The sequence below is a fragment of the Streptomyces sp. AM 2-1-1 genome, from assembly GCF_029167645.1.
GTDB lineage: Bacteria > Actinomycetota > Actinomycetes > Streptomycetales > Streptomycetaceae > Streptomyces.
The window spans coordinates 5,866,683-5,980,564 of sequence record NZ_CP119147.1; the positions used below are offsets into that span (position 1 = coordinate 5,866,683).

Below are 113,882 nucleotides of genomic sequence, written 5' to 3' on the forward strand. Positions count from 1 at the left end.
GTGCATTAACCTTTGACGCGCCGCGTGCGAATCGATGCCGGAAGAGAGTAAAGTCGTCACGCCGGGCTGCATCGCCGCAGGCGGCGTTCAACTGACTGTACGTCACCAAGCCCTCAAGGATGGCCGTGAAGATCAACGCCACAACCCCTTCCTTCGCTGCTGCGAAGAAGCCTCGTACGCCTCTCGTCGAGATCGACGCGCGAGGTGCCGAGGCGTCCAGGAAGCTCGATCGGGTATTCGGTTTTTCCGCAGGGCGGGCCACACGGACTTCGACTTTCAGTTCGGCGCTCTGAGTATTCCCGCAGGCTCTCGGCCGCCCCTGCGGGGTGGCTAAACTGACGGAATGACAGGACCCCTGGTCCCCTTCCGTGAGATCGTTCTGAAGATCCACAGCAGGTGCGATCTCGCATGCGATCACTGCTACATCTATGAACACGCCGACCAGAGCTGGCGCACGAGGCCGAAGACAATCTCTGACGAGGCCGTTTCATGGACTGCCCGACGCTTGGCCGAGCATGCCGCCACGCATGGTCTCCCCTCTGTCTCAGTGATCCTGCACGGGGGGGAGCCGCTCCTGGCGGGGCCCGCGCGTCTGCGCACGATCTGCGAGGAGCTCGGATCCGCCCTGAAGGGCATCGCCGCGCTGGATCTGCGGATCCACACCAACGGCGTCCAGCTCAGTCCCCGGTACCTCGACCTCTTCGACGAGTTCCACGTCAGGGTCGGCATCTCGCTCGACGGTGACCGTACGGCGAACGACCGACACCGTCGGTACGCCGACGGGCGTACGAGCCACCCCCTGGTGCTCAAGGCCGTCGAGCTCCTCCGGCAGGACCGGTACCGCCACCTCGACCTCGGGCTGCTCTGCACCGTGGACGTGCGCAACGACCCCGAGGCCGTCTTCGACGCCCTCGCGGAACTCGAACCGCCCATGATCGACTTCTTGCTGCCGCACGCCACCTGGGACACGCCCCCGCCGAGACCGGACGGTTCGGCGACCGCGTACGCCGACTGGCTTCTGGCGGTCTTCGACCGCTGGCAGGACCGGGGGCGGGCGGTGCCGGTCCGGTTCTTCTCCTCCATCCTCTCCAGCCTCGGTGGCGGACCCAGCCTGACGGAATCGCTCGGGCTCGCTCCCACGGACCTCGTCGTCGTCGAGACGGACGGGAAGCTGGAGCAGGTCGATTCGCTCAAGAGCGCGTACGAGGGGGCGGCGGCCACGGGGTTCGACGTCTTCACCCACTCCTTCGACGAGGTGGCGGCCCATCCGGGGGTCCGGGCGCGTCAGCTCGGCCTGGCCGGCGTCAGCGAGGAGTGCCGCGGATGTCCCGTGGTGCGTTCGTGCGGCGGAGGCCTCTACACGCACCGTTACCGCTCCTCCAACGAGTTCGACAATCCGTCCGTGTACTGTGCCGACCTCGAAGCGCTGGTGCGCGGCATCGAGGAGCGCGCCGCGCCGGCCCTGGTCTCTCCCGCGCTGTCGGGCCCGGCCGGGCTGGTGGCCGAGCAGCACGAGCTGACACGGACCCTGCTGGCCGGCCTCCACACCCTGCTCGACGGCCGCGCGGGCGAACCGTGGCTGCGGGCCTGGGAGGCGGTGGGTGCCCTGGAAGCCTCCGAGGAAGGGGCCGCGGGCCTCGATCACGTCCTCGCCCACCCCTATGCCCGCGCTTGGCTCCAGAGGACCGCGGAGGGTTTTCGCCACGACCCGGACCGGGCCGCCTCGGACGCGCTGCTGCTCACGTCGTACGTGGCCGCCGGGACGCTGCGGGCCGGTCTCCCGGACGCGGTGCCGGTGCGGTACCGGAACGGCAGGCTGTTCCTGCCCACGCTCGGTGAACTCACGGTCGACGGGGCGGGGGAGCACGGGACGGTGGTGGTACGGGGCGTTCCGGAGGGCTTCGCGGTGGAGCACGAGGACGGACGGGTGCTGCGCGTGGACCTCCAGGATCCGGACACCGCGAGCTGGCGCGGGGTGCGCCGTCTGACGGCGGACGGAGTGCCCGGCTGGGCCGTCGACGATCTCGATCCGTACCGGGACTGCCACGCGTCTCCCGCGGCGGAGCGGCTGGAGCCGGAGGCGGCCGAGGACTTCGGCCGCGCGCTCGCTCGCGCCTGGCGTCTGGTCGAGGCCATGGCGCCCGAGGTGGCCGGGGCCATGGCGACCGCGGTGACCACCGTCACTCCCCTCGCCGCCGGCTCGGCCTCCGAGCGGCCGCGCGGCCTCGGCGCCCTGGGAATTCCGGTGACCGCCACCGACCGGGAACGGGCGGTCGAGTTGGTGCGGACATTCCGCAGGAGTGAAGTGCGGGGCCTGTGTGATGTCACGGACCTGTACGCGGCGGACGGGGAATGGGAGTATCTGTCGCCCTGGGACGGAGAGGCTGTTCCGTTCTCCCGCCTGCTGGCTGAAACTCATGAGCGAGTGGGTCTCGGAGTGTTCGATCCGGAACTCCTCTCCGGGGTACGGGAGGCGCTCGGCATGATGGAGGGATCGGCCGAGCCGACCGTTCACGGGAAACGCCTGCTGGACGTAGTCCGGAAGGAGTTCAGTGGTGCTCAGGGGGCAGCTATGCGCGCCAGTTCCCCGGGCCCGGGAAAAGATGACTGAAAAATGGTGGTGAATGACCGAAGAGCACGGGGATGGAGTGGCTGCAGCTCAGGAATGATGAATTCGCTCGCATTCACTCCGCAGCATCGGATGTGGGTGCTCACACAGGACGGGGGTCGTGTGCACGCATGATGCAACAGCGAGCGTCGGACCATCGGCCGTACTTCTTCCTCAGTTACGCGCACACACCGGGGTACGGCGGTGGAACGGACCCCGATATGTGGGTCGAGCGCCTTTTCCAGGATCTCTGCGGCCACGTGATGGCCCTGACCGATCTCCCCGCGGGCACACCCGCCGGGTTCATGGACCGTGAGATACGCTCCGGCGAGGGCTGGTCGGAACGGCTCGGCGGAGTGCTCGCCACCTGCCGGGTCTTCGTACCGCTGTTCTCGCCGCGCTACTTCGCCAGCGAGATGTGCGGGAAGGAGTGGTACGCCTTCGAGCAGCGGGCGATCCACCACCGCGCCCGCTCCAACCAACCCGCCGAGGCGATCGTCCCGGCGCTCTGGGTGCCGGTGCCGCCCAGCCAGTTACCGGGATCCGCCGAACGACTCCAGTTCAACCACCGGGACTTCGGGGAACGGTACGTCAGTGACGGGCTCTACGGCCTGATCAAGCTCCGGCTCTTCGCCCAGGAATACGAACGGGCCGTCTACGAACTGGCCAAGCGCATCGTCAGCGTCGCCGACACCGTGGCGATCGACACCGGACGCCCCGTCGACTACCGCCTCGCCCCCAGTGCCTTCGGGTCCCGCAGCAGCGGCGCGGGGGCGCCGAAACCGATGCGGATCACCGTCGCCGCGCCCACCCGCCACGATCTCCCGCACGGGCGCGACAGGGCCTACTACGGCGACAACCCGCAGGACTGGAACCCCTACCATCCGGCGGCAGCCCGCCCCCTGGCCTACGTGGCCGAGGAGCTCGTCCGCTCGCTCAACTACCAGGCCGTGATCAGCTCGTTCGACGAGGAGCCCGGGCAGGCCGGGGAGAAGGGAACGCCCCTCACGCCGGAGATCCTCATCCTCGACCGATGGGCGCTCCAGGACGAGGACCGCCGTCGAAGACTCGCCGCCTTCGACACGCAGAACAGGCCCTGGGTGACGCTGGTCGTGCCGTGGAACCGGGACGACCCCGAGAGCACGGCCGCCGAGGCGGAGCTCACCGCGATCCTCGAACAGACCATGCCCGTCAAGATGAGCCAGGGGCGCGCCTTCTGCCGCGTCGCCGCCAAAGGAGTGCCCAGCATGGAGGCGTTCGGCCAGATCCTGCCGCAGGTCGTCGAAGTGGCCGCGCAGCAATACCTGCGCAACGCGACCGCCTACCCGCCCGGCACGGGCGGCGGACACAGTGAACGCACCCGACTGATGGGGCCCATGGGCAACACGCAGTTCATACCCGACACGCTCGACCCCGGGACGCAAGCGGAGGACGTATGACAGCCGGTCGTGACGGGCGGATCGTCACTTTCTACTCGTACAAGGGGGGCACGGGGCGCACCATGGCCCTGGCCAACACCGCCTGGATCCTGGCCGCCAACGGCAAGCGGGTGCTGGCCGTCGACTGGGACCTGGAGGCACCGGGCCTGCACCGGTTCTTCCACCCCTTCCTCGACCCCTCGACCCTCGGCGCCACCACCGGTGTCATCGACCTCATCACCGACTACGCCTGGGCCGCCACCAACCCCGTGCAGCGCCCCGACGACTGGCACCGCGACTACGCGCGCATCCAGCAGCACGCCGTCTCCCTGACACCGGAGACGCTCGGCTGGGAGTTCCCCCGGGGAGGCACCCTCGACTTCGTCTCCGCCGGGCGCCAGAACCGTGAGTACTCCGCAGCCGTCTCCACGTTCGACTGGGACAACTTCTACGACCGGCTCGGTGGCGGGAACTTCTTCGACGCCCTGCGCGACGACATGAAGGCCAACTACGACTACGTCCTCATCGACAGCCGTACCGGCCTCAGTGACATCGCCGACATCTGCACCGTCCACCTCCCCGACGTGCTGGTGGACTGCTTCACCCTCAGCGACCAGTCCATCGACGGTGCCGCCTCGGTGGCCCGCCAGATAGCCGAGCGCTACACCGGCCGGCCGATCGCCATCTACCCCGTGCCGATGCGCATCGACGAGGGGGAGAAGGAGAAGGCCGACGCGGGACGGGCGCTCGCCCGCTTCAAGTTCGACCGGTTGCCGCGCAACCTGTCCGGTGACGAACTCACCGCCTACTGGGGCGCGGTGGAGATTCCGTACCGGCCCTACTACGCGTACGAGGAGACACTCGCGACCTTCGGCGACGAGGCCGGCCTCTCCAACTCGCTGCTCTCCGCCTTCGAACGGCTCGTGACGGTCGTCACCGAGCAGGAGGTCACCGCCATGCCGCCGGTCGCGGAGGACGTCCGGTTGCGCATCCGCGACGCCTTCACCCGGCGCAGGCCCGCTCTCCCCGCCGACATCTTCCTCAACTACGTCGCCGAGAACCGGATGTGGGCGGACTGGATCGAGTCCGTCCTCACCCGGGCCGGCTTCCGCGTCGTGCCGCGCGACGTCTCCACCGAGCGCGAGGACCGGGAACCGGCCGCCACCCTGCCGGAGACCGCCGCCCGCACCGTGGTGCTGCTCTCCAGCGCCTACCTCAAATCCCAGCGCGCCACCGACCTGTGGCAGCGGGCCACCACCGAGGACCAGGGCGGCGGCCGGCGCCAGATCCTGTTCCGCGTCGGAGACGTCCGGCTCTCCTCCTCCTACATCGACCGCAACCCGGTGGACCTCTTCCGGCTCGACGAGGTCCACGCCGTGGCCGCCCTGCTGCGCGCGCTGGACCGCCCGGCGCAGCTCGTGGACGGGACGGCCCCCGGCCCGCGCTTCCCCGGTACGGTCCCGAAGATCTGGAACGCGCCCCCGCGCAACTCCGGCTTCACCGGCCGGTCCCTGGTGCTGGAGCGCATGCGCGACCAACTCGGCGGCGGACTGGCCGTGGTGCTGCCCCAGCCGCAGACCCTCTACGGCCTCGGCGGCGTCGGCAAGACCCAGGTGGCGCTGGAGTACGTGCACCGCTTCATGGCCGACTACGACCTGGTGTGGTGGATCTCCGCCGAGCAGACCGACGACGTGGTCGCCGGTCTCGCGGAGCTCGCCGCCCGGCTCGGCGCGCAGGGCGGTGACGACATGGCGGCGGCGTCCATGGAGGCGATCGACCTGCTGCGGCGCGGGGTGCCCTCGGACCGGTGGTTGCTGGTCTTCGACAACGCGGACGACCCGGAACGGATCAGGCGCTACTTCCCGCAGGGCGGCTCCGGGCACATCCTCGTGACGTCGCGGAACCAGACCTGGTCCCAGCACGGCGACGCGCTGCCCGTCGACGTCTTCCTGCGGGAGGAGTCCATCGAACACCTCCGGCGCCGGGCCCCCGGTCTCAGCGACGATGACGCCGCGCGGGTGGCCACGGCCGTCGGCGACCTGCCGCTCGCCGTCGAACAGGCCGCGGCCTGGATCGCGGAGACGGCGACCCCCGTCGACACCTACCTCGACCAGCTCGCGGACCAGGCCGCCCAGGTGCTCTCCCTCAACCAGCCCGCCGGCTACCCGGAACCCGTCGCCGCCACCTGGAACGTCTCCATCCAGCGGCTCAGGGAACGGTCCCCCGCGGCGGTGCGCCTGCTCCAGCTCTGCGCCTTCTTCGCCCCCGAGCCGATCAACGCGAACCTGCTCTACAGCAAGGAGATGATCGAGGCGCTCAAGCCGTACGACTCCTCCCTCCAGGAGAAGCTCGTCCTCGGCAGGGTCATCCGGGAGATCGGCCGCTTCGCGCTCGCCAAGGTCGACCAGGTCTCCAACTCGATCCAGGTGCACCGGCTGGTGCAGGCCGTCATCAAGGCGCAGCTCAGCGAGGAGGAGCAGCGCGAGGCCCGGCACGTGGTCCACCGCGTCCTGGCGGGCGCCCGGCCGGACGACGACGAGCCGATCGACAACCCGGAGAACTGGGCGCGGTTCGCCACCATCTGGCCGCACCTGGGCCCGTCCGGGGCGCGCCACTGCGGGGAGCCGGAGACCCGCAGGCTGCTGATCGACCGTGTCCGCTACCTCTGGAAGCGCGGCGACGTCCGCACGGCGGGCGCACTGAGCGCCGAACTCCGTTCCACCTGGGCACAGTCGCTGGGGAAGGACGACATCCAGTACCTCTACCTCTGCTTCCACGTCTCCAACATCCTGCGCACCAGAGGGCGTTACGTGGAGGCGAAGGAGCTCGACGAGATCACGCTCCAGCGGCAGCGCGACATCCTGGGGCCGGAGCACCCGCACACCTACATGACGACCAGCAGCCTGGGGACCGACCTCGGCATGCTCGGCGAGTACGGCCGGGCGATCGAGCTGGCCACCGAGGCCCGGGACGGCTTCAGCCAGATCTTCCACGACGCACACCCCCGTACGCTCGCGGCGGCCAACAACCTCGCGCTCAACCTGCGGCTGATCGGGCAGTACTCCCGGGCCCGGGAGATCGACCAGGAGGTGTACGACCGGCGCAGCGAAGTACTCGGTCCGGAGCACCCCTACAGCCTCCAGTCGGGGCAGAACCTGGCGCGCGACCTCCGGGACGTGGGCCGGTACGAGGACTCGGTCGCCCTTCTGAGCCGCGTCTACGACAGCCTCAAGCGGACTCTCGGCCCCTCCTTCCCCGGGACGCTCTCCGCCGCCAAGGCGCTCGCGGTGGCGCTGCGGAGGGCGGGGCAGCTGGAGGACGCCCGCCGGCTGACGCTGGCCACCCGTGCCAGGTACCGGGCGAAGTACACCTCGGCCAACCCGGAGTCGCTCGCCTGCGACCTGAACCTGGCGGCCGACTTCTACGCGATCGGTGAAGCGGGCCAGGCGAGGGAGACGGCGAGCGAGGTGGTCGAGCAGTACCTGCTGGTGCCGGGGGAGAAGCACCCGTACACCCTGGCCGCGCAGAACAACCTCGCGGTCTACCAGCTCGGTTCGGGAGGCGCGGAGGAGTCGGCCAGGACGCTGCGGCGGGTCGTCGACCTGATGCGGGAGCTCTTCGGGCGGGATCACCCGCACACCCTCTTCTGCGTGATGAACCTCGCCAACGCCACCGCGGCGCTCGGGGATCCGGAGCTGGTGCTGGAGACGGAGCAGCTCGTCGCCGGGCAGCTCAGTCAGGCTCTCGGGGCGCAGCACCCGGAGACGCTCGCCATGGTGGGGAACATGGCGGTGACGCTGGACGAGCTCGGCCGTCGCGACGAGGCCCAGCAGCTGCGGACGAGGATCGTCACCGAGCTGGCACGCCAGCTCGGTGACGACCATCCGATGACGCGGATAGCGCGTGACGAGCGGAGGTTCGAGCGGGAGCTGGAGCCCATCCAGGTGTGAGCGCGAGGAAGGGGGCCGCCGGTCCGGCGGCCCCCTTCCGTACGGCCGGACGGCCGTCCCGGCGAGCGTCAGTTCACCGAGCCCACCTCCACCGCGCGGTCGTCCAGGAGCCAGCTCAGTACACGCGGGAGCACCGACAGGGCGTCGAAGTGCGCCGCTCCCGGTTCCAGCACCGTCGTCGCGCCGGGAATCCGGTCGCCCAGCCAACGGGAGTGGCCGACGGGTGAGAAGACGTCCTTCTCGCCGTGCCAGAGCATCACCGGGCAGGTGATGTCGGCCGGGTCGAAGCCCCAGGGCCGGCTGAACGCCAGGGCGTCGTCGATCCAGCCGTACGCCGAAGTCCGCAGGCCCTCGCTGTAGTTGCGCAGCAGCATCGAGCGGATGCCCGCGTCGTTCACCACCACCCGGTCGGAGTCGGTGAGTTCGCGGCGCAGGTCGTCCAGGAGCCTGACCGGGTCGACCCGGATCTCGGCGGAGCGGACGATGAAGGACGCCGTGAGGCTGTCCGGGTCGGCCGCCGCCGTGGAGTACGCCAGCACGTTGGAGGCGGCCATCCCGTCGAACCAGTCGAGCCCGGGGGCGTCCCAGGGAGCCAGGGTCACCAGGGCGGCCGCCCGGGTCACCCGGTCGGGCATCAGCGCCGCGCAGGCCAGCGCGTGCGGTGCGCCGCCGGAGCGGCCCACCACGGCGAACCGCTCCAGGCCGAGGGCGTCGGCGATGGCCCGTACGTCCTCCACCACATCGCTCACCCGGCGGCCCGGGTGCCGGTCGGACTCGCCGTAGCCGGGGCGGTCGTAGGTGATGAGCTGGGTCTGGCGCTGGTACATGACCATGCCGCGCGGAGCCGGTCCGAGCCTGCTGCCCGGGGTTCCGTGCAGCAGGAAGACGGGTCTTCCGCGCAGATCCCCCTGTCGTTCCACGATCAGGTGACGTCCGTCCGCCACGCGCACCCGATTGCCCACCCGTACCTCCTCAGGTCCCCCGGCCGGCCCGGGCAGGGGGTGCCCGGTGCGTGCCGCCTTTTCGATGATGAACCATCAAAGGCGTTGTGTGCACTACCTGTTGGGGGTGAAGCGGGGTCACACGGTGTGCGCGCCCCCTGGTGGGGTGCCCGGGGCTTCGGGTGTGCCGCTGCCGGGCGCCGGGCGTGACGCGACAGGGCTCCCGTCCGGCCCGTGCCGCAGGGAGAGGAGCATGGTCAGGGCCGTACCACCCACCGCCCACGCGGAGAGGACCAGCAGGGAGCCGGTGACCGCGTTGCCCCGGAAGTAGGCGATCGAGCGGGCGACCCAGGTGCCCGCGCCCGGGGGCAGGGCCGGGCCGATCGCCCGCCAGAAGTCCGGCAGCATCGGCAGCGGGAAGGCACCGCCCGCGCTCGGGTTGCCCGCGATCACGATGACGAGGACGGCCAGTCCGATGCCGACGATGCCGGTCAGCGCCTGCAGGGCGAGGGTGATCATGCCGGTGGCGAAGACGACCAGCGCGCCCAGCCCCGCCAGTCCCCACAGGCTTCCGGGCAGCGCGCCGAGGACGGGGCCGACGATGATCGCGCCGCCGATGCCGCCCAGCACCGAGTAGACCGCCATGACCAGGGTGCGGATGAGTGCGCGCTGCGGATTGGCGGGCCGGGACCCCGCGCTGATCGCGAGGATCGACGCGCAGAGGTACCCGCCCACGCACCAGCCGACGACCAGGTAGAACGACGAGAGCCCGTCGAAGTCGTCCGAGGAGGCCGGAGCCACGTCCACGGCCCGTACGGTGCGCTGCTGCTGGGCCATGAAGCCGGTGGTGATCTTCTCCAGGGAGGTGGCGAGCGCGGAACCTCCGCCGGAGGCGACGAGCACGGTGTCGGTCGTACCGGAGGGGCTCACCACCAGGGCGCCGTCGATCTCGCGGTTCATGATCTGCCGGCGGGCCTCGGCGGCGTCGTCGAGGGCGCGCGGGTCCAGCGGGCCGCCCGGAAGCTCGTCCAGTCCGGTGATCAGCTGCTGGGACACCTGCGGCGGAGCCACGACTCCGAAGGGGACGTCGGTCGCCTTCGGCTTGTGCAGGGCACCCACGTAGGAGGCGATGAAGAGCAGTTGCAGGACCAGCACGCCGAGGACGAGCAGAGCGGCGCGGGGAGTGACGGCTCGTTTGGCCTCGCCGGCGAAGTTCATGCCTCCACGCTCGGGGCGGCCGGCGCATCGCGCAGTCAGGGCGGGCCGAATGGCGCAAGGGGTGGGTGGATCACGCGGCGGGCGGCCGGGAGTGCGGCCGGGGCCGGGGCCGGAGCGAGGCTCGCGGGCCGTACGGCCCCGGCGCCGAAGCGGCGGCGGGCCCGGTCCGCGGCTGCTTCGGCGGCGCGGGACCGGTCGTCGACGGGGTCCAGCGAGAGCTGGCGCGGGGCGTCCTCGGCGGGTGAGAGCCCGTCCGCGCGCAGCGTGTAGGCGCGTACCCGCGCGCGCTGCAGGCCGAGCGCGTCCAGCAGACCCAGGGCCGTGGCGGCGAGGAGCGGGGAGTGGCCGGTGGGTTCGGGGGAGGTACGGGTCCGGGTACTGGACGTCCGGTCGGCGTACCGCACGGTGAGGGTGAGGCGGCCGGCGACCTGCCGACCGGCACGCAGCCGCCGGCCGATGCGCTCGGCGAGCCCCAGGACGGCGCGGTGGTGCTGGTCGGGATCGAGGCAGTCCCGGTCGAGCACCCGGTCGACCGACAGATGGGCGGCCGGTTCCCGCGGGACGACCGGACGGGGATCGCGGCCGTGCGCGCGTTCGGCGAGCAGCCGGGCGGGACCGGCGCCGAGCAGGCGCTGGAGGGTCAGCGGGGGCAGGTCGGCGACCTGGCCGATGGTGTGGACGCCGTGCCGCCCGAGCGTGGTCGCCGTGGCGCGGCCGATGCCGGGCAGTGCGGCGACCGGGCGGGGGCGCAGCCACGCCTCCGGCCGGTCCCCGGGGACCTCGGTGATGCGCCCCGGTCCGGACGCGTCGGCCGCCATGGCGGCCAGCATGCGGTTGCCCGCGAGCCCCGCGCCGCACTCGATCCCGTACAGGGCGAGCAGCCGGATCATGACCAGGTGGACCAGGTCGTACGCGTCCACGCCGAAGTAGCGCAGCGCCGAGGTGAGGTCCAGCTGGACGGCGTCGGGCGGTACCGCCTGGACGTGCGGGGTGATGCCGGACATCAGCTCGACGACGTCGGCGTACCGCCCCTCGTCCACGACGGTGTGCAGACGCAGGTGGGCGATGTGGCGGCGGCCCGTCCGAGAGTTCGTCACCCCGCGCTCCCCGGACTGGTGTGGCCGAGCTTGCGCAGATCGGCGGAGCGGCTGCCGGCCGGCTGGAGGTCGGCGTACGGGTGCAGCCGGGCGCCCGAGGTGCCGTTGGCGAGGGTGCGCCCCGGCTGCGCGGGCGTCGGGTGCGGGCGCTCGCCGCCCAGGAGCGCGAGGGCGGCGGCGGGACCCTCGTCCCGGCGGGCCGCCGCGATCCGGTCCAGGTCCCAGGCCATGGTGCCGACCACGGAACGCCGTGAGCCGCGGACCTGCACGGTGCCGCGCACCAGCAGCAGCCCGCTGTGGAAGACGGTGTGCGCGCACGCCGGGTGGGAGTCCTCGAAGAAGACCAGGTCGACCATGCCCGAACCGTCCTCCAGGGTGACGAAGATGATGCGCTTGCCGCTGGCGATCGGCGGGGTCTGCGTGGAGGCCCGTACGCCGGCGACGAGGACCTGCTGCCCCTCGCGCACGTCGGCGAGGTGGGTGGCGTCCGTGGCGCCGATCTCCCGCAACAGCCGGTGGTGGTGCTCCATCAGGTGCCGGGACACGTCGATGCCCAGTGTGTTCAGCTCGGCGTCCAGCGCCTCGCGGCCGCTCATCTCCGGCAGGCCGCTCGGCTCCGCCCCGTCCGCCGCCCCCGTGTGGAGAGCGAGCTGCCCGTCACCGGCGGAGCGGGTACGGGACTGCCGGTGCAGTTCCGCGATGTGCAGCAGCAGGTCCCGCCGGGTCAGGCGGCCGTCGCCGAGCCCGTCGAACGCGCCGATCTCGGCCAGGCGTTCGGCCAGCGGCCGGCTGGGGCGGGCCCGCTGCCAGAAGTCCGACAGCGAGTCGTAGGGCCGGCCGGCCTCGATCCGGGCGCTCTCCTCCTCGGTGATGCCGCGTACCGAGGAGAGCGCGAGCCGCACCCCCCACCGCTCGTCGTCGGTCCGCTCGACCCCGTACCCGGTACCGGAACGGTTGACGTCCACGGGCAGGACGGGCACACCCCGGCGGCGGGCGTCGGCGACGATGACGCGCCGGGGCCACATCCCGGGGTCGTGTTCGAGCAGCCCGGCGAGGAGGAACGCCGGGAAGTGCGCCTTCAGCCAGGCGCTCTGCAAGGCGGGCACGGCGAAGGCCACCGCGTGCGCGCGGCAGAAACCGTAGGCGCCGAACGCCTCCACCGTCGCCCACACCTTCGCGCGGACCTCGGGGTCGTACCCCCGGGCCGACGCGAGGTCGTGGAACCACTTCCTGATGGCGGGCAGCCGCTCCCTCTCCCCGAGCGCCCGGCGGGCCACCTCGGCCATCGCCCGGTCGCAGCCGGTCATCACGGACAGGGTCTCGATGATCTGCTCGTGCCAGATGGTCACGCCGTAGGTGTCGCGGAGCACCGGTTCGAGGTCCGGGTGGGCGTAGGCGGGGGCCTTGCCGTGCCGTGCGGCGACGTACCGCTCGGGCATGCCGCCGGCGACCGGCCCGGGACGGAAGAGGCTGATGTCGGCGATGACGTCCTGCGGGTTGCGGGGCTGGAGACGGGAGAGCAGGTCCTGCTGGCCGGGCGACTCGAGCTGGAAGAGCCCGATCGTCTCGCTCTGCTGGATGAGTTTGAACGCGAAGACGTCGTCGAGCGGTACCTGCCCGGGGTCGTCCAGGACGATCCGGTCGCCGGTGGCGCGCTCGATCTCGTCGACGGCGTGGGCCATCGCGGACTGCATCCGGACCCCGAGCACGTCGAGCTTGATGTTGCCCAGCGCCTCGACCTCCTCCTTCGCGGCCATGGCCATGGGGTAGTCGCCCTGCGGAGTGGGCTGCACCGGCAGCCGGTCCAGCAGGGTCGCGTCGCTGATGATCACGCCGCACGGGTGCATGGCCATCCCGTGCACCAGGGAGTCGAGCCCTTCGGCGAGCTCCCACAGGGGCCCGTACCGCTTCGCCTCCGACGCCAGCCCGCGCAGCTCCGGCAGCTCCGCGAGGGCGCTGGTGATGTCCGAGGCCCGCAGGTGCGGGAAGCTCTTGGCGACCCGGTCGACCTCGTCCGGCGCGATGCCCAGCGCCAGACCGGTGTCCCGCAGCGCCCGGCGCGCCCGGTAGGTCTCGGGCATCGCGGTGACCGCGACCCGTTCCTTGCCGAACCGGGCGAAGATCGCGTCGTAGCACTCCAGTCGCCGCGCCGACTCCACGTCGATGTCGATGTCCGGGAGCGAACGCCGCCGCTCGCTGAGGAAGCGTTCGAACAGCAGCCGGTGCTCCAGTGGGTTGGCGGTGGCGATGTCCAGGGCGTGGCAGACCATCGAGCCCGCCCCGGAGCCCCGGGCCGCGACCCGGATGCCCAGCTCCCGGATGTCCGCCACCACCTGGCCGACGGCGAGGAAGTACGAGTCGTACCCCAGCCGGGAGATCACCCCGAGTTCCGTCTCCAGCCGTTCCCGGGCGGCCGGATCGCGGTCCAGGCCCCGGCGGACCAGGCCCGCCTCGGAGCGTTCGCGCAGCAGCCGGGCGGCGCCCCCGACATCCGGTCCGGCGCCGAACAGGGACGCCTCGGGGAAGTGCCGCTCACCCAGCCCGAGGTCCGCCCCGGGGTCGAGGACGCACCCGGCGGCCGTCGCGGCGGTGTCCGCCAGAAGGCGGCGCGCCCGGCGGTCGTCGAGCCCGGCGGACGCGGCGATCATGCGGGCGACGGCCACCATGGCGCCCTCGCCCTTGAGCCACCGCTGTCCGCTGTCCAGCCGGCGCCGGTCGACGGGGCGCAGCAGCCGCGCCGCGTCCAGCACGTCGGCCAGCCGGTGCTGGGCCGGGTCGGCGTAACGGACCGCGTTGGAGAGCACGGCGGTGACGCCGGTACGGTCGGCCAGCGCCAGCGTACGGGCGGCCAGCCGCAGCGACCCCGGGCCCGTACCGGCCCGCTGGAACGCCACGGTCTCCAGCCGCAGCCCGGTCCCGAAGATCTGCCGCCACGGCGCCAGCAGCTTCACCGCGACGTCCTCGCGGCCCGCCGCCAACGCACGTACCGGCTCCGACTGCGGGCCGAGCAGCACGGTCAGACCGGGGCCGCCGTGCTCACGCAGCGCGGCCCACGGCACCACCGGCGCCGTACCGGACAACGCGTCGGCGTGCGCCGCCGACGTGATGCGGCAGAGCCGGGCCCAGCCGGCCCGGTCCTGGGCGAGCAGCACGACGCGCAAGGGCGGTTCCACGACATGGGCGCCGCCGCGCGCCGGGGTACGGAGCCGCTGCGCCGGCGGCGGCGGGGCGAGGGCCTCCACCGCCAGGTCGATGCCGAAGACGGGCCGTACCCCCTCCTGGGCGCACGCCCGAGCGAATCGAACAGCGCCGGTCACGGTGGACCGGTCGGTGAGTGCCAGCTCCGCCATGCCGAGCTCGGCCGCCCGGCGCGCGAGGTGCTCGGGGTGGGCGGCGCCGTAGCGGGCGGAGTAACCGGACGCGACGTGCAGATGGGCGAAGCCCGCCATGCCGCACCTCCATCCCGCCACCCCATTTCCGACCTTTGCCCGATACGTTCCTCGTACGTTCGTTCGATTACCTTAACTCCATCGCCCCAGGTCGGCGAGCGGACGGCACCCCCTCCGGTGCGGATGCGGGCCCGCGTGGAGTGGTGCGGCGAGATGGCGGGCCGTCACTCCCGCACGACGGCCCGGCACTTGGGTGGCGAGGTCCGTTCGGGAGCCCTTTTGTGAGGGGGCGCATGACCTTCGCCACCTGTCGCGGGGTGGCGTTCGACCCCGGTCGCGTGCAGTGGCGGGTGTGGGTGAAGCACGCCCCGGCAACGGCGTGGAGCCGGCCGTTCGCGCTGTGTGAAAGCAGGCGTGGAACGGCGGGGCGGGGCGGGCGCGGGCGTGGAGGGGGCCGTACGGAACGCACCTGTCGACCGACACCGATCGGGGGCGGCCGGGGGCGGCGGGAGGGGCCGATCCGACGGGAGCGCACGGGTGGGAGCGGCGGGAGCGGCCGATCCGACGACGGGAGCGCACGGTGGGGGCGGCCCGCGTCCGGTGCTCCCCTCGTCGGCCCGCCGGGGCCGCGCCCTCACCTCCTGAGGGTGATGAAGGGGGATGGGCGTCGCACCCCGACTCCCCGTCCGGGGGCGGAGCAGTTTTTACCGACGCGTAACTTCCCTCGCGGATCCACCCCTGCGTAAGTTGGCATGAGCACGTAAAGCTTGTGGTCCGGGCCACAGGGCGAACCCCCACATCGCAACTCCCTGAGCCGCAAGGAGATCCCACGATGCTGCCCTGGACCCGTACACCGAGAGCTCCGCGTGCGCGGAGAACCCTCGCCGCGCTGCTCCTCGCCGTCGCCGCCCTCGCCGGCCCCTCGGTGGCCGCCGCCTCGGCCGCCCCCTCCGCCGGCGGGGCCGCTGCCGCCACCAGCGGCTGGAACGACTACTCCTGCAAGCCCTCCGCCGCCCATCCCCGTCCGGTGGTCCTCGTCCACGGAACCTTCGGGAACTCCGTCGACAACTGGATCGTCCTCGCGCCCTATCTGGTGGCCCGGGGGTACTGCGTCTTCTCCCTCGACTACGGACAGCTCCCCGGCGTACCGGTCTTCAACGGCCTCGGCCCCATCGACCGCTCGGCCGCCCAGCTCAGCACCTTCGTCGACAAGGTGCTCGCCGCCACCGGCAAGGCGAAGGCCGACCTCGTCGGGCACTCGCAGGGCGGCATGATGCCGAACTACTACCTGAAGTTCCTCGGCGGCGCCGCCAAGGTGAACGCGCTCGTCGCTCTCGCCCCCGACAACCACGGCACCACCCTCCTCGGGCTGACCAACCTGCTGCCCTACTTCCCCGGCGCCGCGTCCCTGCTGACCGCCGCCACCCCCGGCCTCGCCGACCAGGTGGCCGGATCGCCCTTCGTCACCAAGCTGAACTCCGTCCCCGACACCGTGGCCGGAGTGCACTACACCGTCATCTCGACCCGGTACGACGAGGTGGTCACCCCCTACCGCACCCAGTACCTCAGCGGTGCGAACGTGCGCAACGTCCTGCTCCAGGACCTGTGCGCGGTCGACGTCTCCGAGCACGTCGCCATCGGTACGGTCGACAGGATCGCCTTCCACGAAGTGGCCAACGCGCTCGACCCGGTGCACGCCACCCCGACGAACTGCGCCTCCGCGCTCAGCTGAACGATCCCCGGCCGGCGGCGTTCCGTACGGTGACGGCGCGGCCGGTGACGGCGCGGACGGCCGGCAGCTTTCCGGACCCCGGGGGCGCCGGCCGGCCGATCCGTCGGTGCCGTGCCGGGCGAGTGGGGCCGCGCGACCGCGCGTGGGCGGGCCGTCCCGCCGCAATCCTTGCCGCGTACGGCGGGGAGCTGCCGCAGTTCATGCCGACGGGACCCCGATCGTCAGTCACGGCTGGGATCATGGAGGTCATGACGACGATCAGTTACTGGGACGAGGCCGCCGACTCCTTCGACGAAGAACCCGACCACGGACTGCTCGACCCCGTCGTGCGCGACGCCTGGGCGCAACGCCTGCAGACCTGGCTCCCCGCCACCGCGTGCGAGGTCCTGGACCTCGGCTGCGGTACAGGCAGCCTCTCCCTGCTCGCCGCGGGCCAGGGCCACCGGATCACCGCGGTCGACCAGTCGCCGCGCATGGTCGAGCAGGCACGCGGGAAACTCGCGGGCACCGGCTCCGAGGTGCTGGTCGGCGACGCCGCCCGGCCCCCGGTGGGAGACCGGCGGTTCGACGTCGTTCTGGTCAGGCACGTCCTCTGGGCGCTGCCGGAACCGGCGGCGGCCCTGGAGACGTGGTTCGGGCTGCTGAAACCCGGCGGCCGGCTCGTCCTGATCGAAGGCGTGTGGGGCGGGGTGGGTGTCTCCGCAGCCCGGCTCACCGCCCTGCTCGCCCCGTACACCGAGCGGGTCCACCACGAACCGCTCTCCGCGGACTCCCGGCTCTGGGGCAAGGACGTCGACGACGAGCGGTACGCCGTCGTGGCCCGCGCCGAGCCCCGCCACCGCCACACCGAGGTCGTCGACGTCCACCTGATCCTCCGGCAGGGCCCCCGGGTGCTGCTCGCCCGCCGGGCCGGCACGGGGTACGCCGACGGCCTCCTCCACCTGCCCTCCGGCCATCTGGAGGACGGGGAGGACGTGCGCGAGGCGATCGTCCGCGAGGCCGCCGAAGAGATCGGCGTCACCCTCCAGCCGGAGGAGCTGCGCGTCGCGCTCGTCATGCACCACCGCGGTCCCGGCGGCAGTCCGCGTACGGGCTGGTTCTTCGAAGCGGAGTACGACTCCGAGCGGGCCCCGTACAACGCGGAGCCCGCCAAGTGCTCCGAGCTGGACTGGTTCCCGCTCGACGCGCTGCCCGAGGACATGGTCGCGTACTGCCGGGCCGGCCTCGACGGCTACCGCTCGGGCGAGCACTTCCTGATCCACTGGCACGAGGACGGCGACCCGGTCGCCCACGACCCCGGCCTCCCGCGCCGTGCCGTCCCGCTGCCGTCGGCGGGGACCGGCACCGGCCGGGTGCACCACATCGAGCTGTGGGTCTCCGACCTGGCGGAGGCGGCGCCCGGCTGGGACTGGCTGCTCGGACGGCTCGGCCACCTCCCGTACCAGCGCTGGTCCCACGGCCGCAGCTGGCGGCGCGGTGACAGTTACGTCGTGATCGAGGAGTCGCCGGACGCGATCGCACGGACCCACGACCGGCTCCGCCCCGGCCTCAACCACCTGGCGTTCCACGTCGAGGACCGGGAGACGCTCGACGCGCTCGCGGCCCAGGCCCCCGCACACGGCTGGCGGCTGCTCTTCGCCGACCGGCACCCCTACGCGGGAGGCGACGGGCACCGCGCCGCCTACCTGGAGAACGCCGCGGGATTCGAGGTCGAACTCGTGGCGGCCGGCCCGGGCCGCGAGGCACCCGCGCCGTGCGCCGGCGAACCGGCCGCGGGGACGGAGGTCCCCACCGCCTGACCACCGGGCGAGCCGGTCCCGCCGCCCCCGGTTCCAGGAGGGACGGCCGGCGGCCGGGGGCGCGCTCCCGCTGCGCCACCTCGCCGCGGGCGGGCCGGGGTCACGCCCCGGGGCGCTCCAGCAGGCCGGGGAGGCGGCGGGCGCGGGCGATGCGCTCCAGCGTGTCCAGGGCCCCGGCCGCCCTCGCGGCCGCCACCGGATCCCGCCCGGCCAGCCCGCTCCGCGCGAACTCGTCCTCGTCCAGGCGCAGGACCTCCGAGGCGTCCGCCGACACCCACAGGTCCAAGTCCAGGTCCTCCACCCGCACTTCGCCGGCCACGACGACACAGGGGCGGGTGATGTCGCAGTACCAGCCCTTCAACCGCCCGTCGCCCGTCCGGACTTCCTTCACCGCGTACCACCGGTCCCGCCAGTAGTGCTCGGTGAAGACGTCGCCCGGCGCGAACGCCACGAAACCGAAGTCCCGTACCCCGGGAGCGGCCCACGGGGCGAGGACGGTCACCCGGCTGCCGTCGTCAGCCAGCCGGCGGGCCGGATAGCGGATCTTCGTCCGCCCGGCCTTGGTCAGCACGACGGTCACGTCCTCTGCCGCCGCGCCGGTGGTCGGGTCACCGGGTGATGCCGCAGACGGGGACATGGCGTACCTCCTCGGAACGGACCGGGAGACCGGACCGGACCGGGCCGGCCCTTCCGCCGGTCACGGGCGTGAGCCGACCGTACAGCGACGGAGGGACGGGCCGCCGCCGGGTTTCCGGGCCGGGGGTGCAGAATCGGCACCGTGACTCTGACGATCGTGATCGACCCGGACACCGGCACCGCCCCGTACGAGCAACTGCGCGCACAAGTCTCCGAACAGGCCCGCTCGGGCGCGCTCCCGGTCGGGTACCGGCTGCCGACCGTGCGCGGACTCGCCGAGGAACTCGGCCTGGCCGCCAACACGGTGGCCAAGGCCTACCGCGCGCTGGAAGCCGACGGCGTGATCGAGACCCGGGGCCGCAACGGCACCCTCGTCGCGGCGGCCGGGGACGCGGCGGACCGCAGGGCGGCGACGGCCGCCCAGGTGTACGCGGAACAGGCCAGGCGCCTCGGCCTCTCCCGCACCGAGGCCCTCGCCCTCGCCGAGGACGCGCTGCGGGCGGCGTACGGGGCATGAGGGCCGGAGCCGGGGAACGACTCGCAGGGCGTCGCTCCCCGGCCGGGCGGCGCACCGCTCACAGGTAGAGGCCCGCCTCCGTGCCCGCGTCCTGCTTCGGAACGGAGGCCGGTCCGCTGCCCCGCCGCAGGGCGAACAGCTCCGCGAGGGTCGCCCCGTCACGGCCGATCCCCTCCTCGGTTCCCAGCCAGGACACCGCCTCGGGCCTGCTCAGCGGGCCGACCTCGATCCGGGCCAGGCAACGGCCCGGCCGGACGACCGCCGGGTGCAGCCGCTCCAGGTCCTCGTTGGTGGTGACCGCCACCAGGACGTTCCGGCCCTGGCCGAGAAGGCCGTCCGTCAGGTTGAGCAGGCGTGAGAGCGCCTGGCCCGCCGTGTGCTTGGCCTCGCCCCTGATGAGTTCGTCGCAGTCCTCCAGGAGCAGCAGCCGCCACCGGCCCTTCTTCGCGCCGTCGTCCTCGCCGATCGCGATGTCCATCAGGTACCCGACGTCGTTGAAGAGCCGCTCCGGGTCGAGGACGCAGTCCACCTGGCACCAGTCGCGCCACGCGCGGGCGAGCGTCCGCAGCGCCGAGGTCTTCCCGGTCCCGGGCGGACCGTGCAGCAGCAGGAGCCTGCCGGAGACGTCGTCCGGGGTGACCCCCATCAGGCCGTCCATCGCCCCGGCCACCCGGGCCGAGTAGTTGGGGCGCACCTCGTCCCAGGTGCCCGCGGAGATCCGGCGCGTGGTGCGGTGCGGCCCGCGCTGCGGCGAGACGTACCAGAAGCCCATGCTCACGTCCTCCGGCAGCGGTTCCGGCTCGTCCTGTACGCCGTCCGTCGCCTCCTTGACGATGCGTTCCGCCAGTTCGGCGCTGGTGGCGGTCACGTTGACGTCGGCGCCCCGGTTCCACCGCCGCGCGAGCAGGGTCCACCCCTCGCCCTCCGCGAGGGTCGCGCTGCGGCTGTCCTCCCGGGCGGTCCGCAGCACCGTCGCACCCGGGGGGACCAGCGTCTCGCCCGGCTTGACGCGCTCCAGGGAGGAACTGTGCGCGTACGGCTGCTCGCCCGCCGTGAAACGGCCGAGGAACAGCGAGTCCATGACGTCGGAGGGGGAATCGCTGTCGTCGACGGTGAGCCGGATGGGCAGCGCGGACTCGAGGTTGGCAGACATGCGCCCATGATCGGGCACGGTGGAGCCCGGCGCACCGGATTTCCCCGACCGGTGAGCCTTGCGGTTCCCGTCCGGCGCAGGGAGCGGGTCCCCCGTCCCGGTGGAGTGCGCGAGGGCGCACGGGGCACGGTAGGGAGGTGCGCGGAGCGACGGAACCACCCGAGTCCCGCCCGTATCGGGCGAGTGGAGTGACGTACCGTCAACCCCGCATGCGTGTACGTAATCCTGTGCCCGGGACACGCGTGTGTCCCCGCGGGGCGATAGGGTTGACCTGCCCGCACCGGGTGCCCTTGTACGGGTGGGGAGTGACATGGAACAGATAACGGTCCGCAGCAGGCCGCGCGTGCCTGCCATCACATGTGGGAGCAGTGCGACCAGTTCGCGGCTCGACCGCCACCTCGCGGTGCTCGGCGGCCCCGCGCTGCCACAGCGCGAGACCGCCGAGGCGACGCTGCTGATGCGTGAGTTGACCTCGCGCGACGCGGCGCACACCCGGGGCAGCAAGAGCGCCCGTGTGTCGCTCTTCGCGCCGCTGCGGCGTCTGCGGCGCTCGCTCTTCGGCAGCCGCCACTGACGGCTCGGCCCGGCCGCGACCGGCCCGGCCGCGACCGGCCCGGCCGTCACCGGGTCGACCCCTTCGCGCGGGTCGGCCCGGGACATCGCTCTGCCCCGACGCGGGGCTGCCGCCCGCCCTCCCCGTCCTCCCCGGGGCGTACGGCGGCCTCCGCACGCGTCCAGGCCCGGTGACGACCCGGGGCCTGGGAGCCTCTGCCACGGGACCCGCCGGAAGCGAAGGCCGCCGGAGGTCCTCCCTCCTCACAGCAGCGCGAACTGTCCCTCCGGGCCCTCCTCCCGATGGCCGAGGACCGACGCAGGACGCCGGGCCGCCGCCGGGACCGGCAGCACTCCCGCCGCCCGCAGCTCCTCCCGCGAGACGGTCCGCGCCGCGTCGATCCGCCCGGCCATCTCCCGCTGCCGGTCCCCGAGGCCGTCGAGCAGGGCGAGCACGGTGATCAGCTCCAGCAGCTCCGAGGTCCACTCCCGGGGCCAGGCGGCCGGCGCCACCGCGTCCAGCCCCTCCCGCTCCCCGTCGCTCCACGAGGCCGCCCGCCGGCCGAACCACACCTCCAGCATCCGTACGCCGCCCACCCGGTACTCCCAGGCCGCCGCCGGTACCGGAGCGATCCGCCCCTCGTCGAGCAGCAGCGTCCCGCTCGCCGCGTCGTACGTCACCGAGCCGGGCCGGGGCGGCACGGCGGACCGCACGTAGGGCCGCCGTCCGCCGGGCAGCCGGGGCCGCTCCCCGTCGGCCGATCGGCGCAGCTGGAGCCGGAGGATCTCACGGCCCAGCTCCACTCCGGCCGACCACAGCGCCCCGTCGCGGGGGAGCGGGACGAGGCATCCCGCCGGGGAGGGGCGCGCGGCGGCCAGGACCCAGGCGAGCAGCGACCTCGGCGTCACCGCCCCGTCACCGTCCACCCCGATGCTGCCGCCCGGACCCGTCCCGGCGGCCCCGAGCAGGGCCAGGAGCCCCGGGGCCAGATTGGGTTCGGCCCCACCAGGACGCCGGAAGAGCGGCCGGATCCGTCCGGGCCGGCCCGCGGGGGCGTACCCGTCGGGGAGCAGGGAGGTCGCCGACAGGGCGGGGCCGGTGTCCTGGGGGAGGTGCCCGTGCTCGACGACGAAGAGCTGGTGCGCGTCGGCCACCCGCCAGAGTTCGGGGCGGGCGGCATCGATCAGACGATGGTCCGGAATCAGCCACTGCTCGTCGAACGGCCCGTGCAGGACGCGTACCGGCCCGGGGCAGGCCCCCGGGGCCCGGGAGAACCGGCCGGTGGAGGCGGCCTGCCCGGGCAGTGCGGCGACCGGGGTGTGCGGGGTACGGAACCGGGTGGGCCCGAAGAGTCGCTCCTGCTCCTCGCCCCCGGCCCGCGCCAGCCGCTCCCAGCGTGCCTCCAGGGACGCGGCGTCGGGCCCGGTGACCCAGGACCGGCCGGTGCGGAGGGGCCGTACGGACCAGGGCATCAGCTCGTCCAGGGTGGGGTGGGCGAGGCCCTGACGCGGTACCGCGGCGGCACCCGGACCGCCGCCGTCGTCCCCGGAGCCCGGACCCGCCGTGCCCCGGGCGTCCCCGGCCGCCCTGCCCGCTGCCACCGTGTCGTCCTCCCGCTCGCCACGTCCGCCGCCCTCTCTCCGGCATCGTATCGGGGCGCCCGGGCCGCGGTCCGGGCCCCGGCCGGCCCACCGGGAGCCCACGCCGGGGGGTGGGGGCCCGGGCCGCGTGCGCGCGCCGGCGAGCGGACGGGGTGGCTCCGACCGGACCCGGAGGGCACGCCCGCGCCGGGTCAGTCCGCGTCCACCGTGACCGAGAAGGAGAACCGGTCGCCCCGGTAGTGGATGCGGGCCACGTCGACGACCCGGCCGGCGGTGTCGTAGGTGACGCCGGTGAAGTGCAGGATCGGGCTGAGCAACGGCACCCGAAGCAGCGCCGCCGTGGCGGGGTCGGCGAGCCGGGCCTCCACGGTGTCGGTGATCCGGGATATCGGCACCCCCGCCGTGTCCCGCAGGACCTTCGTCATCGGCCACCGCTCCAGATCGGCGACGTCCACCCGCGCGGCTACCTCCGGACGCAGCGTGTTCTCGGCCCAGTTGACGGGCTCGCCGGTCAACGCGTCGCAGCGCAGCCGCCGGTAGCCCACCACCTCGGCGCAGTCCGGGAAGTAGTGGGCAAGTTCCCCGGGGACGGCGCACGGCCCGTGGCCGAGGACGGTCGTCCGCTCGCCCGACTGCTGCGCCACGACGGCGTCGACGGAGCCGAGCACCCGGACCGGCGCCGCGCGCCTCGCCGGGGGCTCGATGAAGGTGCCGTGCCGCCGGCGCCGGCTGATCAGCCCTTCCGACTCCAGCTCCTTGAGGGCCTGGCGCATGGTCAGCACGCCCACCCCGTAGTGGGCGGCGAGCCGCTCCTCGGTCGGCAGCCGGGACGGGGCGCCGCGCGGGCGGCCGAGTATCGAGGCGCGCAGCGACTGGGAGACCTGGTACCAGAGCGGGAGTTTCGCGTTCAGCACCAGCGAATCAGGGGCGAAGGCGGCCGGGGTGCCCCCGCCCGCCCCGGTCCCGTCCCCGGGGCCGCTCTCGCTCGTACGTCCTGCCGCCATCCGGCTCTCCCCCTGCCGGCCCGGACTCTTCCGGACACGGAATCTATGGCCGGAAGTTGCTGTCCAGACCCTGCCACACCTCGTCGTAGCCGCGCTGCAGCCGGGGGGTGGAAGCCGCCTGCCCGGTCAGGGCCAGAGGCCGGCGCGTTTCGAACATGAAGGCCAGCCCGTCGTCGATCCGCTGCGGTACGAGCTCCGCCGCGCTCGCCCGGTCGAAGGTCTCCCGGTCCGGTCCGTGCGCCGACATCATGTTGTGCAGCGAGCCGCCGCCCGGGACGAACCCGCCCGCCTTCGCGTCGTAGGCGCCCTCGATCAGCCCCATGTACTCGCTCATCACGTTGCGGTGGAAGTAGGGCGGCCGGAAGGTGTCCTCGCCCACCAGCCAGCGCGGGGCGAACACCACGAAGTCGACGTCGGCCAGGCCCGGGGTGTCGGTCGGCGAGGTCAGCACGGTGAAGACCGAGGGATCCGGGTGGTCGTAGCTGATGCTGCCGATGACGTTGAAGCGGCGCAGGTCGTAGACGTACGGGGTGAGGCTGCCGTGCCAGGCGACGACATCCAGGGGCGAGTGGTCGTACGTCGCCGTCCAGAGGTTGCCGCAGAACTTGTTGATCACCTCGAACGGCCCCCGGAGGTCCTCGTACGCGGCGACCGGGGCGCGGAAGTCCCGTGCGTTGGCCAGCCCGTTGGCGCCGATCGGACCCAGCTCAGGGAGCTGGAAGGGGCTGCCGTAGTTCTCGCAGACGTACCCCCGGGCGGTCGTGTCGGGCAGCTCCACCCGGAAGCGCACCCCCCGCGGGATCAGCGCCACCTCGCCGGGAGCGGCCCGCAGCACGCCCAGTTCGGTGCGCAGCAGCAGGGCACCCCGCTCGGGAACGATCAGCAGCTCGCCGTCGGAGTCACTGAACACGCGTTCCTCCATCGAGGAGTTGGCGTGGTAGAGGTGCACCGCCATGCCGGTGCGCCCGGCCGCGTCGCCGTTGCCGCCCAGCGTCCACAGCCCGGCCACGAAATCGGTGCCGGGGGCGGGGTCGGGCAGCGGATCCCAGCGGAGCCGGTTGGGGTCGGGCACGGTCTGGGTGAAGGGCGCGGTGCACAGCGAGCCGTTGCCGGCGCGGACGAACGGCGGATGCGCGGCGGAGGGGCGGATCCGGTACAGCCAGGAGCGGTGGTTGCGCGCCCGGGGCTCGGTGAAGGCGGAGCCGCTGAGCTGCTCCGCGTACAGCCCGAGCGGCGCGCGCTGGGGGGAGTTGCGGCCGTGCGGCAGCGCGCCCGCCGCCGCCTCCGAGCTGTGCTCGTTGCCGAACCCGGTGGAGTACGCCAGGGGCCGCCCCGGACCGTCCGTCCCGCCCACCCCTTCCCGACCGCCGCCCGCCGTGCGGTTCCCGCCGTCGGTGCTCCGCTTGCCGTCCGTGCCGCCCATGCCGCTGCTCCCGGTGCCGAGACGGGCCCGCGGCCCTCGGGAGCGCGCGGAAACCGTGGAAGGTCAATCCTATGGACCACCGTAGGAATGGAGAAGGGGCCCGTCAACGCCCGTCGCCGCGCGCCCCGGGGCCGGACGGGCACGGGCCGTGCCCCCGGGTGCGCGCGCCGGTCCGGCGTCCCGCCCCGGGCCGGTGCGCGGCATGATGGGACGGTGGCCCATCCCGAACCCCACCTGCGCCGCGCCCCCGTCCAGCGGCGCAGCGCCGAACGGCTCACCCGGATACTCGACGCGTGCGCCGCCCTCCTCGACGAGGCCGGGTACGAGGAGCTCTCCACCCGTGCCGTCGCCGTCCGCGCCGAAGTGCCCATCGGCTCGGTCTACCGCTTCTTCCCCCACAAGCGCGCCCTGGTCGACGCGCTCGCGGTGCGCAACCTCAACTCGTACACCGAGCGCCTCACCGTCCGGCTCGCCGGTGTGCCCGCCGCCCACTGGCGGGGCGCCATCGACGCCGTACTCGACGAGTACCTCGCGATGCGGCGCACCGTCCCCGGCTTCGCCCAGGTCGACTTCGGGGCCGCCGCGCACGCCGAGGACCCGCAGCACCGGGCGAACCACCGGCTCGCGGACCGGCTCGCCGGACTCCTCGCGGGGCACTGGGGGAGCAGCCCGGACGAGGAGTTGCGGCGGGCCGTCCTGGTCGGTGTGGAGGCGGCCGACGCGACCCTGCAACTCGCCTTCCGGGTGGACCCGTCCGGCGATCCCGCGATCGTCGCCGAGATCCGGGTGCTGCTCCACGCCTACCTCGCGCGGGTGCTCGACTGACCGGCTCCGCGCCGGTCCGCCCCTGCGCGGCGGCCGTCCCCCGTGCCGGGGCGGCCGCCCACCGCGACCGGCCTGCGGGGCCCGGTCCGGGCCCCTGCCCCGGCGGTCGCGCACCCGGTCCGGCACCGTCCGGCCGGCCGGACCGGTCCAAGGACTCCCCGACATGCGTACCGGTCGGTATGCTCGCCGGGACCCAGCCGCTTCCCGGGGAGGCCCCGTGTCCGCCAACTCCCGTACCGCACCGCGCGTCTGCCCGCTCTGCGAGGCCACCTGCGGGCTGACGCTCACCATCGAGGGGACCACCGTCACGGGTGCGCGCGGAGACCGCGACGACATCTTCAGCCGGGGCTTCATCTGCCCCAAGGGAGCCGCCTTCGGCGGCCTCGACGCCGACCCCGACCGGCTCCGCACCCCGCTCGTCCGCCGCGACGGCGTCCTGCGCGAGGCGACCTGGGAGGAGGCGTTCGCGACCGTCGCCGCCCGCCTCCCCGAGATCACCGGCGCCCACGGCCCGCAGAGCGCCGGAATCGTCCTCGGCAACCCCAACGTCCACACCATGGCCGGCGGCCTCTACCCGCCCCTGCTCATCGCCGCCCTGCGCACCCGCAACGTCTTCAGCGCCAGCACCCTCGACCAGATACCCAAGCACGTCTCCAGCGGGCTGCTCTTCGGCGACGCCAACGCCATCCCCGTCCCCGACCTCGACCGCACGGCACACCTGCTGCTCATCGGCGCCAACCCCCTGGAGTCCAACGGCAGTCTCTGCACCGCGCCGGACTTCCCCGGCAAGCTCAAGGCGCTCCTCGCCCGGGGCGGCACGCTCACCGTCGTCGACCCGCGCCGCACCCGCACGGCCGACCTGGCGGGGCGCCACCTCGCGATCCGGCCCGGCACGGACGCCCTGCTGCTCGCCGCACTCGCCCACGTACTCGTCGACGAGAAGCTCGCCGCCCCCGGTCCGCTCGCCGAGCACCTGGAAGGGCTCGACCGGCTCGGTGACGCCCTCGCCGACTTCACCCCGGAGGCGGTGGCGGGCCCCTGCGACCTGGAGCCCGCCACCGTCCGCGCCGTCGCGCGGGAACTCGCCGCCGCGCCGACCGCGGCGGTCTACGGGCGCATCGGCAGCTGCACCGTCGCCCACGGCACCCTCGCCAGCTGGCTGGTGGACGTCCTCAACATCCTCACCGGCAACCTCGACCGCCCCGGCGGCGCACTCTTCCCGCTCGCCGCCACCGCGCGCCCCCCGCGCCCGGCCGGCCCCGGCAAGGGCTTCGCCCTCGGCCGGTGGCGCAGCCGGGTCTCCGGACACCCCGAGGCCAAGGGGGAACTCCCCATGGCCGCACTGGCGGAGGAGATCGACACCCCCGGAGAGGGCCGCATCCGCGCCCTGGTGGTGCTGGCCGCCAACCCGGTGCTCTCCGCCCCGGACGGCGACCGGCTCGACCGGGCACTCGCCGACGGGCTCGACTTCATGGTCAGCGTCGACCCCTACCTCAACGAGACCTCCCGGCACGCCGACGTCGTGCTGCCCCCGCCACCGCCCTCGCGCAGCGCCCACTTCGACTTCGCCCTCAACAGCCTCGCGGTGCGCAACCAGGTCCGCTACACCCGCCCCGCCGTGCCGTTGGACGCGGGGGCCCTCGACGAGAGCGAGATCCTCGCCCGGCTGATCCTCGCCGCCGGTGGCACCCACCGCGGCGCACCGGAAGCGGTGGACGCGCACGCCGTCGCCGCCGCGATCGAGCGGGCCGGAGCACCCGAGGAGCTCGCCGGGCGCCTCTCCGGCGCCAACGGCCCCGAACGCCGGCTCGACCTGATGCTGAGGCTGGGCCCGTACGACCTCACCCTGGACGACCTGCTCGCCCACCCGCACGGCATCGACCTCGGTCCGTTGCGCCCCCGGCTGCCCGAGGTCCTCAGGACCCGGTCCGGTCGGATCGAACTGCTCCCCGCACCGCTCGCCGCCGATCTCGGCCGGCTGCGGGCGGCGCTCGGTGACACCCCGGCCCCGCTCGTCCTCGTCGGCCGCCGCCATCTGCGCTCCAACAACAGCTGGATGCACAACCTCCCCGCCCTCAACCGCGGTACGAACACCTGCACCCTCCAGATCCACCCCGAGGACGCCGGCAGGATCGGCCTCACCGAGGGCGCGACCGCCCGGATCGAAGCGGCCGGGGGAGCGGTCGAGGCGGCCACCGAGATCACCGACACGGTCCGCGCCGGCGTGGTGAGCCTGCCCCACGGCTGGGGACACGGCCGGCCCGGGACCCGGATGGCGGTCGCCGCCGCCCGGCCCGGCGTCAACGTCAACCAACTGCTCGACGGGACCCTCCTCGACCCGCTCTCCGGAACCGCCGTCCTCAACGGCTTCCCGGTCCTCGTCACCGCGGCCGAATGAGTCCGGCGGAGGCCCCCGGCCGGGATCCGGCCGGGGGCCTCCGCCGACCGCCGTGCGCCTCGGCCCGCCCCGGCGAACAGCGAAAACATCGCGCCAACCGGAATATCGCCTGGCACTTCCGGCTCACGTCGCCCCTCCCGTCGCAACCTTCGCGCGAGTCATTCACACGCCCCTCACCGTGGGCTAACTTCAGGCCACGCAGCCGCTCCCCACCGTGCAGCCGCATCACTTTTCCATGGGCGGAACCTCATGACTCGCGCGATCTCCCTGCAGGACATCAGCAAGACCTACGGACGGGGTCCGCGTGCCGTGGACCGCTTCTCGCTCGACATCGAACCCGGTGAGTTCGTGGTGCTGCTCGGCCCCTCGGGCTGCGGCAAATCCACCGTCCTGCGGATGATCGCAGGGCTGGAGGAGGCCACCGAGGGGGAGATCCTGCTCGACGGCGAACCGGCCTCCCATCTCCAGCCCCGCGAACGGGGCATGGCGATGGTCTTCCAGAACTTCGCCCTCTACCCGAGCATGACGAACCGGGGCAACATCGGCTTCCCCCTCAAGCTCCAGAACCCGCGCGAGGACAACACCGAGCAGATCGAGGCCACCGCGCGGATGCTGGGCATCGAGGGCGTCCTCGACCGCTACCCGGGTCAGCTCTCGGGCGGCGAACGCCAGCGCGTCGCCATGGGCCGGGCCATCTCCCGCCGCCCCTCCGTCTTCCTGATGGACGAGCCGCTCTCCAACCTGGACGCCAAGCTCCGCAACCACCTGCGTGCCGAAATCGCCCAGCTCACGAAGGAGTTGGGGGTCACCACCGTCTACGTCACGCACGACCAGTCGGAGGCCATGTCCCTCGGCGACCGGGTCGCCGTGCTGCGCGGCGGGGTGCTCCAGCAGGTCAGCGCCCCGCGCCAGGTGTACGCGCTGCCCGAGAACGTGTTCGTCGCCGCCTTCATCGGCACCCCGAGGATCAACCTCCTCCAGGCCGTCGTCCACGCGCCGCTCGAAGGCCGGATGTCGCTCGACCTGGGCCGCCAGCGCCTCGCGCTGCCCGAACCCCTCAGCCCCGACCACCAGTTGCTCCGCATCCAGCAGGGCCGCACCCTCATCGTCGGGCTGCGCTCCGAGGCCGTACGGATCGCCCCGCCCAGTCAGGCCCGCCCCGGTGAGGTCGCGCTCGGCGGCATCGTCCAGCACGTGGAGTACCAGGGGCACGAGGCGCTGGTGCACCTCAGCACCGGGTCGCAGCCGGCCGTGGTGCCCGACCTCGAGTCCGCCCGGCCCGAGACGCCCCAGCGCCGACGGCGCGCGGCGGCCGGCCGGCCCGGGCGCGGCGGCGACCTCGGGCCCGCCTCGCGCGGCGGCCGCAAGGAAGGCGCCACCTGGGGCCGGGGCGGTGGCCTCGGCGTCCTGGAACGCCTGCGGGAGAAGGCCGGACACATCGGCGGGCCGGTCGGGGCCCTCGGCGAACCGCACCGCGGCGGGGAAGCGTACGCGGGTGCCGGCCCCGACCGGCCGGCCGTCAGCCCCGGCGACCTCGTCGTGCGCACCGGCCCGGACATGCGCTTGCGCACCGGCGGCCAGGTGCCCCTCCTGGTGGACCTGGCGCACCTGTACGTCTTCGACCACCAGGGCCGGCGGATCTGCCCGCTGCCGAGGGACGTGCCGGGCCTGGACGTCTGAGCCGGGCCGGCGGGCTCCCTCCGCGGAGGGAGCCCGCCGCGGCCGCGGCGGGGCGGCCCTTCCGGCGGGTCGTGCGTCAGCCTTCCGCGGGGCCGTCCGGGGCCGTCTCCGGCTTCGCGTACAGGATGTCGCGGGCCTGTTCGGCGGCTCGGGCGATGCTCTCCGAGACGAAGTCGGTGAAGCGGGCGATGTTCTCCAGGCGGACGGCGGACGGGGTGCCCGGGCCGAGGACACCGACGCCCTGACGTGCGACGTCGGCGAGCTGGGCGGTGGAGCGGGCGCTGGCCATCACCGACTGGTACCAGACGTCGTCGTCGGCCACGTACCGCTCGCGGCGGCCCTCGTCGCGCTCCCGGCGGACCAGCCCCTGGGTCTCGAGGTAGGCGATCGACTTGGAGATGGTTGCCGGGCTCACCTGGAGGCGGCGTACCAGCTCGGAGGCGGTGACGCTGCCCGCGTCCGTGGTGTAGAGGCAGACCAGGACCCGGGCCATCATCCTGGTCAGGCCGGACTGGACGAGGACGGTCGTGAACGCCTCCTCGTACGCGCGCACCGCCTCGGCTTCGCGGCCGTGCCCCACGGGCGCCTCCGGCTCCCCGGTGCCCGCGGCCTGCCGGGGACGCTGCGCCCGGCGCCCGGTGGCGCGGTGGGCGAGATCGGCGCGGTAGCCGGCGGGACCGCCGTTGCGCATGACCTCGCGGGTGATGGTGGAGGTCGGCCGGTCGAGTCGGCGGGCGATCTCCGCGTAGGCGAGGTCGTCGGCCAGCCCCAGCGCGATCTGCTGGCGCTCCTGCTGGGTGAGTCTGCCTCCCGGCATCGCGTTCTCCTTCGTGGTGCGAGGTCTCCCCAGCCTAGGGGGAACCGTGGCGTTCGCTCTCAAGCCATTGCAACGGTTGCGCGGTGAGTCGTTGCTTTCGTCGCCATTTCATTGCAATGAAATACCTCAATTCACCTGCAAACAAGGGGATGCAGCAGAATTCTTTGTTGCTCCAACCGTGAACGCAACGTAGCGTTTCTCTCATCGGAAACGGCGGACCACAGGGGTCCGCACGACGGATGAAGGAGCTGACCGATGCAGAAGTTCACCACCCCCGCCCCCGTCTCGGCCGTTGTCGAACTCCCCGCGGGGCGCATCCGGTTCATCGCCGCCGACCGGGGTGACACCACGGTCGAGGTCCTGCCGGCGGACGCCTCGAAGGGCAGGGACGTCAAGGCCGCCGAGCGGATCGAGGTCAGCCACGTGGACGGCGTGCTGCGGGTCGTGGCGCCCGAGGCGGCGAACCGGATCCTCGGCCCCTCCGGATCCGTCGAGGTGACGGTCCAGCTGCCCGCCGGGTCGAGCGTCGAGGTGAAGGCGGCCGACGCCGAACTCCGCGGCGTGGGACGGCTCGGCGACGTCACCGTCGAAGGGCAGCGGGCGACGGTCAAGCTCGACGAGACGGCGAGCGCCAAGCTCACCGTCCTCGCCGGGGACATCTCCGTCGGCCGCCTGGGCGGGCCCGCGGAGATCAGCACGGAGAAGGGCGACCTCAGCGTCACCGAGGCCGTGCGCGGCACCGTCACCCTGCGCACCGCGCACGGGGAGATCTCCGTCGGTGCCGCCCGCGGCGTCTCCGCCACCCTGGACGCCGGTACCACGTACGGCCGGGTCCACAACTCCCTCGCCAACGCCGACGGTGCCGCCGCCGGCCTGAACATCCACGCCACCACCGCCTACGGCGACATCACCGCCCGCAGCCTCTGAAGGGCCCGCGGCCTCTGAACGGCCCGCGGCCCCCGAACGGCCCGCGAACCCCTCACCCCGCCCGCAACCCGTGCGCAGCCCCCGGCTTCCCGGAGGGGCGGCCGCCGGGAAGCCCGGGTCTCCGGAAGGTCCGCAGCCCCCGACAAGGAGCACTCCCCATGGCACTCCTCACCACCGACCCGGCCATCGTGGCGAACGGGTTGCGCAAGTCGTACGGCGACACGAGCGTGCTCGACGGCATCGACCTGACCGTCCCGGCCGGTTCGGTGCTGGCGCTGCTCGGCCCGAACGGGGCCGGCAAGACCACCGTCGTCAAGATCCTCTCCACCCTCGTCGCCGCCGACGCCGGCCAGGCCCGGGTCGCCGGCCACGACCTGACCCGCGACCCGCAGGCCGTCCGGGCCTCGATCGGCGTCACCGGACAGTTCTCCGCCGTCGACGGACTGATCACCGGCGAGGAGAACATGCTCCTCATGGCCGACCTCCATCACCTCACCCGGGCCGAAGGCCGCCGCACCACCGCCCGGCTCCTCGAACGCTTCGACCTGACCGACGCCGCGAAGAAGCCCGCCTCCACCTACTCCGGCGGCATGAGACGCCGCCTCGACATCGCCATGACCCTGGTCGGCAGTCCTCGCGTCATCTTCCTCGACGAACCCACCACCGGGCTCGACCCCCGCTCCCGCCACACCATGTGGGGCATCGTCCGCGAACTCGTCGCCGACGGCGTCACCGTCCTCCTCACCACCCAGTACCTCGACGAGGCCGACGAACTCGCCGACCACGTCGCCGTGCTCCACCACGGCGCCATCGCCGCCCACGGCACCCCCGACGCACTCAAACGCCTCGTCCCCGGCGGACACGTCCGACTCCGCTTCACCGACCCCACCACCTACCGCGACGCCACCACCGCCCTGACCGACGCCACCCACGACGACGACGCCCTCACCCTCCAGATCGCCAGTGACGGCAGTCCACGCGACCTGCGCACCATCCTCGACCGCCTCGACGCCGCCGGCGTCGAAGCCGAGCACCTCACCGTCCACACCCCCGACCTCGACGACGTCTTCTTCGCCCTCACCCACACCGCCCACCCCACCCCGCGAACCGGCCCCGACCAGCCCCACCAGCCCGTGGAGAACCTCCGATGAGCTCCCTCGCCCTCGCCGTGCGCGACTCGTCCACCATGCTGCGCCGCAACCTGCTCCACGCCCGCCGCTACCCCTCCCTGACCCTCAACCTGCTGCTCACCCCGGTGATGCTGCTCCTGCTCTTCGTCTACATCTTCGGCGACACCATGAGCGCGGGCATCGGCGGCCAGGACCGCTCCGACTACATCGCCTACATCGTTCCCGGTCTCCTCCTCATGACCATCGGCAGCACCGTCGTGGGGACCGCGGTCTCCGTCTCGACGGACATGACCGAGGGCATCATCGCCCGCTTCCGCACCATGGCGATCCACCGCGGATCGGTCCTCGTCGGGCACGTCGTCAGCAGCGTGCTGCAGTCGGTCGCCAGTGTGGTCCTCGTCGGGCTCGTCTCGGTCGCCATCGGCTTCCGCTCCACGGACGCCACCGCCCTGGAGTGGCTGGCCGCCCTCGGGCTCCTCACCCTCTTCGCCACGGCGCTCACCTGGATCGCGGTCGGCATGGGCCTGGTCAGTCCGAACGTCGAGGCGGCGAGCAACAACGCGATGCCGTTGATCCTGCTCCCGCTCCTGTCCAGCGCGTTCGTCCCCGTCGAGACCATGCCCGGCTGGTTCCGGCCGATCGCCGAGTACCAGCCCTTCACCCCGGCCATCGAGACCCTGCGCGGACTGCTCCTCGGCACCGGGATCGGCACCAACGGCCTCCTCGCGGTCGGCTGGTGCGTCGGGCTCGCCGTACTCGGCTACTTCTGGTCCACCGCCAGGTTCGACAGCGACCCGAAGTAGCGGGTGCGGAGGGGCGGGCCCGGCGCCCGCGAGCCGTTCCGCCCGAGGGCGGCGTACTCCGGCACCGTGCCGGGGCGTACGCCGCCCTCCGGTGGGGGCGCCGGAGAACGGCCTGCGTACGACGCCACGTGACGCGTGTCTCCGGACCCGGTCTCCCGGCGGCTCTGGCGCCCAAAAACTAACAGCGCTAGTTTGGGGGTCCGGACCGCCGCCGCGCCCGACGCGGCGGGTGTCCCCGATCCGCGGACAGCACCGGTTCGCACGCACGGACGCGCAGAGCACGCAGCCACCGCAAGCCCGGGAGGAACAGCCATGAAGGCCCATGACGGGATGTACATCGGCGGCGAATGGCGGCCCGCGGAGGGCCGCGACACCATCGCGGTCGTGAACCCGGCGGACGAGCGGGTCATCGCGCAGGTGCCCGCCGGTACGGCCGCCGACGTGGACGCCGCCGTACGCGCCGCGCGCGCCGCGTTCCCCGGCTGGGCGGCCACTCCCCCCGCCGGGCGGGCCGCACGGCTGGCCGCCCTCCGTGACGTCCTCGCCTCCCGCGCGGAGGAGATCGCCGCGACGATCACCGCCGAACTCGGCTCCCCGCTCCGGCTCTCGCAGACCGTGCACGCGGGTGTCCCGGTGCTGGTCGCCGGCTCGTACGCCGAACTCGCCGCCACCTACGCCTTCGAGGAGAAGCTCGGCAACTCCACCGTGCTGCACGAGCCGGTCGGGGTCGTCGGTGCGATCACCCCGTGGAACTACCCGCTCCACCAGATCGTCGCCAAGGTGGCCCCCGCGCTGGCCGCCGGCTGCACGGTCGTCCTCAAGCCGGCCGAGGACACCCCGCTGACCGCGCAGATCTTCGCCGAGGCGACCGGGGAAGCCGGTCTCCCGGCCGGTGTCTTCAACCTGGTCACCGGGCTCGGTCCGGTCGCCGGACAGGCACTCGCCGAGCACCCCGGCGTCGACCTCGTCTCCTTCACCGGTTCCACGGCGGTCGGCAGGTCGATCGGCGCCACCGCGAGCGGCGCCGTCAAGCGCGTCGCGCTGGAGCTCGGCGGCAAGTCCGCCAACGTCATCCTCCCCGGCGCCGACCTCGCCAAGGCCGTCAACGTCGGCGTCGCCAACGTGATGTCCAACTCCGGCCAGACGTGCAGCGCGTGGACCCGGATGCTGGTGGACGCGGAGCGGTACGAGGAAGCGGTTGCCCTCGCCGCGGCGGCCGTCGCCAAGTACGTCCCCGGCGAGCGGATCGGCCCCGTCGTCAACGCCAAGCAGCTCGACCGGGTGCGCGGTTACATCGAGAAGGGCGTGGCGGAGGGTGCCCGGCTCGTCGCCGGCGGTCCGGACTCCCCCCGCCAGGAGGGCTACTACGTCAGCCCCACCGTCTTCGCCGACGTCACCCCCGAGATGGCGATCGCCCAGGAGGAGATCTTCGGGCCGGTCCTCTCGATCCTGCGGTACGAGGACGAGGAGGACGCCCTCCGCATCGCCAACGGCACCGTCTACGGCCTGGCCGGTGCGGTCTGGGCGGCCGACGACGAGCGGGCCGCGGCCTTCGCCCGCCGGATGGACACCGGGCAGGTCGACATCAACGGCGGCCGGTTCAACCCCCTGGCCCCCTTCGGCGGTTACAAGCAGTCGGGCGTCGGCCGCGAGCTCGGCCCGCACGGACTCGCCGAGTACCTCCAGACGAAGTCCCTCCAGTTCTGACCGCGGCCGTCCGACGTGACGCAGCCCCGGAGTCCTGACCGCGACGCCGCGGTTCCCGCGGCGAGTCCATGGCCGCGGCCGCCACTCCGCGGTCCCGCCCACCGGGTTCCGAGCGCGTTTTCGGCGGAGTCCGTCCCGGAGTCCGTCTCACCATCCGCCGGCCAGGAGCCCGCTTCCGTGTTCCGCCAGACCGCCCGCCGGGCCCGCCGGGGCCCGGCCGACCACACCAGGAGCCGTCCGTGATCCGCGCCGCCGTACTGCCCGCCGTCCAAGCGCCCCTGGAGATCACCGACATCGAGCTGCCCGAGACCGGACCCGGCCAGGTCAGGATCAGTCTCGCCGCAGCCGGGGTCTGCCACTCCGACCTCTCCCTCAGCAACGGCACCATGCGGCTGCCGGTGCCCTGCGTCCTCGGGCACGAGGGCGCGGGCACCGTGCTGGAGGTCGGCGAGGGCGTCGCCCACGTCGTCCCGGGCGACGCGGTCGTCCTCAACTGGGCACCGTCGTGCGGGAAGTGCCACCCCTGCCGGATCGGTGAGATCTGGCTCTGCGCCGACGCCCTGAAGGGCGCCGCGAACATCCACGCCCGCCGGGCGGACGGCACCGAGCTCCATCCCGGCCTGAACGTCGCCGCGTTCGCGCAGGAGACCCTGGTCGCCGCGAACTGCGTGCTGCCCGCCCCCGCGGGCATCCCGCTCACCGACGCGGCTCTCCTCGGCTGCGCGGTGCTCACCGGTTACGGTGCGGTCCACCACTCCGCCCGCGTGCGCGCCGGGGAGACGGTGGCCGTGTTCGGGATCGGCGGGGTCGGTCTCGCGGTGCTCCAGTCGGCGCGCATCGCCGGGGCCTCCCGGATCATCGCCGTGGACGTCTCGCCGGAGAAGGAGGAGCTGGCCCGCGCCGCGGGGGCCACCGACTACGTCGTCGCCTCCGCCACCACCCCGCGCGAGATCCGCAAGCTCACCGACGGGGTGGGCGCGGACGTGGCGGTGGAGTGCGTGGGCCTCGCCCGGACCATCCGTACCGCCTGGGAGTCCACCCGCAGGGGCGGGCGCACCACGGTCGTCGGGATCGGCGCCAAGGACCAGGACGTCACCTTCAACGCCCTGGAGATCTTCCACTGGGGCCGCTCGCTGACCGGCTGCGTGTACGGCAACAGCGACCCGGAACGCGATCTGCCGGTGCTCGCCGACCACATCCGCGCGGGCCGCTTCGACGTGTCGATGATGGTCACCGAGCGGATCTCGCTCGACGGCATCCCCGCCGCCTTCGAGAACATGATCGCCGGGAAGGGCGGCCGGGCCCTGGTGACCTTCTGAGGGCCCCGGGCCCCGGACGCGCCTGCCGACACGCGTCCCGCGATGCCGTCCGCCCGCCGGCGTGAACCCCGGGGCGCCGTGCGTCCGTCGGCGTGCACCCGGCGGTGCCGCGCCCGGTTCAGCCCTCCCGCGCCGCCGTGCCGGGAGGGCGCGGGGCGAGCAGGCGCGCGTCCATCTCACCCTCCTCGAAGAGCCGGGACGCCGGACCGACGATCAGTGGATCGGGCGTCCCGACCACCGAGGGGTCCTTGCCCGGGTAGTCGAAGCGGTCCAGCACGTGGCGCATCGCCTCCAGCCGTGCCCGCTTCTTGTCGTTGCTCTTCACCACCGTCCAGGGCGCGTCCGCCGTGTCGGTGTGGAAGAGCATCAACTCCTTGGCCTCGGTGTACGCGTCCCACTTGTCGAGCGATGCCAGGTCGACCGGGCTCAGCTTCCAGCGGCGCACCGGGTCGATCTGCCGGATCATGAACCGGTTGCGCTGCTCGTTGCGGGAGACCGAGAACCAGAACTTCACGATGTGGATGCCGTCGCGCACCAGCATCCGCTCGAACCCCGGTGCCTGGTGCATGAACTCCAGGTACTCGCGGGTGGAGCAGAACCCCATCACCCGCTCCACTCCGGCCCGGTTGTACCAGGACCGGTCGAAGAGGACGATCTCGCCCGCCGTCGGCAGATGGACGGTGTACCGCTGGAAGTACCACTGGGACCGCTCGCGTCCGGTCGGCTTCTCCAGCGCCACCACCCGGGCGCCGCGTGGGTTGAGGTGTTCGGTGAACCGCTTGATGGTGCCGCCCTTGCCGGCCGCGTCACGCCCTTCGAAGAGGATCACCAAGCGCTCGTCGTGCTCCTTCACCCAGTGCTGGAGCTTGATCAGCTCGATCTGGAGGGCGCGTTTGCGCTTGTCGTACGCCTTGCGGCCGAGCTTCTCCGGATACGGGTAGTCCTCCCGCCAGGCGTCCCGGGCGCGGCCCTCCGGGGTGACCAGCTCCGGATCGTCGTCGCCCCGGTCGCGGACCCCGAACCCCTGGAGGTAGGGGCCGCCCAAGCGGGCGGCGCGGTCCGCCTCCGCCTCCGACGCCGGACCCGCTCCCGCCGCTGCCCCGGGCGCGGTGCCGCCCGTACGGGGCGGGCCGCCCCGGGGCCGGTTCTCCTCGCCCCGCCGGGACCGCCGCCCGTGCTTCTCAGGTCCGTTCGGGCTGCTGTTGCTCGACGCCATCGGGGGTTCCCTCCACCGGCTCGGCCACGACCTTCCGCGTCCGCCCAGTCTGCGGACGGGTCCGGGAGACCGCCACCCCTGCCAGACAGAGCGCCCCGCCGAGCACGGAGAGCGCGGCCGGCACCTCGTCGAGCAGCACCCACGACATCAGCACCACGAGTGCGGGCACCGCGTAGGTGGTGGCGCCCATCCTGCCCGCGGTGGTCCGTGCCAGCGCGTAGGCCCAGGTGGTGAAGGCGAGCGCGGTCGGGAAGACACCCAGGTAGATCATGTTGAGGGTGGCGGAGAGCGGGGCGCCGGCGGCCTCGTGGACCAGCACCCCCGAGAACGGCAGGCACCCCGCCGTGCCGATCAGGCAGCCGAACGTGGTGACCTGGAGCGCGGAGCCGTGCCGCAGCGCGGGCTTCTGCGCCACCACTCCGCCCGCGTACGCCACGGCCGCGAGGAAGCAGAGCAGCACTCCCAGCACCGACGAACCGCCGTGCTCCGACAGGGAGAGGCCGACGACGACGGCGCCCGCGAAGGAGACCGCCATGCCGCCGAGCAGTCGGCGCGGCAGGCCCTCGCCCAGCAGCCGGGCGCCGAGCAGCGCGATCAGGACCGGCCCGACGTTCACCACCATCGCGGCGGTCCCCGCGTCGACCTCCTGCTCGCCCCAGTTCAGCACCACCATGTAGAGCCCGAACCAGAGCAGCCCGGAGACGACGATGCCGGACCAGGCGCCGCGCGCCGGCAGCCCTTCGCGGCGTACGAGCAGCAGCACGACGAGCACCGCGGAGCCGGCCAGCAACCGGCCCAGGGCGAGCGCGCCGGGGGAGTAGGCCTCGCCCGCGCTGCGGATGGAGACGAACGCGGTCGCCCACAGCACGACGGTGACGCAGGCGGCGGCGACGGCCCGCCGGTCGGGGCCGGAGCGGGGCGGGGAAGGGACAGGCGGTGGGGTCATGACAGGACCGTACGGGGCGCCGGGTTCGGCGCGCACCGAAGTGTCCCGGGGGTACCGGCCGGGTGCGGACCGGCCCGGTCCCTCTCAGAGCCCCGCCGGCCCCGGCCGCCGGTCCCTCTGCGCGTACTGGAGCGCCAGCCCGTCGAGCAGCGCCCGCAGCCCCGTCTCGAAGGCGCCCTCGTCCACCTGCTGGCGGTGGTCGGCGAGCAGGTGCGCCTGGCCCAGGTGCGGGTAGTCGGCGGGGTCGTACGCCGTCTCGTCGTCCACGAAACCGCGCGCGAAGGACCCCAGCGCGGAGCCGGTGACGAAGTACCGCATCAGCGCCCCAATGTACGTCGCCTGGGCGCGCGGCCACCCCGCGTCGACCATCGCGCCGAAGACCGCGTCGGCCACCCGCAGCCCGGCGGGCCGCCGCCCGGGGCCCTGCGCCAGCACCGGCACGATGTGCGGGTGCGCGGCGAGTGCGGCGCGGTAGGAGACGGCCCAGTCGTGCAGGGAGGCGCGCCAGTCCCGCGGATCGGCCGGGTCGAACATCGACAGGTCGACCTGGGCGGAGACCGCGTCGGCGACCGCGTCGAGGATCTCGTCCTTGTTCCGGAAGTGGTTGTACAACGACGGCCCGCTGACCCCCAGCTCGCCCGCGAGCCGCCGGGTGGAGACGGCGCCGAGCCCTTCCGCGTCCACGAGCGCACCCGCCGCCTCGACGATCCGGTCTCTGCTCAGGAGGGGGGTACGAGGTCGGGCCATGCGCCACATCGTAGGGCCTGCCGCCGGGGCGCCCGAAGGCCGGCGTGGGGACGGGGCGGCGGCCGCCGGGGGCGGGGCGGCTCCCGGAGCGCGGTCGGGCACGCGGGGAGGTGCCGGAAGCCGCGGTGCCCCGTCGGGCCGGAAGGGCTTGCGCCTTCCGGCCGTGCGGCACATAGTGGGCTCCGACACGAAACTAGCAGTGCTAATTAAAGCAAAGCGCCGGTGGATCAGTGGTCCGGTGGGAGCGGTACCCCGACGCGGAGGAGTGAAGTGCGATGAACCTGGAGCTCGGCGAGGAACAGGAAGCGGTCCGCCGCCTGGCCCGGGACTTCGTGACCCGGGAGGTCGCTCCGCACGTCGCCGCCTGGGACCGTGCCGAGAGTGTCGACAGGTCGATCGTGAAGAAGCTGGGAGCCCTGGGCTTCCTGGGGCTCACCGTGCCGGAGGAGTACGGCGGTTCGGGCGGTGACCACCTCGCGTACTGCCTGGTCACCGAGGAGCTGGGGCGCGGTGACTCGTCGGTGCGCGGCATCGTCTCCGTCTCCCTCGGGCTGGTCGCCAAGACCATCGCCTCCTGGGGGGACGAGGAGCAGAAGCGCCGCTGGCTGCCCGGCCTCACCTCCGGCGACCTGATCGGCTGCTTCGGGCTCACCGAGCCCGGCACCGGTTCGGACGCGGGGAACCTGACGACGAAGGCCGTACGCGACGGCGACGACTACGTCATCGACGGCACCAAGATGTTCATCACCAACGGCACCTGGGCCGATGTCGTGCTGCTCTTCGCCCGCACCAACGACACACCGGGCCACAAGGGCGTCTCCGCCTTCCTGGTCCCCACCGACACGCCCGGCCTGACCCGTCACACCGTCCACGGCAAGCTCGGCCTGCGCGGCCAGGCCACCGCCGAACTGGTCCTGGAGGGCGTCCGGGTCCCCGCCTCCGCGCTGACGGGTCCGGAGGGCAAGGGGTTCTCGATCGCGATGTCCGCCCTCGCCAAGGGGCGCATGTCGGTGGCGGCCGGCTGCGTGGGGATCGCGCAGGCGGCCATGGACGCGGCGATCGGGTACGCGGGTGAACGGCAGCAGTTCGGCAAGCCCATCGCGGGCTACCAGCTGGTCCAGGAACTCATCAGCGACATCGCCGTGGACGTGGACGCCGCCCGCCTCCTCACGTGGCGGGTCGCCGACCTCGTCGACCGGGGCGAACCCTTCGCCACCGCCGCCTCCCAGGCCAAGCTCTTCGCCTCCGAAGCCGCCGTCCGCTGCGCCAACAACGCCCTGCAGGTGTTCGGCGGATACGGCTACATCGACGAGTACCCGGTGGGCAAGCTGGTCCGCGACGCCCGCGTGATGACCCTCTACGAGGGGACCAGCCAGATCCAGAAGCTGATCATCGGCCGCGCGCTGACCGGGATCTCCGCCTTCTGACCGGCGGCGCTTCCCGACCACCCGCCCTGCGGGGGCCGGGGCCGCGGGCCGTCGCGGTGCCGGCCTGAGTACGGAGTGAGTACGGGCACGGATGCGGCGGTCCGCCGTGCGGGCGCAAGCTCGGGGGCATGAGCGACACGACATCCGTCAAGCAGCAGAACACCGGCGCCTACTACGGCCAGGCCGTCCTCTCCTTCGGAGTGGCGATGGGGGCGGTGGCCATCGGCGTCTTCTTCCTCGACGCGGACGCGTGGGTGCGGGGCTTCCTCGCCATCGGCGTCCTCTACCTCGTCACCTCGTGCTTCACCCTCGCCAAGGTCATCCGCGACCGCCAGGAGGAGGGCCGGATCGTCAGCCGCGTCGACCAGGCGCGGCTGGAGAAGATCCTCGCCGAGCACGACCCCTTCCAGAAGCTCTGACCGCCGACGCCGGTCCGCCGGCCCGGCCGTGCTCGCCCTCCCCGCCCCTCGAGACCACCCGGAAACCGGGCGGTCTCGGGGGGCGCGTCCGTCGTACGGTCCTGACCTCCCCCTTTCGCGCGGGCGGCGCTATCCTGCGGGCGAGAACCTAAGCGCTTGCTCAGGTTCGGGGTATGGTGGTCGTCCGGTGGACGGAGAGGGGCGCGTGACGATGAGTACGGCGGAGGAGAGCGACGGCCAGGAGACGCCGTGGGCCGAGGTGACCCCCGAGGCCGCCCGGCGGCTCCTCGTGGCGGCGGTCGAGGCCTTCGCCGAGCGCGGCTACCACGCGACGACCACCCGTGACATCGCCGGCCGGGCGGGCATGAGCCCGGCGGCCCTCTACATCCACTACAAGACGAAGGAAGAGCTGCTCCACCGGATCAGCCGCATCGGCCACGACCGGGCGCTCTCCCTGCTGGACGCGGCGGCGGACGGCGACGGCCGCCCCGCGGACCGACTCGCCCTGGCCGTCCGGTCCTTCGTCCTCTGGCACGCGGAGCGCTTCGCCACCGCGCGGGTGGTGCAGTACGAACTCGACGCGCTGAGCGACGAACACCGCGCGGAGATCATCGAGTTGCGCCGACGGACCGACGCGGCCATGCGGCGGATCATCGCCGAGGGCGTGGAGGCCGGGGAGTTCGACGTCCCCGACGTGCCGGGCACCGCTCTCGCCGTCCTCTCGCTCTGCATCGACGTCTCGCGCTGGTTCAACGCCCAGGGCAGCCGGACGCCCGAAGAGGTGGGCGCGCTCTACGTGGACCTGGTGCTGCGCATGGTCGGCACCCAGAAGTAACGGCTCGTGCGCGCGGCCCGCGACCGCCGGGCGCGCCCTCACGGCCCTCGCCGAGGCCGGCCCGCCGGTAACGCGCTCCGGTCGCGGTGTGCGAGCCGTGCGCGACGACGGGCCGGCCGCACCCCGAGGACGCGGGGTGCGGCCGGCCCGTCGTCGCGCAGGGGCGGGCCCGCCGGGTGCCCTGCTCAGAAGTAGTAGCGCGAGACCGACTCCGCGACACAGGCCGGCTTCTCGCCGCCCTCGCGTTCCACGGTGACGACCGCGGTGATCTGCACCCCGCCGCCCGCCTCTTCGACGCTCTTCAGCACGGCGGTCGCGCGCAGTCGCGAGCCGACCGGGACCGTCGAGGGGAAACGGACCTTGTTGGTGCCGTAGTTGATGCCCATCTTCGCGCCCTGGACCGCCATGACCTGCGGGACGAGGGCGGGCAGCAGGGACAGCGTGAGGTACCCGTGGGCGATCGTCGTGCCGAACGGGCCGGTCGCCGCGCGTTCCGGATCGGTGTGGATCCACTGGTGGTCGCCGGTCGCCTCGGCGAACAGGTCGATCCGCTTCTGGTCGATCTCCAGCCAGTCGCTGTGGCCCAACTGCTCGCCCACACCGTCGCGCAGCTCCTGTGCGGAGGTGAAGATCTTCGGCTCTGCCATGGTCCTGGTCCTGCCTTCCGGCTCACTGCCTCGATGTCTAAGCGCTTGCTCAGCATGGAGTGGCCGAGGGCTCCTGTCAACGAAGTGCGGGACCGCGGCCGACCGCGCAGTAGGTTCGGGACGTGCCCCAGATTCCCCAGTCGCTCCACGAGCTCACCGTCGGCCAACTCGCCGCGCGCAGCGGCGCGGCCGTCTCGGCCCTGCACTTCTACGAGTCCAAGGGACTGATCACCAGCCGCCGCACCGGAGGCAACCAGCGCCGCTACGGAAGGGACGCCCTGCGCAGGGTCGCCTTCGTCCGTGCGGCGCAGCGGGTCGGCATCCCGCTGGCCACCATCCGCGAGGCGCTCGCGGAACTGCCCGACGAGCGCACCCCCACCCGGGAGGACTGGGCTCGGCTCTCCGGGGCGTGGCGCACCGAACTGGACGAGCGCATCAAGCAGCTCGGCCGACTGCGCGACCACCTCACGGAGTGCATCGGCTGCGGCTGCCTCTCGCTGGAGAACTGCGTCCTCTCCAACCCCGACGACATCTCCGGCGAGACAATGGCCGGTTCACGGCTGATGCCGGAGCGCCGGAGCGGCGCCCCGGCCGCCGGAACGACCCGCACGGAGGCCGCCGCCGGACCGGCGCCCCGGCCGCCGGAGTGACGCGGGCGGGGGCCGCCGCCCGCGTCCGGGCGGCAGCTCCCTTCCCGCCTCAGGCCGCCGAGGTCAGCTGCTGGTGCCGTATCCGGTGCGCCCGTGCGAGCGTGCCCGGTGTCAGGGCCGACTGCGGCAGCAGGATGCCGCACCCCGTGCACTCGGGTCCGGACCGGGGCCCGGGCCGTACGTCCTGGCGCCAGACGATCCGGGTCTCCGCGCAGACCGGGCAGGCCGTCCCGGGCTCCGCGTCGAGCGCGGCGATCAGCCGGTGCAGCACCTCGGGGAGCGGGGCGCTCGGGTGGGTGCCGGGGTCGGCGCAGCGGGCCACGCCGTTGCCGCCCCAGATCCGCCGGTGCCAGGCGTCGAAGCTGCCCGGCCGCCTGAGCCCTTCGTGCTTCTCGCGGCGCCGCCGTTCGGCGAACCCCGCCTCGTACGCCAGCCAGAGGGCCCGGGCCGCCTCCAGCTCGGCCAGCGCGCCCGTCAGCCGCGCCGGGTCGGGGGCCCGGTCCTCCGGGCCGAACCCGTGCCGGGCGCACAGGTGGTCCCAGGTCGCCCGGTGCCCGTAGGGGGCGAACCGTTCCAGGCATTTGCGCAGCGAGTACCGCCGCAGGGCCAGATCGGCCCGGGGATCGCGGACCTGTCTCGCGAGACTCCGGAAACCGGCCATACCACCGCCACCTCCGTCGTTCGGGTGTGTCTGTCGGGGAGTGGACGTACGCCTGCCCGTTCTGGTGCCCGCGAAAGGTGTTTTCCGGCCACGGATGCAACGGGGCTGCCCCGAGCCGCGAACAGCCGCCGGTCGGGGCCTCGCGGGCCGTGTGACGATTCGGCAAAGGTGACCGATGCTCACCTTCCGGACCGGGTTTACCGTCGGTAACCTCCGGAGCATCGGCCTCCCTGAGGAGTACGCATGCCCCCACGTACCCGTACACGTACCGGCAAGCTCGCCGCGACCTTCGCGGCCGTCCTCGCACTCGGAACCTCACTGCTGGCGGGATCGCTCCCGGCAGGCGCCGCCCAGGCGGCGGCCACCGACGTCACCGACCACTGCGCCGGTCAGTGCGCGGACATCCTGCCGCCCGGCGCGAACGGCAACGCCACCCTCGCCGACATCCTCGGCAACAAGCTCTTCGGCACCCGTCCCGCCCACAGCGACGACCAGTTGGACCGCTACACCTCGCTGATCGCCGGCCAGGGCTCGGTCACCGACGCCAAGCTCACCGACTTCTTCAACGACGCCTCCTTCGGCGTGCCGTCCGGTCAGGTGGAGTCCACCGTCGCGCCCCGCAGCGACGTCACCATCACCCGGGACAAGAAGACGGGCGTGCCGCACATCAACGGCACCACCCGCTACGGCACCGAGTTCGGCGCCGGATACGCGGCCGGCCAGGACCGGCTCTGGCTGATGGACCTCTTCCGCCACATCGGACGCGGCGAACTCACCTCCTTCGCCGGCGGGGCGTTGGCCAACCAGGGTCTGGAGCAGCAGTTCTGGCCGCAGGCCCCGTACACCGAGGCGGACCTCGAAGCGCAGGTCCAGCGGATCCGGACCACCGAGGGCGCCCGGGGCGAGCAGGCCATGGCCGACGCCCAGGCGTACATCGACGGCATCAACGCCTACAAGGACAAGGCGAAGTCGAGCCGCAACTTCCCCGGCGAGTACGTCCTCACCGGCAAGATCGACTCCATCACCAACGCCGGCGAGATCGCACCCTTCAAGCTCACCGACCTGATCTCCATCGCCACCGTCGTCGGCGGCCAGTTCGGCGGCGGAGGCGGCGGCGAGGTACAGGCCGCGCTCTCCCTGCTCGCCGCGCAGGAGAAGTACGGCGTCGCCGAGGGCACCCGGGTCTGGGAGTCGTTCCGCCAGCGCGAGGACCCGGAGGCCGTGCTCACCGTGCACGACGGCACCTCGTTCCCGTACGCCCAGAAGCCCGCCACCGCGCGCGGCACCGCCCTCCCCGACAAGGGGTCCGTCACCGCCGAACCCCTGATCCACGACCGCACCGGCTCGGCGGGCACCAACCTCAAGGCCCCGGTCGCCGCCCCCGCCGCGCTCAAGCCGCTGCAGGGCGTCTTCGACGAGGGCGTCATCCCCGAGGGAACGCTGCCCGGCTCCGGCGCCGGCGCGCAGAAGCGCGGCATGTCCAACGCCCTGCTGGTCTCCGGCGCGCACACCGCGAGCGGGAACCCGGTCGCCGTCTTCGGACCCCAGACCGGCTACTTCGCCCCGCAGCTGATGATGCTCCAGGAGATCCAGGGCCCCGGCATCAGCGCCCGGGGCGTCTCCTTCGCCGGCGTCGGCATGTACATCCAGATGGGACGCGGCGAGGACTACGCCTGGAGCGCCACCTCCGCCGCCCAGGACATCACCGACACCTACGCCGTCCCGCTCTGCGAGGCCAACGGCGGTGCCCCGACGAAGAGTTCCACCTCCTACCTCTACCGGGGCACCTGCACCCCCATGGAGAAGATGGAGCGCACCAACTCCTGGAAGCCGAGCGTGGCCGACTCCACCGCCGCCGGCTCCTACCGGATGCGGGTCTGGCGCACCAACTACGGCATCGTCACGCACCGCGCGACGGTGGCCGGCAAGCCCGTCGCGTACACCTCGCTGCGCACCACCTACCGCCACGAGGCCGACTCCATCATCGGCTTCCAGATGCTCAACGACCCCGCCTACGTGAAGGACGCTGCCTCCTTCCAGCAGGCGGCGAGCAACATCGACTACGCCTTCAACTGGTTCTACGCCGACTCCCGCACCGCCGCCTACTACAACAGCGGCATGAACCCGGAGCGCGCCGCCGGCGTGGACCCGGCACTGCCCGTCGCGGCCGACCGGGCGTACGAATGGCAGAACTTCGACCCGGCGGCCAACACCGCCACCTACACGCCGTTCGCCGCGCACCCGCGCTCCAGCGGCCAGGACTACTACATCTCCTGGAACAACCGGCAGGCCAAGGGGTACGCCTCCGCCGGCTTCGGGTTCGGGGCGGTGCACCGGGCCGACCTGCTCGACGACCGGGTGTCCGCGCTGGTCGCGCAGGGCGGCGTCACCCGCGCCTCCCTCGTCCGTGCCATGGAGTCCTCCGCCGTCACCGACCTGCGGGGCGAGCAGCTGCTGCCCGAACTGCTGAAGGTCATCCGCTCCCAGCCCGTCACCGACACCGCCCTCGACGCGGTGGTGCGGCAACTGGAGACCTGGCGGGCGGCCGGCTCGCAGCGCAAGGAGACGGCCGCGGGCTCGAAGAAGTACGCCGACGCCGACGCCGTACGCGTCATGGACGCCTGGTGGCCCGCGCTGATGGACGCGGAGTTCCGGCCGGGTCTGGGGAGCCCGCTCTACGACGCACTCGCCGCGAGCCTGGCCGTGGACGAGTCCCCGGCCGCCAGCCACGGACCCAGCGGGGCGCACAGTGGCTCCGCCTTCCAGTACGGCTGGTGGGCCTTCGCGGACAAGGACCTGCGCCAGGTCCTCGGGGAGAGCGTCCAGGGCCCGCTGGCCCGCACCTACTGCGGCGACGGTGTGCTCGCCACCTGCCGCGAGGCGCTGCTCACCACGCTGAAGCAGGCGGCCGCCAAGCCCGCCACCGCGGTCTACCCGGGCGACGACAGCTGCGCTGCGGGCGACCAGTGGTGCGGCGACGCGATCATCCACCGCGCGCTGGGCGGGATCACCCAGAAGACGATCCCGTGGCAGAACCGGCCCACCTACCAGCAGGTGGTGGAGTTCCCCTCGCACCGGTAGCACCGGCGGGGAACGAGGGACGGCGGTCCCGGCGCGGGGTGCTTCACCACCCCGCGCCGGGACCGCACCCGTTCAGCCCCCGTACAGCAGGTACTTCTTCCGCAAGGCCCGGAAGGCCGCGAGGTCCGCGCGCCAGGCGGCCACCACCTCGTCGGTGTCCGCGCCCGCGTCGATCATGGTGCGGACCCGGGTGTTCCCGGTCAGCTTGTCGATCCAGTTGTCCGCCCGCCAGGCGAACCCGCTCCAGCTCGCCTTCGCGGTCACCAGCAGCGCGATCCCGGTGCGCACCGGGTCGAAGGCCTCCCGGTCGTCCACGTGGAGCTGCACCCCGCCGACCGTCACTCCCGAGAACTTGGAGAAGGCCGGCGCGAAGTACGCCTCGCGGAAGTGGACCCCGGGCAGCTCCAGCGCGTTGGCGGCGGCGGCCCAGCGGTGGTCGATCCCCGCCGCCCCGAGCAGTTCGAACGGGCGGGTGGTGCCGCGCCCCTCGGAGAGGTTGGTCCCCTCGAAGAGACAGGTGCCGGAGTAGACCAACGCGGTGTCCGGCGTCGGCATGTTGGGGCTCGGCGGCACCCACGGCAGGCCCGTCGCGTCGAAGAAGTCCGAGCGGCGCCACCCCGACATCGTCACCGTCTCCAGCTCCGCCGGACGCGCCGCGAAGAACTCGGCGTTGAAGAAGAGCGCCAACTCCGCGACGGTCATCCCGTGCGCCTGGGCGATCTCCCGCCTCCCCACGAAGGTCCCGAACGCCGGGTCGAGCACCGGACCGAGCGCCGCCCGCCCGGTGACCGGGTTCGGCCGGTCCAGTACGACGAACCGCTTGCCCGCCAGCGCCGCCGCCTCCATGCAGTCGTACAGCGTCCAGATGTACGTGTAGAAGCGGGCTCCGACGTCCTGGATGTCGAAGACGACCGTGTCCACCCCGGAGGCCGTGAAGACGTCGGCCAGGGGCTGACCGCTCTTCAGGTAGGTGTCGTGGACCGGCAGTCCCGTCGCGGGGTCGTCGTAGCGTCCCTCCGAGCCGCCCGCCTGGGCGGTGCCCCGGAAGCCGTGCTCGGGGCCGAAGACGGCCGTGAGGTTCACCCGTTCGTCGGCGTGCATGACGTCCACGACGTGGCGCACGTCCGAGGTGACGCCGGTGGGGTTGGTGACGATGCCCACGCGCTCACCCGCCAGCAGCCGGTACCCCCCGGCGGCCAGCCGGTCGAAGCCGGTGCGGAGCGGCCCGCGCCCGCCGCGGCCGGTGGCGCGGGTGCTCGCCGCGGCCGGCGGGGCGCCGCCCGCCGCGGTCGCCGCCAAGGCCCCCAGCCCTCCGCCCGCCGCCAGTACACCCCGTCTGGTCAGGCTCATCGAGCCACCTCCATGATCGCGCGGACTGTCATGCCCATGCACGCTAGCGCGCGCCGGGTCCGTACGGAACGACCTCGGCCGGGCGGATCCACCGGAGCGTCCGGCGCCGGTTGGGCAGATTCCCAGACCTTCCCGCCGGCCCTTCCCCGATCACATACCGACTGGTTAGTCTGCTGGAGCAGCCGCTGAGAGAGGCAGGATCCGATGAGTACGGTGCACGGTGCCGGCGTAGTGGTCACGGGAGCCGGAGGCGGCATCGGCGCCGCCCTGGCCAGGAGGTTCGCCGCCGAGGGCGCGCGGGTGGTCGTCAACGACCTGGACGCCGCGCGGATCGGACCGCTCGCCGAGGAGATCGGCGGCACGGCGATCGCCGGGGACGCCTCCGGCATCGTGGACGCCGCACGAGACGCCCTCGGCGGCACCGTCGACGTCTTCTGCGCCAACGCCGGACTCGCCTCGCCCGGCGACGTCTTCGCCGACGAGGAGGTGTGGGCCGCCGCCTGGGACGTCAACGTGATGGCCCACGTCCGCGCCGCCCGGGCCCTGCTGCCCGCATGGCTGGAACGCGGCAGCGGCCGGTTCGTCACCACCGCGTCCGCCGCCGGTCTGCTGACGATGATCGGCGCGGCGCCCTACAGCGTCAGCAAGCACGGGGCCGTCGCCTTCGCCGAATGGCTCGCGCTCACCTACCGCCACCGGGGGATCAAGGTCCACGCGATCTGCCCGCAGGGCGTACGGACCGACATGCTCACCGCCGCCGGGTCGGCCGGCGATCTCGTCCTCGCCCCGACCGCCATCGAGCCGGACGCCGTGGCGGACGCGCTCTTCGACGCGATCGACCGGGACCGCTTCCTCGTCCTGCCGCACCCCGAGGTCGCCGACTACTACCGGGCGAGGGCCGACGAGCCGGACCGCTGGATCGGCGGCATGAACAAACTCCAGCGCGTCTGGGAGAAGGGAAGCGGCGCATGACCCCCTCGTCCGCCCCGTCCCCGTCCCCCTACGCCGCCAAGCCCTGGACCGGGCTGCTCTCCGCGACGCAGCTCGCCCCGGTCGAGCCCGCCGAGACGGTCCTCGCCGCCTTTCGGGCCGCGGTCGCCCGCGCCCCGGAGGAGACCGCCCTCGCCTACTTCGACGGGCGGCTCGGCTACCGCGAGACCGACGAACTCTCCGACTCCGTCGCCGGACACCTCGCGGCCCGGGGTCTGCGGCACGGCGACCGCGTGGCGATCATGCTCCAGAACACCCCGCACTTCGTCCTCGCCCTGCTGGGCGCGTGGAAGGCGGGTGCCACCGTCGTCCCGCTCAACCCCATGTACAAGGCCGGCGAGGTCGCGCACGTCCTCCGGGACGCCGGGGTGAGCGCACTGTTCTGCTCGGACCGGGCGTGGGAGTCGTACCTGCGCGAGACCGCGGCGGCCGCCCCCGGCGTCACCATCGCCGTCACCGCCTGCGAGCTCGACCTCCAGACCGCCGACGACCCGCGCGTCCTCGGCTTCGCGCGGCTGCCGGTCCCCGCGGACGCCGACGACCTGGTGACCGTCGCGGGCAAGGGGCTCCCGGCCCCCGCCGACCGGGCGCTCACCGCCGCCGACACCGCGCTGATCAGCTACACCTCCGGCACCAGCGGGAAGCCCAAGGGGGCGATGAACTCCCACGGCAATGTCATGGTCAACGCCGAACGCCAGCGCAAGGACCACCCCATCCCCGAGGGCGCCGCCTACTTCGCCCTCGCCCCGCTCTTCCACATCACCGGCATGGTCTGCCAGCTCGCCGTCTGCCTCGCCAACGCCGGCACCCTGGTGCTCGCCCACCGCTTCGAGGCGAGCGTGGTCCTGGAGGCCTTCGCCACCCACCGCCCCGCCTACACCGTCGGGCCGTCCACCGCCTTCATGGCGCTGGCCGCCCACCCCGACGCCACCCCCGGCCACTTCTCCTCCTTCGTGGTGATCTCCTCGGGCGGCGCCCCGCTGCCGCCCGCGCTGGTGGAGCGGTTCCGGGCCGGCTTCGGCCCGTACCTGCGCAACGGCTACGGCCTCACCGAGTGCACCGCGCCCTGCGCGGCCGTGCCGGCGCACCGGGAAGCCCCCGTGGACCCCGTCTCCGGCACCCTGTCGGTCGGGGTACCGGGCCCGGACACCCTGGTCCGCATCCTCGACGAGAACGGCGCCGAGGTGCCGCTGGGTGAGCAGGGCGAGATCGCGGTGCGCGGCCCGCAGGTCGTGTCGGGTTACTGGAACCTGCCCGAGGCCACCGCGGCCGCCTTCCCGGACGGCGAACTGCGCACCGGAGACATCGGCTTCATGGACCACCAGGGCTGGCTGTACGTGGTGGACCGCAAGAAGGACATGATCAACGCCTCCGGCTTCAAGGTCTGGCCCCGTGAGGTGGAGGACGTCCTCTACACCCACCCCGCCGTCCGTGAGGCCGCGGTCGTCGGCGTCCCCGACACCTACCGGGGCGAGACCGTCCGGGCCTACGTCAGCCTGCGGCCCGGCGCCGAGGCGGACCCGGACGAACTGGGCGCCTACTGCAAGGAGCGGCTCGCCGCGTACAAGTATCCGCGCCAGGTCGAGATCCTGACCGAGCTGCCGAAGACGGCGAGTGGGAAGATCCTCAGGCGGGAACTGCGTTCCCCGCACTAGAACACGTTCACGGCAGACGAAGGGCAGGTGGCGGCGATGGCCAAGGCGACGGAAGGGAATGGGGTTCCCGTTCCCCAACGGCTGCTGGCCGCCGCCACCCGCCTCTTCGCGGAGCAGGGGTACGACCGCACCTCGGTGCAGGAGATCGTGGAGGCCGCCGGGGTCACCAAGGGGGCGCTCTACCACTACTTCGGCTCCAAGGAGGACCTCCTCCACGAGGTCTACGCCCGCGTGCTGCGCCTCCAGCAGGAGCGCCTCGACGCGTTCGCGAACGCCGACGAACCGGTGGAGAAGCGGCTGCGCGACGCGGCCGCCGACGTGGTCGTGACGACCATCGAGAACCTCGACGACGCCTCCATCTTCTTCCGCTCCATGCACCACCTGAGCCCGTCGAAGAACAAGCAGGTACGCGTCGAACGCCGCCGCTACCACGAGCGCTTCCGTGCCCTGATCGAGGAGGGGCAGCGGGCCGGCGTCTTCTCCCACGCCAGCCCGGCGGACCTCGTCGTCGACTACCACTTCGGCTCGATCCACCACCTGTCGACCTGGTACCGCCCCGACGGGCCGCTCACCAAGCAGGAAGTGGCCGACCACCTCGCGGACCTGCTGCTGCGGGCGCTGCGGCCCTGAGGTCCCGTGGAGGGCTCAGCCCTTGAGCCCTCCGGCGAACCCCTTGATCACGTAGCGCTGGAGCAGCAGGAACACCACGAGGACGGGCAGCGCGGCAAGCACGAGGCCGGCGAAGACGAGCCCGTAGTCCGACACGTACTGGCCGACGAACGAGAACACCCGCACCGGCACGGTCTCCCGGTCGGAGCCGCCCAGGTAGAGCAGCGGCGTGAAGAAGTCGTTCCAGACGAAGACCGCGTTCAGGATGATCACCGTGCCGGTGATCGGCCGCAGCAGCGGGAAGACGATCCGGGTGAACGCCTGCCGGTGGTCGCACCCGTCGATCAGCGCGGCCTGCGCGTAGTCGGCCGGCAGGGCGCGCGCGAACCCGGTGTAGAGGAAGACGGTGAACGGCAGCTGGATGCCGGTGTAGAAGAGCACCATCCCCTGGTAGGTGCCGAGCCAGCCGAGGGAGTCGACCAGTTCGTACAGCGGGATCATCCCCAGCTGGAACGGCAGCACGATCCCCAGCAGGAACAGGATGTACAGCCCGTACCCGAGCCCCCGGGCCCGGCGGGCCAGGAAGTACCCGGCCGTCGAGCCGAGCACCACGAGCAGCAGCAGGCTGAGGGTGGTGATGAGCGCGCTGTTGACCAGCGCGGGCCCCAGCGACGCGGACGACCAGGCGTGCGTGAAGTTGTGCGCGGTGGGCGGGGCGGGGAGGCCCAGCGGCGAGCCGGCGATCTGCCGCGGCTCCTTCAGGGAGAGCGTGAGCAGCGCGTACACCGGGAAGAGGAAGGCGACCGCGACCGCGATCATGACCAGCTCCAGGGCGTAGTTCCCGTAACGGGCGCGGCGCCGAGGGCTCCTCACGGGGTGGGGGACCGGCTCCGTACGGCGGGGCGCGGTCCTCCCGCGCCCGGGTGCGGGCGTCACGCGGTCACCTCCCGGGCGCGCAGGAAGCGGAGCTGGACCAGCGAGACCGCCGCCACGAAGAGCGCCAGCACCAGGGCCACGGCGGTGCTGTAGCCGAACTTCCCATAGACGAAAGCCTCCTTGAAGAGAGCCGTCGACAGCGTCTCGCTCGCGGTGCCGGGGCCGCCGTTGGTGGCCGCGTACACCTGGTCGAAGAGCTTCAGGCCGCCGATCGTCGACAGCATGAGGTTGACCGTCAGCGCCGGCGCGAGCAGCGGCCAGGTGACGTAGCGGAACCGCTGCCAGGTCCCGGCGCCGTCGATCCTGGCCGCCTCGTGCAGTTCGGCCGGTACGCCCTGGAGCCCGGCCAGGAAGATGACCATCGAGTAGCCGGCGTACTGCCAGACGACCATGGCCGCCACCGACCACAGCGCCAGCGAGGGATCGCCGAGCCAGTCCTGTCGCAGCCCGCCGAGCCCGACGGCGCCCAGGACGCCGTTGAGCCCGGCGCCGTTCTCGGGGTTGTAGACGTACTTCCACAGGAACGCCACCATGACCGGACTGACCACCGCCGGGGCGAAGAAGATCACCCGCAGCAGCGCCCTGCTCCGGATGCCGGCGTCGACGCCCAGCGCGAGCAGCAGACCCACCACGTTCTGGACGACGACCACGGCAACGGTCAGCAGCAGGGTGTTGACCACCGAGTCCAGGGTGCGCCGGTCGTCGAGGAGCGCACGGAAGTTCGCCAGCCCGACGAACGAGGCGTCACCGATGCCCGACCAGTCGGTGAAGGCGTACGCCACGCCCGCTACGGCCGGGTAGAGCACGACCGCCGCGTACACCACCAGGGCCGGGACGACGAACCCCCACGGCGGGACCGTCAGGTCACGGCCCGGGCGGGTACGGCCCCGGGGCCCCGACCGGGTCTCCCGAGGGTTCGGCGGCGGGATCTCCCGGACGCGGGTCTCCCGGGGCCGGGTCTTCCTGGCCGGGGTTCCCCCGGGAGGGGTCCCCTCGGGCTGGATCTCCTCGGGCTGGGGGAGCGAGCGGCTCATGACGCCCTCCGGTAGGCGTCGTCCATCTGCCCGAGCGCGCCCCGGACGTCCGTCTCACCGGCCAACAGGTCCTGTACGGCCGCGAAGTGCGCGGGCTGCACCTCGGCGTTGGGCCACCGCTGGTCCATGAACGGCACCGCGCGCCCCGCGTCGACGATCGGCAGGAAGGCCTTGAGCACCGGGTCGACGACGGTGGAGGCGTCCCGCCGGAAGGGAATCGCGAAGACGGCAGAGGCCCAGCGGTCGATGTTCTCCTGCTTCCCGAGGAAGGCGATGAAATCCGCCACCCGGGCGTTCTCCCTCGCCCGCACGGAGACGCCCAGGCCGACGACGATCCCGGCCGGGATCCACAGGTCCGCCGGATCGTCACCGCCCGGGAAGGGGAACATCGCCAGGTCGTCCGGGCGCTCCGCGGACTCCCGGAACACACCGAGGACCGCGGAGACCTGGACGGCCATCGCGGCTCTCCCGGTCGCGACCATCGCGGTCTGCTGCTCGAAGGTGGTGCCGTTGGGGTTGTCGTTGAAGAACCCCTTGCGCTGGAGCTCCTGGTACCGGTCCAGGGCGTCCGCCCACCCCGAGTCCCGGAAGCTCGTCCGGCCGGCCGCGAGGTCGTCGTCGAACCGGGCGTTGTGCGCGTAGACGGCATTGGGCACCAGTGCGTAACTGATCAGCTGCGTCACCCACGGCGTCTGGGCGCCGAGCGCGATCGGTACGACCCCCCGCGCCCTGAGCCTCGCGCAGACCGCGAGCAGCTCCGTCCAGGTCGCGGGAGGTTCGACACCCGCCCGGGCGAACACCTTCTTGTTGTAGATGGCGCCGATCAGGCAGCTGCCCGCCGAGTAGAGGTAGGTGTGCCCCTCGTAGCGGTAGGCCGCACCGAACGCTTCCGGGATGTTCTTCGTCCACGGCTGTGCGCTGAGATCGGTCAGCAGTCCGGCCCGGGCCAGCTCGACCATGGACATCGCGCTGCCGCTGCCGGGGTACACCGCGTGGACGGCCGGCGCGTTGCCCCCGGCGAGCTGGGTGCGCACCACCGTCTGCATCTGCTCGGTGGGCGCGAACGAGGTGGTGAAGGACTCCCCGGGGCGGCTCTCCCGGTACAGGGCGAGCAGCTCCTCCACCGGCTGCTGCTGATCGGTGACGCCCACCAGCCGCAGCGTGTCGGAGCTCCCCGAGCAGGCGGAAAGGGCCGGAGGCAGCGCGGCCACCACCGCGATCCGGCCACCGGCGCGCAAGAACCCCCGGCGGCTCTGACCGGCGCCGCCGACGTGGTCGGTGGCGCCGTCGTGACCGGTGCGGCGTTGATGACCCTGACTCGTGGTCATACGTGTCCTCCTGGTGGCGCTCTACGAGCCGGACGGCGGCCCCGCCGGGTGCGCCCCCGGCCGTGCACGGGGTGACCGGCGACGTCCGGGCCCCGACGGGGCGACGCGCCCCACCGGCGGCCCCGACCCTCCGGCCCGAGGACCGGGCCCGCGTCCCGGGCGGGCACGGGCATGCCGGAGGGGGCACCGGTGGCACCGGGACATCCGGTCGAAAACTCTCGCCGTACCTTCGCAGCCGGCCGCGGGCGCGTCGCGGAGCGACACGGAGCGGGACGGAGCGGACGGCCGCACGGGTGAGGGGGCCGGTACGGGGATCCGCCGGCGAAGGGGGAGGGCGGCCGGGCCGGGGTCAGGCCGGTGGCGGGCGGGGCCGGCCCGCGGGGGCACCCGCGGCCGCCGAAGGCACGCCGAGTCGCCCGCCGTCCTGCGTCCCGCGCCGGGGCGCGGCCGGCGTCGCGGCGGACGGTACGCGGCCAACACCCCCTCGTCTGCTGTCCGTTGACCGAACACTCGTGTCCGGTTCGTGCTCTTGACCGCGTACGGATCCACTGGCTGAATATCGGTCACGCGCATACGCCTCGTACGTATCGCGCGTATCGCATCCCGTGTACCGGCATGCCGCCGCGCCCACCGGGCGACACCCCGCGCACGCCGTACCGCGCACCTCGTACCGCGCACCACCCAGCTCCAGGTCCGACCGGGCACGGTCCCGGCCGGGTCCCCCCGCACCTTCCGTCAGTTCTCGCCCTCACGGAAATCGGAGCACGTGATGAGACCGGTCCCGCGCAGAACCCTGCCCACCGCCGCCGCCCTCGCGGTGGCCTCCCTGTTCCTGACGACGGGGGCCGCGCACGCCGCGGCCCCCGTCGCCGTACCGGCCCCCGCCGCCGCAGCGGTCACCGCCCCCGACATACCGCTCGCCAACGTCAAGGCGCACCTCGCCCAGCTCCAGTCGATCGCCACCGCCAACGGCGGCAACCGCGCCCACGGCCGCACCGGGTACAAGGCGTCGGTCGACTACGTGAAGGCGAAGCTCGACGCCGCCGGGTTCACCACCACCCTCCAGCAGTTCACCTCCAGTGGGGCGACCGGCTACAACCTGGTCGCCGACTGGCCGGGCGGAGACGCCTCCAAGGTCCTGATGGCGGGGGCGCACCTCGACTCCGTGACCGCCGGCGCCGGGATCAACGACAACGGCTCCGGTTCGGCGGGCGTCCTGGAGACCGCCCTCGCCGTCTCCCGGGCCGGCTACCAGCCGGAGAAGCATCTGCGCTTCGCCTGGTGGGGCGCGGAGGAGCTGGGGATGGTCGGGTCGAAGTACTACGTCAACAGCCTCGCGACCACGGAGCGGGCCAAGATCGCCGGCTACCTCAACTTCGACATGATCGGCTCGCCCAACCCCGGCTACTTCGTCTACGACGACGACCCCACGATCGAGCAGACCTTCAAGAACTACTACGCCGGCATCTCCGTGGCGACCGAGATCGAGACCGAGGGCGACGGGCGATCCGACCACGCGCCGTTCAAGACGGCGGGCGTCCCCGTCGGCGGCCTCTTCTCCGGCGCCGACTACATCAAGACCTCCGCGCAGGCGCAGAAGTGGGGCGGCACCTCGGGCCTCGCGTTCGACCGGTGCTACCACGCCTCCTGCGACAGCTCCACCAACATCAACGACACCGCGCTCGACCGCAACAGTGACGCCATCGCCTACGCGATCTGGAACCTCTCGGGGGCCACGACCACTCCGCCGGCCGGCACGGTCTTCACCAACGCCACGGACGTCACCGTGCCGGACAACGGCGCCGCCGTGACCTCCGCCATCACCGTCACCGGGCGTACCGGCAACGCGCCCGCCACCCTCAAGGTGGACGTGGACATCAGGCACACCTGGCGCGGGGACCTCGTGGTGGACCTGGTGGCCCCGGACGGCACCGCCTACCGGCTGAAGAGCGCGAGCAGCAGCGACTCGGCGGACAACGTGATCGCCACGTACACCGTCAACGCCTCCACCGAAGTCGCCAACGGGATCTGGAAGTTGAAGGTGCAGGACACGGCGTCCTCCGACACCGGCTACATCAACAGCTGGTCGCTGACCTTCTGAGCCCCGGACGTCGTCGGGCTCGCCCACGCACGACGTGCCCGGGGAACGGGCGGGGTGCGGCCGGTGGAACCACCGGCCGCACCCCGCCCGCCCCCTCCCGGCCCGCCCCGTCAGAGGTACTTCTTGATCTCCCGCCGGGCCAGGGAGCGCTGGTGCACCTCGTCCGGGCCGTCCGCAAGCCGCAACGTCCGCGCGGAAGACCAGAGTTCGGCGAGGGGGAAGTCCTGGCTCACGCCTCCGGCCCCGTGCAGCTGGACGGCGTCGTCGAGGATGCCGAGCACCGCCCGAGGGGTCGCGATCTTGATCGCCTGGATCTCGGTGTGCGCGCCCCGGTTGCCCACCGTGTCCATCAGCCACGCCGTCTTCAGCACCAGCAGCCGCAGTTGCTCGACGGTCACCCGGGCATCCGCGATCCAGTTGTGCACCACGCCCTGCTGGGCGAGCGGCTTGCCGAAGGCCGTACGGGAGACGGCGCGCCGGCACATCAGCTCGATGGCGCGCTCCGCCATGCCGATCAACCGCATGCAGTGGTGGATGCGCCCCGGGCCGAGGCGGGCCTGGGCGATGCCGAAGCCGCCGCCCTCCTCGCCGATCAGGTTGGCCACCGGCACCCGCACGTCGGTGAAGACGAGCTCCGCGTGCCCGCCGTGGGAGTGGTCCTCGTACCCGTACACCCGCATGGCGCGGCGGACTTCGAGGCCGGGGGTGTCGCGCGGGACCAGGATCATGGACTGCTGGCGGCGGATGTCCTCGCTGTCCGGGTCGGTCTTGCCCATCACGATGAAGACGGCGCACTGCGGGTTCATCGCCCCCGAGATGTACCACTTGCGGCCGTTGATGACGTACTCGTCGCCGTCCCGAACGATCCGGGTCTCGATGTTGGTCGCGTCGGACGAGGCCACGTCGGGTTCGGTCATGGCGAACCCGGAGCGGATCTCGCCCGCGAGCAGCGGCTCCAGCCACTGCTTCTTCTGGGCGTCCGTGCCGAACTGGTGGAGGACCTCCATGTTCCCGGTGTCCGGCGCCGCGCAGTTCAGCGCGGTCGGCGCCAGGTGCGGTGAGCGGCCGCTGATCTCGGCGAGCGGCGCGTACTGGAGGTTGGTCAGCCCGGCACCGTGTTCGGCGTCGGGCAGGAAGAGGTTCCACAGGCCCTGGCGGCGCGCTTCGGCCTTCAGCTCCTCCACGACCTGGGGGGTGTCCCACGGCGAGGCGAGCCGGGCCCGCTGCTCCTCGGCGGTCTTCTCGGCGGGGTGGACGTGGGCGTCCATGAAGGCGAGCAGCCTGGTGCGCAGCTCCTCGGTACGGGCGTCGTAGGCGAAGTCCATGGGGGTGATCAGCCTTCCTGGAAGGTGGTGAGGCCGTGCTCGATGAAGAGGGGGACGAGTTCGCCGATGCGGTCGAAGCCTGCGCCCACCGTCTGGCCCAGGGTGTAGCGGTAGTGGATGCCCTCCAGGATCACGGCGAGCTTGAACCACGCGAACGCGGTGTACCAGGAGAGGGCGGAGGTGTCCCGGCCGGAGCGTGCGGCGTAGCGCTCGATCAGCTCGGCGGGCGAGGGGTGGCCGGGCGCGCCGCTCGTCGTCGAGACGGGTGAGTGGGGAAGTCCCAGGTCGGAGCTGTACATCACCAGCAGGCCGAGGTCGGTGAGCGGGTCGCCGAGGGTGGACATCTCCCAGTCGAGTACGGCCTTGATGGTGTCGTCGGCGCCGACCAGCACGTTGTCGAGGCGGTAGTCGCCGTGCACGACCGTCGGGGCCGGCGACTGGGGGAGCGCACGGCCGAGGCCGGCGTGCAGTTCGTCGATGCCGGGCAGTTCACGGTTGCGGGAGGCGTCCAACTGCTTACCCCAGCGGCGTAGTTGCCGGTCGAGGAAGCCCTCGGGGCGTCCGAAGTCGCCCAGCCCGACCGCCGACGGGTCCACCGCGTGCAGGTCGACCAGCGTGTCGACCAGTCCCAGGACCACCTGGCGGGTGCGCTCCTCGCCGAGCGGCGCGAGCTGGTCGGCGGTGCGGAAGGGGGTGCCCTCCACGTACTCCATGACGTAGAACGGTGCGCCGATGACGGATGCGTCCTCGCAGAGGAGGACCGGCTCCGGTACCGGCACGGGAGTGGGGTGGAGCCCGCTGATCACCCGGTGCTCGCGCTTCATGTCGTGCGCGGTGGCGAGGACGTGGCCCAGCGGGGGCCTGCGCACCACCCAGGTGCGGACGGAGTCGGTGACGGTGTACGTCAGGTTCGACCGGCCGCCCTCGATGAGCCGCGCTTCCAGCGGTCCGCTCACCAGCCCCGGCCGTTCGCGGTCGAGATGGCCGCGCAGCGGGCCGGGATCGAGTCCTGGCGGGGGGACTGAGCTCATGACGCGCACCTCCGGGGGTGGTGGACCGAACGTGCCCATGATGCCGACCAGTCGGTATGTCGTCCAGTGAGTGACCCGAATCCGGCAGGACGGTGTGCGGAGCTCTCTGGCGCATGAACGCATCCCTGAATAGAGTTCACGTATGGATACAGCGCTGTTGATCGAGGACGTCCGGCTCACCCCGATCCTCATAGCCGACCCGCCCCTGCTGAACACCCAGGGAGTGCACCAGCCCTACACCCCCCGGCTCATCGTGGAAGTGGTCACACGGGGCGGCGTCACGGGCATCGGGGAGACCTACGGCGACTCGGTCTACCTGGCTCTCGCCCGTCCCCTCGCCGAGGCGCTGCCGGGCCGGTCGGTCAGCGACCTGAACGGCCTCTTCGCCCTCGCCGAGCAGGTGTGCGGCGAGGAGACGTCCGACGGGTCCGGCCAGGCGGAGGGCGGGGTCGACGCGGGGGGCCTGCGGGGCGTGCGTACGGCCGACAAGCTCCGGCTCTCCGTGGTGTCCGGCTTCGAGGTGGCCTGCCTGGACGCGCTCGGCAAGGCGCTGGGCCTGCCCGTGCACGCCCTGCTCGGGGGCAAGGTCCGCGACGCCGTCGACTACAGCGCGTACCTCTTCTACCGCTGGGCCGCCCACCCCGAGGGCGGTGAGGCGGACGACTGGGGCGCGGCCGTCGACCCGGCCGGGATCGTCGCGCAGGCCGAGCGCTTCGCCCGGGAGCACGGGTTCGGCTCCTTCAAGCTCAAGGGTGGTGTCTTCCCGCCCGACGAGGAGATCGCCGCGATCCGCGCGCTCGCCGAGGCCTTCCCCGGCCGTCCGCTGCGGCTGGACCCGAACGGCGCCTGGTCGGTGGAGACCTCGCTCAAGGTCGCCGAGCAACTGGGCGGCGTACTGGAGTACTTGGAGGACCCCGCGAGCGGAACGCCGGCGATGGCGCGGGTGTCGGCGGGTACGGACGTCCCGCTCGCCACCAACATGTGCGTCACCACCCTCGCCGAACTGCCCGAGGCCCTGGCGAGGGACGCGGTGCAGGTCGTCCTCTCCGACCACCACTACTGGGGCGGCCTGCACCGCACCCGCGAACTGGCCGCGATCTGCCGGACGTTCGGCGTGGGCCTGTCCATGCACTCCAACACCCACCTCGGCATCAGCCTCGCCGCGATGACCCACGTCGCCGCCACCGTGCCGAACCTCGACTACGCCTGCGACAGCCACTACCCCTGGCAGACCGAGGACGTCATCACCACCCGCCACGTCTTCGAGGACGGCCGCCTGGCCGTCTCCGACGCGCCCGGCCTCGGCGTCGAACTCGACCGGGACCGACTGGCGGTCCTCCACCGCCGCTGGCTGGACGACGACGGCAGCCTGCGCGACCGCGACGACGCGGCAGCCATGCGCAGGTCCGATCCCGGATGGGTGACCCCGGCGATCCCGCGCTGGTGACACCGCTGCTCCTGCCGGTCCGGCAGGCCCGTCCGGCAGGCCGGTCCGGCCAGTCGGTCGTGCCGGTCGGCGGGGCGGGTGCGGCGGCCGGCATCGGCCGCGCGACCCGGCTCGTCCCGGTCCCGCGCGGCTCAGTCGTCCCAGTCCTGCGCCGCCACGAAGGCGTCCCCGTGCTCGGCCGACCAGCGGCCCATCGCCGCGATCGGCTCCAGCAGCGTCCTGCCGAGCGGGGTCAGCGCGTACTCCACCCGGCGCGGCGCCCCGGCGGGGACCGTACGCTCCACCAGCGCGTACCCCGCGAGTCTGCGCAGGGTCTCGTTGAGCACCTTGGGGCTGATCGAACCGATCTCCGTGCGCAGATCGCGCGGGCGCCGAGGGCCCGCCTCCAGGGCCTGGATCACCGGCGCGTTCCAGGTGTGCGTCAGCAGGTCGAACCCCAGCCGCACCCGGCAATCGGCCAATACCCGTTCCACGACGCCTCCCCATAGCAGACCGGTGGGACACCGGATGGTGTGCGACCGGCCTCCTAGTGTCGCTGTCACCGTCCCACGCGGGGGCGGGTGGGACACGGTGAAGGGACGGCGACGGATGCGCATCGGCATTCTCGGTACGGGAAACATGGCGGAGGCCCTGGGGGCGCGTTGGGCCGCCGCCGGGCACGAGATCCTCTTCGGCGGGCGCTCCGCCGAGCGGGCGCGGGACCTGGCCGACCGGGCCGGCGGCCTCCCCGGCACCCTGGGCGAGGCGGCCCACTTCGGTGACGCGGCGCTGGTCGCCCTGCCGCACGGTGCTGTCGCGGACGTACTCGCCGAACTCGGCGCGGCGCACGGCGCGCTGCGTCACCGGGTGCTGATCGACTGCACCAACGCGATCGGGCCAGGCCTCCTGCTCACCACCGGCGACGGGCCGGGGGCGGCCCGTACGCTCGCCCGATCCACCGGCGCCCGGGTGGTCAAGGCGTTCAACCACCTCCCCGACTCCGTATGGCGGCTCGACCCTTCCGTCCTTCCCGAAGGCCCGTTCGCCGTACCCCTGTGCGGTGACGACGAAGCCGCGCTGGAGACCGTACGGACCCTGGTGCGGGACCTCGGGCACGTGCCGCTCACGGTCGGGCCCCTGGCGCGGGTCGACCAACTGGAGGCGGCGACCGCGCTGTTGATCGGACTGTGGAAGTCCGGGCACGATCCCCGCACACTGCTGCCGCCGTTCGGCACCGTCACGGCCGGTGGCTGAACCGGCGGCCGGGGGCGGAGTCACTGTCACGGGTGCGGCCTGCCGGCGCCCGCCGCATTTCTATCTCCAACCCGCGTTGTTCGTAGAATGGCGGAGTGGACGACATCGATGCGATCGCACTGCTGCAGGACCCGGTACGGCGGCGGCTGTACACCTACGTGGTGGCGCAGGGCCGCGAGGTCGGCCGCAACGAAGCCGCCGAGGCGGTCGGGGTGGCCCGCACGCTCGCCGCGCACCATCTGGACAAACTGGCCGACGCGGGGCTCCTGGAGAGTGGCAGTCGACGTTTGACCGGCCGTACGGGGCCCGGAGCCGGGCGGCCCGCCAAGGTGTACACGCGGGTGCGCACCGAGCGGTCCGTGTCCCTGCCCGCCCGCGACTACCGCACCGCCGCCGACCTCCTCGCCGAGGCCGCCGAGGAGGCGGGTCTCGACGTCGGACTCCGCGCGTCGGCGCGCCGCCGGGGCGAGGCGCTGCGCGGTTCAGCGCCGGCCTGTGGCGACCTCCCCGCGGCCATGGAACTGCTGGCCGCGCGCGGCTACGAACCGCACCTGCAGGACGGGGGCGCCGGGAGTGACGGGGAGGGGGACGGTGACGGGAACGCCGCCGAGGGGGAGGAGCGGGTGGCCCGCGCGGGGGCGCCCGTCATCCGCATGCGCAACTGTCCCTTCCACGCGGTCGCCGAGCGCTTCCCGCCGCTCGTCTGCGGAATGAACCTCGCCCTGCTGGAGGGGATGCTCGGTACGGACGGTCCGCTGCGCGCGCGCATGGCCGCCAGGCCGGGGGAGTGCTGCGTGGTCGTCGAAGTTTCTAAAAACAATGCTGGTTGACATAGAAAAGCGGGCCGTGCTGGGATGGGTCCATGACCGCGTCCTCGCAAGCCGCGCACCTCGCCCAACTCAACGTCTCCACGCTCCTCCATCCCCTCGACGACCCACGCATGAGCCCGTTCGTCGAGATGCTCGATCCGATCAACGCCGCAGCCGACGACACCCCCGGCTTCGTGTGGCGCCTCGTCGCGGAAGGCGATGCCGACGCCACGGCCCTGCGCCCGGCGGGTGAGAACGTCATCGTCAACATGTCGGTGTGGGAGACCCGCGAGTCCCTGTGGGACTTCACCTACCGGACCGGCCACCTGGAGGTGGTGCGCCACCGCCGTGACTGGTTCGAACGGCACGTCGAGGCGCACCTGGTGCTCTGGTGGGTCCCGGCCGGACACATCCCGACCGTCGGCGAAGCCCTGGAGCGGCTGGCGGACCTGCGCGCCAACGGCCCGTCCCCGCGCGCCTTCACCTTCGTCTCCGCGTACTCCGCGGCAGAGGCGGCAGAGGTGGTACCGGCGCAAGAGGGGCCGGAAGCGCCGGGGGCCGTCGACGCCGCGACGGCGCCTCCGGTCGTGCTCGTGCGCGAGTGAGAGACCCGGCGGGGCGCACGACCCCACGGTGGTGCGGGGGAGGGACCCCGTGACGAGCCGACGGAACACCTGACGGGCTCCCTGCCGACCCGCCCCGCGCTCTGTACGACCCGCTCCGCATCCCGGTACGTGGGGCTTCGCCCCCCTGTCCCCGAGCGTTCCCGGCGCCGGGCGGCCGTTCCGGCCTTCTGCCTCCGCCGCGGACCGGACGGCGGGCTGCGGGGCGCGGTCCCACCCGTCGCCCCGGCCGTTCGCGACGTCCGTGCGGCCGACGGCGCCTCATTGGCGCAGGTCGCCCACCGTGCTGCCCGCGTGCTGCCGTGGCCACGACGCACCCGGTCGGCGCGGCTCGCCGGCTCGCCGCACGAGGTCAACGCCGGGCGCCAGCGCCCGGTACGCATGGCTGCCCCTCGTGGTGGCCGCTCCCGTCCGGTTCCTCCCCGTGCCCCCGTGCCCCCGTGCCCCCGTGCTCGGAGTGGCTCTCGTCGCTCTTCGACGGAGACATGGAGGCCGACACCCTCCAGGATCCGACCCGGCCGCGCCGCCGTGCGGCCGGCCCGGCGCGGTCCTGGACCACCGGAACACCCCCCGCATGTAATTCGAACGTATGAACTACAGTGGTGACTCCTATGTCCTCGTTCCTCCAGTCCTCGCTCTTCGACCAGTCCGAAGCCCCCGCCCTCGGGCCCCTCGCCGGGCTGCGCCGGACGGAGCTCGGGCACGGAGCCTGGATCGACCTGCTGCCGGGCTGGCTGAGCGGCGGCGACGAACTCTTCGCGCGGCTCGAGACCGAGGTGCCCTGGCGGGCCGAACAGCGCCGGATGTACGACCGCACCGTGGACGTACCGCGCCTGCTGGCCTTCTACCGGACGGCCGACGACCTCCCCCACCCCGTCCTCACCGAGGCTCGCGAGGCCCTGTCCGCGCATTACGCGAAGGAACTCGGCGAACCCTTCGCCACGGCGGGCCTGTGCCACTACCGCGACGGCCGCGACAGCGTCGCCTGGCACGGGGACCGGATCGGCCGGGGCTCCCACGAGGACACCATGGTCGCCATCCTCTCGGTGGGTGCCCCACGCGACCTGCTGCTGCGCCCCCGAGACCACACGGGGGAGACGGTGCGCCGCCCGCTGGGCCACGGGGACCTGATCGTCATGGGCGGTTCGTGTCAGCGGACCTGGGAACACGCGATCCCCAAGACGTCCCGGCCCTGCGGTCCGAGAATCAGCGTCCAGTACCGTCCCCGCGGAGTGCGCTGACCTGCGCCGACCGCGGGAATCGTCTCCGCCGTCCCGCGTCGGCCGTCCTCCTGTGGCGACCGGTCGACGCGGCGCGATCTGTGGGAGTTGCGAGGACCGCGGCGTCGAGCGGTTGATCGTGCGGGGGTGAGGAAGCGTTTCCTCGCGCGGCTGAATGGGGTGGAGGGCACGACCGCGCCCTACGTGGCCCCGCCCGGCCCCGCTGCTCAGAGCACCATGGCCGCCGCGAACACCGCCAGCGCGAGCGTGCACGCCGTGGCCGTCCACGCCACTCGTGGCGACAGGGGCGGAGGCTGGGCGGTGTCGGTCTCCCGTACGCGGCGGTGGGCCACCCGCAGGAAGGCGATCCAGGCAGCCGCGCTCAGGGCGAGCGCGACCACCGCGGCGAGGGACGCTCCGCCGTGCAACGTCTGCTTGGCGGCGAGGACCGCCGCCACGGTCGCCGACAGCGTGGTACGCCGCCACGCCAGACGGGTGCGCTCCGGCTGGAGACCCGGATCACGGACGGGCCCGGACGCGGCGGCGCTCACCGGCCCTCCCAGCCGAAGAGGACGACCACCACCATCGTCACGGCCACCACCGCGACCACCAGGCTGAGCAGGGTCGGGAACCGCGAGACGGGCAGGTCCTCACCCCGCCGCATCGCCCGTTCGCAGCGGACCCAGTGGTTGACGGCCCGCAGCGCGCAGAGCACCCCGGCCGCGAGCAGACCGAAGGCGAGCCCGGCACGCACCCCCCACGCGAGCCCCGGAAGGAACTGGTCGACGGCGAAGCCGCCGCCGATGAGCGCGAGCGCCGTACGGATCCAGGCGAGGAACGTCCGCTCGTTGGCGAGGGAGAAACGGTAGTCCGGGGTGTCTCCCTCGTCACTGATCCGCTGGGGCGCGAACCACAGCCGCAGACTCTGTACGAATTCCTTCACGCGGGAACCCTATCCGCCGCTCCGACGAGCGGTCCGGACCATTTCTGTGCGTTCGAGCACCACGATCCCGAGGCGCCCTCACGCGGCGCCCCACGCGACACCGGACACCGGCCTGCCACCAGACACCGGGCACCGGGCTCCGGCCCCCTACGAGACACCCGGCTCCCGCCCCTACGAGAGGCCGGACTCCGACGACTCCTCCCGGAATTCCCGCAGCCGGTGGTACGCCTCCACTCCGTCCGGCGTCCACGCCCCCGTGGTGAGGCGCTCCGCCACCTCCTCGTCGGTCAGGAAGCCGTGCCACTCGATCTCCTCCTTCTGCGGATCGACCGGCAGCTCGCACCGCACCTGGTAGACGCGCGACCACCACGAGTGGCCGTCCGCCTCGTACAGGAAGGTGAACAAGGGCTCGGGGCGCGGCAGTCCGCGGACCCCGAGCTCCTCCTCGGCCTCGCGCAGCGCGGCGTCGTCGTACGTTTCGCCCGCCCCCACCACCCCACCGACGAACATGTCGTAGTGCGAGGGGAAGAGCATCTTCGTGGCCGTCCTGCGGTGCACGAACACCCGCCCTCCGGCGTCGCGCGCCTCGATGAAGACGCACCGGTGGCGCAGCCCGCGGGCGGTCGCCTCACCGCGCGGCGCCTGCCCCACCACCTCGTCGTTCTCGTCGACGATGTCCAGGATCTCGTCAGCAGGATTCATGCTGCCCATCCAACCAAGGGCGGGCCGGTGACGACGCGCGGATGCCGCGGGCGCCCGTCAGATCCCGCCGCCTTCCGTCGTCATCAGGTCCTCGGCGGGATGGGCACCGCCCCCCTTGCCGCCCGGCAGCGCGGGGTGGAGCCCGAGCAGCACGATCCCGGCGACGATGGCGGCCAGGCCGGCCGCCTGGCCCGCCAGTGCCGCCGGGTCCGTACGCACCTGGTCGCCCAGGAAACCGATGCCGCACGCGATGCCCGCCAGCGGCTGGGCGGCGGTCAGGGCGGGCAACGACATCCGCAGCGGCGCCATCTCGAACGCGCTCTGCACCAGGATCAGCCCCGTGACACCGATCACCAGCACGGTGTACGGCTGCCACCCGCTCACCAGCGCCGTCCAGCCGCGGTCGTCGAGCAGTTGGCCGCTCACCCGGGTCAGCGCGTCCTGGAGCCCGTAGAGCAGACCCGCCGCCAGCGCCAGCAGCGAGGGTGCCACCGCCGGACGGGCGTGCCGGGCACTCGCGGTCAGGACCAGCGCCAGCCCCGCCACCACGCCGATGATCAGCCAGTGCCGCAGCGGATCGGTCTCCGCCTGCCCGCCGCTCGGCTGACCGGCCAGCAGGAAGGCGGCTACCCCGCCGGAGAGCAGCGCGAGCCCGCCCCACCCCTGGCGTCCCAGCGGCTGCCCGGTGAGCGCGCGCGACAGGCCCAGCGCGAACAGCAGGTTGGTCGCGAGCAGCGGCTCCACCACCGAGAGCTCGCCGCGGGTGAGGGCGAGCGCCCCCAGCACCATCCCGCAGACCATGAAGCCGATCCCGGCCAGCCAGCTCTTCACCTTCATCAGGTCGAGCAGCAGCCGGGGGGAGAGGAAGTCGCTCATCGGGGCGCGCCGGGCGGCCGCCTGTTGCAGGACGAAGCCGAAACCAAGGCACGCCGCCGCACCCACGGAGAGGAGGAGGACCAGCAAGGACACAGGTTTCTTCCTCGGATCGGCGGGCGGAAAAGGTGTGTTCCGAACGATATGCCCCTCGGTGTAGGGGAGCGGTGAGATTGGTCCGACCGGCCTGTTGACTCGGGCATCGGGGCGTACCGAAGATCTGACGCACGAGTAACTTGCGTGCTCGGGGACGCGGGGCCGGGACACCGGATCCGCGACCCGTCGCAGGTCCGCACCCCCCGGCGCCGCGCCCCGGCCGGTCTCCGCACCGCCTCGCCCGAAGGATGGAACCCATGGCGTACGACGCCGATGTGATCGTGATCGGAGCCGGCCTCGCGGGGCTGGCCGCCACGGCGGAGCTGGCCGAGGCGGGCCGCTCCGTGATCCTGCTCGACCAGGAGCCCGAGCAGTCGCTCGGCGGTCAGGCCCACTGGTCCTTCGGCGGGCTGTTCCTCGTCGACTCCCCCGAGCAGCGCCGGTTCAGGATCAAGGACAGCCGTGAGCTCGCTCTCCAGGACTGGTTCGGCACGGCCGGTTTCGACCGCGAGGAGGACCACTGGCCGAAGAAGTGGGCCGAGGCGTACGTCGACTTCGCCGCCGGCGAGAAGCGCTCCTGGCTGCGGCAGCAGGGCCTGCGGCTCTTCCCGGTGGTCGGCTGGGCCGAGCGCGGCGGATACGACGCGACCGGCCACGGGAACTCCGTACCCCGCTTCCACATCACCTGGGGGACGGGCCCCGGGGTCGTCGCCCCCTTCGAGCGGCGGGTGCGCGAGGGGGTCGCCCAGGGGCGCGTCGACATCCGCTTCCGCCACCGGGTGACCGGTCTCGGCCGCACCGGGGGAGCGGTCGACACCGTGAGCGGCGAGATCCTGGAACCCAGTGCGGCCGAACGCGGGACCGCGAGCAGCCGGACCGCCACCGGAGCTTTCGAGCTGCGGGCCCAGGCGGTGATCGTCACCTCCGGCGGGATCGGCGGCAACCACGACCTCGTCCGGGCCCAGTGGCCCGAGCGGCTCGGCACCCCGCCCGCGAAGATGCTCTCCGGCGTGCCCGCCCACGTCGACGGGCTGATGCTCGGCGTCGCCGAGGAGGCCGGGGCCCACCACATCAACCGCGACCGGATGTGGCACTACACCGAGGGCATCGAGAACTGGAACCCCGTCTGGGACAAGCACGCCATCCGGATCCTGCCCGGCCCGTCCTCCCTCTGGTTCGACGCCCGGGGCAAGCGGCTGCCGGTCCCGCTCTTCCCCGGCTTCGACACCCTCGGCACCCTCGAACACATCATGAAGTCGGGCTACGACTACACCTGGTTCGTCCTGGACCAGCGGATCATCGGCAAGGAGTTCGCGCTCTCCGGCTCCGAACAGAACCCGGACCTCACCGGCAAGTCGGTCCGCGACGTCATCGGACGGGCCCGCGCCGAGGTCCCCGGACCGGTCAGGGCCTTCATGGACCACGGGGTGGACTTCGTCGTGGAGAACGACCTCGGCGCCCTCGTCCGCGGCATGAACGCGCTGACCGGTGACGGGCTCATCGACGAGGAGGACCTGCGCCGCGAGATCACCGCGCGCGACCGGGAGATCGCCAACCCGTTCACCAAGGACCTCCAGATCACGGCGATCCACGGGGCGCGCTCGTACCTCGGCGACAAGCTGATCCGCACCGCGAAGCCGCACCGCATCCTCGACCCGAAGGCCGGACCGCTGATCGCCGTGCGGCTGAACATCCTCACCCGCAAGTCCCTCGGCGGGCTGGAGACGGACCTCTCCTCCCGGGTGCTGACGGCGGACGGCTCCCCGCTGCCCGGGGTGTACGCGGCGGGAGAGGCGGCCGGCTTCGGCGGCGGCGGGGTGCACGGCTACCGCTCGCTGGAGGGCACCTTCCTCGGCGGCTGCATCTTCTCGGGACGCACGGCGGGACGGGCGGCGGCCGCCGCCCTCGCCTGACCGGCGCCGCTGTCGGCGCCGGGCCGTTCTTGACCTCCGCGTGACGGAACGACCGGGCGCCGGATGGTCCAATGAAGGGGTGAACCCCCAACCGTCCGAACCCCCCGCTCACGCGTACGAGGCGGAGGACGCCGCCGCCCCGCCCGGCACCGGGGGCGCCCCGGTCGGGCGGCGGCTCGTGCTGTCCATGCTGGGGCTCGGCGCCGCCGCGGTGGTCGCCGCACCGGTGCTCCAGCGCGCCGTCTCGGCGGGGGTGGAGGCGCTGGCGGCCAAGGACCCGACCGGCCTGACCGGCCTGCTCCCCGCGGGAGGGGGGTTCCGCTACTACTCGGTCGCCGCCTCCGTCCAGGAGAAGAGCGCCGCCGATTACCGCCTCACCGTCGACGGCCTGGTCGACCGGCCGGCCTCGTACACCCTGGACGCGCTCGCCGCGCTCCCGCAGACGCGCACGGTCCGCGACGTCCAGTGCGTCACCGGCTGGCGGGTGCCCGAGACCCCCTTCGAGGGGGTGCGGCTCTCCGCGCTGCTGGACGCGGCCGGCGTACGCCCCGGGGCGAAGGCGGTCCGCTTCACCTGCTTCGACGGCACGTACACCGAGAGCCTCACCCTCGAACAGGCCCGGCGCCCCGACGTGATGGCGGCGCTGCGGATGCGGGACGCACCCCTCTCGCACGCGCACGGCGGCCCGGTCCGGCTCTACGTGGCCCCCATGTACTTCTACAAGTCGGCGAAATGGCTCTCCGGGATCACCGTCACCGACTCCGTGCGCCCCGGTTACTGGGAGGAACTCGGCTATGACGTCGACGCCTGGGTCGGACGGTCCAACGGCCGCGACGACGCCCCCACCGTCTGAGCCGGCCGCGAAGGCACCGGTGCGGCGGCTCCGCTTCAGCCCCGCCGAACGCTGGGTGCACCGGACCACCGCCTGGCTCACGCTCGTCTGCGTGGCGACGGCCGCCTTCCTCTACGTGCCCGAGCTGGCCCAGCTCGTCGGGCGGCGGCGCCTGGTGGTGACCGTCCACCAGTGGTCCGGACTGCTGGTGCCCCTGCCGCTGCTGGCCGGACTCGGCTCCCGGGCGCTGCGCGCGGACCTGTCGCGGCTCAACCGGTTCGCGCCGCACGACCGGCAGTGGCTGCGGGCGGCGCGCCGGCGCGACCACCGGCCCGCGTCCCGCCCGGCGGGGAAGTTCAACGCGGGCCAGAAGCTCTGGGCGGCGTGGATCGCCGGGGCCCTGCTGGTGATGCTCGGCACAGGGCTGCTCATGTGGTTCACCGGGCTGTCGCCGCTGGTGCTGCGTACCGGCGCCACCTTCGTCCACGACTGGCTGGCGCTCGCCGTCGGGCTGGTGGTGGCCGGACACATCACGAAGGCGCTCGCCGATCCGGAGGCACGCCGGGGCATGCGGACCGGATCGGTCGAGCGCCTGTGGGCCCGCCGGGAGCATCCGCTCTGGCGGGACTCCGAGGGGGAGTAGGGGCCGGGGGCCGTCAGGCACCCCGCGTGGCTCCCACCGCACCAGGGAGAGGTGGCTCCCCCAGGTGGCTCCTCACGACACCGGGGAGAGGGGTGTCCGGCTACAACACCAGGGAGAGGAGCAGGATGAAGGCCAGCGAGCAGACGGAGATGATGGTCTCCATCACCGACCAGGTCTTGACCGTCTGACCGATATCCATCCCGAAGTACTCCTTCACCAGCCAGAATCCCGCGTCGTTGACGTGGCTGAAGAAGAGCGAGCCGGCACCGACCGCGAGGACCAGCAGCGCGGCGTGCGCGGTCGACATGTCGGCCGCCAGGGGGGCGACCAGACCGGCCGCCGAGATGGTCGCCACCGTCGCCGAACCGGTCGCGAGACGGATGCCGACCGCGATCAGCCAGCCGAGCAGCAGCGCCGGGATCGACCAGTCCTCGGAGAACTCCAGGATCATCCGGCCCACGCCGGAGTCGATGAGCGTCTGCTTGAAGCCGCCGCCCGCGCCGACGATCAGCAGCACGCCCGCGATCGGGGCGAGCGACTTCTCGACGGTGCCGGCCAGCCGGTCCTTGGTGAACCCGGCGGCCCGGCCCAGCGTGAACATGGCGACGATCACGGCGGCGAGCAGCGCGATCAGCGGGGAGCCGATGACGTCCGTGACCTTCTGGACGCCGTTCTCCGGGTCGTCCACGACGATGTCGACCAGGGCCTTCGCCAGCATCAGGACGACCGGCAGCAGCACGGTGGCCAGCGTCGCGCCGAAGCTCGGGCGGCGCTCCAGCTCCTCGGAGGCGCGCTCGGGGACCATGCGCTCGGGCGCCTTGATGTCCACCCAGCGGGCGGCGTACCGGGAGAAGAGCGGTCCGGCGATGATCACGGTGGGAATGGCGACGACCACGCCGAGGGCGAGGGTGACCCCGAGGTTCGCATCGATCGCGTCGATCGCGACGAGCGGGCCGGGGTGCGGGGGTATCAGCCCGTGCATCACGGAGAGCCCGGCGAGCGCCGGGATGCCGATCCGCATCAGGGAGTAGTTGCCGCGCTTGGCGACGAGCAGCACCACCGGGATCAGCAGCACGATGCCGACCTCGAAGAAGAGCGGCAGACCGACGATGGAGGCGATCAGCACCATCGCCCAGGGCATCGCCCGTCCGCTCGCCCTCGCGAGGATGGTGTCCACGATCTGGTCCGCGCCGCCGGAGTCGGCGAGCAGCTTGCCGAGGATCGCGCCCAGGGCGATGAGGACGCCGACGCCCGCGACGGTGGAGCCGAGACCCGCCGTGAAGCTGGCGATCGTCTTCTCCAGGGGCGCTCCCGCGAAGGAGCCGAGCGCCAGCGAGCCGATGGTCAGCGCCAGGAAGGCGTGGAGCTTGAGCGTGGTGATGAGCAGGACGATGACGGCGATGCCGGCGAGGACGGCGATCCCCAACTGCGCGTTGCCCGCGGAGGTGATGGGTTCGACGGCGTCCGCTGCCAGCGTCTCGACGCTGAGACTGGTCACGGTGAGGGGTCCTTAACTCGCGAGCCGGCGCAGCGCGGCGACGGCCCGGTCGGTGATCTCTTGGGGGGTGCCGGCCACGTCGACCTCGACGCCCGCCTCGTCCGCCTCCAGCGGCTGGAGGGTGGCGAACTGCGAGTCGAGCAGCGCGGTCGGCATGAAGTGGCCCTGGCGCGCGGACATGCGCCCCTCGATGAGGGCGCGGTCTCCGGTCAGGTGCAGGAAGACGGCGTCCGGGGCCTCGGCCCGCAGACGGTCGCGGTAGGCGCGCTTGAGCGCGGAACAGGCGACGACGCCGCCGAGCCCGGCCCGGCCGTGCGCCCACTTCCCGATGGAGTCCAGCCAGGGCAGGCGGTCCGCGTCGTCCAGCGGGGTACCGGCGGCCATCTTGGCGATGTTCGCCTCGGGGTGGAAGTCGTCGCCCTCGGCGTACGGGACGCCCAGTGCGGTGGCGAGCAGGGGGCCGATCGTGGTCTTGCCGGTCCCTGCCACGCCCATCACCACGACGACGTGGGGGGTGCTCATTGGTGCCTCGCTGTCTTCTTCGACATCGGTCCGTCGCGCTACTGAAACGCATTAGGTCGTACTTATTCAAGTCCTTGTGACATAAACGTCGTACTTAATGACCTCTGGAGTCCGTCCGATCCCTCCGATCCGTCGGACCGGCGCCGGCATCCGGCGCCTTCCCCGGCCCCCGCACGTCACACCGCCCCGGGCCGCTCCCCGCCGAAGGCCGCCCGCAGTGTCCCCAAATCGCCCCGTACTCTTGCCCCATGACCACCACGAGCCCGGGGCTCCACACGCAGGTGCTGGACGCCCTCGGTCTGGAGATCACCTCGGGCGAGCGCCGACCGGGCGACGTGCTGCGCACCGACGAGATCGCCCAGCGCTTCGAGGTCTCCCGCACGGTGGTCCGCGAGGTGGTCCGCGTCCTGGAGTCCATGCACCTGGTGGAGTCCCGGCGCCGGGTCGGGGTGACCGTGCGCCCCACCGAGGCGTGGAACGTCTTCGACCCCCGGGTCATCCGCTGGCGGCTGGCCGGCGCCGACCGGCCGCGCCAGCTCCGCTCGCTGACCGTCCTGCGGTCGGCCGTCGAACCGGTGGCCGCCTCGCTCGCCGCGCGGTACGCCACCCCGGCCCAGTGCGCGGCCCTCACCGCGTGCGCGCTCGGGATGGTCGAGACCTCGCGCGGCCAGCGGCTGGAGGAGTACCTCCGCCACGACGTCGCCTTCCACCGGGTCGTGCTGAACGCCTCGGGCAATGAGATGTTCGCCCGGCTGGGGGACGTGGTCGCCGAGGTCCTGGCGGGCCGCACGCACCACCAGGTGATGTTCGAGGACCCCGACCCGGCCGCCGTCACCCTGCACGTGAAGGTCGCCGAGGCGGTGCGCGAGGGCGACGCGGAGGCCGCCGAGCGGCTCACCCGCGCGATCGCGTTCGGCGCCCTGGAGGAACTCGACGTACTCGCGCCCTGAACGCCCGCCCGGGTCTGCGTGGGCCCCCCTCGCACCGCGTACCGTGGTCGGCGTTCGATCATCGGACGGCGGTCGGACGTCGCAGGGGCGCGGGGCCGTCACACAGAAGGAGCCAGGGTATGCCGCAGCAGGTGCAAGGCGTCGTCGCACCGGGGAAGAACGAGCCGGTACGGGTCGAGACGATCGTGATCCCGGACCCGGGTCCCGGCGAGGCCGTGGTGAAGATCCAGGCGTGCGGTGTCTGCCACACCGACCTGCACTACAAGCAGGGCGGCATCAACGACGAGTTCCCCTTCCTCCTCGGCCACGAGGCGGCGGGTGTGGTGGAGTCGGTCGGCGAGGGCGTCACGGACGTCGCCCCCGGCGACTTCGTCATCCTCAACTGGCGGGCCGTCTGCGGCCAGTGCCGCGCCTGTCTGCGCGGGCGCCCCTGGTACTGCTTCGACACCCACAACGCGAAGCAGAGGATGACGCTGCTCGACGGCACCGAGCTCTCCCCGGCGCTCGGGATCGGCGCGTTCGCGGAGAAGACCCTCGTCGCCTCCGGGCAGTGCACCAAGGTGGACCCCGCGGTCTCCCCGGCCGTCGCCGGCCTGCTCGGCTGCGGAGTCATGGCGGGCATCGGCGCCGCCATCAACACCGGTGAGGTCGGCCGCGGCGACTTGGTCGCGGTCATCGGCTGCGGCGGCGTCGGAGACGCCGCCGTCATGGGCGCGCGGCTCGCGGGTGCGGCGAAGATCATCGCCGTGGACGTCGACGACCGCAAGCTGGAGACGGCGAAGAAGATGGGTGCCACCCACACCGTCAACTCCCGCACCGAGGACCCGGTCGAGGCGATCCGCGCCCTCACCGGCGGCAACGGCGCCGACGTCGTCATCGAGGCGGTCGGCCGCCCCGAGACGTACGAGCAGGCTTTCTACGCCCGCGACCTGGCCGGCACCGTCGTCCTGGTCGGCGTCCCCACCCCCGAGATGCGCCTCGAACTCCCCCTCCTCGACGTGTTCGGCCGCGGCGGCTCGCTGAAGTCCTCCTGGTACGGCGACTGCCTGCCCTCCCGCGACTTCCCCATGCTCGTCGACCTGCACCAGCAGGGCCGCATCGACCTCGGCGCGTTCGTCACCGAGACCGTCGGCCTCGGCGACGTCGAGCGCGCCTTCGAGCGCATGCACGACGGCGACGTCCTGCGCTCGGTGGTGGTCTTCTGATGGCCGCCCGCATCGACCACCTGGTCACCTCCGGCACCTTCGCGCTCGACGGCGGTGAATGGGAGGTCGACAACAACGTCTGGATCGTCGGCGACGACCACGAGGCGATCGTCATCGACGCGGCCCACGACGCCGACGCCATCCTCGCCGCCCTCGGCGGACGCACGCTTCGCGCCATCGTCTCCACCCACGCGCACAACGACCACGTCGACGCGGCTCCCGCCCTCGCCGACGCCACCGGCGCCCCGGTCCTGCTGCACCCGGCCGACCTGCCCCTGTGGCAGCAGACCCATCCCGACCGCGCGCCGGACGGCGACCTGGCGGACGGCCAGGAGATCGAGGTCGCGGGCGTCCGGCTGACCGTCCTGCACACCCCGGGCCACGCGCCCGGCGCGGTCTGCCTCTACGCCCCCGAACTGGCCACGGTCTTCACCGGGGACACCCTCTTCCAGGGCGGGCCCGGCGCCACCGGCCGCTCGTTCTCGGACTTCCCGACCATCGTCGGCTCGATCCGGGACCGGCTCCTCGCCCTCCCGGCGGACACCACGGTGCGCACCGGTCACGGCGGCGCCACCACCATCGGCGCGGAGGCCCCGCACCTGGACGAGTGGATCGCGCGCGGTCACTGACCGCCGCGGACGCCCGTCCCGCTCACCGGTCCGGCCACGCGGAGAGCCGCAGCCCGCTCCTGAAGCGGCGCGGCTCACCCGTGACCGGATCGGTGAACTCCAGGACCCGCGCGAGGAGTTGCAGCGGACGCGACCAGTCGTCCGGCGCACTCTCCGGCTCGACCACCGGATAGAGCGGGTCGTTGACCAGGGGGAGCCCCAAGGCGCTCATGTGCAGCCGCAGCTGGTGGGTGCGTCCGGTGGTGGGAAGCAGCCGGTAGCGCCCCAGCCCGTCCCGGTGCTCCAGCAGCTCCACCCGGCTCTCGCTGTTCGGCTCGCCCGGCTCCTCCCGCGCCGCCACCACCCCGCGGTCCTTCACGATCCGGCTCCGCACGGTCCGGGGGAGCGCCAGAGCCGGGTCGTACGGGGCGACCGCCTCGTACTCCTTGCGCACCAGCCGGTCGCGGAAGAGCGTCTGGTACGCGCCGCGCTCCCCGGGACGGACCACGAAGAGCACCAGGCCCGCCGTCAGCCGGTCCAGCCGGTGCGCGGGCTGGAGGTGCGGCAGCTCCAGCTCGTGCCGGAGCCGCGCCACGGCCGTCTGGGTCACGTGCCGGCCGCGCGGAGTGGTGGCGAGGAAGTGCGGCTTGTCGGCGATCACCACGTGCTCGTCCCGGTGGACCACCCCGACCGGGAACGGCACCGGCTCCTCCGGCGCGAAGTCCCGGTGGAACCAGAGACCGAGTCCCGACGCGTACGGCAGGTCGCCCGCCACCGCCCGCCCGTCCGCGCCGACGAACCGGCCCTCGTCCAGCATGGCCGCCACCCGTGCCGCCCCCACGGCGGCCCCGAACCGCTCCCGCAGATGGTCGCCCACGGTCGCCCAGGCCCCCTCCGGGTCGGCGGGCAGCCGTACCCGCACGGGATCGACGCCCTCGCGCTGGGGGAGCGGCGCGGCGGCCGCCCCACGCCGACGCCGGCCCCTCACCGCAGGGCCCGGCGGCGGCATGGAGCGGCGGTCCCGGCCGGCCGCGGGGACCGCGGGCCGGTGGACGCGGGGGCGGACATGGGGGTTCCCTTCGGTCGGCAAGGGCAAAGGCAAGGGCGGTGGCAACGGCGGCGACCGGGAAGAGGGCGACCCCCGGCCCCAACGCAGAAAGACCCCAGATCGACTGGGGTCTTTCGCTGGTGTCCGAGGGGGGACTTGAACCCCCACGCCCGATAAAGGGCACTAGCACCTCAAGCTAGCGCGTCTGCCATTCCGCCACCCGGACAAGGTGTCTGTCGTTCCCGGGGCCGCTGTTCCCGTCCTGTTCCGACGTGGAAAACAATAGCAAACATCCGGGGGTGCTCGATCACCCCCCGGAGGGCCCCCGGCTCCGGCCCCCGGCTCCGGCCCCCACCCCGTGTGACGGGAGCGTGTCGTCGTGGGGGACGGCCTTGGGCCGCGCGGGGCGGGCGCGGGAGGATGGAGGGGAGCACCACCGTGACAGTGGAAGGAAGCAGTGTGAGCGAGAGCAGCGCCTCCCAGGCAGGTCCGTCCGGCAAGGCCGGCAACGCGGAGAACGAGGTCGTGGACCTCTGCCGTGAGCTGATCCGGATCGACACCAGCAACTACGGGGACCACTCCGGCCCCGGCGAGCGGCTCGCCGCGGAGTACGTCGCGGAGAAACTCGCCGAGGTCGGGCTGGAACCGCAGATCTTCGAATCGCACAAGGGGCGTGCGTCGACCGTGGCCCGGATCGAGGGCGAGGACCCCTCCCGGCCCGCGCTGCTCATCCACGGGCACACGGACGTCGTCCCGGCCAACGCGGCCGACTGGACCCACGACCCGTTCTCCGGAGAGATCGCGGACGGCTGCGTCTGGGGGCGTGGCGCGGTCGACATGAAGGACATGGACGCCATGACGCTGGCGGTCGTCCGCGAGCGGATGCGCAGCGGCCGCAAGCCCCCGCGCGACATCGTGCTGGCGTTCCTCGCGGACGAGGAGGCCGGCGGCACCTACGGCGCCCGCTACCTCGTCGACAAGCACCCGGGACTCTTCGAGGGTGTCACCGAGGCGATCAGCGAGGTCGGCGGCTTCTCCCTCACCGTCAACGAGCAGCTGCGCCTCTACCTCGTCGAGACGGCCCAGAAGGGCATGCACTGGATGAAGCTGACCGTGGACGGCACCGCCGGGCACGGTTCGATGATCCACAAGGACAACGCCATCACGGAACTCTCCGAGGCGGTCGGCCGGCTGGGGCGCCACCAGTTCCCGGTCCGGGTCACCAAGACCCTGCGCCACTTCCTGGACGAGCTCTCGGACGCCCTGGGCACCGAGCTGGACCCGGAGAACATGGACGAGACGCTCGCCAAGCTGGGCGGCATCGCCAAACTCATCGGGGCTTCCCTGCGCAACACCGCCAACCCCACCCAGCTCGGCGCGGGCTACAAGGTCAACGTCATCCCCGGCGAGGCGACCGCCCACGTGGACGCCCGTTTCCTGCCGGGGTACGAGGAGGAGTTCCTGGCCGACATCGACCGGATCCTCGGCCCGAACGTGCGGCGCGAGGACGTCCACACGGACAAGGCGCTGGAGACGACCTTCGACGGCGCCCTCGTGGACGCCATGCAGAAGGCCCTGGTGGCCGAGGATCCGATCGCGCGGGCCGTGCCGTACATGCTGTCGGCCGGTACGGACGCCAAGTCCTTCGACGACCTGGGTATCCGGGGATTCGGCTTCGCCCCGCTGAAGCTGCCGCCGGAGCTGGACTTCGCCGGCATGTTCCACGGCGTGGACGAGCGCGTCCCGGTGGACGGCCTGCAGTTCGGCGTGAGGGTGCTGGACCGTTTCATCGACCACAGCTGAGCGAGGGGTGCGCGCCTCCGGCCGCCTGCCTCGGTACGGCCTATTCGCCCACCTGTTTGCACCTCACTGGAAAGAGTGAAAGGGGGGTTGGGCTCGTAGCCCCCGGAATTCCTCCTCGTTACAGGTGATGCGGTCCGCGGCTGGGACCGCATTTCCAACGAGGAGGAACAATGATCAAGAAGATTGCCGCCGCTGCGGCTGTCACCGGCGGACTCGTACTCGCGGGCGCCGGCATGGCCGTCGCCGACGCGGGCGCCCAGGGTGCCGCCGTCGGCAGCCCCGGTGTCATCTCGGGCAACGTCATTCAGGTCCCCGTCCACGTTCCGGTGAACGTGTGCGGCAACACGATCAACGTGATCGGGCTCCTGAACCCGGCCTTCGGCAACACCTGCGTCAACGCGTGACGTCGTGCGTCAACCCGTGAGGGTTTGAGCCCGGTCGGCCCCGGAGCGCGCGCCATGCGCTCCGGGGCCGACCGGCATTCGGCCCTCGCACGGTCGTGTCCGGGGGTATTTCGGAAGTGCAGAAGGCAGGAAAAGAACCTATGCGACAGGTCACTCGTAAAGGCCTGATCACCATGGCGGCGGCGGGCGGAGTGCTCGCACTCGGTGGGGGCTACGCGCACGCCGATTCCGGAGCGGCGGCCGCCGCCACGAATTCCCCGGGCGTGGCATCGGGGAACACCATCCAGATTCCGATCGACGTTCCGGTCAACGTGTGCGGAAACTCCGTGGACGTCATCGGTCTGCTCAACCCGGCGTTCGGAAACAGCTGCGCGAACGTGTCCCAGGGCGCGTCGGACGGCTCCTCGCACGCCGGCGCCGGAGACACCTCGGCGCACCAGGGCGGTACGGCCGGCTCCGGGACCGGCAGGCACCGCGCCACCGACTCCCCGAGGGCCACCGGCGGCACCGGCGCCACCGCGGAATCGGTCGCGCAGGGCTCACCCGGCATCCTCTCCGGCAACAGCGTCCAGGCGCCGGTGGACGTCCCGGTCAACGTCTGCGGCAACTCCGTGGACGTGGTGGGCCTGCTCAACCCGGTCTTCGGCAACGACTGCGTCAACGACGCCGCCTACGTGCCGCCGCCCGTCGTGCCGGAGGTTCCGCCGGTCACGCCCGAGGAGCCCGTCGCTCCGCCGGCCCACGAGCCGCCCGCCCCGGAGGTGCACACCCCGCCCGGTGAGCAGCTCGCGGAGACCGGTGCCGGTGACCTCGGCCTGCTGATCCCGGCCGGCGCGGGCATGCTGCTCGCCGGTGCCGGAGCGGTGTTCTACCGCCGCTCGCAGATCGCGGCGTGATGCTGTGACCTGCGGGGAGGGTCATCCGTGACCCTCCCGGCGGCCCTCGGCACGCCGCGCGCGTCCCTCGCCACGCAGGGGAGGGGGCCGTCCGGACGGGGCCGGGGCGCGCGAGACGGCCGCGGTCCGGTCGTCGGGCCGCGGGCCGGACACGCCCGAGCCCTCCCGGCCGGCCGGGTGCCGTGCACGGGGTGGAGGAGCGGGTCCCGCGGTCGCGGGGCCCGCTCCGTGCGTCACCAGGTGGCCCGGAGCTGGCGGATGATCCGTCTCCGCAGCCGCACCCTGCGGCTGCCGTCGTGGCGGAGCGTCAGCCGTTCCAGCTCCCAGTGCCCGTACTCGGCATGGTCGGTCAGAAGTCGGGCCGCATCCTTGCGGGAGACCCCGCGCGGCACGTACACGTCGACAAATTCGTATTCCGGCATCGCATCTATTGTGCGGGCAGAGCCCCGGTACGGATAGCGTCTGCCTCATGTCTGATGCTGCGCAGCCCACCGCTGCCGAGGTACGTGCCGCCGCCGAAGCGGTCAAAGCCGCGATCGACCGTCACCTCGACGCGGTCGAACGCCGTAGCGGGGACGAGGACCCCGCCGTGTACGAAGCGTTCAACGCTCTGGCGGCCGCCGCCGAGGTCTACGACGAACTCCTCTACGAGCGCCACGACGAGGTCACCCCCTTCGAGATCCCGGGTGCGGACGACTCGCTGCCCCCTTACGCCGGTCCGGCCGAGCCGGCCGCCCTCAGTGTGCTGATCCGGCGCGATTACGCGGTGGCGGAACCGCAGCGGCTGCTCGCCCAGGCGCAGCGGCTCGCGGACGCCGACCCGGACGACCTCGACAGCCGCCACGCCGCGGTCGTCGGGGCGAGCGTCCACGCGGCGCTCGGCGTGCTCTTCGGGGAGTACGAGCCCGACGAGATCGCCTCCCGGCACGAGGAGTTCGGTCTCGAGGAGGGGGACTCCACGCTCTGGGTGGCCGCCGCCGAGGAAGCCGGGGAACCGGGGGAGTGGCTCGGCTCGCCCTTCGACGACGTGGACCCCGAGCTGGTGGTCTGCCGCTTCGACGTCAGCGCGGTCTTCGACGAGGACCTGGACGACGGGGACGACGAACTGATCGCGGGCCCCGACGTGGACCTGGACGGCCTCCCGGCGCACGGGGCCTGACGACGCCCTCCGCCCGCTGGGAAGGGTCCGGTGGCCCGGTGCACCACGCACCGGGCCACCGGCCTGTCCGGGACCCTCCCGTGAGCCTGAGCCCCGGGGCCCCGGCAGCCCGGCCCTGTGCGGCCCTCAGGAGGACGCGCCGGGCGTCGGCAGGGCCTCCAGCAGGGCACGCAGCCGGGTGGTGCGCTCCTGCGCCGGGATCCCGGCCACCGCCCGGGGCAGCGCCTGGTCCACCCCGTGCACCACGGAGAGATGGCGCTCGCCGCGGCCGAAGGCGGTGTACACCCACGGCCGGCTGAGCCCCTTCGCCGCGTCGCCGGGGAGCACCACGACCGCGGCCGGCCAGCGCGTCCCCGCGGCCTGATGGGCGCTGAGCGCCCAGCCGTGCCGGACCTCCGAGACCACCCGGTCCTGCGGTACGACGACGGGAGCGCCCTCGCACTCCAGCCGCAGCCCCTCGGCATCCGCCGACACGACGACTCCGGACACGGCCCGGCCCGGTGCGGGCACGTGGACCACCAGGTCGCCCGGGTCGAAGCCGCCGAACCGGCCGGGGCCGGGGTTGAGACGCTCCTTGAGTGCGGCGTTCAGCGCCCGGGTGCCCGCCGAACCGCCGTGGCCCACGGTGATCACCCGGGTCTCCGCCGGCGTGATGCCGAACGCGCGCGGTACGGAGTCGGCGACCAGCTGCACGGTGCGGTGCACCGCCTCGCCCGCGTCCCGCACCGGAACGATCACCACCTCCTTGCCCGGCGCCCCGACCTGGTTCAGCTCGCCGATGCCGATGCCGGAGACCAGCTCACCGATGGGCCCCGGGTCGGGCGTGCGGGAGACCACCTGCGGGCAGGCGCGGGCGGCGAGCACATCGCCGAAGACCCGGCCCGCTCCGGCCGAACCCAGCACCCCGGGGTCACCGCTCAGCGCCAGCCGGGTGCCGTCCGCGAGGGACTCCACCAGGGCGGCCCCCGTCTCCACGTCCAGCTGCGGGGCGTCCAGCACCACCAGCAGGTCGAGGGCGAGGGCTCCCTCCTCGTCCCGGCCCGGTCCCTCGGCACCGGAGAGCAGCCCGGCCAGGGTGACGGCCGCGGCGGGGTCCCCCACCGCGGCCGCCAGCCGGCGGCGGCCGTCGGCGCTGTGCGTGGCGCCCAGAGCCCGCAGACCCAGCCCGCGGGCGGCCGACAGCAGGGCGGCCGGCTCCGCGCGGGCCGCCTCGCCGCCGGCGTGGACGACGAGTCCCGCCCCGGCGACCGCGCGGATCAGCTCGGCGGCCGACGGCGAGGGAGCGGCCGAGGCGGCACCGCCCCAGTCGGCGCCCTTCTCGCACGCGTCGGCCAGCCGGCCAAGACCGTCCGCGAGGCTCTCCTCGGCCAGGGCGTACCGGTCGAGCCCGAGCAGAACGGGACCGGACTCCTCCTCGCCGGATCCCCCGCTGCCGGCGCCCTCGTCGGCGTCCTCCCCGTCCGCGTACTCCTCCGCGGCGCCGTCCTCGGCGCCGGCCGGGTCCACGCCCTCCTCGAAGAGCAGCGCTACCCCGTCGGCCACGGCGTCGTCGACGGCCGTCTCCGGGTCGCTCACCCCGTGGCCGGCCAGGGCGGTGCGCACCGTCTCGGCGTCCAGGGCCGTGTGGCCGCGTACGGCGGCCTGTTCCAGCAGCCATCCCACCAGTGCGGCGGTCCGGCGCCCGTCGTCGGGACCGCACTCCGGTCCCAGCAGGGACCGGGCGAACCCGTCCGCCTGCTCGGGGCGCACCCCGGGGACGGCCAGCAGCTGCCAGGGATCGGTCCGCAGTACCCGGGCCGCCCGCTCGCCCAGAATCCGGACGGCCCCGGACGCGAGGGCCGCGGGGGCGCCCGCCCCGGCCAGTACCTCCCGCACCGCTTCCACGGCCTCCTCGGGCGCCTCCTGCGGCGCCGGAGCGGCGAGGGCGGAGGGCTGGGGCGGGCGGGGGCGGTCGGGCGCGGGGGCGGCCGGTCGCGGCGCGGGGGCGGTGCCCGCGCCGTAGAACGCGGAGGCGGTCTTCTCGCCGCTCTCCACCGCCCGGACCGCGGCGAGCAGGTCGGCGGCCGTGCCGCTCAGCCCCGTCCCCGCGGCGATCGGACCTTCCTTCCCGGCCTTCCGCTGCTCGATGCGCCGGCGCAGCTCACGCTGGGCGGCGAGCTCGGCCTGCGCCTCCGAGACGGCGGGGGCGTCCCCGGCGTCAGCGGTGCCGGTGGCGTCGGCGGTCTCGCCGTCCCCGCTCTCCTTGTCCCCGGGCTCCTCGTCCGACGACTCCCCGGGTGTGGCCGCCGCGTCACCGGAACCCACGGATCCGGTGTCCTCGGGCAGGGCCGAGCGGTCTTCCGCGGGCTCCTGTGGGCGGTCCTCGGGGTCCGCGGGGTCCTGGGCGGGGCGGCCCGGCGAGTCCCCTCGGGAAAGCGCAGTCACAGCGTGCTCCAGTCCTGGTCGGGATAGCGGTGCACGGGCGCCGACACGTCGTCGAGCGCCTGGCAGATCTCGTCAGGAAGCGTAAGCGCCTCCACCGACAGGGCCTCGGTGAGCTGCTGCGCGTTGCGCGCGCCGATGACGGGGGCGGCCACTCCCGGCCGGTCGCGCACCCAGGCGAGCGCGACCCGCAACGGGGTGGTGGCCAGCCCGTCCGCCGCGGTGGCGACCGCCTCGACGATGCGGCCGGCCGCGTCGTCGAGATACGGCTCCACGAACGGCGCCAGCTGCTCGGAGGCCCCACGCGAACCGGACGGCGTGCCCGAGCGGTACTTGCCGGTCAGGACCCCGCGCCCCAGCGGGGACGAGGGCAGCAGCCCCACCCCGAGGTCGAGCGCGGCGGGCAGCACCTCGCGCTCCACGCCGCGCTGGAGCAGGGAGTACTCCATCTGCGTACTCGCCAGCCGGGTGCGGACCCCGGGGGCCGCCAGCTGCCAGGTCGCCGCCTTGGCCAGCTGCCAGCCGCAGAAGTTGGACACTCCGGCGTACCGCACCCGGCCGGAGGAGACCGCCAGGTCGAGCGTCTGGAGCGTCTCCTCCAGCGGAGTCACCGGATCGAAGGCGTGCACCTGCCACAGATCGACGTACTCCGTGCCCAGCCGCTCCAGCGACGCGTCCAGCGCGGCGAGCAGATGTCCGCGCGAGCCGTTGAACCTGCGGTACGGATCGCGCACGCTGCCCGCCTTGGTGGCCACCACGAGGTCCTCCCGGGGTACCAGCCCGCCCAGGAGCCGCCCGAGCATGTACTCCGCCTCCCCGCCCCCGTAGGCGTCGGCGGTGTCGACCAGAGTGCCGCCCGCGTCCCAGAAGGTCTTCAGCTGGTCGGCTGCGTCGTGCTCGTCGGTGTCCCGGCCCCAGGTGAGGGTGCCGAGCCCGATCCGGGACACACGGAGGCCGGTACGGCCGAGATGCCTCTGCTCCATGGGCGCTGAGAGTACTGTCCGGGCCCACGCGGCGGGGAAGCCTGTGGACAACCGCACGGCCGCCCCGGCCCTCCCGGACGGCGCCCCGCCGCGCTAGAGTCCGGCGGACAGGGACGTTACTGATCAGTAAGGGGAGTGGATATGCGGCTCGGCATCAATCTCGGTTACTGGGGCGCGGGCATGGACGCCGACAACCTCGCCGTCGCGCAGGAGGCGGACCGCCTCGGCTACGACGTCTGCTGGGCGGCGGAGGCGTACGGTTCCGACGCGCCGACCGTGCTCACCTGGGTCGCGGCGCAGACCGAGTCCATCGACGTGGGCTCCGCGATCATGCAGATCCCGGCCCGCCAGCCCGCCATGACCGCCATGACGGCGGCCACCCTCGACTCCCTCTCCGGCGGCCGCTTCCGGCTCGGCCTCGGCGTCTCGGGACCGCAGGTCTCCGAGGGCTGGTACGGCGTCAAGTTCGACAAGCCGCTCGCCCGCACCCGCGAGTACGTCGACATCGTCCGCAAGGCGATGGCCCGCGAGCGCCTCTCCTACGAAGGGCAGCACTGGACACTGCCGCTGCCCGGCGGCCCCGGCAAGCCGATCAAGCTGACCGTCCACCCGCAGCGGGAGCACATCCCGCTCTACATCGCCGCCATCGGCCCGAAGAACCTGGAGCAGACCGGCGAGATCGCCGACGGCGCCCTGCTGATCTTCCCGTCCGCCGAACACCTGGAGGAGACCGCGCTGCGGCACCTGCGGGCCGGCCGTGAGAAGGCCGGGCTGCCCCTGGAGGGCTTCGACGTCTGCCCGACCGTCCCGCTGGCGGTCGGCGACGACGTCACGGGTCTCGCGGACATGTTCCGCCCCTACACCGCGCTCTACGTCGGCGGCATGGGCAGCCGGAAGCAGAACTTCTACAACCAGCTCGCCCAGCGCATGGGGTACGAGCGCGAGGCCGCCGAGATCCAGGACAAGTACCTCGACGGCGACAAGAACGGCGCCGCCGCCGCCGTCCCGCACCGGCTGATCGACCAGACCACCCTGCTCGGCCCGGTCGACCGGATCGCCGACGGGATGCGCGCCTACGCCGAGGCCGGTGTCACCACGCTCACCCTCGCCCCGGCCGGCTTCACGCTGGAGGAGCGGATCGCGGCCCTGCGTGCCGGCACCGAGGCCCTGGAGCGCTCCGGCGCCGCCGAGTAGCGGCCCCGGGGGTCCGGCGGACGGCGCCGGACCCCCGGCCGGAGCGGGACTCGCCTCCGCTCCGGTTGCCCGGAGCGCCGCGGGGCCTTTGACTGCTTATCTGCGGACACCGGTACGGAGGTGGCAGTCATGCTCTCGGCAAAGAGCCTCTTCCAGGAGATCCTCGACGACGACGAGTCGTTCCGGCTCTTCTGCTCGATCGCCGCCAGCGGTGAGTCGCAGGGCGGCTGGGAGAACGCCCGCATCGCCGCTCTCGTGCCCGGGAGCCAGCGCGCCCTCGCCCCGAAGATCGCCCGGCACGGCGCCGACGAGGACAAGCACGGCCGGATCTTCCACGCGCTGCTGAGGAAGCGCGGGCTGACCGCCGCCGACGTCCCGGCCGACACCGACTACACGATGCTGCTGGAACGCCGGGGAATCGGTCTCGCCCACGAGCAGCTGAAGGGCGAGCACCCGCTCGCGGAGCGCGACGTCGTCACCTACCTGGCGCACAGCCGGGTCACCGAGCAGCGGGCCTCCGAGCAGATGCGCCTGCTGCTGAGGTACTTCGGCGACGACCCCGTCATCGGCCGCGCCGTGCGGATGATCTCGCAGGACGAGGACAACCACCTCGCCTACTGCCACGAGGAGCTGCTGCGCCTCGCACGGGCCGGCCACGGCCGGGAGATCCAGCGCATCCTGCGCGCCTGTGCCCTCGCCGAGATCGCGGTCTACCGCGACGTCAGCCTCGCCGTCATGGCCCACATGGGCCGCATCCTGAACTGGCCCCGGCCGAAGGCGGCGGCGCTGGCGGCGGGGATCCGCGCGATGTACGCGTACGAGCGGCTGGCCGGCTGGCGCCGGATGGTCAGCCTGGCGGAACCCGAGCGCCGCGACGCCCTCGGCGCACCGGCCGTGGTGAGCACCGAGTTCGCCTGAACACCCGCCCGGCGCGGGGCGGCGCGGTCAGAGCCAGCCGCGCCGCTTGAACTGCCGGTACAGGCCGAGGACCACTCCGGCCATCAGCACGATCAGCGCCGGATAGGACCACACCCAGTGGAGTTCCGGCATGTGGTCGAAGTTCATGCCGTAGATGCCCGCGACCATGGTGGGTACGGCGGCCATCGCGGCCCACGCCGAGATCTTGCGCATGTCGTCGTTCTGCCGGACACCCATCTGCGCGAGATGCGCCGAGAGGATGTCCGAGAGCAGCCGGTCCAACCCCTCGACCTGCTCGTTCGCGCGGGTCAGGTGGTCGCCGACGTCCCGGAAGAAGGGCTGCGACTCCGTGTGCACGAACGGCACCCCGGTCCCCGAGAGACGGGTCATCGGTGCCGTCAGCGGTGCGGCGGCCCGGCGGAACTCCATGACCTGGCGCTTGAAGGTGTAGATGCGGCTCGCGGTGTGCTGGGACTCCGCGTTGCCGCTCGGCGCGAAGACCTGGGTCTCCAGCTCCTCCAGGTCGATCTGCAGCTCGCCCGCCACGTCTATGTAGTGGTCCACGACCGAGTCGCTGACGGCGTACAGCACGGCGGTCGGGCCCTGCCGCAGCACCGAGGGGTCCGCCTCCAGACGCCGGCGCACGTTCGCCAGCGGGGCGCTCTCGCCGTGGCGGACGGTCACCACGAAGGAGTCGCCGACGAAGACCATCAGCTCGTCCGCGCTGACCGTGTCGCTGTCCGGTTCGTACGCGATCGGCTTGAGCACCAGGAACAACGAGTCGTCGTAGACCTCCAGCTTCGGTCGCTGGTGCGCGCTCAGCGCGTCCTCCACCGCCAGCGGATGGAGCCCGAACTCGTGGGTCACCAGGCTGAACTCCTCCTCGGTGGGCTCGTGCAGCCCGATCCAGAGGAACGCGTCCCCCTCGGCCCGCGCCTCGGCGAGCGCGTCGGAGAAGTCGTCGGGGCCGTCCGTCCGGCGCCCGTCCCGGTAGATGGCACAGTCGACAATCACGTCGCGCATTCTCCCCCGCCATGGCCGAAAGCACACGCTCGCCCCACCCGGAGCGCCTGCCGGGGCCGCCGGCACCGGCGCGCGGGGGCCGCGGGCCCGAGGGCCGGCGGCCCCGGCGCCGGACCGGCCGCGAGGAGGACGAGGGGCCGCGTCCGCCCTTCCCGCACCTGCGGGGGAGGGCCGGCCGGGGTGGACCGGCCGGCCCGTAGGCTTGCCGCCATGCCCACCCTGATCCTCGTACGCCACGGCCGCTCCACCGCCAACACCTCCGGGGTGCTCGCGGGCCGTACCCCCGGTGTCCAGCTGGACGAGCGCGGCGCCGAACAGGCCGCCGGGCTGCCCGGACGCCTCGCCGGGATGCCGCTCGTCGCCGCGGTCAGCAGCCCCCTCGAGCGCTGCCGGCAGACCCTCCAGCCGCTGCTGGACGCCCGCCCCGGCCTTCCCCTGCACGTCGAGGAGGGCCTCTCCGAGTGCGACTACGGCGACTGGTCGGGGCGCAAGCTCGCCGAACTCTCCGACGAACCGCTGATGTCCGTCGTGCAGCAGCACCCCTCCGCCGCCGCCTTCCCCGGCGGCGAGTCGATGCGCGCCATGCAGAACCGTGCGGTGGACGCGGTCCGGGCCTGGAACACGCGGATCGAGGCCGAGTACGGCGAGGACGCCGTCTACGTGATGGCCTCGCACGGCGACATCATCAAGGCCGTCGTCGCCGACGCGCTCGGCATGCACCTCGACCTCTTCCAGCGCATCCACGTCGACCCCTGCTCGCTCACCGCCATCCGCTACACCCGGTTGCGCCCCTTCCTGCTGCGCCTCGGCGACACCGGCGACCTCGCCGGTGTCGCCCCCCGCGAGCAGGGGCTCGGCACCGACGCCACCCCCGCCGACGAGTCCCGGCCCGCGGGGGACGACGGATCGCACGCGCAGGTGGGGGGCGGCGCTGGGGCGCCGTGATCGCTCCTGGCGATAGGGTGGACGGGCCGTGAGGGCCCGTCCGGGGTCCGTCCGGCACCCGTCCCCGGGCGGCCGGGGCCAGCCTCCGTCCGCCGCCGATTCCTCAAGGGAGAACTGGACGTGTCCCGTCAGGTGTTCCTCTACGACCCGCCGGAACGATTCGTGGCCGGCACGGTCGGACTGCCTGGCCGCCGTACGTTTTTCCTCCAGGCGTCCGCAGGCGGCCGGGTCACCAGCGTGGCTCTGGAGAAGACCCAGGTCGCCGCGCTCGCCGAACGGATCGACGAGCTGCTCGACGAGGTCGTCCGGCGCACCGGCGGCAACTCGCCCGTGCCGGCCGTCGCCCCCGTGACCGTCGCCGACACCGCGCCGCTCGACACCCCCGTCGAGGAGGAGTTCCGGGTCGGCACGATGGCCCTCGCCTGGGACGGCGACGAGCAGTGCATGATCGTCGAGGCCCAGGCCCTCGTCGAGATGGACGTCGACACCGAGGACGACCTGGCGGCAGCCGAGGAAAGGCTTCTCCAGGACGAGGAGAACGGCCCGCCGATGCTGCGGGTGCGCCTCAGCGGCGCCCAGGCCCGGGCATTCGCCAAGCGCGCCCTCGACGTCGTGCAGGCCGGCCGCCCGCCGTGCCCGCTGTGCAGCCTGCCGCTCGACCCGGAAGGACACGTGTGCCCGCGTCAGAACGGATACCGGCGCGGGGCATGACGACCGCAGCCGAACTGGTCACCCTGCTCACGGAGGGCCGGCTCACCGTCGTCGGCCGCGTCCCGGGAGCCTCCAACGCGGTCCTGCGCTGCACGGTCGCGTACGAGGGCGTGGAGCTGCCCTGCGTGTACAAGCCGGTCGCCGGCGAGCAGCCGCTCTGGGACTTCCCCGACGGCACCCTCGCCCAGCGCGAGGTGGCGGCCTGGGAGGTCTCACAGGCCACCGGCTGGGGGCTCGTCCCGCCCACCGTGCTGCGCGAGGGCCCGTACGGCGAGGGCATGTGCCAGCTGTGGATCGACGTCGTCGCGGACACCGCGCCCCTGCTCGCCCTGGTCGAGGGCGAGGAGCCGGCCGAGGGGTGGAAGGCGGTGGGCCTCGCCGACGTGGGCGAGGGGAACACCGCCCTGCTGGTCCACGCGGACGACACCCGGCTGCGGCGGCTCGCGGTGCTCGACGCGGTGATCAACAACAGCGACCGCAAGGGCGGCCACCTGCTCCCCGCCCCCGGCGGGCTGCTCTACGGCATCGACCACGGCGTCACCTTCCACTCCGACGACAAGCTGCGCACCCTGCTCTGGGGCTGGGCGGGCGAGCCGCTGACCGCCGAGGCGGTCGAGGTGCTGGAAGGGCTCGCCGCCGGGCTGGAGCCGGACGCGCCGCTGGCCGCGCGGCTGGGCGCACTCCTCACCCCGGCCGAGGTGGACGCCGTACGGGGACGCGTCGCCGCGCTGCGGCGGACGGGGCGGCACCCGGTGCCGAGCGGGCAGTGGCCGGCCATCCCGTGGCCGCCGGTCTGACGGGGCCCGCGCGGGGGTCGCCGCCTCGGCCCCGCGCCCGCTAGCGGGGCCGAGGCGGTTTCGTCAAGAACGCGTCTTCGGACACGATTCGCCATCCGGTTCGTATCCGGAACCTCCGTCCGGTTACGCTCATGTCATGCATGCCTGGCCCGCTTCTGAGGTCCCCGCCCTGCCTGGCAAGGGCCGCGACCTTCGGATCCACGACACCGCGACCGGCGGACGGATCACCCTTGACCCCGGTCCCGTCGCCCGCATCTACGTCTGCGGCATCACGCCGTACGACGCGACCCACATGGGTCATGCGGCGACCTACAACGCGTTCGATCTCGTACAGCGCGTGTGGCTCGACACCAAGCGGCAGGTTCACTACGTCCAGAACGTGACCGACGTGGACGACCCGCTGCTGGAGCGGGCCGTGCGCGACGGAGAGGACTGGACCGCACTCGCGGAGCGCGAGACCGCCCTGTTCCGCGAGGACATGACCGCGCTGCGGATGCTCCCGCCGAAGCACTACATCGGCGCGGTCGAAGCCATACCGGGCATCGTGCCGCTCGTCGAGCGGCTGCGCGACGCCGGTGCGGCGTACGAGCTGGAGGGCGACGTCTACTTCTCCGTGGAGGCGGACCCGCACTTCGGTGAGGTCTCCGGACTCGACGCGGAGGCCATGCGGCTGCTCTCCGCCGAGCGCGGCGGCGACCCGGAACGCCCCGGCAAGAAGAACCCCCTCGACCCGATGCTCTGGATGTCCGCCCGCGAGGGCGAGCCCAGCTGGGACGGCGGCAGCCTCGGAGCCGGACGGCCCGGCTGGCACATCGAGTGCGTCGCCATCGCCCTGGACCACCTCGGTATGGGCTTCGACGTGCAGGGCGGCGGATCCGACCTCGCCTTCCCGCACCACGAGATGGGCGCCTCGCACGCGCAGGCCCTGACCGGCGAGCACCCCTTCGCCCAGGCGTACGTCCACGCCGGCATGGTCGGCCTCGACGGCGAGAAGATGTCCAAGTCGCGCGGCAACCTCGTCTTCGTCTCCACCCTCCGCCGCGAGGGCGTGGACCCGGCGGCGATCCGTCTCGCCCTGCTCTCGCACCACTACCGGAGCGACTGGGAGTGGACCGACCAGGTCCTCGCCGACGCCGTCGCCCGGCTCGCACGGTGGCGCGCCGCCGTCTCCCGTCCTGACGGCCCGTCGGCGGACGCCCTGGTCGAGGAGGTCCGCGAGGCCCTCGCCGACGACCTGGACGCCGCGCGCGCGCTGGCCGCCGTGGACCGCTGGGCCGAGCGCCAGCAGGCCGGGGGCGGCACGGACGAGGGAGCACCCGGGCTCGTCTCCCGTACCGTCGACGCCCTCCTGGGCGTCGCCCTGTAGTACCGGACACCCCGCGGACGCGATGGCCCCGGTCCTCTCCACGGAGAGGACCGGGGCCATCGCGTCCGCGGGGTGCGGGGCCGTCCGGACGGCCGGTCAGTTCTCCGACGCGTCGCCGTCGTCGGACTGCCGCTCGTTCTTCTCCCCGGACCTGCCGTCGGTGGTACCCGGCGCGCTGCCCGGGACACCGCCCGTACCGCTCGCCGGACCGGGTTCGGGACGCTGCGGCTTGGGCGGACGGGTGCGGCCACCCGCCGGATCCCGCAGGTAGGAGGCGTCGCCGCTCTCCGTCGCGTGTCCGCCGGGCGGCTGGCCCGGACCGGGCCCGGGGTCGCGCCGACGCAGATAGCGTTCGAACTCGCGGGCGATGGCGTCTCCGGACGCCTCGGGGAGTTCGGCGGTGTCCCGCGCCTCCTCCAGCGTCTGGACGTACTCGGCCACCTCGCTGTCCTCGGCGGCCAGCTGGTCCACGCCGAGCTGCCAGGCGCGGGCGTCCTCGGGCAGCTCGCCCAGCGGGATGCGGAGACCGAGCAGGTCCTCCAGCCGGTTGAGCAGGGCCAGGGTCGCCTTCGGGTTGGGCGGCTGCGAGACGTAGTGCGGTACGGCGGCCCACAGGCTCACCGCCGGCACGCCCGCGTGGGTGCACGCCTCCTGGAGGATGCCGACGATGCCGGTCGGCCCTTCGTACCGGGTCTCCTCCAGGTCCATGGTCGCGGCCAGGTCGGGGTCGGAGGTGACCCCGCTGACCGGCACCGGCCGGGTGTGCGGGGTGTCACCGAGCAGGGCGCCGAGGATGACCACCATCTCCACGCCCAGCTCGTGGGCGAAGCCCAGCAACTCGTTGCAGAACGACCGCCAGCGCATGGAGGGTTCGATCCCGCGGACCAGTACCAGGTCGCGGGGCCTGTCGCCGCCGACACGGACCACCGAGAGCCGCGTCGTCGGCCAGGTGATCTTCCGTACACCCCCGTCCAGCCACACGGTGGGCCGGTTGACCTGGAAGTCGTAGTAGTCCTCGGCGTCGAGCGCCGCGAACACCTCGCCCTTCCACTCCCGGTCCAGGTGCCCGATCGCGGTGGAGGCGGCGTCACCGGCGTCGTTCCAGCCCTCGAACGCGGCCACCATGACCGGGTCGACCAGCTCGGGTACCCCCTCGTCGAGCTCGATCACCCAGGCCTCCTTCAGAAGTTCCCTCGCGTATACGTACGCACCAACCTTACGGCGTGGAGCATTCCCATCCGAAGCCCCTTTGCACGGGTGGGTGAACCTCGTCCATCGAGGTGCGGAAGGGGACGATACGGGGCATCTGTCTCCGGATTCATCCGAGCTGTCGCCCCCGAACTTCTCCCGAGGCTGGACGAACGGGCTGGTATGGCGCTATACATCGGATGATCACTGCAGAGATCCGATGTTAATCCCCTGGGGGCGCGCATGCATCAGACCGTCACGGACGTCGAGGTCCACGACATCCGCTTCCCCACGTCGCGGGAGCTGGACGGATCGGACGCGATGAACCCCGACCCCGACTACTCCGCCGCCTACGTGGTGCTGCGCACCGACGCTCCGGCCGGAGCATCCGGAGCATCCGGAGCGGCCGAAGCGGGCGGCGCCCGCCTCGAAGGGCACGGGTTCTGCTTCACCATCGGCCGTGGCAACGATGTCATGGCCGCCGCGATCACCGCCCTGGAGCCGTACCTCCTCGGCCGGCCCGTCCCGCGCACCGCCGCGGACCTCGGTCGGCTGTACCGCGAGCTGACGCACGACTCGCAACTGCGCTGGCTGGGACCGGAGAAGGGGGTCGCGCACATGGCGGCCGGAGCCGTCGTCAACGCCGCCTGGGACCTCGCCGCGAAGGCGGCCGGCCTGCCGGTGTGGCGGTTCCTCGCGACGATGACGCCCGAGGAGCTCGTCTCCCTGGTCGACTTCCGCTACCTCACCGACGCACTCACCCCCGAGGAGGCGCTGGCGATCCTGCGCGCCGCCGAGCCGGGCCGCGCCGAGCGGACCGAACGGCTGCTGGCCGAGGGCTACCCCGCGTACACCACCTCGCCCGGCTGGCTCGGGTACGACGACGAGAAGCTCGTGCGGCTCGCGAAGGAGGCCGTCGCCGACGGCTTCACCCAGATCAAGCTGAAGGTCGGCGGCGACCGGGACGACGACGTGCGGCGCCTCGGGCTCGCCCGCGCGGCGGTCGGCCCCGACGTCCGGATCGCCGTGGACGCCAACCAGCGCTGGGACGTGGCCGAGGCGCTGGAGTGGCTGAACGCCCTCGCCCCGTACGCCCCGCACTGGATCGAGGAGCCCACCAGCCCCGACGACGTCCTCGCGCACGCCGCCATCCGGGCCGGCCAGCCGGTCAAGGTCGCCACCGGCGAACACGCGGCGAACCGGGTGGTCTTCAAGCAGTTGCTCCAGGCCGGCGCCGTGGACTTCGTACAGATCGACGCCGCCCGGGTCGCCGGGGTCAACGAGAACCTCGCGATCCTCCTGCTCGCGGCCAAGTTCCAGGTGCCCGTCTGCCCCCACGCCGGCGGGGTCGGGCTCTGCGAACTGGTCCAGCACCTCGCCATGTTCGACTTCGTGGCCGTCTCCGGCACCTGGGAGGACCGGGTCGTCGAGTACGTCGACCACCTGCACGAGCACTTCGCCGATCCCGCCGTCGTGACGGGCGGCCGGTACGTCACCCCGCGCGGTCCGGGGTTCTCGGCCCGGATGCTCCCCGCGTCGATCGCCGCGCACCGCTACCCCCAGGGCCCCGTCTGGGCGGCCCGCCCCGTCCTCGAGGAGGCTTGCCGATGACCGGCACGAAGGATTTCGACGGACTGTCCGCCCTGGTGACCGGAGGCGCCTCCGGCATCGGCGCCGCCGTCGCCACCCTGCTGCTGGAGCGCGGCGCCCGGGTCGCGGTGCTCGACCGGGACACCGCCGGAGCGCCCGCGGGGACGTTCGCCGTACGGGCCGACGTCACCGACGACGCCCAGGTCCGCGTGGCCGTCGACCGTGCCGCCGCCGAACTCGGCGGGCTGCACACCCTCGTCAACAACGCCGGGATCGGCTCCATCGGCACGGTGGAGGAGAACCCCGACGACGAGTGGACCCGGGTGCTCGACGTCAACGTCCTCGGCATGGTCCGCACCGCGCGGCACGCCCTGCCCCATCTGCGCGCCGCCGCCGTCCAACGGCCCGGGGCCGTCTCGATCACCCAGACCTGCTCGATCGCGGCCACCGCCGGACTGCCGCGACGCGCCCTCTACGGCGCGAGCAAGGGGGCGGTCCTCTCCCTGACGCTCGCCATGGCCGCCGACCTCGTCCGGGAAGGTGTGCGCGTCAACTGCGTCAGCCCCGGCACCGCGGACACGCCGTGGATCGGCCGGCTGCTCGACCGGGCCGACGACCCCGAGGCGGAACGGGCCGCCCTCGACGCCCGGCAGCCGCTCGGCCGGCTGGTCTCGGCCGGCGAGGTCGCCGCCGCGATCACCTACCTCGCGAGTCCCGCCGCGGCCTCGGTCACCGGCACCGCCCTCGCGGTCGACGGCGGCATGCAGGGGCTGAGGCTGCGCCCCGCCGCGGAGTGAGGGGACACCGGACGCCGCAGCGGGTCCCGCGGCCGGACCGCGCTCAGAGCGTGGAGCGCAGCCACTGCTCCACGCTCGCCACGTGCACCGTCGCCCACGCCCGCGCCGCCTCCGGGTCCCGGTCGCGCAGCGCGGCGAGGATCGCCCGGTGCTCCTGGAGGGTGCGGCTGAGCGCGTCCTCCTGGGTCAGACCCCGCCAGACCCGCGCCCGGGTGGTCGGTCCGGAGAGTCCGTCCAGCAGCGAGCAGAGGACCGTGTTCCCCGACGCCTGGACGATCCCCCGGTGGAAGTCCAGGTCGGCGGCGACCAGTTCCTCCACCGAGGGCTCCTCGCCCAGCGCGTCCAGCTGCGCTGCGAGATCGTCCAGCTCCGCGTCGCCGATCCGCGAGGCGGCCATCGCGGTGGCCGCCGGCTCCAGGATGCGGCGGACGGCGAGGAACTCCAGCACCGTGTCGTCGCGGTGGAAGTCCACCACGAAGCTCAGTGCCTCCAGGAGGAGCTGCGGATCCAGGCTGGTGACGTAGGTGCCGTCGCCCTGACGCACGTCGAGGATGCGGATCAGCGACAGGGCGCGCACCGCCTCGCGCAGGGAGTTGCGGGAGAGCCCGAGGTCCGCGGCGAGTTCGCTCTCCTTGGGCAACCGGTCGCCGGGACGCAGCGCACCCGAGACGATCATGCCCTTGATCTTCTCGATCGCCTCGTCGGTGACAGCCATGACGGTCCTCCTGGGAACGGGATCAGACATCCGATGTCTCGTCCCATTATGCGGGTCCCGCCCCTGGTCGCCCGTCCCCGGCCCCCGCGCAGAGCTGGGATCACTCCCACAGGGTCGTCGGGGCCTCCCGGCGAACCACCGGAGCGATCTCCTCCGCGAACCGCTGCAGGGTCTCCCGCTGCTCGGAACGGCTCAGACCGAAGCCGTCCACGGTGATCGACTGCAGGTCGTGGCGGTACTCCGCGTGGTAACCGAGGATCTTGTCGATGATCTGCTGAGGACTGCCGATCAGCTGCGGTCCGTCCGCGACGGCGTCCTCGATCGTCCGGAACGGGGTGTTGTAGCCGGCCTTCCCTTCCAGGTGCGGCCTGAAGGTCTGCCGCACCCGCGCCTCGTACAGCTCCTTGTACCGCTCGACCGCCCCCTGCGAGCTGTCCGCGATCAGCAGCCCGCCGGAGCCGGCCGCCACCCGGGCGTCCGCCGGATCGTGCCCGTACGCCTCGAAACGCTCGCGGTAGTGGGCGATCAGCCGCGCGTAGGCGGCCTTCGGCTGGACGGCGTTGGCGGTGAAGAGCGGATCGCCGTGCTTGGCGGCCAGTTCGGTGGAGTGCAGGCTGGTCGCCGAGCCGTGCCAGACGCGCGGAGCTCCGTCGTAGGGACGCGGCACGGTGGTCGTGTTCTTCAGCGCCGGGCGGAACTCCCCCTCCCAGTCCACCCCCTCCTCGGTCCACAGCCTGCGCAGCAGCTCGTACTTCTCCCGCTGGAGGTCCCACTGCCGGTCCTCGTCGAGGCCGAAGAGGTCGAAGTGACCGGACTCCGCCCCCTTCCCGATGACCAGTTCGAGCCGCCCGCGGGCTATCTGGTCCAGGGTGGCGTACTCCTCGGCGACCCGGACCGGATCGAGGATCGCGACGACCGTGACGCCCGTCAGCAGCCGGACGGCCGTGGTCCGCGCGGCCACGGCGCCCAGCACCACGGCCGGGCTCGACGACAGGAAGGCGCCGGCGTGCCGTTCACCGACGGCGTACGCGTCGAAGCCGAGCCGCTCGGCGTCCGCGGCGGTGTCGATCACCTCGGCGAAACGGTCGGCGGGGGAGGCGAGTTCGCCGGTCAGCGGGTGCGGGGCATGCCCGATCAGGGAGAGCACGGAGAATTTCATGTCCTCCACTGTTCCCGCGTTCCGTTGCGGCGGTGTGGCGGCAGCATGGCACCGTCACGCCGCCGCACGGGCCCCCGCTCCCGCGCCGCTCAGCCGCGCCGCGCCAGCACCGCCTCGACCCCGGCCCGCACCTCGTCGGTGGCCAGCCCCCGGATCGTCAGAGTCGTCCGCCGCCGCAGCACGTCGTCCGCCGTCTCGGCCCACTCGTGGTCCCGCGCGTACACCACCTGCGCCCATATCTCCGGAGCGTCGGGGTGGATCCGCCGGCCGAGGGCGGGGTCCTCCTCGGCGAGCCGGGTGATCTCGAAGGCGAGCGAGCCGTAATGCGTGGCCAGGTGCCGCGCGGTGTCCTCCGCCAGCGAGGGGCCGGAGCCGGCGCCGTCCGCCAGCAGCCGGTGCGTCACCGCGTCGGGGCTCGCGATCCCGGGCAGCGGCAGCCGCTTCGGCAACCGGTCCATCGGCTCCATGGCGTCGGTCAGCGGATGCCCCGGCAGCGCGGCCAGCTTCTCCATCACCGTGCGGCCGATGTGGCGGAAGGTGGTCCACTTGCCGCCCGCCACCGACAGCATCCCGCCGCGCCCCTCGGTCACGACGGTCTCGCGCTTCGCCTTCGACGTGTCGCCCGGACCGCCCGGCAGCACCCGCAGACCGGCGAAGGAGTACGCGATCAGATCGCGCGACAACTGCTGGTCCCGGACGGAGTACGCCGCCTCGTCCAGGATCTGCGCGGTGTCCCGCTCGGTCACCGCCACGTCCCCGGGATCGCCCTCGTACACCTCGTCGGTGGTGCCGAGCAGCAGCATGTCCTCCCACGGCAGCGCGAAGGTGATCCGGTACTTGTCGATCGGCGTCGCCAGCGCGGCGCGCCAGGGGGCGGTGCGCCGCAGCACCAGGTGCGCGCCCTTCGAGAGCCGCACGGAAGGGCCGGCGCCCGGGTCCTCCATCGTCCGCAGCCGGTCCACCCACGGCCCGGTCGCGTTGAGCACGAGGCGGGCCTCCACCCCGAACTCCGTACCGTCGACACGGTCGGCGAGCTCGGCGCCGGTGACCCGTCCCCGGGTGAACCGGAGGCCGGTCACCGCCGCGTGGTTGAGCACGTCGGCTCCGGCCGCGACCGCTGCGCGCACGGTCATGAGGGCCATCCGCGCGTCGTTCATCTGGTCGTCGCCGTAGACCGCGACGGCCTTCAGCCCGTCCGTACGCAGCTCCGGCACGTCCCGGCGGGCCCGTTGCGGGCTGATCACGTGGCCGACGCCGTCGCCGAAGGCGGAGAGCGCCGAGTAGGCGAAGACCCCGGCGCCGAGCTTGGCCGCCCCGTGCGGACCGCCCTTGTAGACCGGCAGGTAGAAGGTGAGCGGGTTCGCGAGGTGCGGGGCGACCTGCCGGGAGACGGCCCGCCGCTCGAAGTGGTTCTCCGCCACCAGCTTCACCGCGCCGGTCTGCAGGTAACGCAGCCCTCCGTGCAGCAGCTTCGACGAGGCGGAGGAGGTGGCGCCGGCGAAGTCGCCGGCGTCCACCAGGGCCACCCGCAGCCCGGACTGCGCGGCGTGCCAGGCCGTGGAGATGCCCAGGATGCCGCCGCCGATCACCAGGAGGTCGTAGGTCGTGCGGGAGAGCCGCTCCCTGGTTTCGGCGCGGCTCGCGAGGGAGCCTGCGGCCGGGCGCGTCCCGGGGGCGGGGACGCTCTGCGGGATGGTCATGTGCTTACTCCTCGGTGGTGTCGTCGAGCCAGCCCATGGAGCGCTGCACCGCCTTGAGCCAGCTCTTGTATTCGCGGTCGCGGGTGGCCGCGTCCATGCGCGGGGTCCACTCGGCCGCCCGGCGCCAGTTGGCGCGCAGCGCGTCGGTGTCCGGCCAGAAGCCGACGGCGAGGCCGGCGGCGTAGGCGGCGCCGAGACAGGTGGTCTCCGCGACCATCGGGCGCACCACGGGCGCGTCCAGACAGTCGGAGAGCATCTGCATCAGCAGATTGTTGGAGGTCATGCCGCCGTCGACCTTGAGCGCGGTCAGTTCGACGCCCGAGTCCTTCGTCATGGCGTCGCTGATCTCGCGGGTCTGCCAGGCGGTCGCTTCGAGCACGGCGCGGGCGATGTGCGCCTTGGTGACGTACCGGGTGAGGCCGGCGATGACGCCCCGGGCGTCGGGGCGCCAGTACGGGGCGAAGAGGCCGGAGAAGGCGGGCACGAAGTACGCGCCGCCGTTGTCGTCCACCGAGGAGGCCAGGGTCTCGATCTCGGCGGCGGAGTTGATGAGTCCCATCTGGTCGCGCATCCACTGCACCAGCGAACCGGTGACCGCGATCGACCCCTCCAGCGCGTACACGGCCGGCTCGTCACCGATCCGGTAGCCCACGGTCGTCAGCAGCCCGTTGTACGAGTTGACCGGGGTGGAGCCGGTGTTGATGAGCATGAAGGTGCCGGTGCCGTACGTGGACTTGGCCTCGCCCTCCGCGAAACAGGTCTGGCCGAACAGCGCTGCCTGCTGGTCACCCAGCGCGGAGGCCACCGGCACGCCGGAGAGCACCCCTTCGGCGGCGAGGCCGTAGACCTCGGCGGAGGAGCGGATCTCCGGCAGGACGGCGGCCGGGATGTCCATGGACCGCAGGATGCGCTCGTCCCACGCGAGGTTGTGCAGGTTCATCAGCAGGGTGCGTGAGGCGTTGGTGACGTCGGTGACGTGGACACCGCCGTCGGTCCCGCCGGTGAGGTTCCAGATGACCCAGGAGTCCATCGTGCCGAAGAGGATGTCCCCGCGCTCGGCCCGTTCACGCAGCCCTTCGACGTTGTCGAGCAGCCAGCGGATCTTGGGCCCGGCGAAGTAGGAGGCGAGCGGCAGCCCGGTCTCGCGGCGGAAGCGGTCCTGGCCGACGTTGCGGCCCAGCTCCTTGCAGAGCGCGTCGGTGCGGGTGTCCTGCCAGACGAGGGCGTTGTGGACGGGCTCGCCGGTGTGCCGGTCCCACATCAGTGTGGTCTCGCGCTGGTTGGTGATGCCGATGGCCTTCACGTCGTCGGCCGTGACCCCGGCCTTGACGACCGCTCCGGCCACCACCTCGCGCACGTTCTCCCAGATCTCGGTGGCGTCGTGCTCGACCCAGCCGGGCTTCGGGAAGATCTGCTCGTGCTCCTTCTGCTCGACGGAGACGATCCGGCCGTCCTTGTCGAAGACGATGCAGCGGGTGGAGGTGGTGCCCTGGTCGATGGCGGCGATGAACGGGCCGGCGGTGTGTGCGTCGTTCACGGTGTGCTCCCCGGGTTCTGTCCGTGTGGTGGTGTGGGTGGCGGCGTCCGCAGGCGCCGGGTCCCGCCGCGTCGGGCGAGGGTGCCGCGCCGTACGCGTCAGGCGAAGGCGACGTTGTAGAGGAGGCCGGCGAGAGCGCCGCCGATGAGGGGTCCCACGACGGGTACCCACGCGTAACCCCAGTCGGAACCGCCCTTGTTCGGCAGCGGCAGCAGTGCGTGCACGATACGCGGGCCGAGGTCGCGGACGGGGTTGATCGCGTAGCCGGTCGGACCTCCGAGGGAGAGCCCGATGCCGACGACGACCAGTGAGGTGATGAGCGCGCCGAGCGTGCCGAGTCCGTTGCCGTCGTCGTTGAGCCCCTGGGTCAGGATGGCCAGCACCAGCACCACGGTGGCGATGACCTCCGTGACCACGTTCTGCACGGCGTTGCGGATCTCCGGACTGGTGCAGAAGACCCCGAGCACCGGCCCCGCGCCGGGGGCGGAGGTCTGGTCGACCATGCCCTCGGCGGGGTTCTTCGTGCCGACGATCTCCGGGTCGGTCAGGTGGGCCTGGAACTGCCCGTAGTACACGGCCCAGACCAGTACGGCTCCGACGGCCGCCCCGAGCAGCTGGGAGCCGAGGTAGAGCGGCACGTCGCTCCAGGGGGTACCGCCCTCGATCGCGAGGCCGAGGGTGACGGCCGGGTTGAGATGGGCGCCGGAGACACCGCCCGCCAGGTACGCGCCGGTGAGCACCGCGAAGCCCCAGCCGAAGGTGATGGCGAGCCAGCCCGCGTCCTTCGCCTTGGAGCGTTTGAGGGTGACGGCGGCACAGACGCCGCCGCCCAGCAGGATGAGCACGGCGGTACCGATGGTCTCGCCGATGAAGATGTCGGAGCTGGACACCGCGACTCCTTTGTCCTTCGTCCAGGGGAATGCGCACCGCCGGGTCCCTCCGGGGGTACACGCCCGGGATGACGCCTCTTCCGAAGAGAACACGCCATCCGTCAGGGGTTGACCGGACCTCGGCATTGCCACACCCTAACGCTTATTGTCGTGGCGTGTTCGGCATTGCCGACCGGTGAACGGCAGTGTTTCGCCCGGCGCGGTGTGCGTCAAGAGGGTGTGGCCCACGACTCGCGCGCCGTGCCGCACCCGGCTCACCGCCGGGCGCGCGCAAGCCCGCCCGGTCGTCGGGGACGCGGCCGGGCGGGTTCGGGCGCGGTCGGGCGCGGTCGGGCGGGTACCGGGTGCCCCGGGCCGGGTGCCCCCGCGGGGCGGGCCCACGCGCGGGGGCGGCGCGCGGGGCCCGCGCACCGCCGGGTCCGCCCCCGGGTCAGAAGCGGCCGGCCCCCAGGTCGCGGGAGACCGCCCGGGCGCAGTCGCGCACCGCCGCGATCAGCTCGGGGCGCAGCTCGCCCCCCGGGCACAACCGCTCCACCGCGCCGGTCACCGCCACGGCGCCGACCGGCATCCGGCGCCCGTCGTGGACGGGGGCCGCGACCGCCGCCACCCCCTCCCAGGTCTCCTCCGCGTCGGCGGCCCAGCCGCGCGCCCTGGTCAGCTCCAGCGTCTCCTCGAAGGCGTCCTCGGCGGTGACGGTGCGCGCGGTGAAGGAGCGCCGCTCGCCGTCCAGCGCCTCGCTGTGCGCCACCGGGTCGAACGCGGCGAGCACCTTGCCCAGCGCCGTGGAGTGCAACGGCTGCATCGCGCCGACCTCCAGCACCTGGCGGCTGTCGTCCGGCCGGAAGACGTGGTGCACGATCAGCACCCCGTGCTGGTGCAGGACGCCGAGGTGGACGCTCTCGCCGCTGGACCGGGCCAGGTCGTCGGTCCAGACGAGGGCCCGGGCGCGCAGCTCGTGCACGTCCAGGTAGCTGTTGCCCAGGCGCAGCAGCTCCGCGCCCAGCTGGTAGCGGCCGGAGGCGGGGTCCTGCTCGACGAAGCCCTCCAGCTGGAGGGTGCGCAGGATGCCGTGGGCCGTGCCCTTGGCCAGGTCCAGGGACGAGGCGATGTCGGACAGGCCGAGCCGGCGCTCGCCGCCCGCCAGCAGGCGCAGCATCGCCGCCGCCCGCTCCAGCGACTGGATGTTCTTGGCCATCGCGCCGTACTCCTCCACTCGGTCGACAATGCTGAACACTATCGGCCGATGTCGACCTCCGCACGGGGCATGGGTAGGTGTTCCGTCGCTTCACCGCCGCACCTTTTCCGCCACAGCATGCAGTCCGGTCGGTGGGACACCCTCACGGGGGTCGCCGGTACCGGGCTACGCTGGCCGGGTGCGCCTTCTTCCGGAAGTGCGCAAAGCCGACAGCCGTCGCATCCCTGGGAGATCATCCATGGCCTCGTTGCCGACCCCTTCCGCCAGCCCCAGCAGGGCCGACGCCCTCCGCGAAGCCCTCGCCACGCGTGTGGTCGTGGCCGACGGAGCCATGGGCACCATGCTCCAGGCCCAGGACCCCACGCTCGAAGACTTCCAGGACCTCGAAGGCTGCAACGAGATCCTCAACATCACCCGCCCCGACATCGTGCGCTCCGTGCACGAGGAGTACTTCGCGGTCGGCGTGGACTGTGTCGAAACCAATACCTTCGGGGCCAACTCCTCCGCCCTGGGCGAGTACGACATCCCCGAGCGCATCCACGAACTCTCCGAGTCCGGCGCGCGCATCGCCCGCGAGGTCGCCGACGAGTTCACCGCCTCCACCGGGCAGCAGCGCTGGGTGCTCGGCTCCATGGGCCCCGGCACCAAGCTGCCGACCCTCGGACACGCCCCGTACACCCAGCTCCGCGAGGGCTTCCAGCAGAACGCCGAAGGGCTGATCTCCGGTGGCGCGGACGCGCTCATCGTCGAGACGACCCAGGACCTCCTGCAGACCAAGGCCGCGATCCTGGGGGCCCGCCGGGCGCTGGAGGCGCTGGGAAGCGACCTCCCGCTGCTGGTCTCGCTGGCCTTCGAGACGACCGGCACCATGCTGCTCGGCTCGGAGATCGGTGCCGCGCTCACCGCGCTCGAACCGCTCGGCATCGACATGATCGGCCTGAACTGCTCCACCGGCCCCGCCGAGATGAGCGAGCACATGCGCTACCTCACCCGGCACTCGCGCATCCCGCTGCTCTGCATGCCCAACGCCGGACTGCCCGTCCTCACCAAGGACGGCGCGCACTTCCCGCTCGGCCCCGAGGGCCTCGCCGACGCCCAGGAGACCTTCGTCCAGGAGTACGGCCTCTCGCTGGTCGGCGGCTGTTGCGGTACGACCCCGGAGCACCTGCGCCAGGTCGTCGAACGCGTCCGCGGCACCGTGCCGCCCACCCGCGACCCGCGCCCCGAGCCGGGTGCTGCCTCGCTCTACCAGACCGTCCCCTTCCGCCAGGACACCTCGTACCTCGCCATCGGTGAGCGTACGAACGCCAACGGGTCGAAGAAGTTCCGCGAGGCCATGCTGGAGGCCCGCTGGGACGACTGCGTGGAGATGGCCCGCGACCAGATCCGCGAGGGCGCGCACCTGCTCGACCTCTGCGTCGACTACGTCGGGCGCGACGGGGTCGCCGACATGGCGGAGCTGGCCGGACGCTTCGCCACCGCCTCCACCCTCCCGATCGTGCTGGACTCCACCGAGGTGCCCGTCCTCCGGGCCGGCCTGGAGAAGCTCGGCGGCCGCGCCGTCCTCAACTCCGTCAACTACGAGGACGGAGACGGACCCGAGTCGCGTTTCGCCAAGGTCACCCGACTCGCCTCCGAGCACGGCGCCGCCCTGATCGCCCTCACCATCGACGAGGAGGGCCAGGCCCGCACCGTCGAGCACAAGGTCGCCATCGCCGAGCGCCTCATCGAGGACCTCACCGGCAACTGGGGCATCCACGAGTCCGACATCCTCATCGACACCCTGACCTTCACCATCTGCACCGGTCAGGAGGAGTCCCGCAAGGACGGCATCGCCACCATCGGCGCCATTCGCGAGCTGAAGAAGCGCCACCCCGACGTCCAGACCACGCTCGGCCTCTCCAACATCTCCTTCGGCCTCAACCCGGCCGCCCGGGTCGTGCTGAACTCCGTCTTCCTCGACGAGTGCGTCAAGGCCGGACTCGACTCCGCCATCGTGCACGCCTCGAAGATCCTGCCGATCGCGCGCCTGGAGGAGGAGCAGGTCAAGGTCGCGCTCGACCTGATCTACGACCGCCGTGCCGAAGGGTACGACCCGCTGCAGCGCCTCATGGAGCTGTTCGAGGGCGTCAACATGAAGTCGATGAAGGCCGGCAAGGCCGAGGAACTCCTCGCCCTGCCGCTCGACGAGCGCCTCCAGCGCCGCATCATCGACGGCGAGAAGAACGGCCTGGAAGCCGACCTCGACGAGGCACTGACGACCCGTCCGGCCCTCGACATCGTCAACGACACCCTCCTGCAGGGCATGAAGGTGGTCGGCGAGCTGTTCGGCTCCGGCCAGATGCAGCTGCCGTTCGTGCTCCAGTCCGCCGAGGTCATGAAGACCGCGGTCGCCCACCTGGAACCGCACATGGAGAAGTCCGACGCCGACGGCAAGGGCACCATCGTGCTCGCCACCGTCCGCGGTGACGTCCACGACATCGGCAAGAACCTCGTCGACATCATCCTCTCCAACAACGGCTTCAACGTCGTCAACATCGGCATCAAGCAGCCGGTCTCCGCGATCCTGGAGGCCGCCGAGGAGCACAACGCCGACGTCATCGGCATGTCCGGCCTGCTGGTGAAGTCCACCGTGATCATGAAGGAGAACCTGGAGGAGCTGAACCAGCGCAAGCTGGCCGCCCGCTATCCGGTGATCCTCGGCGGCGCCGCCCTCACCCGGGCCTACGTCGAGCAGGACCTCCACGAGATCTACGAGGGCGAGGTCCGCTACGCCCGCGACGCGTTCGAGGGCCTGCGGCTCATGGACGCCCTCATCGGGGTCAAGCGCGGCGTCCCCGGAGCCGTCCTCCCCGAGCTCAAGCAGCGCCGGGTGCCCAAGCGCGACACAGCCGTCCTGGAAGTCACCGAGCCGGAGACCGGCGTCCGCTCCGACGTCGCCACCGACAACCCGGTCCCCACCCCGCCGTTCTGGGGCACCCGCGTCGTCAAGGGCATCCAGCTCAAGGAGTACGCCTCCTGGCTCGACGAGGGCGCGCTCTTCAAGGGGCAGTGGGGCCTCAAGCAGGCCCGTGCCGGTGACGGACCCACCTACGAGGAGCTCGTGGAGACCGAGGGCCGCCCGCACCTGCGCGGCTGGCTCGACAAGCTCCAGACCGAGAACCTGCTGGAAGCCGCCGTGGTCTACGGCTACTTCCCCTGCGTCTCCAAGGGCGACGACCTGATCCTGTTCAACGAGGACGGCTCCGAGCGCACCCGCTTCACCTTCCCCCGCCAGCGCCGCGGCCGCCGCCTCTGCCTCGCCGACTTCTTCCGCCCGGAGGAGTCGGGCGAGAAGGACGTCGTCGGGCTGCAGGTCGTCACCGTGGGCTCCCGGATCGGCGCCGAGACCGCCAAGCTCTTCGAGGCCAACGCCTACCGCGACTACCTGGAGCTGCACGGGCTCTCCGTCCAGCTCGCCGAAGCCCTCGCCGAGTACTGGCACGCCCGGGTCCGATCCGAGCTGGGGTACTCCGCCGAGGACCCCGACCAGGTCGAGGACATGTTCGCGCTGAAGTACCGCGGCGCCCGCTTCTCCCTCGGGTACGGTGCCTGCCCCGACCTGGAGGACCGGGCGAAGATCGCCGACCTCCTCCGGCCCGAGCGCATCGGCGTCCACCTCTCCGAGGAGTTCCAGCTCCACCCGGAGCAGTCCACCGACGCGATCGTCATCCACCACCCCGAGGCGAAGTACTTCAACGCGCGCTGACGCACCGCACCGCCGTCCCGACGCCCTCCCGCCGGGAAAACGCCGCAACCCGTTCACGGCGCGAACGCCGGACTCGTCGTAGACTTGTCGGTCCAGTGCAGGCCGGTCGCCCTTCCCCGGAAGGGCGACCGGCCTTCTCGTCCCCACGGAAAGGTGTGCCCATGACCAGTACGGTCCCCGCGTCCCTGACCCGCACGGCCGGCGGCGCCGCCCTTCAGGCCGTCCTTCTCGACATGGACGGCACCCTGGTGGACACGGAGGGCTTCTGGTGGGACACCGAGGTCGAGGTGTTCGCCGACCTCGGCCACCGGCTCGACGAGTCCTGGCGGGAGGTGGTCGTCGGCGGTCCGATGACCCGCAGCGCCGGCTACCTCGTCGAGGCGACCGGGGCGGACATCGCGCTGGACGAGCTCACCGTCCTGCTCAACGACCGCTTCGAGAAGCGCATCGGCCGGGGCGTGCCCCTGATGCCCGGGGCCGCCCGGCTGCTCGCCGAGCTGGCCGCCCACTCCGTGCCGACCGCGCTCGTCTCGGCCTCGCACCGGCGGATCATCGACCGGGTGCTCGACTCGGTCGGCCACCACCACTTCGCGCTGACCATCGCCGGCGACGAGGTGGCACGCACCAAGCCGCACCCCGACCCCTACCTCGCCGCCGCCGCGGGATTCGGCGCCGAACCCGCCCGCTGCGTGGTCATCGAGGACACCGCCACCGGAGTCGCCGCCGCGGAGGCCGCCGGGTGCGTGGTCGTGGCCGTTCCCTCGGTGGCGCCGATCGCGCCGCTCGCCGGACGCACCGTCGTCGGCTCGCTGGAGGACGTCGACCTCGCCTTCCTCCGCCGTCTGGTGCACGCCCCGCGCTGAGCGGCCGGGGCCCGCCCGCTACTGCGCTCCCGGCCGGACCAGACCGCTCTCGTACGCGTACACCGCGGCCTGCACCCGGTCGCGCAGCTGGAGCTTGGTCAGCACGTGGCCGACATGGGTCTTGACCGTCGTCTCGCTGACGAAGAGGTCCGCCGCGATCTCCGCGTTCGACAGACCGCGCGCCACCAGCTTCAGGACCTCCAGCTCACGGTCGGTCAGCCGGTTCAGGGCGTCCGGCACCGGCTCCTCGCCCGAGGGGAGGTGATCGGCGTACTTGTCGAGCAGCCGGCGGGTGATGCTCGGGGCGAGCATCGCCTCACCCGCCGCCACCACCCGGATCGCCTGGATCAGCTCGTGGGCCGGGGCGTCCTTCAGCAGGAAGCCGCTGGCGCCGGCGCGCAGCGCCTCCACGACGTACTCGTCGAGATCGAAGGTCGTCAGCACCAGCACCTTCGCCGGGCCGTCGCGGTCCGGGCCGGTGATCTGGCGGGTCGCCTCCACCCCGTCCATCCGGGGCATCCGGATGTCCATCAGCACCACGTCCGGCTGGAGCGCGCGGACCTGGTCGATGGCCTGGATCCCGTCACCGGCCTCGCCGACCACCGCGAGATCGCCCTCCGCCTCCAGGATCATCCGGAAGCCGGTGCGCAGCAGTGGCTGATCGTCGACGAGCAGGACACGGATTGCCACGAATACTCCTCAGGAACCGTCCGGGGACGCGGGCCGACCGGCGTCGGCCGCCACCGGCCCCATTCTGCCCGCCCCATCCTCACGGGCTTCCGGCAGGATCACCGGGAGCGGATAGACCGGGGGAGTCCCGCCGAATTCGGGACAGAGGTCGCGGTGGTCGCACCAGCCGCAGAGCTTCGTCGGCCTCGGCCGCCACTCCCCGGTCTCCGTGGCCAGCCGGATCGCCTCCCAGAGCGCGTGCAGTTTCCGCTCCACCCGCTCCAGATCCGCGACGACCGGGTCGTACGTCACGACGTCACCGCTGCCGAGGTAGACCAGCTGGAGCCGGCGCGGCACCACGCCCTTGAGCCGCCAGACCACCAGCGCGTAGAACTTCATCTGGAAGAGCGCGCTCTCCGCGTACTCCGGACGCGGTGCCTTCCCCGTCTTGTAGTCGACGATCCGGACCTCGCCCGTCGGCGCGATGTCGACCCGGTCGATCACTCCGCGCAACCGCAGCCCCGACTCCAGCTCCGTCTCCACGAACATCTCGCGCTCGACCGGCTCCAGCCGGGTCGGGTCCTCCAGCGAGAACCACCGCTCCACCAGGCGCTCCGCCTCGCCCAGCCACCCGGCCAGCCGCTCACCCCCGACGTCCTCGGCGAAGAGCTCCGTCAGCTCGGGCTTCGACTCCAGCAACCGGTCCCACTGCCCGGGCACCAGCGCCCGCGCCTTCGGTGCCGTACGCTCCGCCGCCGGCGCGTCGAACAGGCGCTCCAGCACGGCATGCACCAGGGTGCCCCGGGTGGCCGCCTCGCTCGGCTTCTGGGGCAGTTTGTCGATGACCCGGAAGCGGTAGAGCAGAGGGCACTGCATGAAATCGTTCGCCCGCGACGGCGACAGTGAGGACGGCGGCGCGGGGGGCCGGGGTGCGGAGGTCATGCTCCCGACCCTACGACCCGCCACCGACAGCGAGCGGCATACCATCGACCGCAGAGCCTCGCGCACTGCATGATCGAGTCGGACGCCCCGGACGGAAGGACCCTGTGGACGAGAGCGACGAGAGCGGGCGCCCGCGGCCCGGTGGCGGGGGCAAGGACCCCGGCCCGGGGAAGCGGCGGCCGCGCCGCCCCGCCGGCCCCGGCGGCGGCCTCCTCATGGGCCGCCCCTTCGGCGTGCCGGTGTACGTGGCCCCCAGCTGGTTCGTCGTCGCGGCACTCATCACCTGGGTCTTCGGCGGACAGCTCGACCGCGTGCTGCCCGAGCTCGGCGCCGCCCGCTACCTGGTCGCCCTCTTCTTCGCCATCGCCTTCTACGCCTCCGTCCTGGTGCACGAACTCGCGCACACGGTCGTGGCCCTCCGCTACCGGCTCCCCGTGCGCCGCATCCAGCTCCAGTTCTTCGGCGGCGTCTCGGAGATCGAGAAGGAGACCGAGACCCCGGGGCGCGAGTTCGTCCTCGCCTTCGTGGGGCCCCTCCTCTCCCTCGTCCTGTCCGGAGTGTTCTATCTCTCCCTGCAGTTCGTGGAGGCCGGCACCGTCCCCGGCGTCCTGCTCGCCGGACTGATGATCTCCAACCTCATCGTCGCCGTCTTCAACCTGCTGCCCGGCCTGCCGCTCGACGGCGGCCGCATGCTGCGGGCCGTCGTCTGGAAGATCACCGGCAAGCCCATGAGCGGCACGGTCGTCGCCGCCTGGGTCGGCCGCGGCCTCGCCGTCACCGTGCTGGTCGGCCTGCCGCTCCTCACGCACACCGGCGACTCCGCCGGCGAGGTCGGCGGCATGGAGACGGTCACCGACGCCCTGCTGGCGGCCATCCTCGCCGGCATCATCTGGACCGGCGCCGGCAACAGCCTGCGCATGGCCCGCCTGCGCGAACACCTCCCCGACCTGCGCGCCCGCACCCTCACCCGCCGCGCGGTGCCCGTCGAGCCCGCCACCCCGCTCTCCGAAGCACTGCGCCGTGCCAACGAGGCGGGGGCCCGCGCCCTCGTCGTCGTCGACGCGGAGGGCGCCCCGAAGGGGGTCGTGCGGGAGGCCGCCATCGTCGGGGTCCCCGAGCACCGCCGCCCCTGGGTCGCCGTCGGAGGGCTCTCCCAGGACCTCACCGAGGGCATGCGCGTCCCCGCCGAGCTCGCCGGCGAGGAGTTGCTCGACCGGCTGCGCGCCACCCCCGCGACCGAGTACCTCGTCGTGGAGGAGAGCGGCGCGATCTACGGGGTCCTCTCCACCACCGACGTCGAACGCGCCTTCGTCGCGGCCATGGCGCGCCCCGGATCCTGACCCTCGCCTCCCCGCCGCGCACCGGCGGAAGGCGGCCCCGGAAACACCGGTAGGCTGGTCACATGTCTGAACCGACCGGTGCCGCCCGCCGACGTGGGCCCTTCAAGGTCGGGGACCAAGTACAGCTCACCGACCCCAAGGGACGCCACCACACCTTCACGCTCGAAGCCGGGAAGAACTTCCACACCCACAAGGGTTCTTTCTCGCACGACGAGCTGATCGGTGCTCCCGAGGGCAGTGTTGTCCGTACCACGGGAAACGTCGCCTACCTCGCGCTGCGCCCCCTGCTCCCCGACTACGTCCTCTCCATGCCCCGCGGTGCCGCCGTGGTCTACCCCAAGGACGCGGGCCAGATCCTGGCCTTCGCCGACATCTTCCCCGGTGCCCGCGTGGTCGAGGCCGGTGTCGGATCGGGCGCCCTCTCCACCTTCCTGCTGCGGGCCATCGGTGAGCAGGGCATGCTGCACTCCTACGAGCGCCGCGAGGACTTCGCCCAGATCGCCCAGGCGAACGTGGAGCGGTACTTCGGCAGCCCGCACCCGGCCTGGCAGCTCACCATCGGCGACCTCCAGGACAACCTCTCGGACACCGAGGTCGACCGGGTCGTCCTGGACATGCTCGCCCCGTGGGAGTGCCTGGAGGCCGTCTCCAAGGCGCTGGTGCCCGGCGGCATCGTCTGCGCCTACGTCGCCACCACCACCCAGCTCTCCCGGACGGTCGAGTCCCTGCGCGAGATCGGCTGCTTCGCCGAGCCGCAGCCCTGGGAGTCCATGATCCGCAACTGGCACGTCGAGGGTCTCGCCGTCCGTCCGGACCACCGGATGATCGGCCACACCGGCTTCCTGGTGACCGCCCGCCGCCTCGCCGACGGGGTCGAGCCCCCGATGCGCCGCCGTCGTCCCTCCAAGGGCGCCTACGGCGACGACTACGACGGCCCCGGCGGCCGGAGCACCACCGAGAACCGCGACTGACACCGCACGGGCCGACCGCCGCACCGGCCGGCCACCGCCGCGGGGATGCCACGCGAGCGACCGGCGCGCGGGTCCGCCCGCGCGGCACCGCACGACCGCGACCGGCCGTGGTGACCGACCACCACGACGACCGCGGTGACGCGTGAGGCGCCGCCGCCCCTGACGCCCGGACCGACCCGGGCGTCAGGGGCGGCGGCGCCTTTCGCACGGACCCCCGCGGGGCGGCCCCGGGACGGCGGACTCCGCTTCTTCCGCCCGGTCGCGCGCACCCCGCTGTTCCCTGTCCGTGTGAGGTGTGGCACGATGCTGGCCACCCCCTGCCGCCGATGCCCGGCCGGGTCGTTCCACATGCTCCCCGGAAACATCAGGAGACAGACCGCGTGCAGCCCTCCGTACTCCCGGACCTCGCGCACACCGACTCCAGGGCGATGCACTGGCTCGCCACCGCCGCTGCGGTGGCCGCGGCCGTCGCCGTCGCCGGCCTGCTGCAGCCCGGGCACGCGACCGCGACGGACTCCGCCGTGACCGCCGCCGCACCGGGCGGTGCCGCGGCCCCCCGGGTCACCGCGGGCGCTCCCGACCCGGCCGGGGTGGTCTTCCCCCTCGTCTGCGGGAACGTGGGCCAGAAGGTCGGCCGACAGGCGCGGGGCGACCTGGACGGAGACGGGAAGCCGGAGACCGTGGCGGTCGTCCACTGCGCGGCCGGATCGGGTACGCCGCCGGACGCCGTCTACGTCCTGACACACGGAAGCGGGGCCGCGCCCAGGGTCGTGGCGACCCTGGTGGACCCCGCGATGCGGATGACGGTCGGCGAACTCGCGGTCGAGGACGCGGTCGTCTCCGCGACCACCCTCGGCTACTCCTCGGACACGGTGCCCCGCTGCTGTCCCGACGAGCGCGAGGAGACCACCTGGCGGTGGCAGGGCGGCGCCTTCGTCCGGTCCGCGGCCCGCCCCGACGCCGGCGCCTGAACCCGGGTCCCCGAGGCGGCGACCGGGGCCCGGCGGTGTCCGACGCTACTCGGCGTCCGGCCCGTAGACCTCGACGCTGTCCGAGACCCGCCGCACGTGGATGCAGTCTCCGGGGCACTCCTTGGCCGAATCCACCACGTCCGTGAGGAGCGGCAGCGGTACCCGCGTGGTGGCCCCCGGCGCCTGGAGGAGCTCGTCGTCCGCGCTCTTCACGTAGGCCAGCCCGTCGATGTCCAGCTCGAACACCTCGGGCGCGTACTGGACGCAGATGCCGTCGCCCGTGCAGAGGTCCTGGTCGATCCAGACCTCCAGATCCTCGGTGTCGATCGCGCCCGGCGCGTCCTGCTGCACGGTCATGTGTCCTGCCGATCCCTGCGTATGTGAAGCGATTGAAGCCAGCCCTGACGGGTGTGGAACGTCTCGACGATACAACTGGCTGCTTTCCCGTGCCCAAGGGTGGGTATTCCCTTGGCCAGAGGGGGAGATCAAGGGTGAGGATCGGACACACCCCGGAGTCTTTGTGATCTAGGGGTTTCAATCACCACCCACGCAGGTAGGGTCAGGAAGCGTCCAGCTCCCCTTGGAGGAGGTGAGGACCGTGGCAGCCCACGACGACGACATCAACCGCGGCGCCCGGCCCGGGCGGGGGTCAGAAGACCCGTCGGGCCAGGTCGCCTATCTTGAGCAGGAAATCGCCGTCCTGCGACGCAAGCTCGCCGACTCTCCGCGTCATTCGAGGATTCTCGAAGAGCGGGTCGTCGAGTTGCAGACCAGTCTGTCCGGTGTTACGGCACAGAACGAACGGCTCGCCCATACGCTCCGCGAGGCACGCGACCAGATCGTGGCCCTCAAGGAGGAAGTCGACAGGCTCGCGCAGCCGCCCGCCGGTTTCGGCGTGTTCCTGCAGGCCAATGACGACGGCACCTGCGACATCTTCACCGGGGGCCGCAAGCTCCGGGTGAACGTCAGCCCCAGCGTCGAGCTCGAAGGGCTCCGGCGCGGCCAGGAAGTCATGCTCAACGAAGCGCTCAACGTGGTCGAGGCCATGGAGTTCGAGCGCGCCGGGGACATCGTCACCCTCAAGGAGATCCTCGAGGACGGCGAACGCGCCCTGGTCGTCGGGCACACCGACGAGGAACGGGTGGTGCGGCTCGCGGAGCCGCTGCTCGACATCACCATCCGCCCCGGCGACGCGCTCCTGCTGGAGCCCCGTTCCGGTTACGTCTACGAAGTGGTGCCCAAGAGCGAGGTCGAGGAACTCGTCCTCGAAGAGGTGCCGGACATCGACTACGACAAGATCGGCGGCCTGGGCGACCAGATCGAACTGATCCGCGACGCGGTCGAGCTCCCGTACCTCCACCCCGACCTCTTCAAGGAGCACGAACTCCGCCCGCCCAAGGGCATCCTGCTCTACGGTCCGCCCGGCTGCGGCAAGACGCTCATCGCCAAGGCCGTCGCCAACTCGCTCGCCAAGAAGGTCGCCGAGGTGACCGGCCAGCCCACGGGGAAGAGCTACTTCCTCAACATCAAGGGCCCCGAGCTCCTCAACAAGTACGTCGGGGAGACCGAGCGGCACATCCGCCTCGTCTTCCAGCGTGCCCGGGAGAAGGCGAGCGAGGGCACCCCCGTCATCGTCTTCTTCGACGAGATGGAATCCCTCTTCCGCACCCGCGGCAGCGGCGTCAGCTCGGACGTGGAGAACACCATCGTCCCCCAGCTGCTCGCCGAGATCGACGGCGTGGAAGGGCTGGAGAACGTCATCGTCATCGGCGCCTCCAACCGCGAGGACATGATCGACCCGGCCATCCTCCGGCCCGGCCGCCTCGACGTGAAGATCAAGATCGAGCGTCCGGACGCGGAGGCGGCGAAGGACATCTTCGCCAAGTACCTGACCGCGTCGCTCCCGCTGCACCCGGACGACCTGGCCGAGCACGCCGGCTCCAAGCCGGCCGCCGCCCACGCCATGATCCAGTCCGTGGTGGAGCGGATGTACACGGAATCCGAGGAGAACCGCTTCCTCGAAGTCACCTATGCCAACGGTGACAAGGAAGTCCTCTATTTCAAGGACTTCAACTCCGGCGCGATGATCCAGAACATCGTCGACCGGGCGAAGAAGATGGCCATCAAGGCATTCCTCGAAGAGGGCCAGAAGGGTCTTCGCGTCTCCCACCTCCTCCAGGCGTGCGTGG

The 113,882-nt window shown here is 72.7% G+C and carries 97 protein-coding genes and 1 tRNA gene (2 of these 98 cut by a window edge); 53 read left to right on the forward strand and 45 right to left on the reverse strand.

All coding sequences use genetic code 11. The features are described from left to right. A protein-coding gene (locus PZB77_RS25565) for a hypothetical protein (protein ID WP_275494968.1) crosses the window boundary here: on the reverse strand, window positions 1-142 show its 5' portion. It extends 41 nt beyond the left edge of the window; 142 of the gene's 183 nt are visible here — the first part of the coding sequence; its start codon is at window positions 140-142; its stop codon lies off the left edge, out of view. A 201-nt stretch (window positions 143-343) separates the two neighbouring features. Here PZB77_RS25565 and fxsB point away from each other — a divergent pair, with 201 nt between their 5' ends. The 3 genes from fxsB (at window position 344) to fxsT (ending at window position 7,976) form a co-directional block, all read left to right on the forward strand. Next, on the forward strand, window positions 344-2,611 hold the full coding sequence (fxsB, locus tag PZB77_RS25570) for a radical SAM/SPASM protein FxsB, inactivated metallohydrolase extension form (protein WP_275494969.1): 2,268 nt from the start codon (window positions 344-346) through the stop codon (window positions 2,609-2,611). Between the two features lie 128 nt (window positions 2,612-2,739). Further along, window positions 2,740-4,047, forward strand: coding sequence for a TIR-like protein FxsC (locus tag PZB77_RS25575; RefSeq protein ID WP_327269966.1), 1,308 nt, complete (start codon window positions 2,740-2,742; stop codon window positions 4,045-4,047). Beyond that, window positions 4,044-7,976 (forward strand): FxSxx-COOH system tetratricopeptide repeat protein, encoded by a 3,933-nt coding sequence (gene fxsT / locus PZB77_RS25580; protein ID WP_275494970.1) that lies wholly within the window; start codon window positions 4,044-4,046, stop codon window positions 7,974-7,976. Before PZB77_RS25575 ends, fxsT begins: the two co-directional genes overlap by 4 nt. A gap of 68 nt (window positions 7,977-8,044) precedes the next feature. On the opposite strand, the gene PZB77_RS25585 is transcribed toward fxsT, so the two are convergent. From PZB77_RS25585 to dnaE, 4 genes are all read right to left on the reverse strand, one after another. After that, window positions 8,045-8,938, reverse strand: a complete 894-nt coding sequence (locus tag PZB77_RS25585) for an alpha/beta hydrolase (RefSeq protein WP_275494971.1) — start codon at window positions 8,936-8,938, stop codon at window positions 8,045-8,047. 117 nt (window positions 8,939-9,055) lie between these two features. Continuing rightward, on the reverse strand, window positions 9,056-10,135 hold the full coding sequence (locus PZB77_RS25590; RefSeq protein WP_275494972.1) for a DUF3533 domain-containing protein: 1,080 nt from the start codon (window positions 10,133-10,135) through the stop codon (window positions 9,056-9,058). Window positions 10,136-10,170: 35 nt separating this feature from the next. Further along, window positions 10,171-11,232: an ImpB/MucB/SamB family protein gene (locus PZB77_RS25595; RefSeq protein ID WP_275494973.1), complete on the reverse strand. Its 1,062-nt coding sequence runs from the start codon at window positions 11,230-11,232 to the stop codon at window positions 10,171-10,173. Then, window positions 11,229-14,681: a DNA polymerase III subunit alpha gene (gene dnaE, locus PZB77_RS25600; protein WP_275494974.1), complete on the reverse strand. Its 3,453-nt coding sequence runs from the start codon at window positions 14,679-14,681 to the stop codon at window positions 11,229-11,231. Before dnaE ends, PZB77_RS25595 begins: the two co-directional genes overlap by 4 nt. A gap of 772 nt (window positions 14,682-15,453) precedes the next feature. Here dnaE and PZB77_RS25605 point away from each other — a divergent pair. Together PZB77_RS25605 and PZB77_RS25610 are read left to right on the forward strand one after the other, a co-directional pair. Continuing rightward, complete coding sequence (locus PZB77_RS25605; RefSeq protein WP_275494975.1) at window positions 15,454-16,353, forward strand: alpha/beta fold hydrolase; 900 nt, start codon at window positions 15,454-15,456, stop codon at window positions 16,351-16,353. A gap of 248 nt (window positions 16,354-16,601) precedes the next feature. Then, window positions 16,602-18,152: a trifunctional class I SAM-dependent methyltransferase/NUDIX hydrolase/VOC family protein gene (locus PZB77_RS25610; protein ID WP_275494976.1), complete on the forward strand. Its 1,551-nt coding sequence runs from the start codon at window positions 16,602-16,604 to the stop codon at window positions 18,150-18,152. A 100-nt stretch (window positions 18,153-18,252) separates the two neighbouring features. On the opposite strand, the gene PZB77_RS25615 is transcribed toward PZB77_RS25610, so the two are convergent. Next, entirely contained in the window at window positions 18,253-18,789 is a 537-nt protein-coding gene (locus PZB77_RS25615) for a DUF402 domain-containing protein (RefSeq protein WP_275494977.1), read from the reverse strand. Between the two features lie 141 nt (window positions 18,790-18,930). On the opposite strand from PZB77_RS25615, the gene PZB77_RS25620 reads away from it, so the two are divergent. Further along, on the forward strand, window positions 18,931-19,305 hold the full coding sequence (locus PZB77_RS25620; RefSeq protein WP_275494978.1) for a GntR family transcriptional regulator: 375 nt from the start codon (window positions 18,931-18,933) through the stop codon (window positions 19,303-19,305). A gap of 58 nt (window positions 19,306-19,363) precedes the next feature. Here the strand turns inward: PZB77_RS25620 and PZB77_RS25625 are convergent, their stop codons facing one another. Further along, window positions 19,364-20,458, reverse strand: a complete 1,095-nt coding sequence (locus PZB77_RS25625) for a DUF5925 domain-containing protein (protein WP_275494979.1) — start codon at window positions 20,456-20,458, stop codon at window positions 19,364-19,366. A gap of 310 nt (window positions 20,459-20,768) precedes the next feature. On the opposite strand from PZB77_RS25625, the gene PZB77_RS25630 reads away from it, so the two are divergent. Beyond that, window positions 20,769-21,032, forward strand: coding sequence for a hypothetical protein (locus PZB77_RS25630; protein WP_275494980.1), 264 nt, complete (start codon window positions 20,769-20,771; stop codon window positions 21,030-21,032). A gap of 242 nt (window positions 21,033-21,274) precedes the next feature. Here PZB77_RS25630 and PZB77_RS25635 read toward each other — a convergent pair whose 3' ends face one another. From PZB77_RS25635 to hmgA, 3 genes are all read right to left on the reverse strand, one after another. After that, on the reverse strand, window positions 21,275-22,495 hold the full coding sequence (locus PZB77_RS25635) for a type ISP restriction/modification enzyme (protein WP_275496219.1): 1,221 nt from the start codon (window positions 22,493-22,495) through the stop codon (window positions 21,275-21,277). A gap of 308 nt (window positions 22,496-22,803) precedes the next feature. Beyond that, window positions 22,804-23,616 carry a GntR family transcriptional regulator gene (locus tag PZB77_RS25640; RefSeq protein WP_275494981.1) on the reverse strand — a complete coding sequence of 271 codons (813 nt, stop codon included), beginning with the start codon at window positions 23,614-23,616 and terminating at the stop codon, window positions 22,804-22,806. A 43-nt stretch (window positions 23,617-23,659) separates the two neighbouring features. Beyond that, window positions 23,660-25,039: a homogentisate 1,2-dioxygenase gene (gene hmgA / locus PZB77_RS25645; protein ID WP_275494982.1), complete on the reverse strand. Its 1,380-nt coding sequence runs from the start codon at window positions 25,037-25,039 to the stop codon at window positions 23,660-23,662. A gap of 213 nt (window positions 25,040-25,252) precedes the next feature. On the opposite strand from hmgA, the gene PZB77_RS25650 reads away from it, so the two are divergent. The 3 genes from PZB77_RS25650 to PZB77_RS25660 all read left to right on the forward strand — a co-directional run bounded on the left by PZB77_RS25650 (window position 25,253) and on the right by PZB77_RS25660 (window position 29,942). Beyond that, the gene (locus tag PZB77_RS25650) at window positions 25,253-25,864 is read left to right on the forward strand and encodes a TetR/AcrR family transcriptional regulator (RefSeq protein ID WP_275494983.1); all 612 of its coding nucleotides are present in this window, start codon (window positions 25,253-25,255) and stop codon (window positions 25,862-25,864) included. Window positions 25,865-26,081: 217 nt separating this feature from the next. Next, window positions 26,082-28,262 carry a molybdopterin-dependent oxidoreductase gene (locus PZB77_RS25655; protein ID WP_275494984.1) on the forward strand — a complete coding sequence of 727 codons (2,181 nt, stop codon included), beginning with the start codon at window positions 26,082-26,084 and terminating at the stop codon, window positions 28,260-28,262. 249 nt (window positions 28,263-28,511) lie between these two features. After that, a complete protein-coding gene (locus PZB77_RS25660) occupies window positions 28,512-29,942 on the forward strand; it encodes an ABC transporter ATP-binding protein (protein ID WP_275494985.1) in 1,431 nt (476 codons plus the stop codon). Between the two features lie 76 nt (window positions 29,943-30,018). Here PZB77_RS25660 and PZB77_RS25665 read toward each other — a convergent pair whose 3' ends face one another. Further along, on the reverse strand, window positions 30,019-30,759 hold the full coding sequence (locus PZB77_RS25665; protein ID WP_275494986.1) for a helix-turn-helix domain-containing protein: 741 nt from the start codon (window positions 30,757-30,759) through the stop codon (window positions 30,019-30,021). A gap of 255 nt (window positions 30,760-31,014) precedes the next feature. On the opposite strand from PZB77_RS25665, the gene PZB77_RS25670 reads away from it, so the two are divergent. From PZB77_RS25670 to PZB77_RS25690, 5 genes are all read left to right on the forward strand, one after another. Beyond that, on the forward strand, window positions 31,015-31,686 hold the full coding sequence (locus PZB77_RS25670; RefSeq protein ID WP_275494987.1) for a DUF4097 family beta strand repeat-containing protein: 672 nt from the start codon (window positions 31,015-31,017) through the stop codon (window positions 31,684-31,686). A gap of 158 nt (window positions 31,687-31,844) precedes the next feature. Further along, complete coding sequence (locus tag PZB77_RS25675) at window positions 31,845-32,837, forward strand: ATP-binding cassette domain-containing protein (protein ID WP_275494988.1); 993 nt, start codon at window positions 31,845-31,847, stop codon at window positions 32,835-32,837. Next, a complete protein-coding gene (locus PZB77_RS25680) occupies window positions 32,834-33,619 on the forward strand; it encodes an ABC transporter permease (RefSeq protein WP_275494989.1) in 786 nt (261 codons plus the stop codon). The genes PZB77_RS25675 and PZB77_RS25680 overlap by 4 nt, the downstream gene beginning before the upstream one ends. 312 nt (window positions 33,620-33,931) lie before the next feature. Then, the gene (locus tag PZB77_RS25685; RefSeq protein ID WP_275494990.1) at window positions 33,932-35,326 is read left to right on the forward strand and encodes an aldehyde dehydrogenase family protein; all 1,395 of its coding nucleotides are present in this window, start codon (window positions 33,932-33,934) and stop codon (window positions 35,324-35,326) included. A 239-nt stretch (window positions 35,327-35,565) separates the two neighbouring features. Continuing rightward, window positions 35,566-36,645 carry a Zn-dependent alcohol dehydrogenase gene (locus PZB77_RS25690; RefSeq protein WP_275494991.1) on the forward strand — a complete coding sequence of 360 codons (1,080 nt, stop codon included), beginning with the start codon at window positions 35,566-35,568 and terminating at the stop codon, window positions 36,643-36,645. Window positions 36,646-36,763: 118 nt separating this feature from the next. Here PZB77_RS25690 and ppk2 read toward each other — a convergent pair whose 3' ends face one another. From ppk2 to PZB77_RS25705, 3 genes are all read right to left on the reverse strand, one after another. Further along, on the reverse strand, window positions 36,764-37,861 hold the full coding sequence (ppk2, locus tag PZB77_RS25695) for a polyphosphate kinase 2 (protein ID WP_275494992.1): 1,098 nt from the start codon (window positions 37,859-37,861) through the stop codon (window positions 36,764-36,766). After that, window positions 37,827-38,807 (reverse strand): DMT family transporter, encoded by a 981-nt coding sequence (locus PZB77_RS25700; RefSeq protein WP_275494993.1) that lies wholly within the window; start codon window positions 38,805-38,807, stop codon window positions 37,827-37,829. Before PZB77_RS25700 ends, ppk2 begins: the two co-directional genes overlap by 35 nt. Window positions 38,808-38,891: 84 nt before the next feature. Further along, the gene (locus PZB77_RS25705) at window positions 38,892-39,554 is read right to left on the reverse strand and encodes a TetR/AcrR family transcriptional regulator C-terminal domain-containing protein (RefSeq protein ID WP_275494994.1); all 663 of its coding nucleotides are present in this window, start codon (window positions 39,552-39,554) and stop codon (window positions 38,892-38,894) included. A gap of 275 nt (window positions 39,555-39,829) precedes the next feature. On the opposite strand from PZB77_RS25705, the gene PZB77_RS25710 reads away from it, so the two are divergent. The 3 genes from PZB77_RS25710 to PZB77_RS25720 all read left to right on the forward strand — a co-directional run bounded on the left by PZB77_RS25710 (window position 39,830) and on the right by PZB77_RS25720 (window position 42,235). Continuing rightward, on the forward strand, window positions 39,830-40,981 hold the full coding sequence (locus PZB77_RS25710) for an acyl-CoA dehydrogenase family protein (RefSeq protein ID WP_275494995.1): 1,152 nt from the start codon (window positions 39,830-39,832) through the stop codon (window positions 40,979-40,981). Window positions 40,982-41,109: 128 nt separating this feature from the next. Further along, window positions 41,110-41,400, forward strand: coding sequence for a YiaA/YiaB family inner membrane protein (locus PZB77_RS25715; protein WP_275494996.1), 291 nt, complete (start codon window positions 41,110-41,112; stop codon window positions 41,398-41,400). Window positions 41,401-41,611: 211 nt separating this feature from the next. Then, window positions 41,612-42,235 carry a TetR/AcrR family transcriptional regulator gene (locus PZB77_RS25720; RefSeq protein ID WP_275496220.1) on the forward strand — a complete coding sequence of 208 codons (624 nt, stop codon included), beginning with the start codon at window positions 41,612-41,614 and terminating at the stop codon, window positions 42,233-42,235. Window positions 42,236-42,420: 185 nt separating this feature from the next. On the opposite strand, the gene PZB77_RS25725 is transcribed toward PZB77_RS25720, so the two are convergent. Continuing rightward, entirely contained in the window at window positions 42,421-42,882 is a 462-nt protein-coding gene (locus PZB77_RS25725; RefSeq protein ID WP_275494997.1) for a MaoC family dehydratase, read from the reverse strand. A 122-nt stretch (window positions 42,883-43,004) separates the two neighbouring features. On the opposite strand from PZB77_RS25725, the gene soxR reads away from it, so the two are divergent. Then, on the forward strand, window positions 43,005-43,532 hold the full coding sequence (gene soxR / locus PZB77_RS25730) for a redox-sensitive transcriptional activator SoxR (RefSeq protein WP_275494998.1): 528 nt from the start codon (window positions 43,005-43,007) through the stop codon (window positions 43,530-43,532). Window positions 43,533-43,581: 49 nt separating this feature from the next. Here the strand turns inward: soxR and PZB77_RS25735 are convergent, their stop codons facing one another. Then, complete coding sequence (locus tag PZB77_RS25735; RefSeq protein WP_275494999.1) at window positions 43,582-44,193, reverse strand: hypothetical protein; 612 nt, start codon at window positions 44,191-44,193, stop codon at window positions 43,582-43,584. Window positions 44,194-44,436: 243 nt separating this feature from the next. Between PZB77_RS25735 and PZB77_RS25740 the strand changes: the two genes are divergently transcribed. Beyond that, entirely contained in the window at window positions 44,437-47,274 is a 2,838-nt protein-coding gene (locus PZB77_RS25740) for a penicillin acylase family protein (protein ID WP_275495000.1), read from the forward strand. Between the two features lie 72 nt (window positions 47,275-47,346). Here the strand turns inward: PZB77_RS25740 and PZB77_RS25745 are convergent, their stop codons facing one another. Next, window positions 47,347-48,624 (reverse strand): DUF1343 domain-containing protein, encoded by a 1,278-nt coding sequence (locus PZB77_RS25745; RefSeq protein ID WP_275495001.1) that lies wholly within the window; start codon window positions 48,622-48,624, stop codon window positions 47,347-47,349. 204 nt (window positions 48,625-48,828) lie between these two features. Here PZB77_RS25745 and PZB77_RS25750 point away from each other — a divergent pair, with 204 nt between their 5' ends. The 3 genes from PZB77_RS25750 to PZB77_RS25760 are packed head-to-tail and all read left to right on the forward strand — an operon-like array spanning window position 48,829 to window position 51,899. Continuing rightward, window positions 48,829-49,596, forward strand: coding sequence for an SDR family oxidoreductase (locus PZB77_RS25750; RefSeq protein WP_275495002.1), 768 nt, complete (start codon window positions 48,829-48,831; stop codon window positions 49,594-49,596). Next, window positions 49,593-51,269, forward strand: coding sequence for an AMP-binding protein (locus PZB77_RS25755; protein ID WP_275495003.1), 1,677 nt, complete (start codon window positions 49,593-49,595; stop codon window positions 51,267-51,269). The genes PZB77_RS25750 and PZB77_RS25755 overlap by 4 nt, the downstream gene beginning before the upstream one ends. Before the next feature lie 36 nt (window positions 51,270-51,305). Further along, window positions 51,306-51,899, forward strand: coding sequence for a TetR/AcrR family transcriptional regulator (locus PZB77_RS25760; RefSeq protein ID WP_275495004.1), 594 nt, complete (start codon window positions 51,306-51,308; stop codon window positions 51,897-51,899). Between the two features lie 15 nt (window positions 51,900-51,914). Here PZB77_RS25760 and PZB77_RS25765 read toward each other — a convergent pair whose 3' ends face one another. The 3 genes from PZB77_RS25765 to PZB77_RS25775 are packed head-to-tail and all read right to left on the reverse strand — an operon-like array spanning window position 51,915 to window position 55,176. After that, a complete protein-coding gene (locus PZB77_RS25765; protein WP_275495005.1) occupies window positions 51,915-52,814 on the reverse strand; it encodes a carbohydrate ABC transporter permease in 900 nt (299 codons plus the stop codon). Further along, the gene (locus PZB77_RS25770) at window positions 52,811-53,848 is read right to left on the reverse strand and encodes a sugar ABC transporter permease (protein ID WP_275495006.1); all 1,038 of its coding nucleotides are present in this window, start codon (window positions 53,846-53,848) and stop codon (window positions 52,811-52,813) included. The genes PZB77_RS25765 and PZB77_RS25770 overlap by 4 nt, the downstream gene beginning before the upstream one ends. After that, entirely contained in the window at window positions 53,845-55,176 is a 1,332-nt protein-coding gene (locus PZB77_RS25775) for an extracellular solute-binding protein (RefSeq protein WP_275495007.1), read from the reverse strand. The genes PZB77_RS25770 and PZB77_RS25775 overlap by 4 nt, the downstream gene beginning before the upstream one ends. Window positions 55,177-55,945: 769 nt before the next feature. On the opposite strand from PZB77_RS25775, the gene PZB77_RS25780 reads away from it, so the two are divergent. Continuing rightward, on the forward strand, window positions 55,946-57,277 hold the full coding sequence (locus PZB77_RS25780) for a M28 family peptidase (RefSeq protein ID WP_275495008.1): 1,332 nt from the start codon (window positions 55,946-55,948) through the stop codon (window positions 57,275-57,277). Between the two features lie 110 nt (window positions 57,278-57,387). Here the strand turns inward: PZB77_RS25780 and PZB77_RS25785 are convergent, their stop codons facing one another. Both PZB77_RS25785 and PZB77_RS25790 read right to left on the reverse strand, forming a co-directional pair. Then, window positions 57,388-58,602, reverse strand: a complete 1,215-nt coding sequence (locus PZB77_RS25785) for an acyl-CoA dehydrogenase family protein (RefSeq protein ID WP_275495009.1) — start codon at window positions 58,600-58,602, stop codon at window positions 57,388-57,390. An 8-nt stretch (window positions 58,603-58,610) separates the two neighbouring features. After that, window positions 58,611-59,633: a phosphotransferase family protein gene (locus tag PZB77_RS25790; RefSeq protein WP_275495010.1), complete on the reverse strand. Its 1,023-nt coding sequence runs from the start codon at window positions 59,631-59,633 to the stop codon at window positions 58,611-58,613. A 142-nt stretch (window positions 59,634-59,775) separates the two neighbouring features. Between PZB77_RS25790 and PZB77_RS25795 the strand changes: the two genes are divergently transcribed. After that, window positions 59,776-61,080 (forward strand): glucarate dehydratase family protein, encoded by a 1,305-nt coding sequence (locus tag PZB77_RS25795; RefSeq protein ID WP_275495011.1) that lies wholly within the window; start codon window positions 59,776-59,778, stop codon window positions 61,078-61,080. Window positions 61,081-61,211: 131 nt separating this feature from the next. On the opposite strand, the gene PZB77_RS25800 is transcribed toward PZB77_RS25795, so the two are convergent. Then, on the reverse strand, window positions 61,212-61,553 hold the full coding sequence (locus PZB77_RS25800) for a helix-turn-helix domain-containing protein (RefSeq protein ID WP_275495012.1): 342 nt from the start codon (window positions 61,551-61,553) through the stop codon (window positions 61,212-61,214). A gap of 115 nt (window positions 61,554-61,668) precedes the next feature. Here PZB77_RS25800 and PZB77_RS25805 point away from each other — a divergent pair, with 115 nt between their 5' ends. From PZB77_RS25805 to PZB77_RS25820, 4 genes are all read left to right on the forward strand, one after another. Continuing rightward, on the forward strand, window positions 61,669-62,313 hold the full coding sequence (locus PZB77_RS25805) for an NAD(P)-binding domain-containing protein (RefSeq protein WP_275495013.1): 645 nt from the start codon (window positions 61,669-61,671) through the stop codon (window positions 62,311-62,313). A gap of 95 nt (window positions 62,314-62,408) precedes the next feature. Beyond that, window positions 62,409-63,143, forward strand: coding sequence for a helix-turn-helix domain-containing protein (locus tag PZB77_RS25810; protein ID WP_275495014.1), 735 nt, complete (start codon window positions 62,409-62,411; stop codon window positions 63,141-63,143). 32 nt (window positions 63,144-63,175) lie between these two features. Next, the gene (locus PZB77_RS25815; RefSeq protein WP_275495015.1) at window positions 63,176-63,727 is read left to right on the forward strand and encodes a DUF3291 domain-containing protein; all 552 of its coding nucleotides are present in this window, start codon (window positions 63,176-63,178) and stop codon (window positions 63,725-63,727) included. Window positions 63,728-64,356: 629 nt separating this feature from the next. Further along, a complete protein-coding gene (locus PZB77_RS25820) occupies window positions 64,357-64,986 on the forward strand; it encodes an alpha-ketoglutarate-dependent dioxygenase AlkB (protein WP_275495016.1) in 630 nt (209 codons plus the stop codon). A gap of 206 nt (window positions 64,987-65,192) precedes the next feature. Here PZB77_RS25820 and PZB77_RS25825 read toward each other — a convergent pair whose 3' ends face one another. The 4 genes from PZB77_RS25825 to PZB77_RS25840 form a co-directional block, all read right to left on the reverse strand. Further along, complete coding sequence (locus PZB77_RS25825) at window positions 65,193-65,516, reverse strand: DUF202 domain-containing protein (RefSeq protein WP_275495017.1); 324 nt, start codon at window positions 65,514-65,516, stop codon at window positions 65,193-65,195. Next, window positions 65,513-65,908: a DUF202 domain-containing protein gene (locus PZB77_RS25830; RefSeq protein WP_275495018.1), complete on the reverse strand. Its 396-nt coding sequence runs from the start codon at window positions 65,906-65,908 to the stop codon at window positions 65,513-65,515. Before PZB77_RS25830 ends, PZB77_RS25825 begins: the two co-directional genes overlap by 4 nt. A gap of 171 nt (window positions 65,909-66,079) precedes the next feature. Further along, window positions 66,080-66,610: an NUDIX domain-containing protein gene (locus tag PZB77_RS25835; protein WP_275495019.1), complete on the reverse strand. Its 531-nt coding sequence runs from the start codon at window positions 66,608-66,610 to the stop codon at window positions 66,080-66,082. A 57-nt stretch (window positions 66,611-66,667) separates the two neighbouring features. Then, window positions 66,668-67,579: a DMT family transporter gene (locus PZB77_RS25840; protein WP_275495020.1), complete on the reverse strand. Its 912-nt coding sequence runs from the start codon at window positions 67,577-67,579 to the stop codon at window positions 66,668-66,670. A 257-nt stretch (window positions 67,580-67,836) separates the two neighbouring features. Here PZB77_RS25840 and PZB77_RS25845 point away from each other — a divergent pair, with 257 nt between their 5' ends. The 3 genes from PZB77_RS25845 to PZB77_RS25855 all read left to right on the forward strand — a co-directional run bounded on the left by PZB77_RS25845 (window position 67,837) and on the right by PZB77_RS25855 (window position 70,967). Then, window positions 67,837-69,492 carry an FAD-binding dehydrogenase gene (locus tag PZB77_RS25845; protein ID WP_275495021.1) on the forward strand — a complete coding sequence of 552 codons (1,656 nt, stop codon included), beginning with the start codon at window positions 67,837-67,839 and terminating at the stop codon, window positions 69,490-69,492. Between the two features lie 79 nt (window positions 69,493-69,571). Beyond that, a complete protein-coding gene (locus tag PZB77_RS25850) occupies window positions 69,572-70,345 on the forward strand; it encodes a molybdopterin-dependent oxidoreductase (protein WP_275495022.1) in 774 nt (257 codons plus the stop codon). Next, window positions 70,287-70,967 (forward strand): cytochrome b/b6 domain-containing protein, encoded by a 681-nt coding sequence (locus PZB77_RS25855; RefSeq protein WP_275495023.1) that lies wholly within the window; start codon window positions 70,287-70,289, stop codon window positions 70,965-70,967. Before PZB77_RS25850 ends, PZB77_RS25855 begins: the two co-directional genes overlap by 59 nt. A gap of 100 nt (window positions 70,968-71,067) precedes the next feature. Here PZB77_RS25855 and PZB77_RS25860 read toward each other — a convergent pair whose 3' ends face one another. Together PZB77_RS25860 and PZB77_RS25865 are read right to left on the reverse strand one after the other, a co-directional pair. Beyond that, window positions 71,068-72,465 (reverse strand): gluconate:H+ symporter, encoded by a 1,398-nt coding sequence (locus tag PZB77_RS25860; RefSeq protein ID WP_275495024.1) that lies wholly within the window; start codon window positions 72,463-72,465, stop codon window positions 71,068-71,070. 12 nt (window positions 72,466-72,477) lie between these two features. Then, a complete protein-coding gene (locus tag PZB77_RS25865; RefSeq protein WP_275495025.1) occupies window positions 72,478-72,987 on the reverse strand; it encodes a gluconokinase in 510 nt (169 codons plus the stop codon). A 248-nt stretch (window positions 72,988-73,235) separates the two neighbouring features. Here PZB77_RS25865 and PZB77_RS25870 point away from each other — a divergent pair, with 248 nt between their 5' ends. From PZB77_RS25870 to PZB77_RS25880, 3 genes are all read left to right on the forward strand, one after another. Next, window positions 73,236-73,937 carry an FCD domain-containing protein gene (locus PZB77_RS25870; protein ID WP_275495026.1) on the forward strand — a complete coding sequence of 234 codons (702 nt, stop codon included), beginning with the start codon at window positions 73,236-73,238 and terminating at the stop codon, window positions 73,935-73,937. A 119-nt stretch (window positions 73,938-74,056) separates the two neighbouring features. Beyond that, complete coding sequence (locus tag PZB77_RS25875) at window positions 74,057-75,142, forward strand: S-(hydroxymethyl)mycothiol dehydrogenase (RefSeq protein ID WP_275495027.1); 1,086 nt, start codon at window positions 74,057-74,059, stop codon at window positions 75,140-75,142. Next, window positions 75,142-75,771, forward strand: coding sequence for an MBL fold metallo-hydrolase (locus PZB77_RS25880; protein ID WP_275495028.1), 630 nt, complete (start codon window positions 75,142-75,144; stop codon window positions 75,769-75,771). The genes PZB77_RS25875 and PZB77_RS25880 overlap by 1 nt, the downstream gene beginning before the upstream one ends. Before the next feature lie 22 nt (window positions 75,772-75,793). On the opposite strand, the gene PZB77_RS25885 is transcribed toward PZB77_RS25880, so the two are convergent. Beyond that, window positions 75,794-76,738, reverse strand: a complete 945-nt coding sequence (locus tag PZB77_RS25885) for an RluA family pseudouridine synthase (protein ID WP_275495029.1) — start codon at window positions 76,736-76,738, stop codon at window positions 75,794-75,796. Window positions 76,739-76,936: 198 nt separating this feature from the next. Then, window positions 76,937-77,024: transfer RNA gene (locus PZB77_RS25890), tRNA-Leu, on the reverse strand. A gap of 233 nt (window positions 77,025-77,257) precedes the next feature. Here PZB77_RS25890 and PZB77_RS25895 point away from each other — a divergent pair. The 3 genes from PZB77_RS25895 to PZB77_RS25905 all read left to right on the forward strand — a co-directional run bounded on the left by PZB77_RS25895 (window position 77,258) and on the right by PZB77_RS25905 (window position 79,901). Beyond that, complete coding sequence (locus PZB77_RS25895; protein WP_275495030.1) at window positions 77,258-78,601, forward strand: M20/M25/M40 family metallo-hydrolase; 1,344 nt, start codon at window positions 77,258-77,260, stop codon at window positions 78,599-78,601. A gap of 170 nt (window positions 78,602-78,771) precedes the next feature. Beyond that, window positions 78,772-79,005 carry a chaplin ChpH gene (gene chpH, locus PZB77_RS25900; RefSeq protein ID WP_275495031.1) on the forward strand — a complete coding sequence of 78 codons (234 nt, stop codon included), beginning with the start codon at window positions 78,772-78,774 and terminating at the stop codon, window positions 79,003-79,005. A gap of 140 nt (window positions 79,006-79,145) precedes the next feature. After that, the gene (locus PZB77_RS25905; RefSeq protein WP_275495032.1) at window positions 79,146-79,901 is read left to right on the forward strand and encodes a chaplin; all 756 of its coding nucleotides are present in this window, start codon (window positions 79,146-79,148) and stop codon (window positions 79,899-79,901) included. A gap of 233 nt (window positions 79,902-80,134) precedes the next feature. Here PZB77_RS25905 and PZB77_RS25910 read toward each other — a convergent pair whose 3' ends face one another. Then, window positions 80,135-80,323 (reverse strand): DUF5703 family protein, encoded by a 189-nt coding sequence (locus PZB77_RS25910; protein ID WP_275495033.1) that lies wholly within the window; start codon window positions 80,321-80,323, stop codon window positions 80,135-80,137. Window positions 80,324-80,370: 47 nt separating this feature from the next. Here PZB77_RS25910 and PZB77_RS25915 point away from each other — a divergent pair, with 47 nt between their 5' ends. Continuing rightward, complete coding sequence (locus tag PZB77_RS25915; RefSeq protein ID WP_275495034.1) at window positions 80,371-81,060, forward strand: hypothetical protein; 690 nt, start codon at window positions 80,371-80,373, stop codon at window positions 81,058-81,060. Between the two features lie 126 nt (window positions 81,061-81,186). On the opposite strand, the gene PZB77_RS25920 is transcribed toward PZB77_RS25915, so the two are convergent. Then, a complete protein-coding gene (locus tag PZB77_RS25920) occupies window positions 81,187-83,484 on the reverse strand; it encodes a helix-hairpin-helix domain-containing protein (RefSeq protein WP_275495035.1) in 2,298 nt (765 codons plus the stop codon). Further along, on the reverse strand, window positions 83,481-84,464 hold the full coding sequence (locus PZB77_RS25925; protein ID WP_275495036.1) for an aldo/keto reductase: 984 nt from the start codon (window positions 84,462-84,464) through the stop codon (window positions 83,481-83,483). The genes PZB77_RS25920 and PZB77_RS25925 overlap by 4 nt, the downstream gene beginning before the upstream one ends. 141 nt (window positions 84,465-84,605) lie before the next feature. On the opposite strand from PZB77_RS25925, the gene PZB77_RS25930 reads away from it, so the two are divergent. Together PZB77_RS25930 and PZB77_RS25935 are read left to right on the forward strand one after the other, a co-directional pair. Beyond that, a complete protein-coding gene (locus PZB77_RS25930; RefSeq protein ID WP_275495037.1) occupies window positions 84,606-85,658 on the forward strand; it encodes an LLM class F420-dependent oxidoreductase in 1,053 nt (350 codons plus the stop codon). Between the two features lie 129 nt (window positions 85,659-85,787). Next, the gene (locus PZB77_RS25935; RefSeq protein WP_275495038.1) at window positions 85,788-86,576 is read left to right on the forward strand and encodes a ferritin-like domain-containing protein; all 789 of its coding nucleotides are present in this window, start codon (window positions 85,788-85,790) and stop codon (window positions 86,574-86,576) included. Window positions 86,577-86,603: 27 nt separating this feature from the next. On the opposite strand, the gene corA is transcribed toward PZB77_RS25935, so the two are convergent. Further along, on the reverse strand, window positions 86,604-87,599 hold the full coding sequence (gene corA, locus PZB77_RS25940) for a magnesium/cobalt transporter CorA (protein ID WP_275495039.1): 996 nt from the start codon (window positions 87,597-87,599) through the stop codon (window positions 86,604-86,606). A 210-nt stretch (window positions 87,600-87,809) separates the two neighbouring features. Here corA and PZB77_RS25945 point away from each other — a divergent pair, with 210 nt between their 5' ends. From PZB77_RS25945 to mshC, 4 genes are all read left to right on the forward strand, one after another. Next, complete coding sequence (locus tag PZB77_RS25945) at window positions 87,810-88,544, forward strand: histidine phosphatase family protein (RefSeq protein ID WP_275495040.1); 735 nt, start codon at window positions 87,810-87,812, stop codon at window positions 88,542-88,544. Window positions 88,545-88,664: 120 nt separating this feature from the next. Continuing rightward, window positions 88,665-89,255 (forward strand): DUF3090 domain-containing protein, encoded by a 591-nt coding sequence (locus PZB77_RS25950; RefSeq protein ID WP_275495041.1) that lies wholly within the window; start codon window positions 88,665-88,667, stop codon window positions 89,253-89,255. Further along, window positions 89,219-90,052: an SCO1664 family protein gene (locus tag PZB77_RS25955; protein ID WP_275495042.1), complete on the forward strand. Its 834-nt coding sequence runs from the start codon at window positions 89,219-89,221 to the stop codon at window positions 90,050-90,052. Before PZB77_RS25950 ends, PZB77_RS25955 begins: the two co-directional genes overlap by 37 nt. A gap of 136 nt (window positions 90,053-90,188) precedes the next feature. Then, entirely contained in the window at window positions 90,189-91,418 is a 1,230-nt protein-coding gene (gene mshC, locus PZB77_RS25960) for a cysteine--1-D-myo-inosityl 2-amino-2-deoxy-alpha-D-glucopyranoside ligase (RefSeq protein WP_275495043.1), read from the forward strand. A 96-nt stretch (window positions 91,419-91,514) separates the two neighbouring features. Here mshC and PZB77_RS25965 read toward each other — a convergent pair whose 3' ends face one another. After that, window positions 91,515-92,588, reverse strand: coding sequence for a PAC2 family protein (locus PZB77_RS25965; RefSeq protein WP_275495044.1), 1,074 nt, complete (start codon window positions 92,586-92,588; stop codon window positions 91,515-91,517). Window positions 92,589-92,849: 261 nt separating this feature from the next. Here PZB77_RS25965 and PZB77_RS25970 point away from each other — a divergent pair, with 261 nt between their 5' ends. Further along, the gene (locus tag PZB77_RS25970) at window positions 92,850-94,217 is read left to right on the forward strand and encodes an enolase C-terminal domain-like protein (RefSeq protein WP_275495045.1); all 1,368 of its coding nucleotides are present in this window, start codon (window positions 92,850-92,852) and stop codon (window positions 94,215-94,217) included. After that, window positions 94,214-94,993: an SDR family oxidoreductase gene (locus PZB77_RS25975; RefSeq protein ID WP_275495046.1), complete on the forward strand. Its 780-nt coding sequence runs from the start codon at window positions 94,214-94,216 to the stop codon at window positions 94,991-94,993. The genes PZB77_RS25970 and PZB77_RS25975 overlap by 4 nt, the downstream gene beginning before the upstream one ends. Window positions 94,994-95,036: 43 nt before the next feature. On the opposite strand, the gene PZB77_RS25980 is transcribed toward PZB77_RS25975, so the two are convergent. The 6 genes from PZB77_RS25980 to PZB77_RS26005 form a co-directional block, all read right to left on the reverse strand. Then, on the reverse strand, window positions 95,037-95,708 hold the full coding sequence (locus tag PZB77_RS25980; protein WP_275495047.1) for a FadR/GntR family transcriptional regulator: 672 nt from the start codon (window positions 95,706-95,708) through the stop codon (window positions 95,037-95,039). A 100-nt stretch (window positions 95,709-95,808) separates the two neighbouring features. Further along, complete coding sequence (locus PZB77_RS25985) at window positions 95,809-96,867, reverse strand: LLM class flavin-dependent oxidoreductase (RefSeq protein WP_275495048.1); 1,059 nt, start codon at window positions 96,865-96,867, stop codon at window positions 95,809-95,811. Between the two features lie 89 nt (window positions 96,868-96,956). Beyond that, complete coding sequence (locus tag PZB77_RS25990) at window positions 96,957-98,567, reverse strand: glycerol-3-phosphate dehydrogenase/oxidase (protein ID WP_275495049.1); 1,611 nt, start codon at window positions 98,565-98,567, stop codon at window positions 96,957-96,959. Between the two features lie 4 nt (window positions 98,568-98,571). After that, entirely contained in the window at window positions 98,572-100,104 is a 1,533-nt protein-coding gene (gene glpK, locus PZB77_RS25995; RefSeq protein WP_275495050.1) for a glycerol kinase GlpK, read from the reverse strand. Window positions 100,105-100,202: 98 nt separating this feature from the next. Continuing rightward, window positions 100,203-100,994 (reverse strand): MIP/aquaporin family protein, encoded by a 792-nt coding sequence (locus PZB77_RS26000; protein ID WP_275495051.1) that lies wholly within the window; start codon window positions 100,992-100,994, stop codon window positions 100,203-100,205. A gap of 430 nt (window positions 100,995-101,424) precedes the next feature. Then, complete coding sequence (locus PZB77_RS26005; protein WP_275495052.1) at window positions 101,425-102,189, reverse strand: IclR family transcriptional regulator; 765 nt, start codon at window positions 102,187-102,189, stop codon at window positions 101,425-101,427. 238 nt (window positions 102,190-102,427) lie between these two features. Here PZB77_RS26005 and metH point away from each other — a divergent pair, with 238 nt between their 5' ends. Beyond that, the gene (gene metH, locus PZB77_RS26010) at window positions 102,428-105,937 is read left to right on the forward strand and encodes a methionine synthase (protein WP_275495053.1); all 3,510 of its coding nucleotides are present in this window, start codon (window positions 102,428-102,430) and stop codon (window positions 105,935-105,937) included. A gap of 161 nt (window positions 105,938-106,098) precedes the next feature. Beyond that, on the forward strand, window positions 106,099-106,800 hold the full coding sequence (locus PZB77_RS26015; protein ID WP_275495054.1) for an HAD family phosphatase: 702 nt from the start codon (window positions 106,099-106,101) through the stop codon (window positions 106,798-106,800). A gap of 18 nt (window positions 106,801-106,818) precedes the next feature. On the opposite strand, the gene PZB77_RS26020 is transcribed toward PZB77_RS26015, so the two are convergent. Then, window positions 106,819-107,490, reverse strand: coding sequence for a response regulator transcription factor (locus PZB77_RS26020; RefSeq protein WP_275495055.1), 672 nt, complete (start codon window positions 107,488-107,490; stop codon window positions 106,819-106,821). A 9-nt stretch (window positions 107,491-107,499) separates the two neighbouring features. After that, window positions 107,500-108,411: a RecB family exonuclease gene (locus PZB77_RS26025; RefSeq protein WP_275495056.1), complete on the reverse strand. Its 912-nt coding sequence runs from the start codon at window positions 108,409-108,411 to the stop codon at window positions 107,500-107,502. Between the two features lie 104 nt (window positions 108,412-108,515). On the opposite strand from PZB77_RS26025, the gene PZB77_RS26030 reads away from it, so the two are divergent. From PZB77_RS26030 to PZB77_RS26040, 3 genes are all read left to right on the forward strand, one after another. Further along, window positions 108,516-109,751, forward strand: a complete 1,236-nt coding sequence (locus tag PZB77_RS26030) for a site-2 protease family protein (protein WP_275495057.1) — start codon at window positions 108,516-108,518, stop codon at window positions 109,749-109,751. A gap of 62 nt (window positions 109,752-109,813) precedes the next feature. Further along, on the forward strand, window positions 109,814-110,722 hold the full coding sequence (locus PZB77_RS26035; RefSeq protein WP_275495058.1) for a tRNA (adenine-N1)-methyltransferase: 909 nt from the start codon (window positions 109,814-109,816) through the stop codon (window positions 110,720-110,722). A gap of 380 nt (window positions 110,723-111,102) precedes the next feature. Then, window positions 111,103-111,693 (forward strand): hypothetical protein, encoded by a 591-nt coding sequence (locus PZB77_RS26040; RefSeq protein WP_275495059.1) that lies wholly within the window; start codon window positions 111,103-111,105, stop codon window positions 111,691-111,693. Between the two features lie 45 nt (window positions 111,694-111,738). Here PZB77_RS26040 and PZB77_RS26045 read toward each other — a convergent pair whose 3' ends face one another. After that, window positions 111,739-112,050, reverse strand: a complete 312-nt coding sequence (locus tag PZB77_RS26045) for a ferredoxin (protein ID WP_275495060.1) — start codon at window positions 112,048-112,050, stop codon at window positions 111,739-111,741. Window positions 112,051-112,291: 241 nt separating this feature from the next. Here PZB77_RS26045 and arc point away from each other — a divergent pair, with 241 nt between their 5' ends. Further along, on the forward strand, window positions 112,292-113,882 hold the 5' portion of the coding sequence (arc, locus tag PZB77_RS26050) for a proteasome ATPase (protein ID WP_275495061.1). 176 nt of this gene lie beyond the right edge of the window; only the first 1,591 of its 1,767 coding nucleotides appear in the window; the start codon lies at window positions 112,292-112,294; the stop codon falls past the right edge of the window.

What these genes read in the sequence shown, in the direction of transcription:
- PZB77_RS25705 (WP_275494994.1), bottom strand. Translation starts at nt 39,554, where the DNA reads ATGGCCCGACCTCGTACCCCCCTCCTGAGCAGAGACCGGATCGTCGAG.
- PZB77_RS25660 (WP_275494985.1), top strand. Translation starts at nt 28,512, where the DNA reads ATGACTCGCGCGATCTCCCTGCAGGACATCAGCAAGACCTACGGACGG.
- PZB77_RS26035 (WP_275495058.1), top strand. Translation starts at nt 109,814, where the DNA reads ATGTCTGAACCGACCGGTGCCGCCCGCCGACGTGGGCCCTTCAAGGTC.
- PZB77_RS25880 (WP_275495028.1), top strand. Translation starts at nt 75,142, where the DNA reads ATGGCCGCCCGCATCGACCACCTGGTCACCTCCGGCACCTTCGCGCTC.
- PZB77_RS25820 (WP_275495016.1), top strand. Translation starts at nt 64,357, where the DNA reads ATGTCCTCGTTCCTCCAGTCCTCGCTCTTCGACCAGTCCGAAGCCCCC.
- ppk2 (WP_275494992.1), bottom strand. Translation starts at nt 37,861, where the DNA reads ATGGCGTCGAGCAACAGCAGCCCGAACGGACCTGAGAAGCACGGGCGG.
- PZB77_RS25790 (WP_275495010.1), bottom strand. Translation starts at nt 59,633, where the DNA reads ATGAGCTCAGTCCCCCCGCCAGGACTCGATCCCGGCCCGCTGCGCGGC.
- PZB77_RS25700 (WP_275494993.1), bottom strand. Translation starts at nt 38,807, where the DNA reads ATGACCCCACCGCCTGTCCCTTCCCCGCCCCGCTCCGGCCCCGACCGG.
- PZB77_RS25980 (WP_275495047.1), bottom strand. Translation starts at nt 95,708, where the DNA reads ATGGCTGTCACCGACGAGGCGATCGAGAAGATCAAGGGCATGATCGTC.
- PZB77_RS25935 (WP_275495038.1), top strand. Translation starts at nt 85,788, where the DNA reads ATGCTCTCGGCAAAGAGCCTCTTCCAGGAGATCCTCGACGACGACGAG.
- PZB77_RS25590 (WP_275494972.1), bottom strand. Translation starts at nt 10,135, where the DNA reads ATGAACTTCGCCGGCGAGGCCAAACGAGCCGTCACTCCCCGCGCCGCT.
- PZB77_RS26045 (WP_275495060.1), bottom strand. Translation starts at nt 112,050, where the DNA reads ATGACCGTGCAGCAGGACGCGCCGGGCGCGATCGACACCGAGGATCTG.
- PZB77_RS25740 (WP_275495000.1), top strand. Translation starts at nt 44,437, where the DNA reads ATGCCCCCACGTACCCGTACACGTACCGGCAAGCTCGCCGCGACCTTC.
- PZB77_RS26025 (WP_275495056.1), bottom strand. Translation starts at nt 108,411, where the DNA reads ATGACCTCCGCACCCCGGCCCCCCGCGCCGCCGTCCTCACTGTCGCCG.
- PZB77_RS25785 (WP_275495009.1), bottom strand. Translation starts at nt 58,602, where the DNA reads ATGGACTTCGCCTACGACGCCCGTACCGAGGAGCTGCGCACCAGGCTG.
- dnaE (WP_275494974.1), bottom strand. Translation starts at nt 14,681, where the DNA reads ATGGCGGGCTTCGCCCATCTGCACGTCGCGTCCGGTTACTCCGCCCGC.
- PZB77_RS25985 (WP_275495048.1), bottom strand. Translation starts at nt 96,867, where the DNA reads ATGAAATTCTCCGTGCTCTCCCTGATCGGGCATGCCCCGCACCCGCTG.
- chpH (WP_275495031.1), top strand. Translation starts at nt 78,772, where the DNA reads ATGATCAAGAAGATTGCCGCCGCTGCGGCTGTCACCGGCGGACTCGTA.
- PZB77_RS25670 (WP_275494987.1), top strand. Translation starts at nt 31,015, where the DNA reads ATGCAGAAGTTCACCACCCCCGCCCCCGTCTCGGCCGTTGTCGAACTC.
- PZB77_RS25905 (WP_275495032.1), top strand. Translation starts at nt 79,146, where the DNA reads ATGCGACAGGTCACTCGTAAAGGCCTGATCACCATGGCGGCGGCGGGC.
- PZB77_RS25910 (WP_275495033.1), bottom strand. Translation starts at nt 80,323, where the DNA reads ATGCCGGAATACGAATTTGTCGACGTGTACGTGCCGCGCGGGGTCTCC.
- PZB77_RS25625 (WP_275494979.1), bottom strand. Translation starts at nt 20,458, where the DNA reads ATGTCTGCCAACCTCGAGTCCGCGCTGCCCATCCGGCTCACCGTCGAC.
- fxsB (WP_275494969.1), top strand. Translation starts at nt 344, where the DNA reads ATGACAGGACCCCTGGTCCCCTTCCGTGAGATCGTTCTGAAGATCCAC.
- PZB77_RS25630 (WP_275494980.1), top strand. Translation starts at nt 20,769, where the DNA reads ATGGAACAGATAACGGTCCGCAGCAGGCCGCGCGTGCCTGCCATCACA.
- PZB77_RS25755 (WP_275495003.1), top strand. Translation starts at nt 49,593, where the DNA reads ATGACCCCCTCGTCCGCCCCGTCCCCGTCCCCCTACGCCGCCAAGCCC.
- PZB77_RS25605 (WP_275494975.1), top strand. Translation starts at nt 15,454, where the DNA reads ATGCTGCCCTGGACCCGTACACCGAGAGCTCCGCGTGCGCGGAGAACC.
- PZB77_RS25760 (WP_275495004.1), top strand. Translation starts at nt 51,306, where the DNA reads ATGGCCAAGGCGACGGAAGGGAATGGGGTTCCCGTTCCCCAACGGCTG.
- PZB77_RS25725 (WP_275494997.1), bottom strand. Translation starts at nt 42,882, where the DNA reads ATGGCAGAGCCGAAGATCTTCACCTCCGCACAGGAGCTGCGCGACGGT.
- PZB77_RS25610 (WP_275494976.1), top strand. Translation starts at nt 16,602, where the DNA reads ATGACGACGATCAGTTACTGGGACGAGGCCGCCGACTCCTTCGACGAA.
- PZB77_RS26005 (WP_275495052.1), bottom strand. Translation starts at nt 102,189, where the DNA reads ATGGCCAAGAACATCCAGTCGCTGGAGCGGGCGGCGGCGATGCTGCGC.
- PZB77_RS25930 (WP_275495037.1), top strand. Translation starts at nt 84,606, where the DNA reads ATGCGGCTCGGCATCAATCTCGGTTACTGGGGCGCGGGCATGGACGCC.
- PZB77_RS25975 (WP_275495046.1), top strand. Translation starts at nt 94,214, where the DNA reads ATGACCGGCACGAAGGATTTCGACGGACTGTCCGCCCTGGTGACCGGA.
- PZB77_RS25640 (WP_275494981.1), bottom strand. Translation starts at nt 23,616, where the DNA reads ATGGCGGCAGGACGTACGAGCGAGAGCGGCCCCGGGGACGGGACCGGG.
- PZB77_RS25835 (WP_275495019.1), bottom strand. Translation starts at nt 66,610, where the DNA reads ATGAATCCTGCTGACGAGATCCTGGACATCGTCGACGAGAACGACGAG.
- PZB77_RS25715 (WP_275494996.1), top strand. Translation starts at nt 41,110, where the DNA reads ATGAGCGACACGACATCCGTCAAGCAGCAGAACACCGGCGCCTACTAC.
- PZB77_RS25735 (WP_275494999.1), bottom strand. Translation starts at nt 44,193, where the DNA reads ATGGCCGGTTTCCGGAGTCTCGCGAGACAGGTCCGCGATCCCCGGGCC.
- PZB77_RS25925 (WP_275495036.1), bottom strand. Translation starts at nt 84,464, where the DNA reads ATGGAGCAGAGGCATCTCGGCCGTACCGGCCTCCGTGTGTCCCGGATC.
- PZB77_RS25710 (WP_275494995.1), top strand. Translation starts at nt 39,830, where the DNA reads ATGAACCTGGAGCTCGGCGAGGAACAGGAAGCGGTCCGCCGCCTGGCC.
- PZB77_RS25675 (WP_275494988.1), top strand. Translation starts at nt 31,845, where the DNA reads ATGGCACTCCTCACCACCGACCCGGCCATCGTGGCGAACGGGTTGCGC.
- PZB77_RS25745 (WP_275495001.1), bottom strand. Translation starts at nt 48,624, where the DNA reads ATGAGCCTGACCAGACGGGGTGTACTGGCGGCGGGCGGAGGGCTGGGG.
- PZB77_RS25990 (WP_275495049.1), bottom strand. Translation starts at nt 98,567, where the DNA reads ATGACCATCCCGCAGAGCGTCCCCGCCCCCGGGACGCGCCCGGCCGCA.
- metH (WP_275495053.1), top strand. Translation starts at nt 102,428, where the DNA reads ATGGCCTCGTTGCCGACCCCTTCCGCCAGCCCCAGCAGGGCCGACGCC.
- PZB77_RS25870 (WP_275495026.1), top strand. Translation starts at nt 73,236, where the DNA reads ATGACCACCACGAGCCCGGGGCTCCACACGCAGGTGCTGGACGCCCTC.
- hmgA (WP_275494982.1), bottom strand. Translation starts at nt 25,039, where the DNA reads ATGGGCGGCACGGACGGCAAGCGGAGCACCGACGGCGGGAACCGCACG.
- PZB77_RS25680 (WP_275494989.1), top strand. Translation starts at nt 32,834, where the DNA reads ATGAGCTCCCTCGCCCTCGCCGTGCGCGACTCGTCCACCATGCTGCGC.
- PZB77_RS25750 (WP_275495002.1), top strand. Translation starts at nt 48,829, where the DNA reads ATGAGTACGGTGCACGGTGCCGGCGTAGTGGTCACGGGAGCCGGAGGC.
- PZB77_RS25720 (WP_275496220.1), top strand. Translation starts at nt 41,612, where the DNA reads ATGAGTACGGCGGAGGAGAGCGACGGCCAGGAGACGCCGTGGGCCGAG.
- PZB77_RS25780 (WP_275495008.1), top strand. Translation starts at nt 55,946, where the DNA reads ATGAGACCGGTCCCGCGCAGAACCCTGCCCACCGCCGCCGCCCTCGCG.
- PZB77_RS26015 (WP_275495054.1), top strand. Translation starts at nt 106,099, where the DNA reads ATGACCAGTACGGTCCCCGCGTCCCTGACCCGCACGGCCGGCGGCGCC.
- PZB77_RS25615 (WP_275494977.1), bottom strand. Translation starts at nt 18,789, where the DNA reads ATGTCCCCGTCTGCGGCATCACCCGGTGACCCGACCACCGGCGCGGCG.
- corA (WP_275495039.1), bottom strand. Translation starts at nt 87,599, where the DNA reads ATGCGCGACGTGATTGTCGACTGTGCCATCTACCGGGACGGGCGCCGG.
- PZB77_RS25775 (WP_275495007.1), bottom strand. Translation starts at nt 55,176, where the DNA reads ATGACCACGAGTCAGGGTCATCAACGCCGCACCGGTCACGACGGCGCC.
- PZB77_RS25815 (WP_275495015.1), top strand. Translation starts at nt 63,176, where the DNA reads ATGACCGCGTCCTCGCAAGCCGCGCACCTCGCCCAACTCAACGTCTCC.
- PZB77_RS25795 (WP_275495011.1), top strand. Translation starts at nt 59,776, where the DNA reads ATGGATACAGCGCTGTTGATCGAGGACGTCCGGCTCACCCCGATCCTC.
- PZB77_RS25970 (WP_275495045.1), top strand. Translation starts at nt 92,850, where the DNA reads ATGCATCAGACCGTCACGGACGTCGAGGTCCACGACATCCGCTTCCCC.
- PZB77_RS25770 (WP_275495006.1), bottom strand. Translation starts at nt 53,848, where the DNA reads ATGAGCCGCTCGCTCCCCCAGCCCGAGGAGATCCAGCCCGAGGGGACC.
- PZB77_RS25875 (WP_275495027.1), top strand. Translation starts at nt 74,057, where the DNA reads ATGCCGCAGCAGGTGCAAGGCGTCGTCGCACCGGGGAAGAACGAGCCG.
- PZB77_RS25945 (WP_275495040.1), top strand. Translation starts at nt 87,810, where the DNA reads ATGCCCACCCTGATCCTCGTACGCCACGGCCGCTCCACCGCCAACACC.
- PZB77_RS25865 (WP_275495025.1), bottom strand. Translation starts at nt 72,987, where the DNA reads ATGAGCACCCCCCACGTCGTCGTGGTGATGGGCGTGGCAGGGACCGGC.
- PZB77_RS25915 (WP_275495034.1), top strand. Translation starts at nt 80,371, where the DNA reads ATGTCTGATGCTGCGCAGCCCACCGCTGCCGAGGTACGTGCCGCCGCC.
- PZB77_RS25855 (WP_275495023.1), top strand. Translation starts at nt 70,287, where the DNA reads ATGACGTCGACGCCTGGGTCGGACGGTCCAACGGCCGCGACGACGCCC.
- fxsT (WP_275494970.1), top strand. Translation starts at nt 4,044, where the DNA reads ATGACAGCCGGTCGTGACGGGCGGATCGTCACTTTCTACTCGTACAAG.
- PZB77_RS25575 (WP_327269966.1), top strand. Translation starts at nt 2,740, where the DNA reads ATGATGCAACAGCGAGCGTCGGACCATCGGCCGTACTTCTTCCTCAGT.
- mshC (WP_275495043.1), top strand. Translation starts at nt 90,189, where the DNA reads ATGCATGCCTGGCCCGCTTCTGAGGTCCCCGCCCTGCCTGGCAAGGGC.
- PZB77_RS25685 (WP_275494990.1), top strand. Translation starts at nt 33,932, where the DNA reads ATGAAGGCCCATGACGGGATGTACATCGGCGGCGAATGGCGGCCCGCG.
- PZB77_RS25665 (WP_275494986.1), bottom strand. Translation starts at nt 30,759, where the DNA reads ATGCCGGGAGGCAGACTCACCCAGCAGGAGCGCCAGCAGATCGCGCTG.
- PZB77_RS25845 (WP_275495021.1), top strand. Translation starts at nt 67,837, where the DNA reads ATGGCGTACGACGCCGATGTGATCGTGATCGGAGCCGGCCTCGCGGGG.
- PZB77_RS25805 (WP_275495013.1), top strand. Translation starts at nt 61,669, where the DNA reads ATGCGCATCGGCATTCTCGGTACGGGAAACATGGCGGAGGCCCTGGGG.